Origin of the sequence: Devosia pacifica (genome assembly GCF_014652635.1) — a bacterium.
Lineage (GTDB): Bacteria > Pseudomonadota > Alphaproteobacteria > Rhizobiales > Devosiaceae > Devosia > Devosia pacifica.
The window spans coordinates 982,562-1,078,580 of record NZ_BMZE01000002.1; the positions used below are offsets into that span (position 1 = coordinate 982,562).

The window sequence follows — 96,019 nt, forward strand, 5'->3', positions numbered from 1 at the left end:
GTCCAAGGGTTCCTGCGCAATGCTAATCAGCGCAGGGTTAGCCGGCCCCTAAGTCGAGGCGGAAACGCGTAGACGATGGGAACCACGTTAATATTCGTGGGCCAGGTGGTAGTGACGGATCGCGCAGGTCTGTATCCCCTTATCGGATTGGGGGTGCAGTGAGCCGGTTCCTGGAAATAGCTCCACCATTATTGACCGTACCCGAAACCGACACAGGTGGACTGGTAGAGTATACCAAGGCGCTTGAGAGAACGATGCTGAAGGAACTCGGCAAATTGCACGCGTAACTTCGGGATAAGCGTGACCTGCATCGAGGCAACTCGGTGTAGGTGGCACAAAAGAGGGGGTGGCGACTGTTTATCAAAAACACAGGGCTCTGCGAAGTCGCAAGACGACGTATAGGGTCTGACGCCTGCCCGGTGCCGGAAGGTTAATAGGAGGTGTGCAAGCACTGAATTGAAGCCCCGGTAAACGGCGGCCGTAACTATAACGGTCCTAAGGTAGCGAAATTCCTTGTCGGGTAAGTTCCGACCTGCACGAATGGCGTAACGACTTCCCCACTGTCTCCAGCATCGACTCAGTGAAATTGAATTCCCCGTGAAGATGCGGGGTTCCCGCGGTCAGACGGAAAGACCCCATGAACCTTTACTATAGCTTTACGCTGGCACTTGTGTCGGCATGTGCAGGATAGGTGGTAGGCTTTGAAGCCGGGGCGCTAGCTCTGGTGGAGCCGCAAGATGAGATACCACCCTTATCGTCATAGGTGTCTAACCGCGGTGTAACAGCACCCGGGACAGCGTATGGTGGGTAGTTTGACTGGGGCGGTCGCCTCCCAAAGAGTAACGGAGGCGCGCGATGGTGGGCTCAGAACGGTCGGAAATCGTTCGACGAGTGCAATGGCATAAGCCTGCCTGACTGCGAGACTGACAAGTCGAGCAGAGACGAAAGTCGGTCATAGTGATCCGGTGGTCCCGTGTGGAAGGGCCATCGCTCAACGGATAAAAGGTACTCTGGGGATAACAGGCTGATGATGCCCAAGAGTCCATATCGACGGCATCGTTTGGCACCTCGATGTCGGCTCATCACATCCTGGGGCTGGAGCAGGTCCCAAGGGTATGGCTGTTCGCCATTTAAAGTGGTACGTGAGCTGGGTTCAGAACGTCGTGAGACAGTTCGGTCCCTATCTGCCGTGGGTGTTGGAATATTGAGAGGAGCTGTCCCTAGTACGAGAGGACCGGGATGGACGAACCTCTGGTGGACCTGTTGTGGCGCCAGCCGCATTGCAGGGTAGCTAAGTTCGGACGGGATAACTGCTGAAAGCATCTAAGCAGGAAGCCTCCCTCAAAACCAGTATTCCCTTGAGAGCCGTGGAAGACCACCACGTTGATAGGCCGGGTGTGGAAGCGCAGCAATGTGTGAAGCTTACCGGTACTAATAGCTCGATTGGCTTGATCGTTCTCATTAGTCTATGCCCGTATGGCATATACAAAACGATCGGCTCAGATCCCAAAACGAACATGCTCAGCATGAAATACCCAAAGCAAAACCAGAAAAATCACGTTGATTGTCCTTCGCCGACCTGGTGGTTATCGCGAAGTGCCCAGAACCCGATCCCATCCCGAACTCGACCGTTAAACACTTCAGCGCCAATGGTACTCCGTCTCAAGACGCGGGAGAGTAGGTCGCCGCCAGGTCCGCAAAGGACAATCAAGCTCTTTACACCGTCATTCCAAAAGCCCCTCGCTCAAAAAGCGAGGGGCTTTTGTGCGTCTCAAACCACCAAGACGAAAGCCCGAAAAGCGAAGGAGACCGCGGCGGCGTCCCACGCAGTTGTGATCCTAAACACGACCCAAGCGCGGCACCGCCTTAAACGCTTCTTAATCACGCTGCATGATTTTGGATGCCAGTCTTCCGCGTTCACCAAAGCGGCACCATTTGCGGAAAGACACGTCTATCAGCCCAATATCCGAGGCTTACATGTTCATGCGTCTTGCCAGAGTTGTTCGGTCTTTCACCTCACACCTGCCCACCCTTGCGGTAGCAGCGAGTGTCAGTATTGCCAGCATAACCTCCCCCCTCGCCAGCACCTCGAGTTTCGTTGCCGGGCTGTGGCCGGAGGCTCAGGCCATGGGTGTTTCGCGCCAGGCGTTCGAAGCGTCTTTTGCAGGCTATTCGCCAAACCCCAAGGTCATGGAGCTTACCCGTAAGCAGCCCGAGTTCTCCCAGACCGTTGCTGACTACATCAACAAACGTGTGACGGGTTCGCAGGTCGGGCGGGGCCAGCGGATGCGGTCAGAGTGGGCGCAGACGCTTGCCGGCGTCGAGGAGCGCTATGGCGTGCAGGCGGAAGTGGTTCTTGCCATTTGGGGCATGGAGACGAATTTCGGCAGTTTCATGGGTGGCAACAACACCATCTATGCTCTCGCGACTCTGACACAGAATGGCTATCGCGAAAGTTTCTTCCGTAAGGAGTTGCTGACCGCATTGCGGATTGTCTCTGATGGCCACATTCAACCGAGCCAGATGACCGGCTCCTGGGCCGGGGCCATGGGGCATACACAGTTTATGCCCTCGAGCTTCATGCAGTATGCGGTCGACTACAGCGGTGATGGTACGCGGGACATCTGGAACTCGATTCCGGATGCATTGGCCTCGACTGCCAACTATTTGCGTGCCCATGGCTGGCAGGCCGGGGAGACCTGGGGCTATGAGATCACCGTGCCCAACGGCTTCAACTTCGAGCAGGCTGAGCAAGCGGGTAAGTTGTCTCTGGCACAATGGCAGGCTCTTGGCGTAGGGCGAACCAACGGGCGCGCCTTCCCGCGGGCTGGTGATACTGCAGAATTCTACATGCCTGCTGGTGCGACAGGTCCGAAATTCCTGATGCTTCGCAACTTTGATGTCATCAAGCGCTACAACAACTCAAACAGCTACGCGCTCGCCGTCGGGCATCTTGCTGATCGTATCCTTGGTACAGGCGGGTTTGCCACGCCTTGGCCGTCGGGCGACTTCGCTCTCAACAGCAGCCAGAGGGCCGATCTGCAGCGGCTGTTGTCTCGAAATGGATTTGATGCGGGTCCCGTGGATGGCAGGATCGGGCCCAAGACTCGCGCGGCTATCCGGGCTTATCAGCGTCACGTGGGACTTCCTGTGGACGGATATGCCTCGGGCTTGCTGCTGACGCGTCTCAGATAGGTATGAGACGTCATTAACGGTTTGTTAAGCGTCGTGGTTCAGCCTCGATGTGCTTAAGCAGAGGGCCGGCTGGTTGCCTGATCGCAACGCCGGCTCTCGCCCAAGCTCACCATCATTGGCATCCGGACGATGTGATCGCCAGCGCCACAGTGTCGGCGTCTTTGGGCGGCATCCGGCGTAGTCTCGAAGTCCAGCTCCTTTCAGGTATTATGCGCGCCGTCATCACCAGAATTCTGTTGTCTATCGTGCTCGCGTGCTCGTTCGCGGGCACCGAAGCCGCTGCGCTTTCCATGATGGACCCCTTCAATCTACCGGCGGCAATGGATGCCGGTACGGTCAAGGCCGGGGATGGGGTGCCGTTCGCGGACGGCGAGCGCTTCAAGCTCGATGTCTACGCTCCGGAGGCACGGGGGTCAGCGTTGCCGGTGGTGTTCTTCATATACGGTGGTGGCTGGAACCGGGGTGAGCGTGCCGACTATGAGTTCGCCGGGCGTGCCCTCGCTGCGCGTGGGTTTGTTACGGTGATTGCCGATTATCGGCATGTGCCGGAGGTGCGATTTCCGGAGTTTCTCGAAGACAATGCGCGGGCGTTGAAATGGGTCGAGGATAATATCGAGGGCTATGGCGGGGATCCGCGTCGCCTGTTTCTGGCCGGTCACTCCGCCGGCGCCTATAATGCTGTGATGCTGGCTCTCGATCCGTCCTATCTGCGTGAGTTCGGCGTTACCATGCCGATCCTCGCTGTTGCGGCACTGTCCGGGCCCTACGATTTTTATCCGTTCGAATACAACGAGGTGCGCGAGGCTTTTGGACAGGCAGCGCGGCCCGAGGGCACGCAACCGATCAACCTCGTAACGGCCGACGCCCCGCCAATGCTACTGGCAAGTGGCACGACTGACCCCATCGTGCGGGTGCAGAATACCCAGCATCTGGCGGATCGACTGCGCTCTCAGGGCGTGTGGGTGACGACGTCTTATTACGAAGGATATGGGCACATGGAGCCCGTCATTGCGCTTGGTGCCCTGTGGCGTTGGCGCATGCCTGTACTTGATGATGTCGTGCGATTCTTCTCGCAGTTCGGGGCGTTCCCGAGCGGCGTGCCCTACGTCGCGGTAGTGCCGGATCCGCCGCAGGAGCAGATGGAGCCGATGGACGAGATCATTACGCAACTCGACCAGATGTTCGGCCCAATCTCGCGCTGATGCCCATATAGAATCGCTGTAGCTTCTGGCGATGGATCATCTCATTCACGCTGGCGGTAGCGACGCCGAACAACGTGCAGCGCTCGGCGAAATCATTCGCGCACAACCGGTGCTGATGCGTATCCTCAAGGGCATGCGCAGGCTCGATCTGCCGGATCCACTTCTCGTTTCGGGCGCGATCTACAACTGCGTGTGGAATGTGCTGACCGAGCGAGCGCCATTGCACGGCGTGAAAGATGTCGATGTTGCCTATTTCGACGACACCGATCTCAGCTACGATGCGGAAGATCGTGTGATCAGGGCGGCGGCCGAAGAGTTCGGCGACATCCCTTTGCCGATCGAGGTGAGAAACCAGGCCCGCGTCCACCTATGGTTTCCAGACAGGTTCGGCTCACCGTACCCGAAGTTGAATTGTTCGGCCGACATGCTGACGCGCTTTGCTTCGAAGACCCATGCTGTCGGCATGCGGCTTGCGGGGGAGGGCGATGCGCTCGAGATGTTCGCGCCGTTCGGTCTCGATGACATGTTCTCTTTCCGGCTGACGCCCAATTATGCGCTCGACAATCGCGAGACGCATACCGCCAAGGCGGAACGGATCAAGATGCTCTGGCCCGAAGTAACGGTGGTTCCCTGGTAGACAAAACAAAAGGGCCCGATGCGCCATCGGACCCTTGATCATCAGCGGCGATGAAATGCAGATGTTACTCCGCTTCGTCGGCCGCACCGGCATTGAGCAGGCCGTAACGCTCCGGACCGATCTTTTCCAGCAGGTCGAGCTGCGTTTCGAGGAAATCCACGTGGCCTTCTTCGTCGGTCAGCAGTTCCTCGAAGATATTCTTGGTGACGTAGTCGCCGAGCTCTTCGCAAACCTGGCGGCTGGCGGAATACGCCTTCACCGCGTCCAGTTCGCCGGCGAGATCCGCCTCAAGCACTTCCTTGATGGTCTCGCCAATGCGCAACGGCGCCAGGCGCTGCAGGTTCGGGTGGCCCTCAAGGAAGATGATCCGCTCGATGATCTTGTCGGCGTGGTGCATTTCCTCGATCGACTCAGCGCGCTCCTTGGCCGCTAGCTTCTTGTAGCCCCAGTCTTCGAGCAGGCGATAGTGAACCCAATATTGGTTGACAGCGCCGAGTTCGAGAAAGAGCGCTTCGTTAAGCCGCTCGATGATTTGTGCTTCGCCTTTCACGACGACCTCCGATACGATTGCGCTTCAGTGCAGCGAGATGCTCACGCACGTCGATGAGATCGGCGGGCGTCCGGGCTTGCTGCATGTGGTAGTTTTCGGTTGTCCGAACAATAATGTCCACCACATTCGGCACGCAGCCGCTGCACTTGGCCTTTCTTTCGAGCCCGCGATAAACCATTGCGGGAACAACCAATTGCCACGGATCAGCGCGCAGATACTCGAGGATGATTTCCTCGATGTCCCTATCACTGATCATATTGCACTGGCAAACGAGCATGTCGGCAAGACGCACAAATTCGTTGAGATAGCGCGGGCCATACAACTGGCCGCATAGATGAATGTCAATGTCAGATATTGTCGCTGCGCAGTGTGCGCGCAACCCCTAGCCGTAGCTCGGAACGCTCTGAAGCCAGCGTGTGAAATGCTCGAACCGCATTGGGGCGGCCATGTAGAAGCCTTGCCCCTCTTCGCACCCAAGGTCCTGCAAGTATCTGTAAGCGTTCACTGTTTCTACGCCCTCGGCGCAGATGCGAAACCCGAGCGTATGCCCAATGTCGATCATCTGCCTCAGCAGATAGTCGCTGCCGCCCGGACGGCGTATCGAGGACATGAACGTGCGGTCGATCTTAAGGACGTTAGCAGGAAGTTGATCGAGATAAGCAAGGTTCGAGTACCCAGAGCCGAAATCGTCTATGGCCACCGCCATGCCGGCCGCCCTGAGGGTTTCGAGATTGGAGAAGGTGCGCTTCGCGTGGGCCAGTAGCGCCCCTTCGGTGAACTCCAACTCGATCGCAGAGGCGGGCAGGTTCCGGTCGGCGCAATGGCGAAGCAGACGACGGTCAAAACCGGCTTCGGCGGTGCTGACAGGCGAGACGTTGACGGAAATGCGCAAATCGTGGCCGGCGGACCTGAGTTTTACGACGGAGGAGAGGGCGTTCTCGATCACCCAATCGGTCAGGGTTCCGATCAGCGCTGTCTGTTCGATTAACGGGATGAACTCGAGCGGCGAGATCACGCCGAGTTCTGGATGGTCCCAACGCACCAGCGCTTCGGCAGCAACACATGCACCGCTTTCCAGCGCGATACGCGGCTGGAAGTGAAGGTGCAACTGATTGCCGGCCAACGCGAGGGGAAGAGCTGCCAGGATTTGATAGGCCCTGCGATGCGCATCGTCACTGGCAGCACTGTAAAAGGAGATGCCGGTGCCAACCTCTCTTGCGTCATGTGCGGCGGCCATGCCGGCTCGCAGGCATTCCTCTGCACCAACATTCATCCAGTCTGGACACAGTCCCAGCCCTATCGTGGTCTTGAGCGGAATGTCTGCGATATTCAGCGGCGCTTCGAATGCAGCCGCAATGATCTCGGTATGCGGCGGGCGCGCGTTCTGGCCCGTGCCGCAGGGCAGGCACACGGCAAATCCCAGGGGGCTGACATGATAAAGCTGTTCATTGTCTGGCAGTAGCGAGGCAATCAGCCTTGCGGAGTGCTCTATGAACTGTTCGCCAAAGCCATGGCCGAGCGCTCTGAGCATGCGGCCATACTGTTCAGCCTCCATCAGGCTGATCAGCACAAGGCAAGTTGGGCGGCGCGCCGCCCCGGAGACCAAATTTGCAAAATCTGCTGCGAAGTGTTTCCGCGTTGGTAGTCCGGTGAGATGATCGCAGGCGGGTTCGGTCATCGTGAGCGCACGTGACTGGTCGAATCGCATGGTCGGCGTGTTCAGCATCACGGCTTCTCCGGAGGGACGGCGTGCCTGTGCGTTAGTTTGCGCACAAGTCTCCCCCTCTGCAACGCTGCCCCACTGTGAAAGCTGTCGATTAACGCGCAATGAATGCCGGCGACATGAAACCTCCTGCGGCGTCAGGACGTAAGTATTGAAACAAAGCATTCATGTCATGGCCATTTCACCCCTTCACATCTTCAATCGGCTGGTGCCAAAGCATCCGGCTTCCCATCAAGTTGCAAAAGGCATTTCCTTTGAACCGGCCAGCCGGCTGAAGCTCGACCTTTACGCACCGAAGGGGCCGGTCACGCTGCCGAGCATTCTGTTTCTTTATGGCGGTTCCTGGAATGATGGTGAGCGCGGCAATTACCGCTTCGCCGGGCGCGCTTTGGCCTCGCTCGGAGCATTGGTGGCTGTCGCCGACTATCGGTTGCAGCCGGAAGCCGAGTACCCGGTTTTTCTGGAAGACTGTACCGCGGCGTATGGCTGGCTGGCCGAAAATGCCGAAGCCCATGGCGGATCAAAGCGATTGGTTCTCGCCGGGCATTCCGCGGGCGCCTACAACGCGGCAATGGTGGCGATGGATCGTCGCTACCTGCAACACCATGGCCTGCGAGAGCAGCTTGCCGGCGTGGTTGGCCTTTGCGGCCCCTATGATTTCTTTCCGTTCGATGGGGAAATCTCGATGCGGACCTTCGGTGCTGTCCCCGATCCGGAATCGACGCAGCCGATCAACCATGTGAGCGCCGGGCTTCCGCCCTTCTGGCTGGGCGCTGGCCTTGATGATCCGTTAGTGTCGCCGCAGAACAGCCGAACCCTGGCGTCGGCGCTCAGAGCGCTCGATATCGATGTGACCCATCGTGAGTATGAGGGGATGGCTCATGCGGAACCGCTGCTGGCTCTGAGCTGGCCGCTGAACCGATGGCGTCCGGTGCTGGCCGATATCGGCAAGTTCCTGAAATCGCTCGATAGCGGCCATTCTGCTCCAAAAAACACGCAAAAGGCCGCCTAGGCAGGGTCCGTCTCCTTCTTTTCACGCAGACGCGATTGCCGTGACGCGAGAACGGCGGCAGACGCGGCAACCCGGTGGGCTGAAGAAAAGAACTCGCGGTGAATGAGGATGAGGATGGTGGCAATGCAGGTTACGATCGAAAGCCACTCCGCCGCAAACCAGGCCACGGTCGCAACAGAGAAATAATACGCGCGCACACCCGCGTTGAAGTTTTGCGCACCCAGCGAGTTGATCTGCGCGATGGCCTCGACCTCGGCGTCAGAGGGTGGGTATGCGTGATCGATGGCCCCAAGCAGTATGCAGAAATGGTTGAACTGGCGTAGCGCGAGCGTGAAGGCGAAGAAGGCGAGGACGAACATCGCCAGCATCACCACGAGATGCAGCACCACCTCGCCCGAAGAGTAGACCCGATCGATGGCAATCGTATCGAGCGCTGACATCAACGAGGACAGCTGGCCGAAGACGGCTACGACCGCCAACACCAACAGGGCCGCGGTGGACGCCAGAAAGCTGACCGAGCTCATGATGTTGCCAGCCAGAATGGCGTCGAAGGGATTCTCACGTTTGGCAGCGTTCGCGACCCAGCGACGCCTTTCGATGTTCATGATCACCGAAAGCGACGGCCGCTTCCGCTCGATCAGCGGAACGGTCAGGTTGTAAGCGAAGTAGCAGATAAGCGGAAAAACCGAAGCCAGAAGTGTCATTCTAAGCTCGCTTGCTGTTGCGGCGGCACTCAATCCCGAAGAAAACCTGGCGCCACGAAAATCAGATCGGGCGCGGGTGACGGCGATGAATCGCTTCGATCCCGGCAAGAACCTTTTCGGACAGCTTCACATTGACTGCCGCGAGGCAGGTCTCAAGTTGTTCGAGGCTTGTGGCACCGATGATGACCGATGTCATAAAAGGCCGTGTGAGGCAGAATGCCAAGGCCATCTGCGCCGGATCAAGTCCGTGCTGACGTGCGAGGGCGACGTATTCATCGACCACCGCCAGTGAGTGCTCGTTCAACCGCCACATGCCCTTCTGGTATTCCGCTCGGCTGCCCGCTGGTATCTTGCCACCTGCGTATTTGCCGGTGAGAAGGCCGGCCGCCAGCGGGGAGTAGGCCAACAGGCCCACGTCCTCATGGTGACTGAGTTCGGCAAGGTCGAGGTCAAAATGCCGCCTGATCAGGCTGTATTCGTTCTGAACAGAGGCCACGCGCGGCAATCCCCGGTCTTCGGAAAGTCGAAGGTATTGCGCTATGCCCCAGGTTGTCTCGTTCGACAGGCCGAAGTGCACGATCTTGCCTTCATCGATCATGTCCTGCATGCCCTCGAGAATATCGAGCATGTTGGCCATGACGTCGTCGCGGTCCTGCGTGTGCGGTGCATAGGTCCAGCTGTTCTGGAAGCTGTAGCTGCCGCGAGGCGCCCAGTGCACCTGGTAGAGATCGATGCGATCCGTCTTGAGGCGTTTGAGGCTGGCTTCGACAGCCTGCCGGATAGATTGACGGTCCGGGCGGCGGCCATCGCGCAAGAAGGCGTTGCCGCCGCCGCCGATCTTCGATGCGAGGATGAAATCGTCGCGCCGCCCAGTCTTTGCGAACCAGTTGCCGATGATTTCCTCGGTTCGCCCCGAAGTCTCAGGGCTGCCAGGAACGGCATAGAGTTCGGCCGTATCCATGAAATTGATGCCCGCGTCCGCGGCACGGTCGATCTGTGCGTGGCCCTCTGCTTCGGTGTTCTGACTGCCCCAGGTCATTGTGCCGAGGCATAGTTCGGTGACCATCAGGCCGGTTCGGCCGAGCGGCTTATTGTTCATCGCAATTCGTCTCCGCGTGAGTTTCCAGACATTCAGGCTGCCGGCACACTACCCGCGGTGGCAGAAATTGGAATGGCCGAACAAGCCTTTGTGGGGCTTTGCAAGGAACGCAAAGAAGGAATGTCGAAAAACTGTCATGTCGTTCGGAATTGGGGTTGAGCTTGCAAGGGCTTGCCCCTATATAGCCGTCACAGCGCGGCGACGCGCACCGCCAAATCGGCGGTTCATTGGCGCGGGGTGGAGCAGCCCGGTAGCTCGTCAGGCTCATAACCTGAAGGTCGCAGGTTCAAATCCTGCCCCCGCAACCACTGATACCAACACTCCCGAGGAAGTCCCTCCGGGAGTGTTCGTTTTTGAAGCCTTTCCAAGGGCTTGCCGCTCCGTCCACGCCAGGATCTGTCCAAGTTCGCCGTAAAGCGTGGCATCGATCTCGCCGCGTTTCTGGCCTGGCGTGAGGACGATCTTCTCGATCAGCATCCGCAGGGCCTCGGCCGCTTCCTGGCGCACTGCGGGGCGATTCAGGGCCTGTGTGAGCTTTGCGACCTTCTTCGCGTAGATTGTTGAGGCCGTCGGTAACAGGTCTGGCTTGTTCTCCGGTGCGTCGGCGAGCAGGGCGGCCAGCTCGGCCTTGCGGGCTTCCAGCTTTGTCATCTTCTCTTTCATCGACGGATGGTACATGCCGTCGGCAATGGCCTCGACGATCTGGGCGATCTGCTTCTCGATCTTAGCCAGTTCCACCTGCCAGGCGTCGCCGTTCGAGCGACGCTCGCGGTTCAGCCGGTTCGTCTCTTCGGCATAGGCGCGCATCGCTTCCGCTGCGATTTCGGGCGCCATCATGCGGTCCTTGAGTCCGGAGAGCACGCGTTCTTCCAGTTCTTCCTGTCGGATGGTGCGGCTGTTGGAGCAGGTGCCTTTGCTGATGTGGTTGGAGCAGGCGAACCGACCCGCGCCGCGCAGCGAATAGGGACCGCCACAGGAGCCGCAGTAGACCAGGCCGGATAGAAGAGACTGAGGCCGACGCTTGCCATTGAGCTGGTTTTTCTTGTGATGCTGGCGGACAGCTTCGGTGACGTTCGCGTATTTGTCGGCGATCACCGCCTGCCGATCGCGCACCGCTTGCCAAAGGGCATCATCGACAATCCGCAGCTCGGGCACCTCGCGGATCAACCATTCGCTCTCCGGGTTGAGGCGCGAGACGCGCCTGCCGGTCGACGGGTCCTTGATGTAGCGCAGCCGGTTCCAGATCAGGCGGCCGATATAGAGCTCGTTATTTATGAGACCCGTTCCGCGTTTCACATGGCCACGGATCGTGGTGTCTCCCCACGGCTTGCCGTTAGGTCCCGGAATACCCTCTTCGTTCAGTCTGCGTGCGATCGTTCGCGGACCGATTCCTGATGCGAATTCGCGGAAGACGCGACGGATGATATTCGCCTCAGCCTCGTCGATCTCCCGGCCGCCTCGGATCGGCTCTCCTCGGGCATCGAGTTGCTTGACGACCTTGTAGCCATAGCAGAGCCCGCCACCGGACTTGCCTTCCTCCACGCGACCACGAAGGCCTCGATGTGTCTTGGCGGCGAGATCCTGGAGGAACAACGCATTCATCGTTCCCTTCAGGCCGACATGCAACTCGCTGATCTCGCCTTCAGCCAGCGTTACGATCGGTACGCCGGCGAACTTCAGATGCTTGAAGAAAGTCGCGACATCGGCCTGGTCGCGGGAGATGCGATCCAGAGCTTCGGCCAGCACCATGTCGAACTGCCCGGCCTGGGCGTCCTGCAGCAGTGACTGGATGCCGGGACGCAAGATCATGCTCGCACCGGAGATGCCGGCATCCTTGTAGGTGCCGACGATCTTCCATTTCTCGCGCTTCGCCTGCTCGCGGCAGATACGGAACTGGTCCTCGATTGAGGCCTCCCGCTGATTGTCTGAAGAGTAGCGGGCGTAGAGCGCGACACGCATCATGCAGAACCTCCCGTTACGCAACCTTGTCGAAGCGGCTCGGCTGGATCAGCACCTCGGCGGAAATCCCGAGTTGTTCATGCAAATGCCGGATCATGTCGATCGACAGACCGCGTTTGCGGTTGAGAACGTCGGCCACCCGGTTGCGGGGACCGATCATTGGTTCGAGGTCCTTGCGGGTGAGCCCCTGCTGCTCCATCCGAAACCGGATCGCCTCGATTGGATCGGGCGGATCCATCGGATAGTGCTTCGCTTCATAGACCTCGATCAGCGTAGCGAGCACGTCAAGGCGGTCCCCTTCCGGTGTACCGCTCTTGGCACCCCAAAGGCGTTCCACCTCTTCGAGTGCTGCATCGTAGTCCGCTTCGGAGCGGATAGGTCTTAGCTCAGTCGCCATGTCTCACCTCAGCTACGTCTATCCTGTCATATGCCTTGTGGGTGCCGATCCACTTGATCCAGACGATGCCCTTCTCGAAGTCGACGGCCACCACCAAGCGGTAGTCGTTGCCCTTGATGTTGAAGACAATCCGCTCGGCGTTGACGATGCTGGCCGTGGCGTAGTGTCTCTTAACATCGGCGGAACTCGCCCACTCTGCCTTACTGACTTCATCGAGCCACGCATCGAGCGCGGCCTTCACGGCCGGCTGATTCTTTTGCCCCGCGAGGCTTTCGACGAACTCCCGTAACTTGCGGCGGGCAATGATCCTCATTTGAGTCTCAATGTAGCACGGGACCATTATGGTCTCAAGGTCAAATATCGAAGCCCCGGCGGCGATCCTGCCACCGGGGCAACATGCCTGTATGTGATGCAGCCTACGTAGGTTTGCTGCTCTTTTGTCGAATAAGCTTTCGTTCCCGAGATTCTTGTCGTTCGAATTGCTCGCGCGCAATCTGGCGACCGATCAGGCGCGCCAGACGAAGCACAGGTTCGTCCGAACCAAGGTGCGCGTCGACAGACCCCACTTTACCTGTGGAGTTGAGGCCTTTCTGAACCTTCCTTTCTCGATAGGCTGCCATCTCTCTCAGAATCCCGCCGACAATCGACGGGTTGATGAGAGAGCTTTCAATCAGCGATGAAAAGTCTCACTGGAACGAGGCGAAACAACCGGCGACTGTAGCGTGCAAATCGGCGGGGTGAGGATTGCTTGTCATATCGAAGAGGGCCGTTGGCGCCCAACACTACGGGATTGAGGTTCGAACGGATAATTGCCACCCGGCGTAAGGAAACCCCGCCGGCTACGTCAATACTCCTGACACGGGTGAGGATCATGTCCTCGCAGTGCATCTCTGCTCGTTTCTAAAAGGAGAAACAGGATGAAGACGATCTACTTAATCCTCTCGGTATCAGCCATTGCGCTCGCCTCCGCCACCGCCCAGGCCGCTCAACACGGGCAGGAAGAGCCCGGTGGAATGATGCAGCAGCATGGTGGCCCGACCACCGGCCTGATGGGTCAAAGCGGCATGAATAGTCAGGGCGGTATGGGCCACGGCATGGTGCTCAAGATGATGATGGCAATGATGGATACTGACGGCGACAGCGTACTCTCACTTGAAGAGTTTCAGGCTGTACACGCCCGAATGTTCGGACTGATCGACGCCGATGGGGACGGAGCGCTTACTCTTGAGGAGATCCAGTCCTTCATGCAGGACGGCAAAATGCCTGCCGGAGGAGCTCACTAGGCCGCCGCTCCGAGAGATGCTGGACTGCGGCAGGCTAGGCAGCCAGACCATCCCTGGTCCTGCCTCAGCAGGATTAGTTTCGGTTCCGGTCGCAAATGAGCTTCGCCCTCCAGGCGAAGAGTTGTAGGCCTATGTCAGCATTGCCCACAACCTTACCAAAATAGGGGACTGGCGGCGCGGAAAGTGCGCAGCCACCCCGCCGCGTGATTCTGGGACAGTGCGGCCGTGCCGATTGAAACGATGTCGGCAGATCACACATCCGACTAGCCCTGACACTCTCACTCCGCCTTCGGCGACTCGGCGTCCGCCGACCAATGCAGATTGGCCGGGAGCTCAAATTGTGTGCGATCGAAAAGCCGAGAGCGCCTCGCCTAATTGTCCTCTCAAGGGGAATCTCCAGTTTCTAGCTCGTTATGCGCCGTCGTCGACCTTTCTTCCAAGAAACAGCGTCCCCGCTGTGCCATCCAGGATTTTTGCCGCATCGGCCAGAAGTCCAATCCCTGCCACCGCTCCACCAGCCTGCACAAAGCGGCTGGCGGCCTCGACCTTCGGGCCCATCGAGCCGACGGGCAAGTCAAGCAGTTCGGTTTCGTCAGGGGAGATGGCCTGCACGGGTGAGGCTTGCGGCGTACCCCACTGGCGATAGACAGCATCAACGTCGGTCAGCAGCAACAACGCATCTGCTTTGAGCTGTTCGGCCAACAGTCCGCTCGCCCGGTCCTTGTCTATGACGGCTTCGACACCCACCAGAGAGCCATCCTCGAGCTTAACTACAGGAATGCCTCCGCCGCCGGCGCAAATCACAATCACTTCGCGTTCGACCAAAAGCTTTATGACGCGCATGTCCGGTATTTCCAGTGGCAAAGGCGAGGACACGATCCGCCGCCAGCCTGTCCCGTCAGGCGCAATCCGCCAGCCACGTGCTGCGGCCAGCCGGCGAGCTTCCTTCTCCTCATAAGTTGGACCAACCGGCTTGGTGGGGTTGGCGAAGGCCGTATCTTTCGAGTCTACGACTACCTGTGTTAGTAGCGTCACAACTGGGACTGCATGGTCGAGCGCATTCTCCAACTCTTGCTCGATGAGGTAGCCGACCATCCCCTCCGTCTCAGCGCCCAGAACATCGAGAGGGTAGGCTTCGTCAGGCCTGTATGCTGCACCTTGCAATGCGAGCAGACCGATCTGCGGCCCGTTGCCGTGTGTGACGACGAGACGATGGCCCGCACGAACCATCTCAGCGAGCGAGGCAGCCGCGCGTCTGACGTTGTCGCGCTGTGTCTCGGCGGTCATCGGCTCGCCACGCTGCAGAAGCGCATTGCCGCCCAAGGCTACGACGACTAGCATCTCAGTTACCGATCGTGGCAACGAGCACCGCCTTGATAGTGTGCATGCGGTTCTCAGCTTGGTCGAAGACGATCGACGCCGAGCTCTCGAACACCTCGTCGGTCACTTCCATTGCGTCAAGTCCGAACTTTTCGGCAATTTCGGCTCCAACGCTGGTTGCGGTGTCATGGAAGGCGGGAAGGCAATGCATGAACTTGGTGCAAGGATTGCCGGTCTTGCTCATCAAGTCCGCATTGACCTGATAGGGCATCAAAAGCTTGATGCGTTCGGCCCATTTTTCTGCCGGCTCTCCCATCGAGAGCCAGACGTCGGTGTAGACGAAATCCACACCGTCGACAGCGCGTTTGACGTCGTCGGTAATCATCACGCGTGCCCCGGTTTGCCCAGATATCATTTCGGCTTCCTCGCGGATCGCATCCGCGGGCCAACAGGCCTTTGGCGCACACAGCCGCACATCCATTCCCATCTTGGCGCCGCCAATAAGAAGGCTATCGCCCATGTTGTTGCCGGCATCGCCGACGAAGACGTAGGAGATTTCATTCAACGTCTTATCCGAGTGCTCTTTCATAGTGAGGAGGTCGGCCAGAATTTGGGTGGGATGGAACTCGTCTGTGAGGCCGTTATAAACAGGTACGCCAGCATAGGCTGCGAGTTCTTCCACGATCGTCTGCCCGAAGCCGCGATACTCTATCGCATCATAGACACGGCCGAGCACCCGCGCGGTATCCTTCACGTTCTCCTTGTGTCCAAGATGGCTTCCTGACGGGCCGAGATAGGTGACGGTCGCACCCTGGTCGTGCGCCGCGACCTCGAAACCAACCCGAGTACGGGTGGAGTCCTTTTCAAATATTAGAGCGATCTCCTTGCCCCTTAGTCGCGGCTGCTCGTAGCCGGCATACTTTGCTGCCTTGAGATCGGCAGCGAGTTTCAGGAGAAAGGCGATCTCGCGGGCATCGAAATCGCGCAGGGTCAGAAAGCTGCGGTTCTTCAAATTGAACGACATTGGTTCTTCTTTCTATTCGGTTCAGGCAGCATCGCGTATTGTGGGGCAGCTCATGCAATGTCCGCCGCCGCGGCCTCGACCGAGTTCTGCGCCAGGGATAGCCAGCACCTCGATGCCAGCAGCTCTTAGTGCGGCATTGGTGTCATCGTTGCGGTCATAACCGATGACCACGCCAGGGCGCAGTGCCAAGACGTTGTTGCCATCGTTCCACTGCTCGCGCGCACGTTCTTCTTCGGTATCCCCGCCGGTCGGGATAACCTGGAGTTTTCGGTAGCCAAGTACGTCTGCCACAATCTCAAAGATCGGACGCGGATCGTGTCGAAAGGAAAGGGGAGCTTCGCCTTCGCCCGGGCGGATATCATAGCAAACCAGTTCGTCCGCGACCTCTTTGAAGGTTGTGACCACATCCCCTCCACAGAGCGTGAAAATCGTATCCAAATGCATCGCGGCCCGCGACTTGGGTATCCGAAACGCAACCACGCGATCGACGACACCGTCAGCGAATAGCTTTTTGGCTAGTTGACCGATGCCTTGCGGCGACGATCGTTCGCCCATTCCCACAAGAACGGTGCGGTTTCCAACCGGCATCACGTCGCCGCCTTCGAGCGTTGCAAGGCCATGGTCTCGCGTTGGATCACCCCAATGTATCGTGACTTTGCCGGCAAAGTTCGGGTGGAACTTGTAAATTGCAGTGTTAAGCAGCGTTTCTGGACGGCGCGCCGGCCAAAACATCGGGTTGACTGTAACTCCTCCATAAATCCAAGCAGAGTTGTCCCTGGTGAACAGAGCATTGGGAAGTGGCGGAAGGATAAAACCGTTATGGCCAAGGTAGCTGCCGAAAAGGCCGGTCGGCGTGAATGGAAGATCGGCGGTTGTCAGCCCGCCGATCAGATGCTCCGCCAGTTTCACGCTAGGCAATTCGGTCATCCAGGCACGCAGCTCGGACCTCATGCCGGCGCCGATCTGATCCGCAGTAATGCGATGGTCGAGCACCCAGGCACGACCTTCCTTGGAGTCCAGCGTTTCAGCCAAAAGGATGTTGACATCTAGCACGTCGACGCCCTCATCCCGCATTAGACTGGAAAAGATGTCATGATCCTTCTGGGCTTGCTTGACCCAGAATACATCGTCGAACAGTAGCTCCTCGCGATTGGAGGGCGTCAACCGTCGGTGCGCTAGACCGGGGCGGCAGACGATAACCTGCCTCAGCTTTCCGGTTTCTGAATGGACGCCGAAATTTTGATCGGACATTGGATCTTCCTTGATTAGAATTTTTGGATCAGAGCACCGCAGCGAAGCTGAGCGACGCCACAATGAAGACTGCGAGGATTAGCAGCAGAGGCCAAATGAATAGGAGCCAGCGTTCATAGGGAACGCGCCCTATAGCGAGGCCTCCGATCACGACTGCGAACGTGGGGTTGATCAGATTCACAAGTCCGTTGGCCGACTGGTAAGCCGTGACAACAAGGTCACGCCCCACCCCCGCAAAATCGGCGAGCGGCGCCAGAATGGGCATCGAAAGAACCGCCAGTCCCGACGAAGACGGAACCAGGAAGCTCATTGCCGTCTCGATGCCAAACATAGCGTTGATAAAGGCGACCTCTGACAGTCCGCTGACTGCCTGCTCCGACCAGTACAGGATCGTGTCGGAAATCCGTCCCTGCTCCATGATTACCACGATGCCGCGGGCCAGCCCGATCACCAACGCCACGCCAAGTAAATCGCGCGCGCCGTCGACGAAGGCCGCGGTGAACCGCTTCTCACCCATCCACGCGATGATACCAACGACAAGCGACGCTCCGAGGAACAGGGCTCCCATCCGAGCCATCCACCAGCCCTGCGTTGACACGCCCCAAATCATGACCGCGAAGGTTGCGGCGAAGACGATCAGCACCAGCTTCTGCCGTAAGGTAAGGTGGGCGTCGCTCCCTGTTGCGGTATCCTTGGAGAGGAAAAATCGCTCGTTGCTCTCCTTCATCGAGCTCACAACGGAGCGCGCCGGATCAGCCTTCACACGCGCCGCATAACGCATGACAAAAGCAGCGGAGAGGACGAACCCGCCGATTAGGATCAGTAACCGCAGGAAAAGCCCGCCGGTAAAGGGAATGGCCGCGGCGTTTGAAGCTATGATCGTTGCGAACGGGTTGATCGTCGACCCGAGCACCCCGATGCCCGCTCCAATCAGGATAATCGCGACACCGGTCACGCTATCGTAGCCGGCGGCTATAACGAGCGGGATTAGGATCGGGTAGAAGGCGAGCGTTTCCTCAGCCATTCCATAGGTCGTACCACCGGCGGCAAAGAGCACCATAAGGATGGGGATCATCCACTTTTCGCGACCACGAAGAGCTCGCATTGCCGAGGAGATCCCCGTGTCGACAGCACCTGTTGCATTAACGACGCCGAGAAATCCGCCGATTAGCAATACGAACAACGCAACGTCGATGGCATTTGCGACATTACTGTCGGGATCATAGAAACCAGCAATTGGGGCGAGTAAGACCTCAACCGGGCCCTGCGGGTTAGCTTCGACTTGCTGATAGGTCCCCGCAACCGCGATTTCACGACCCACAGCATCGTTCATGGCGCGGTCATACTGTCCGGCCGGAATCAACCAAGTCAGCGCGGCAACGACGACGATCAGGCCGAAGAGGATCGTGAAAGCGGTCGGAAATCGTGATGCAGGAGCGGGTTGTTCGTCATTCGGTTTGGTTGCTGCATCCGACATCTATTTCTCCTCGTTGCACTCGCTTATTGATGGGTAACAGTCGCCCGATCACAGACAGACCATCAGGACGTTTGACCGTGGTGGAGCCGACATACCTTCACAGACGCACTGAAGTGCAGAGCATTACAGTGCCGCTGTAATGGTGAGTGCCCGTAATCTTGATTCCGGATTGCCCCGATACCCGCGGTGACCGGGCACGCTCGTAGTCCTCATCTAGCGGCAGCCCCCTCAAGAAGAGCGCCCTCTCGGCGAGGTGGTGTATCGGGTGCGTTCGGCGCACTGAGGGAACTCTTTTACCCTCGAGTAAGGCCATGGCGATTCCGGAAGATGGCGAAGGGGCTGTAAGGCGCGAGGGTCGTTGGCGTCCTTAGAGAAACGCGGCCCGCCGCAAGGGTCGTCGCCGCGCCGAAAGGGGCGGTGACACTGGTTCACGGCCATGATGACGAGGAGCGCACCGATGACGGAACGCATAGCTTGGTTCGACGCCCTAACCGTCGGCTCGGACAGCGGCACCGTCCGGATCGGGCGCGGTGAGCCACTGCCGCTCGGGCTGCATGACTGCTGTGACGGCCTGAACATAGCGGTGTTCAGCCGGCACGCCGCGGGCGTGACCCTGCTTCTGTACGGAACGGCTGACGAGAGAGAGCCGTGCGCTCGACTACCGCTCGATGCCCGGCGTCACCGGACTGGCGACATCTGGCATGCGCGGTTGACGGGTGACCTTCGCGGGAAGTTCTATGCTCTGCAGGCCGATGGGCCCGGTTCGCCGGATGACGGACATGACTTCGATCTAGATCGAACGCTGCTCGATCCCTATGCCACCTCCGTCACCGACCTGTCTCCCGGCTCGCCCGGCCGCTGCGTGGTCGCCGACCAAGGCTTCGACTGGTTCGAGGACGCACCGCTCCGCCATCCCTGGAGCAAGACGATCCTCTATGAGACCCATGTCCGGGGCCTCACGATTGACCCGTCTTCTGGCGTTAACAGACAAGGGGAGTATCTCGGCGTGGTCGAGAAGATCCCCTACTTTCGCGAACTTGGCATCACGGCTCTGGAGCTGATGCCTATCCAAGCCTTCGCGCCGGAAGCACTCGAACGGAACGGTCCGCTGACCGGCGAGCGGCTGCGCGACTACTGGGGCTACAACCCCGTCGCCCTGTTTGCACCGATGTCCCGCTATTCCGGCAGCGTCGCGCCGGGCGGCGAGCTCGTCGCCTTCAAGACAATGGTTCGGGAGCTTCACCGGGCAGGAATTGAGGTCATCCTCGACGTCGTCTTCAACCACACGGCAGAAGGCGGGAGAAACGGGCCGACCTACAGCTTCCGGGGGCTCGACAACACGATCTACTACATCCTGACACAGGATGGGGAGTACGCGGATTATACCGGCTGTGGCAACACGCTGAACTGCAACCATCCGGTGGTACGCAACATGGTCGTAGATTGCCTGCGACACTGGGTGGTCCACTTTCACATCGACGGCTTCCGATTCGATCTCGCATCCGTGCTCGGGCGCGACGGGCGAGGGACGTTGTTGGCGAACCCACCGCTGCTCGAACAGATCGCCGAGGATCCGATCCTGCGCGACGTCAAACTGATTGCGGAAGCCTGGGATGCCGGCGGCGCGTTCCAGGTGGGCCACTTCCCCGGCCGACGCTGGGCAGAGTGGAACTGCCATTTTCGCGACGACGTTCGCCGCTTCTGGCGCGGCGATCCGGGCATGACCGGCGCGCTTGCGACCCGGCTGGCGGGCAGCAGCGATCTCTACCAGGACGGTGGCGAAGGTCCGCTCAACAGCGTGAATTTCGTCACCAGCCACGACGGCTTCACGCTCAACGATCTTGTCAGTTACACGCGCAAGCACAACGAGGCGAACGGCGAGGAGAACCGTGACGGCCTCGACGAGAACTACAGCGATAACTACGGCGCCGAAGGTTCGAGCGACGATCCGCAGATCGAGGCGATGCGGTTGCGGCAGATCAAGAACCTGCTCGCCACGCTCTTGCTCTCTCGCGGCGTGCCGATGCTGCTCGGCGGCGACGAGTTCCGTCGCACGCAAGGAGGCAACAACAACGCCTACTGCCAGGACAACACGGTCTCCTGGTACGACTGGTCGTTAGCGGGGCGGAATGCGGAACTCGTGCGATTCGTCCGGCAACTGATCGCTTTGCGCAAGGCGCATCCCGTCCTGCGGGCCGAAACCTTCTACACGGATGTCGAGGTCAGATGGTTCGAACCGACCGGGCAACAGCCAGATTGGCACGGGCCCGACAACAGGCTCGGCTGCCTCATCCGGGACAGCGGCGCGAGCCTTTGCCTGCTCTTTAATGCGGCTCTCGCCCCTTGCCGATTTGTCATGCCGCCCTCAGCGGGAAGCGGATGGCACATAGCGATCGACACATCGAAGAACGAAAGCATCGCCGATACATCTTTCGGGGCCGAAGACACGATTGCGCAGAGCAACATCTGGCTCGAGGCGCGCACGACAATCGTCGCTGTCAGTCGCTCCACAGAAGCGGGGCCCATCGAATGACTGGAGGGAGTTTGAAAATGAGCAGAGTGCAAGACAAGGTAGCGATCGTAACGGGCGCTTCGCTGGGATTGGGCGAGTCAGCGGCAAGGATGTTGGCGCGAGAAGGGGCGAAAGTGGTCCTCAGCGACATCAAGGATGAGGAAGGTGAGCGGGTGGCGCAGATCATCGGCGAGGACGGCGGCGATGCGCTCTACCTCCATCACGACGTTTCCGACGAGAGCGCCTGGACGTACGTGGTGCAGGCAACCCTTGATCGCTTCGGCCGCCTCGACGTGCTCGTCAACAATGCCGGTGTCGGCTGGGGTGGGCCTCCCGAGGAGGAGACGCTGGAGCGTTGGCATCGGCTGATGAACGTCAATCTTGACGGCGTGTTCCTCGGGACCAAGCACGCGATCCTGGCGATGAAACGGAACGACCCACCGGGCGGCTCGATCATAAACCTCTCCTCGATCGAGGGGCTTGTCGGCGATCCAAATCTCGGTGCCTATAACGCGTCGAAGGGTGGCGTGCGACTTTACACCAAGTCGACTGCTCTGTACTGCGCTAAGGCCGGCCTGAACATCCGTGTCAACTCGGTCCATCCCGGCTATATCTGGACGCCGATGGTGGAAAACTATCTTGCGGAGCATGGCGACGTCGAGGAAGGGCGTCAGGCCTTGAATGCTCTGCACCCGGTAGGCCATGTTGGAGAACCAGACGACATCGCCTACGGCGTGCTCTATCTCGCCTCGGACGAGTCGAAGTTCGTGACCGGCACCGAACTGGTCATCGACGGTGGCTACACCGCCCAATAGGCGCTGGTTGCTATAGGCGGCGAAGCCAGCAACTGCACTCCTTCAGGCGTTCGCTGACGCGCGCGCCGTCAGTGTCGAACAAAACATGACTGAAAGACTTCAAAAGCAAGCGGTTGCGCCTGCATTGGACCATCTGCAAGCGGTCGGCGCCGCTTCGGCGAGAGCTTGGCATGCCGTCCCGATTGAAGACGTGCAACTAACGCTGGGAACGAGCACCGACGGACTGGATGGGAACGAGGCAGAGCGGCGTTTAACCGTGCATGGTCCCAATATCCTGCCGGCTGCCAAGCCTCGCAATGCTTTCCGGCGCTTCCTTTCACAGTTCGACAATCTGCTGATCTATGTCCTGCTCGCCGCAGTAGCGATCACCTTGGCGCTTGAACACGGTATCGACGCGGCGGTGATCCTCGCCGTGGTGGTGCTCAACGCCGTGATCGGCTTCGTGCAGGAGGGCAGGGCCGAGCAGGCGCTCGACGCGATCCGCGGCATGCTGGCACCGCGCGCCTCGGTCGTGCGTGCGGGACGCCGCGTCACGCTCGCGGCGGAAGAACTGGTTCCAGGCGACCTTGTCCTGCTCGATCCAGGCGACCGGGTGCCTGCCGACCTGCGCCTCGTCCGTAGCCGCAGCCTGCGGATCGAAGAGGCGGCGCTGACTGGCGAGTCGGTCCCCGTTGAGAAGTCGCCGGCGCCCGTGATGGCCGAAGCGCCGCTCGGCGATCGTACCTCCATAGCGTTCTCGGGCACGCTTGTTGCAGCCGGGCAAGGCGCCGGCGTCGTTGTAGCCACCGGCGGGGACACTGAGATCGGTCGCGTCAGCGCCCTGGTCGGCGCCGTCGAGACTTTAACGACGCCGCTTCTGCGCCAGATGGATGGCTTCGCACGGCGGCTCACGGTGACCATTCTTGGCCTATCCGCCATTATCTTCGCTTTCGCCGTGTTCGTCCGCGGCTATACCGCCGAAGATGCCTTCCTTATTGTGGTCGGTGTCGCGGTGGCTGCCATCCCCGAAGGGCTGCCAGCGGTGATGACGATCGCGCTTGCCCTCGGCGTGCGGCGCATGGCGGCACGCAACGCCATCGTCCGGCGCCTGCCCGCAGTCGAGACACTGGGTTCTGTCTCGATTATTTGCACCGACAAGACCGGCACGCTGACGCGCAACGAGATGACGGTTGGGGCGGCGGCGACCGCTGCGGCCACCTTCGAGGTGAACGGTGCTGGCTACGATCCGAGTGGCGAGGTGCGTCTGAGCGAGGAGAAGGTCGAGCCGGCGGAACACTCCAATCTCATCGGCTTGGCGCGCGCGGCACTTCTGTGCAGCGATGCCTCGTTGCGGCGGACCGAGATCGGTTGGGTTGTGGACGGCGACCCGATGGAGGGCGCGCTTGTCGCCTTCGCTTCAAAAGTCGGAATCGATGTCGAGCATTTGCGACAGGAAACTCCGCGCCGAGACGAGATACCCTTTGACGCCCGGCATCGCTTCATGGCGACCTTGCACCACGGCGTCGACGGCGAAGCTTTCATCTGCATTAAGGGAGCGCCGGAGCGGGTGCTGGCGATGTGCGACCTCCAGCGCGGCCCGGTCAGCGATATGCCACTTGACCACGCTGCCTGGCGGGTGCGGGTGGAGGCGCTCGGGGCACGCGGACAGCGGGTGCTTGCGGTCGCCGTCAAGCGACTATCTTCGGCCAGCAGTGATCTCACTTTCACCGATGTCGAAGGGGGCCTCACGTTGCTCGGCTTGCTCGGGCTTATCGACCCTCCGCGCGCGGAAGCTGTGACCGCGGTGCGCGATTGCCGGGCGGCGGGCATCCGGATCAAGATGATCACCGGCGACCATGCGGCGACCGCCGTCGCGATCGCCGGGCTGCTCGGGCTGGAGCAGCCGGAGGCCGTTGCGACGGGGCAGGAGCTGGATGCGCTCGACGACGCGACGCTGCGGTGCAGGGCGCGTGACGTCGATGTGTTCGCCCGCACTGCGCCAGAGCATAAGTTGCGGCTGGTCGAGGCGCTCCAAGCCGACGGCGCTGTGCTGGCAATGACGGGTGATGGAGTGAATGACGCGCCGGCGCTCAAACGGGCCGATGTCGGCGTCGCCATGGGACAGAAGGGCACCGAGGCTGCCAAGGAAGCCGCCGAGATGGTGTTGGCTGACGACAATTTCGCTTCGATCGTTGTCGCGGTGCGCGAGGGCCGTACAGTCTATGACAACCTCAAGAAGGTGATCGCCTGGACCTTGCCAACCAACGGCGGCGAGGCTTTGACCGTGATCGGCGCACTCCTACTCGGGCTGACGCTTCCGATCACGGCGGTGCAGATATTGTGGATCAACATGGTGACCGCAGTCGCGCTGGGGCTCACCTTGGCCTTTGAGCCAACCGAGCCCGGCGCTATGCGCCGACCGCCTCGCGCCGCAGATGAGCCGCTGATTTCGGGCTTCCTGGTCTGGCGCATCGTCTTCGTATCGGTCCTGTTTGTGATCGGCACCTTCGGGATGTTCTTCTGGGCAGAATGGCGTGGGCTGTCGCTGGAGGAAACGCGCACTCTGGTCGTCAATACCATCGTGGTTATGGAGATCTTTTATCTGTTCAGTGTTCGCTATCAGCACGGATCGTCGCTCACCTGGAGCGGCGTACTGCGCACCCCCGTAGTGGCAGTCGGAGTCGGTGTTGTTGTGCTGCTCCAGCTTGCCTTCACCTACGCACCGCCTCTGCAGGCAGTGTTCGGAACGCGGCCGGTAAGCTTGACGGACGGGCTGACGGTAATCGGTGTCGGCGTCATTCTGTTGGCCGTCGTCGAAGCTGAAAAGCTGATTGGGCGTCTCGCCTCGAGGTCGCGAGAGTCCGGGCATTGACGAGAACGTATCTGCGCGGTGACAAACTTGGAGTCAGCGGAGATAAGCCTCGCTCGCATATCGGCGCATCATGCTCTGGCTATTGAAGCGGGGACCGATCTTGCTGATTGAGTCCTTCATCATGCGGAGCCAGCGAGCCCGGTCGGTATAATAGAGCGGCAGAACCGTTCGTTCGAGCTTGTCATAGAGGTTTTGGGCATCGCCTTCGTGACGCTGATCGTCGTGGCCGATTGCCCAGCCCGTTACTCCTTCGACCCAGGCCTCGATCCACCAGCCGTCGAGGATACTCAGGTTCAGGACGCCGTTCAGCGCCGCCTTCATCCCGCTCGTGCCCGAAGCCTCGTAAGGCGGCAGGGGCGTGTTCAGCCAGACGTCCGCACCGGCTACAAGCTTCTTCGCGAGCGCCATGTCGTAGTTTGGTAGAAACGCCATCGGGATTTCACCGGAGAGGGTGCGCATATGGGCGTGGATTTCCGCGATCAGCGCCTTGCCGCCCTCATCTCGCGGGTGCGCCTTGCCAGCCATCACCAGTTGGAACGGCTGCCCGCGGCTGATCGCCCGCAGCCGCTCGATGTCGGTGAATAGGAGGTCGGGGCGCTTGTAACCGGTCATGCGGCGGGCGAAGGCGAGGAGCGGAATATCCGGCCGCATCGCCGCGCCAGTCAACAGTTGCACTTCCGCGAGCAGTTCATCTTTAGCTTTCTGATGCGCTGACCAGATAGCGTTGTCTGAAAGTTGGTCCGCTCCAGAAAGCGCCTCGGGATCGTGCCCCCAGTCAGGGGCGAATCCCTGAAACAGCTGGGCAAAGGTCGGATGTACCCAAGTGGGGGCATGGACGCCATTGGTTACCGCCCGGATGCCGTAGCCGGGGAACATACGTCGGGTGGTCTCGGCATGGCGTATTGCAACTCCGTTGACATAGCCGCTCAGATTGAGTGCGAGCCGCGTCATGTTCAGGCGATCCGGTCCGGCCAGTAGCTTCATCTGGTCCAACGGCAGAAAGTCGCTGAGCAGACGCCCCGCTTTCTCGTAGTCGAAGCGATCGTGGCCCGCTTCGACAGGTGTATGGGTAGTGAAAATACAGCGCTCGCGCACTCTGTCCGCATCGTAGCTCAGCGCACCATCGCGCGGCCGATCGCTCGGATGCGGATGCTCGCGCAGCAGCGCAGCCGCGAGTAGCGCGGCGTGGCCTTCGTTAAGGTGATAGGTTTCAACGTCGAAGCCGAGTGCGTGTAAGACACGCATGCCGCCAACCCCAAGCACGATCTCCTGCTTTAGACGATAAGCTTCATCACCGCCGTAGAGGCGGTCGGTGATCTCGCGGTCGGCGGGATCATTGTGATCGAGCCGAGTGTCGAGCAGGAGGACAGGGATCGCATGTCCGATCGGACAGGTTAGCACGTGCAGCCACGGCCGTACCCAAACAGCGCGCCCTTCGATCCTGACGGCCACCATGGCATCCAGTGGTGTCGCCCAATCTTCTAAATTCCATGGATCGGCATGATCGATCTGCCGCCCGTTGCTATCGATCTCCTGGCGAAGATAGCCCTCTCGGCTCGCCAAGGTCAGGAACACCATTGGCAGTTCCAGGTCGGCGCTAGACCGGACGGTATCGCCGGCGAGCACGCCGAGCCCTCCAGAATAGGTATGCATCTCCGGACGGAGGGCGATCTCCATTGAGAAATAGGCGATTCGTCTGTGCGGGAGGAAAGGATCTAATGGTGACAACTGCTTGGTTCCCTCAGCCGGATGGACGGTTTCATTCCCATCCAAAGGCTGGAATAGCGCTGACGTTCAGTTGCACGCCCTTGACGCCGGGTACATTCTCGGCAGCGACACGAAGCGCTTCTCCCTGTTCAGGTGAATCGACAATGCCCCAGATCTGCACGTTGCCTTCGGCGACCGTGACGTTTACGCCGTAGGCTGGCGCCCAGTCGCTCGCCCTTATCTCCTCAAGAATTCGCTGTCGGATCACATCATCTTCGACGGATGCGATAGGCGCGGGAGCATCGCGTCGCGCCGCCAAACCACGCAGGAGATCGGCGCGGCTGACGATGCCAACGACTTTCCCGTCGCGGAGAACCGGTACACGCTTTATCCTTTTTGTCTCCAAAAGATGCGCGGCCTCGCCGGCGGGCGTATCCTCTGTGATCGTGACAACGTCGCGGGTCATAACGTCGGCGGCGGAGCGACCGTGCGACTTCACGTAATCCGCCGCGTTCTCGCCTGAGCCCGAGAAAAGTCGTAGCCACCACGAGCCGTGTCGATGGCTGCCGCCCTCGGCGCGGCGGAGGAAATCACCTTCGCTCACCATGCCAGCCAGCCGACCATTTGACTCGATTACCGGCACGGCGCTGATGTTCCGTTCCAGAAGAAGCCGGGCGACCTCGGACACGGTTGTCTCCGGTTTCGCCGAGACGACGGACGTAGTCATGATGTCCCTTGCCCTCATCACCGTCCTCCCAGCGCATCGAAGATCGCGCCGATTCCCAGCGCGGCATTGGTCTTGGCAATGGATTCGTGCGGGTCGCGCACCTGACCAATCAGTGCCCGGATCGCGTCCACCGTTTCCGGAATAACAATCGCCTGGTTGTCCACCATGTAGGCGTAGAAGAGTTCGTCGCCCTCGACTTTCAACATGTCGGACCACAGTGCCACTTCGTAGAGGTTGTCGTGCGGCCGGCCGAGATCGGCCATCAGTTCCTTGACCGAATTAATTGCCGTGAGCCCGTCCGCCATCTGGATGAGCGCGATGCGGGGGGATGTGCGGAAGGCATCGAGCACTTCGTCCTTCTCCGCCGGCCGTGTTAGCTGCACCGCCCAGTAGTGCAGGTGTGCCAGAGTTTCCGGAACCTTCACCGCCATTGTTACAACGTCGAGTTCGGGATCGACGCTCTGGGCGTCGGGGCCCTGATGGCTTGGGATCTCAGGCTCGGGTGCCAGAGTGTTCATGATGCCGCCGAGATGGCTTTCCCACGGGTCGGTCGCACGACGCATCAGCGTGCCGCGGGCGCGGCGGAGCAGGCCGGCGTGCTTCAGCGCGGCGAGCGTCCGTACCATCGAGGTCGTGTTGCAGGATACGACGCGGGTGCTGTCGCGACCCACAGCGCTCGCGTAGCTGGCCTCCGCCACAAAGGAGTGGCCGGTTACTTCGTGCTTCTCGCCGCCCTGCACGATGAATTTGATACCCTTCTGGCGGTAGAGCTCCACGTTTTTCGCCGCGACATGCTTCGGCGTGCAGTCGACGACCACGTCCGCAGTCTCGAGGAGGTCGTCGAGTGCGCCTGCCACATCGAGCCCGGCATTTTGCATCGTCCGCACGTGCTCGTCTGTAGCGCCGAAGAGTCGGTAACCCTTTTGCGTCACCATCCGAGCCCGCCAGTCAGCACTGACGTCCGACACGCCCGCAAGGTCCATGTCATTCTGCTGAGTCACCGCATCGGCGACGCGCTTGCCGATGACGCCGTAGCCGTTGACGGCAATGCGGCTCCTACTACTCGTACTCATGTCTTTCTCCTCTGGTGTGAGTGGAATGGATTGTGGTCCTGGGCCGGTTGGGTGATTTCGCTGCATCAGCACAGGCATCCCGAGCGGGTGCTGGCCCAACTGTGCCGAATGACACCCTCTCCAGCGGTAAGGCCGGTGGTCCCGGTACCCATCCGAAGAAGCCGGCCGCCGATCATGGGACGAACGCTGCGCGGACGGGTCTCATACGGCGACGTCCTCTGCTACGGTGTATTGCCCGCCCTTGGCGGCGACGTAGTCGCGCGTCAGCGGGACCGCATCGCGCCGGTGCGAAAGCTGGAGCTGAAACACCATCATCGGGCCATTGCGGAACGCCGCTTCGCATGAGGCGAGATAGAACTCCCACATGCGACAGAAGCGCTCGTCATAGATTGCTTTGGCTTGGTCGCGATTAACCTGGAAGCGCTCGAACCAGTGCCGGAGTGTTTCGGCATAGTGCAGTCGCAGAATCTCGATGTCGGTTACCCAAAGCCCTGACCGCTCGACCGCTGCCAATACTTCCGAGAGTGACGGACAATAACCGCCCGGAAATATGTACTTCCGCAGCCAAGGATCAGTTGAACCGGGCGGTCCGGTCCGTCCGATCGCATGCACGAGGGCGACGCCGTTGGATTTCAGCCGCTTGCTCAGCGTGTCGAAGTAGGTGCGGTAGTGCGCCACCCCGACATGCTCAAACATGCCGACGGAGACGATCCGATCATAAGTTCCCTGCTCATCCCGATAGTCCCTCATGGCAAAACGTACATGAGAGGTGAGGCCGTCGGCGGCAGCGCGCTTATTTGCGACGGCGAGTTGCTCCTGCGAGAGCGTCAAGCCTGTGACGTCCACACTTGCCGTCTGAGCCATCTCCAGAGCGAGGCCGCCCCATCCGGAGCCGACGTCGAGCACACGCATGCCTGGCTCGAGCAACAGTTTGGCCATGATATGGCGCTTCTTCTTCTCCTGCGCCTCTTCGAGCGTCTCGGCACCGTTGTGGAAATAGGCACAGGAATACTGCCGATCTTGATCGAGAAACAGATCGTAGAGTGCACCCGAAAGATCGTAGTGGTGTGCGACATTGACGCGTGCGCGCCCGAGCCGGTTGTCTTGGTGGAGCCTGCGAAGCAATCGGTCGAGACCGCTCCGAAGTGCACCGATTGCATGTCGGTCAACAGCTTCGAAATTACTGGTGCAAAGGTGGAGTAGGTCTCGTAGCGTCCCTTCTTCGATCGTGATCCTGCCGTCCGTGTAGGCCTCGCCCAAGGCGAGTGACGGTCGAAGGAGAATACGCAGCGGCAGGAACGGATCGTGAAGTCTGACTGTGACGCAAGGGTGGCTGTTGCCTGGGCCGAAGTTTTGAATCTGTCCCGCTGCATCGATAATCGTCAAGCGGCCGGTCTGGATCAGTTTGCCAAGAAATCGAGAAAGAGAGGGCAAGGGAGATCGGGCGATTAGACTTGGATAGGCGGTGGGATCATGAGGCTGAGTGGTCATCTTTTCGCTTCTGCAGACATGGATGTGTCGTCCGCGCGATCACTGCGCAGTTCGAGGTGACTTTCTGATTTGGCCATGGGGCGTGGCGCGACCTTGACGCGATTCGGCATAGCGGTCTGGCGTATGAAGAAACGCCGCGCGGCAGGCGGTGGAGCAAAAAAAATATGCCCAACCCCGATAGTCGACCGCCTCAGCCTCTCCGAGATCAACTGTCTTTCCGCAGACGGGATCGGCTACCTTCATTTCAGGACCTCTTCTTCGAAGAACCAAATCGTTGCATGAGACGCGCTCGCTGCGCGTGAAGTGCTGGACCGAAGGCGAAGCGAAGAATGAACTGCCAGCAACACGTCTTCGTGCATCCACCAATTGCGATGAAGCGTCGTTGCCGGGAAAAGACGCTGTAGTACCGAATACCTTACAGCGGCACATCGCATGGACGCGGATGCCGATCCTTTTGGTGCCTAGAAGATGTCAGCGAGACCCCACGGCACCCTCCACGCCCAAGGCCCCGGTGACATCTACCGTGGTGGATGGGCAGGCTTCGGTTCCTGGTCTACCTAAGTCATGCGCGGCGGGGGAAAGTGAAATTTTTCGATGCCCCCCGAATCCTCAGCCTTGTAGCGCCGGCCGGTGCATATCCGGCGCGTGGCCCGGGACTTGGGCTCTTCGTCTTCATGCGGAGCCGACCCTTGCGGCAAAGCATTTCCAGCGCGACAAGCTGCGCCTCGATCCTCGCATGTAGAGGGCGCCCAAGAGGCCGCCGAAAAGGCCGCCCATCCCGTCCACGATAAGGTCCCACATCGTGTCTTCGAGGGGAGCCAAAACCGGCGATCCCTGCATGCCGGAGTTCAGGACCGCGTCGATCCCGAATTCGACGATCTCCCAAAGCGCGCCCGCGCCGAGGGTCAACAGGAAGATCCCGGTCAGGTTCAGTACGAAGCCGGTTCTTATGCGGCAGGTCATTTTCAGCGCATAGATTGCTAAGAACGAAATGATCGCCAGCAGTCCGGAGTTTCCGAAGTGGATAGCTTTGTCGTAGAAAGGCAGTGTGCCGTAGAGATCCAGAAAGCGGCCAAGCGTCATGTCTGTGACCAACCACCACAGTACAAATAGCTCTATCTCTACCGGAATGGTCAGCCTGGTGGAGTGCGCGACGAGGGAAGGCGCGAGGATGAGTGCCAGTGCGCTGAAGCAGAGAAGCCCATAAAGGACCTCGCTCTGCAGAAGGTGAAAGGTGCCAGTCGCCAGAATGAGGGCCCGCATAATCCACGCGAGCCGGATTTCCCAAAGCGGCGCCATGCCGGAGGTGTAGCGATCTGTCGCAATGACGCCGGACCCGAAATGCTGCGGCGCCGCCTCCTCCCGGCGAGGCGCTGAACCCTGGACTAAACCACGTTTCCTCACCATGGCCTGCGCGCGACAACTCTATTAAACCTCGGAATAAAACCGGGGACTTCGGTCATGTAACGACGATATGTGTCACCGAATTCGGTTAGGGCGGCGCGTTCCTCGCCCTTGGCGAGGCGGATGTACATGATGACGAGAACCGGGAACATCGCGAGCGTGAGTAGCGTCGGCCATTGCAGCAGAAAGCCGAACATGACGAGAATGAAGCCTAGGTATTGAGGGTGGCGCACATAGCCGTAGGCGCCCGCCGTCGCGAGTGTGGATCGTTGTTGGGCTTCATAAAGCACCTTCCAAGCGGCCGAGATCAGCACGAAGCCGCCCCCGACGAAGGCGAAGCTCAGCAAGTGGAACGGCCCGAAATGCGGGTTCGCCTCCCACCCAAATAGCATCTCGAGCAGATGCCCAGCATCGTGCGACAGCCAGTCCACGCCTGGATAATTGCTCTGAAGCCACCCTGAGAGCAGGTATATAGTAAGGGGGAACCCGTACATCTCCGTGAATAGCGCAACCAGAAACGCGCTGAATGCACCGAACGAGCGCCAGTCGCGGCGCGTTTTCGGCTTGAAGAAGCTGAATGCGAAGAGAATGAATATTGCCGAGTTCAGAACTACCAGGAACCAAAGGCCGTAGGCGGGGGTGCTTTCAGTCATCATAACTGTGTCCGTTCCGCGAATTCAGTGTCCATGCCCGCCGGGCTTTTTGCCGCCACCCGGCTGCGCATCCTCTTCGTCGTGGACAGATTTGTGCTTTCCGTGCCCGCCATGCATGAAAAAATGCATGCCGAGGCAGAGGCCAAAAGCAAGCAGCAACGGGACTGCACCGATAAGATGCGCCCGATGTTCGGAGACAAGATAGAAACCACCCACTCCGAGGAAGACCAGCAGAACTACATTTGCCCGAGAGGCGAAGAAGCCGCGGCTATTCTTTTCATGGTCCATTCGTTTCTCCTGCGCTGTCCGCAGCGGCGCTGCGGGGTCTGGTGATGCTTCACGGGCTATCTCTGGTCGTCCACCCCCGCAGATCATCCGAGCACATCGGCCGAGCGTGAGTCCGCGGCCACGTCACGGCGACTACTGGTCACTCCATCCAGGCGCGTTCGCTTGAGCAGCAGCGCATTGACTGCGACCAGCGCCGAGCTACCCGACATTGCCAGCGCCGCCACCTCTGGGCTGATCACAAGGGGATAGAAGACGCCGGCGGCGGCCGGGAAAGCGATCACGTTATAGGCGACCGCCCACAACAGGTTCTGATGCATCTTGCGGAGCGTTGCGCGCGACAATTCAATCGCACCTACGATGTCGTAGGGATCGCTCCTCATGAGCACCACGTCTGCGCTCTCCATCGCCACATCAGTGCCCGCGCCAATGGCGAAACCGACATTGGCTTGGGTCAGCGCCGGAGCGTCATTCACGCCGTCGCCGACCATGCCGACACGCTTGCCTTCAGCTTGTAGCTCCTTGATCTTTTCGGCTTTCTGTCCCGGCAGGACATCAGCGAGAACGATGTCGATGCCAAGTTCCGAGGCTATCCGTTTCGCTGTGGCTTCGTTGTCGCCGGTCAACATTGCGACCGACACGCCGCGCTCCCGCAATTTGGCGACGGTCGCTTTCGCGCTGGGGCGCGGCGCGTCGGCAATCGCAATGATCCCGAGCATCCGTCCGTCCTGGGCTACATGCACCACCGTGCGCCCTTCGGTCTTCAGCCGTTCTGCTTGTGCGCCGAGCGAGTCGAGCGCAACGTTCTCCTCGTCCATCAATCGACGGTTGCCCAGCAGGACTTTCCGTCCATCGATTTCAGCTTTCGCTCCTCTCCCTTCGAGATTGAGGAAGTTGTGCGCTTCCGGCACGTCGAGATCTTCAGCCCGCTTCACGATCGCAAGCGCCAAGGGATGATCCGAGCCGCGATCCACGGCCGCAGCGGCGCGCAATGCTTCCGCTTCGCTGCTATTCTCCGCGGCGATGACCTCGACCACACGCGGTTCGCCCATCGTCAATGTACCGGTTTTGTCGAAGACAATCGTATCGAGCTTGGTCGCCTCTTCAAGCGCGCCGGCGTTCTTGAAGAGAATTCCGTGGGTTGCACCGAGCCCGGTTCCAACCATCACCGCCATTGGCGTCGCCAGCCCCAGAGCGTCCGGACAGGCGATGACGAAGACCGTGATCGTCAAGGTCAATGCGAATAGCAGCGGCTCGCCGACCCACCAGAACCAGACGCCAAAAGTAGCAAGCCCGATAAGGATGGCGATCAGCACCAGCCATTGGGAGGCGCGGTCAGCGAGGAGCTGGGCCGGCGCCTTGGAGTTTTGTGCCTCTTGCACCAGCTTGACGATCTGTGCCAGCGCCGTGTCGGCCCCAACTTTGGTGGCGCGGTAGCGGAAACTGCCGCTCTTGTTGATAGTGGCGCCGATCACTTGGTCGCCCTGGCCCTTGTTCACCGGCATCGACTCGCCGGTCAGCATGGACTCATCCACCAGCGACTCTCCCTCGATGACCTCCCCATCGACAGGGATTTTGTTTCCCGGCCGGATGATCACAGTCTCGCCGGCCTGTACCTCCGAAGTGGGCACTTCGACCTCGGTGCCGTCGCGCAGGACCGTCGCCATTGGCGGTGCGAGATCAAGTAGCGCCCGGATTGCCGCGGAGGCGCCCGCCCGGGCACGCATCTCAAGCCAATGCCCGAGCAGGATGAAGACGAGCAGTACTGCGACCGCCTCGTAGAACTGCACGCCGGGGAAGAAGAAAGTCGAGCCGACGCTAAAAACATAGCCGGTGCCCACCGACAGCACGACGAGCACTGCCATGTTGAGCACGCCATTGCGCAGGGCGCGCCAAGCGGCGGTAAAAAAGGGCCAACTTGGATAGACGATCGCGATGCTGCCGAGAAAGAACAGCCACAGGTCGAGGTCGAGACCGAAAGGCGGCGCTGGCGGCGTAAACATGCCACCCATAGGGGAATAAATGAAGATCGGTATCGTGAAGACCAACGCGATCCAGAAACGATTGCGCATGTCCCGAACCATGGCGGACATGTCCATGCCGGCACTATGGCCCATCTCGTGCGCCATCTCGTCGTGAGCCGCAGACATCCCTCGGTGGCCCGCGTGGCTCGTTTGCGAGGGCAGCACCGCCGTAGGGCCCGATGCTGCCGGTTCGCAAACATGCCGCGGATGCACGCTCCCACGGCAGCGAAAACCGCAGGAATTCAACTTGCGCTTCAAGCTCTCGACGTTCGTGACTGACTCATCAAAGTCAACGGTCACGCTGCCGGAAGCGGGGTTTGCCGAGGCCCGGCGGACACCCGTCTCAGTGCTCAGCTGCTTCTCGACCGCGAGATGATCAAGCTCTTCGAAAAGGTCGCTGACCTCCAATGTTACTTTAGTCAAGGCCAGACTCCTCGGGCGCGCCATTCGATGTGGGATGGACATGAGTTGCGGGTCGACAGGCGCCGCGATGCGCGACACCTGTCCTGTCCGACGAAGCTTTTGGTCAGTTGCCGCAGCAGCAGCCTTTCGATGCCCCGCGCGCGTCTTCCGGCCGCTGTTGTCTGGAAGACTGTTCGGGCCGGACTGAGGGCGCCTCTGATTTGACCGGAGGATGACCTCCCTGTCCGCAGCAGGATGGTTCGGTCCGGTCAGCCGAACCGGAGGTGGTAGTTTTCGATTCCGTGTTCATTGCCGTTGTCCTTCATATGTGTCGGGGTGGAGCGAGAGCCATTCAACCTGAATGGAGCCACCATCCTGAGCTACAGACGAAGCAGGAAGGACAACATTACAGTCCGGATGCGCGCGCGAGCTCTTCGCGGCGGCGACGCGTGCGTTCCGCCTCTTCGCAGTGACAGTCGAGGAAGCCGTGGATCGGACAGGTCAGGCACATCTCCTCAAGCCGCTTTTTCAGCGCTTGGCGGCCGCGATGGAGCCTGACCGTGATGTTGTTCAGCGAAATTCCGAGGCTTGCCGCCACACGTTCCCTGGGCTCTCCCAGCAGGTCGACTCGCCAGATCACCTCGGCGTATTCCGGTTTGAGCGTGGGCAAGAGCTTGTAAAGGCAATTGCACACCGCTTCGTCGAGTTCTTCATCAGGCTCGATCTTGAAGTCTTCAAGATCAGTCGGGTTCGTTACGGCCTCCCGCTGTCGTCGTCTGGCGGAGCGACGCTGATGGTCAATGACCGTCGTGGCGAGGATCCGGCTCAGCCAGCCACGGACCGTGCGGACATCACGCAATTGGCTCGATCGCTCAATTGCCTTCAGCATGAATGCCTGTAGGACATCCTCTGCGGCTTCGGAATTGCCGAGCCGCCGTTGCAAAAAGCCCAGAATCTGCCGACGACTCTCCACAAGTGCACGGCGCACGGCAGCATCCGCTTCCTTCGCAGCTGCGTCACCGTCATCATCGGTCTCCGAGCGGTCGTCCGGATCATCGCAAGTCATCTTTCACCTCTAATCTTTTAGCTACCCAGATAAGACGTATAGGCGACTGAGTCCTTACACTGACTGGGGGCAATACAAACGCCGAGATTCGCCGCAGGCGGCAACACTTCCTATCCAATTTTCGGATCGTGACGTGTAAGGCGGGCTCACTTTGAGCGTCTCTTGTCGTTAGCACGCTGCCCCTCAGCTCGTTTGGCCGATAGACAGCAAACTTGCCAACCGCTCAAAAAAGAGACACATCATGAGTGACGATATGAACACGAAAATCCAGGAGCGCGCATACGCAATCTGGGAGCGGGAGGACCGGCCCGAAGGCAAACACCTCGACCATTGGTTCTGCGCACAGGCGGAGATAGAGGCGGAAAGTGCGACGGATGGTGGACAGTCGGCGTCCGTCCAGACAGTGTCCAGTGCTGCGGAATCCAGTTCTGGAGGGAGTGGCCGAGAGAAGAAGCGGTCAAGCTGAGCCGTTGAGGTCCCGGTCGCTCCTAAAAGCCTGCTTCTTGATCGATTGAAGAGCAAAAATCGGGTGGGTGTGACCGGGCTTGAAGATATTTTTGGTCGGGGTCAGAGCCGCTAGTCAGCCACGCCCCTCGCCGATCTCGTGCCGTGACGGGAGACGAGTCCGACCGCGAGGATCACGAGGATAATGCCCGCCAGCTGCGTCCACCCCACAGTTTCGTCAAAAAATAGTGCACCGATCGTAAGCCCAAAAATCGGGATCAAGAAGCTAAAGGCATTGGCCCCGTTGAGCGGCGTTTTCTCAAGCACCGAGAACCATAGCCAGTAGACGAGCGCAGTTCCGAGGAGGCTGAGGGCGAGCAGGATGCCAACGAAGGTAAGCGACCATGTGACTGCTGTCGGCTCCTCCGTTCCAGAGGCGATAAGAATGAGGGGGATGCTGCCAATCAACATCTGCAATCCCATGGCCATCAGGGGATCGACCTGGCCGGCGATGCGCTTTATCACGACGTTGCTTATGGTGACGCCCAGCGCGGCAAGGATGATGTAGGCAACGCCGAAAATATAGGTCTGCTGACCTGTGGCAACGACCTGAGGCGCGGCAATGATGAGAGTGCCAATAAAGCCCAACAGAAGCCCGATTTTTCCGTTTATTGTGAGCCGCTCATGAAGGATCAGACTTGCCAGAATTGCAGCTAGCATTGGCTGGGTGTTAGCGATCACCGTGGCGATGCCGGGCGAGACGAACTCAGCGGCATGAAACATCCCAAGGAAGCCGAGGCTTGTCGCTCCAAATCCTACGACGGCGACCATCACCCAGTGCGCCAATCGCTTCGGCAGCGGCCGGTGCAGTGCCAGCGCGAGCAGTGTCAGGGTAAGGCCCGCTAGTAGCGCCCGCATTGCGGCGAAGGTTAGATGCGGAGCGAGGTCCAGGCCGGCAGTGATGAGCGGAAAGCAGGCAGCCCATAGTAGCATGACCAAAATGATCTGCGCGATCGTTAGGGCGGTCATCCCTGATGACTCGGTTGTTCTTGCCGTCCGCCGAGAAGCTGACTGACGATATCATCTGCAGGAGTCATGATTCCATAATGATCGGCGCTTCGCTGCAGAGGACAACTAGCCTGTGGCCCTGGATATTCAGTAGCGCCCGCCGGCTTGATGGTTTGTTCAGTTTTTTGCAGCAGCGGTGAACGCGTTTTTCGACAATCTTTCATGGCGCGAGTACACCGCTCTGCGCATAGGCGTCATGGTATTGGAGGACAATGTCTGGGTTGACGAGAAGGGCCGAATTATCTTTGTCGTCGTAGTGTAGGCGCACCAACAGATCTTTGATGAGATTGGTGCGTGCCAAGTGCTTATCATCCGCGCGCACGATGGTCCAAGGTGTGATCGGGTTATGAGTGCGCGCGAACATCTCGTTCCGAGCTTGGCTGTAAGCAGCCCAGTTCTCGATAGCCTTGGAGTCGATGGGACTGATTTTCCACTGCTTAAGCGGATCATCGCGGCGGTCTTTCAGTCGCCGCTTCTGTTCGGCCCTGCTAATGTCGAGATAATATTTGAAAAGCTTGATGCCGGATTTGACTAGCATATGCTCGAACTCGAGCACTGTCTGCATAAACTCTTCATATTCTTCTTCGGTGCAAAATCCCATTACGCGCTCAACTCCAGCGCGATTGTACCAGCTTCTATTGAAGAGTACGAACTCCTGTTGGGCTGGCAGATGCGGGACGTAACGCTCAAAATACCATCCGCCACGCTCACGGTCAGACGGTTTGCCCAAAGCGACGACACGGGTCTCACGCGGACTCAGATGGCGGACAATGCGCTTGATCACACCATCTTTCCCTGCGCTGTCACGACCTTCGATCAAAACGAGAATCTTGTCGTTGCAGCGGATGAAGTGCTTCTGAAGCTTTACGAGTTCGACCTGAAGGCCGTGGAGGACACTTCGGTAGTCGCTGTCTGCATTTCGCTGGCCAGTAGCCGGCGGCACATTCGGCGATGCGCTCCGGATGTTTTTCTTGCTCATGGGCGAAGCTCCGTGGCTCGGTAACACGGCGCTGGCCGTATCGTTGGATTGATACGTCCAGCACCAGATCTCAATCAATGAGACGCTTCAGCCAAGGCGACATTACACGCTGACGCATTTCATCTGCTCCGACGGCTCCCGTGCGGTTCTGGAGCGCAATCGCAGTCCCCGAACCCGCCTACACAGCACGCGCCACAGCACTGCTCGATACTCTCTTTCAGAACCCGGCGCGCACGATGCAGGCGGACACCGATATTGTTGGTAGTGAGACCCAGATCGAGTGCGATGCGATCGCGAGATTCCGAGTCGAGATCGGCCCGGCGAATAATCTCTGCATAGTCTGGCCGGAGTGTCGGAACGAGGTTCCGGATGCAGCTACAAGGATTTTGAAACTGCATCATCTCCGGTGGTGCCGCTTGACTATGAGTCTCGGCTTCGTAAGCCGCCTCGGTCCGTTGGCGTGTCGCCCGGCGCCGATAATAATCGGTTAGCGTATTCCGTAAGACTCGGCTGAGCCAAGCGTCGATCTTGGCGGTGGTCTGAGGCTTTTCCGCGGCACGCACCACCTTTAGGCAGAAGTCCTGGAAGGCGTCTTCGGCATCCTCTTGATGGCTCAGACGCCGTCGCAAGAAGCGCATGAACTCGAAGCGGCGCTCATTCAAACGCTGAACAGTAGCAACGTCGGGAGCGACGCTTTGGCGGGGGGCGGAATCCGGACGTGAAAGGGCTGTCATTTTAGGTGGCTCCATGCGCAAAAGGAGGTCAATAGGTGTTGACGCGCGGAGAGCATCGCAGCCCTCATACGCGTCGATCAGACGTGCGCAGGGAGGCGGGGCGGGCGGAATTGACGATCGCTAATCGTGGATCGGTGGTACAGAGGCGGCCTAGGAATCCATTTACCGGATCTTGCCGTATGGAAGACAGTGTAAGAGCCCACCGGTAAGAAAGCGCAGGAAGCCGCCGAGTGGCAGTGGACTGCCGTAGATGAGACGCTAAGCGTTGCATCACTGAGCAGATCAGACATGTTGAGCATTTCGCTTGTTACAGCGGTCTCTGTCTGGGCGGTCGAAGGATGGGATTGGACAGTGTGCGAACTCAAACCGGCTACGATCAGTAAGAGTATGAAGAACAACGCCCAAACTCTGGGCGCAATCCTTCCTATCTCTTGAATGTCGTGTTTCATCGTATTTCGCGCAGATCATCCATCATGCCATAAGCTTATACTGCGAAGGTGGCATCGTGCTTGATCGAGATCAAGTTCTCCGTCTGGGAATGGAGCTCATGGAGTAGGCGAAGAGATTTTCCGAATCTTGGTCTGTCAGCCTGTGGGGATTCTGATCCAATCGCGCACATCTGGCTACGCATTCCATCATACGGCCGTTCAATCTCATTCCCTGTAGCAGATCCGCCTTAGCCGACAAGACGGCGACATCACGGGCAGCCATCTCGGAGGTCAATGCATCTTCTGGGACACTTCCTTGGCCAAGCCAAGCGCCAAGACCGCGACGAAGCTATCGCCGACGCCCGCAGTGCATATTTCGCTGACGACAGGCTCAGCCAGGTGCGAAGCATTCGTTTCGGATGTGGGGTACCGCGGCCAATTGCCGGGCAACGCTTTGGTCTCTCGACTGTAAGGACGGCAGCACATTCAGCGTCTCTAAGTTCGACCTGTTTGATCAACCGTGCGGCCAAGGCCAGACCCAGGGCAACTTGCTGGCGAACATCGCAGCGAACCGTCCTTCCATCGTCGCCACGCGACGAACTGGGAATGAACCGGAGTGCGCCATCTTTACTGGAATATCTAGAGTAAAAGCGAGAGCGGCGAATGGCTATTGACTTGAGAAATCTTCGTCACTTTGTCGCAACCGCCGAGAACGGGAGTTTCCGCAGGGCTGCAAACGTCCTGCATATGCAACAGTCCAGCGTCAGCCGCGCAGTTCGGCAGCTTGAAGATGCGCTGGGCGTATCGTTGTTCGAACGTCGTGTCTCAGGTGCACAGCTGACTGATGCTGGACATCGCCTGCTTAGGGATGTGCGACCGGCGCTGGAACAGCTCGAGCTTGCGCGCAAGGCAGCGACTGCCGCTGGCCGCGGAGAGATCGGGGTGCTGCGTGTGGGAATTCTCACCTCGCTCGCTGGAGGGTTTCTACGGGAACTTGTTTGTCGCTATGCCGCGCGGCATCCTGAAATCGAGGTCGATATCCGGGATGGCGGTCGTGACGAGCATGTCTATGCGATCAGGAGGCGAGATTTGGATGTGGCGTTTCTATCCGGCGAAGGCGGTCTTGCTGATTGTGAAATCTCTCCGCTTTGGAAAGAGCGTGTACACGTCGCACTTGCTGAGGGACATGAACTGGCTGACAGACGGCAGCTCGACTGGTCTGACTTGCGAAGCGAGCGCTTTATAGTAACTCGGCGTGCACCCGGACCCGAGGTGCATGACTATATCATCCGTCGGGCTGCCGACTACAGCACCTATCCGGAAGTTATGTTTAAAGCGGTGGTGCAGGAGACTCTGATGAATCTGGTTGCCCTTCGACAGGGCATCACATTGGTGTCTGCGGCTTGGGTGGATGTGAAGCTCCCCCATCTCGTACTGCGTCCGTTAACAGATCCTGCCGACATTGTTCCGTTCAGTGCCGTCTGGTCCCGCCATAACGACAATCCCGCGCTACGGCGCTTTATCAGCGTTGCGCACACGCTGGCCGGACGCGTTCGTCGTGGCTCTTCCGATTGGTCTGAGGAAGCACTTGGGCTCACGACGATCGAATCTGGATTTTCCGCAAGCGGGCAAAGGCACGATCCGTCGCCATGAACCGTTGCAGCATAGGCGCAATCAGCTTCGCTGGTTCGGGTGTCGCCTGTCCGGTCTCGCGCGCCATCACGGCGGCATAGTCGAGCAAATCGCGATACACGTCCGGTGCAAGCTCCACAGTCAGCTTGACGGGTTTGTCATCTGGAACGGATGAGAGCTTCAGTTTGGTGGTCATGACTCAGCCTCCATAGGGTTCGAGGACGAGATCGCGGGTAACGATGACGCGCACGGGGAAGCCCGGTCGGATCGTCAGTGTCGGTGCGACCTGCAACTGGCGCTGGACGATCTGCTGGCCTGCGTCGTTGATCGTGTCCTGGGCACCGTTGCGGATCGCCTGGATAAGGCGTTCGTCATCATCCATGGTAAGTTCAGCCCCGACAGCCAGTAGCGTCGAAAGGCCGGCGGCCTTAGCCAGATCCCACCAGTGATAATCGACCCCATCCTCGAGTCCCGCATAGCCTTGCGGATCGGCACCGGGCTGGCGTTCGAGCACTATCGAGCGACCGTTGGGAAAGATTAGTCGGTTCCAGACGAGCAGCACGCGGCGGTCCCCGAAGCCGACGTCATTGCTGTATTCGCCGATGATGCGCGTGCCCTGCGGGATCAGCACCATGCTGCCGGTCGGACTGTCATAGATGTGCTGGGTCACCTGCGCCGTGATCTGACCGGGAAGATCCGAGCGGATGCCGGTAATCAGAGCGGCCGGTATGACGGACCCGGCCTGCAGGATGAAGGGTGACGCCGGCGGAATGACGCGGTCGAGTGCGACGGTACGCTGGTCCACCGGGACGTTGAGGAAGGCGAGATCGTTGTTCTGTGTGGCGCCCGGTTGGTTGCCGAGATTGAGCCCTGCGATGTTTGGCGCTGGTGTTTCCCGCGCCGCGCCAGGTGCGGTCTGGAAGAACACCCGGCTGGTGCGCGCCGCTTCCTCTTCGGCAAGCCGTCGTTGTTCCTCCGGATCGACGGCTGGCGCGTTGATCGCTGGCGGCGGAACCGGCTGTCCACGCTCCTGGGCGTCGAGGATCGGTCGGCCGAGATCGCCGGGAAGTGGCGGACCGAGCACCGGACCGGTGTAGTCGCTGGGCAACTCGTTCAATCCATCGGCGGTATTGCGGTTCTCGGTCGAATAAAGTTCGTCGCTGCCAGCGCCATTGTCGGGCGTCTGAAGCGCGTAGATCAGGGCGCCGCCGACCCCGAGCGCTCCTACCAGACCGAGGCCGGCGAGAACGCGGCGCGAGAGCCGCGTGACGCGCGGCGGGGTTCCCCGGAGGCGCATCGGTTCGGTCGTATCGTCGGCCGGCGCGTCGAGCGGCACTTCCGCTTCGCTGGTGTTGTCGATGTCACTCATGATCCGGGCCTCCCGTCGGTGCGCACGATCCTGACGGTCTGCTGGCGATCGCCGCTGCCGAGCCGCAGTTCGGCCGCCGCGAAGATGCGGTCCACGATCAGGATGTTTCGGTAGATGCGGCTGTTGACGATTTCCGGCTCGCCATCCGACCCGAGGACGAAGAGCGGCGGCATCTCGCCCTGCATGATCCCGGCTGGGAAGACGATGTAGACACGTCTTCCGTCATCGAAGACCGAGACCGGCCGCCAGGGCGGGCTGTCACCCTGCAATCCGTAGCGGTAGTGGCGGGCCGATGCGGCCGGGATCCTCGGTGTTTTGGGCGTGGCGCGCTGCGTGGCCGGGGGCTGTGGATAGGCCCATGCGACCGCTGGCATGTAGGGATCGTCGCGCGACCGCAGCTCGATCATGTAGGTCCTGCGGTCGGTGGTGATGACGAGATTGGTCACGATGTCTGGCCGCGTCGGCTTGACGAGGATATGAACGCGCCGGGATGTTCCCGAGCCGCTCTCCGTGTCGCCGATGATCCAGCGGGCGGTGTCGCCGGCCGCGATCGGTCCCGCGCCGGTCAGCGCTTCGCCTGGTTCAAGCGCGATGTTGGTGATCTGGCCGGGCGCGGCATAGACCTGATAGAGCGCCCCCTCGCTCCAGGGATAAATCTGGATGGCGTTGTAATAGCCCTCCCGGCGAGGCTCGACTCGGGCGGCCACATTGGCATTCTCGACTTGTCCCGTTGGTGTGGAAGATGCCTGTCCACCTCGCGCGACCGTCCAGGCCGGCGGCGTATGGAGCGGCCTCGGCCGTTCATCGACCGTGGGTCGCTCGACCGTGGGCAGCGGCGGCACGCTGTCATCGTAGCTGATCTCCGGCGGGCGATAGGTGGCGCATCCGGCGAGCGCCGATGCGGAAATCAGCACAAGCGGCAATGCGGTTTTACGGAGAACCGGAAGCGCGGGTTTGTGGACAATCGTGCTCATTGCCCCATCTCCCGCGACCAGTTGATGGCATTGACGTAGATGCCGAGCGGGTTGGCGCGCAGCCTCTCGGCGTCGCGCGGCGGCTGGATGACGATGGTCAGGATTGCAGTCCATCGCTCTGTCGTAGACAACTGGCCGTTCTCATAGTGTCGCTCCGTCCAGGCGACGCGGAAGGAATTCGGCGAGGCGCGAATGACGCTGGAAACCTCCACCGCGATCTGCTGACGTCCGACCCGTGTGAACGGATCGTTGGCGCGGGCATAGTCATTGAGGGCGAGTGCGCCGCGATCGGTGGTGAACTCGTAAGCGCGCAGCCAGTTCTGGCGCACGATGATTGCGTCAGCGGGGATCGCGCGCACCTGCTCGATAAAGTGTGCGAGATGGAAGGCGATCTGCGGATCGCTCGGCTCGAAGCTGGCTTCCGCCGGTCCGACGGCATGCGCCTCGCCGAGATTGTCGACCTCGACGACCCACGGCACGACGTTGCCGGTCGTGGACTGCCAGACCAGGGCGCTCGCGAAGCCGCCGGACAGGATCAGGCAGCCGAACGCCATCAGACGCCAGTTGCGCGCCTGAACTCGGGCCGAGCCGATGCGCTCGTCCCAGACTTGGGCCGCGCGCTGATAGGGCGTCTCCGGTTCGGGGGATTTGCCGTAGTGGGTGGTGGATCGTTTGAAGAAGCTCATGAGCGATTTCCCTCAGAAAGATTGACAGAACTGGCGCCGCCATGGCTGTCGCCGGAGCGCACGGCATGCGCGGCGGCCTGGACGCCGTGAGAGAGGCGCTGCGAGCGCTTCATGCGCTTTGCCCAGTCAGGCGGACCGTCCGTTGGTGTGGATGGGGCGGCGGCATCGGCCGTGCTGTCCCCGCCGCCCAGTGTCCCGCCGGTGGTCTCGAAGGCCGATCGAGCGCCGGATTGGAAACTCTGTTTCATGCTGCCGGAAGCACTGGATGCGGCGCGCCGCAACGGGGAGGTCGCGGCTTTCGCGCCGGTGCTCGCCACCGCACTGAGACCGGAGGCAACGCCGGCCGCGCCGGATTGCCCGGCAGAACCGAGGCTGTAGGCGGTTGAGGCACCACCGGCTGCTGCAACACCGCCGCGGGCAGCGGCGGCCGTGCCCGAAAGCGCCATGCCGCCACCTCTGGCGGCGAGACCGGCAGCGCCGGCACCCGCCAGGGCGGCTCCGCCTACGGCAAGACCGGTGCCGACGGCGGCGCCGGCGCCAAGCTGCGGCCCGCCGGAGACGATGCCGTTGGCTATTCCCGGTCCGAAGATGCCGAGGCCGAGCAGGGACAGCGCCGCGAGCACCACGGCCATGGCCTCGTCGATCGTCGGCGTGACGCCGCCAAAGCCGGCAGTGAACTGCGAGAACAGCGTCGAGCCGATGCCGATGATGACGGCGAGCACCAGCACTTTGATGCCCGACGAGATCACGTTGCCGAGCACACGCTCAGCCATGAACGCAGTCTTGCCGAAGAGGCCGAAGGGGATGAGGACGAAGCCGGCGAGTGTCGTCAGCTTGAACTCGATCAGGGTGATGAAGAGCTGGATGGACAGGATGAAGAAGGCGAGCAGGACCAGCGCCCAGGCAAAGAGCAGGCAGGCGATCTGGATGAAGTTCTCGAAGAAGGCGACCCAGCCCATCAGGTCGGAAATGGACTCAAGCAAGGGTCGCGCCGCATCGAGCCCGGTCTGGGCGACACGACCCGGCCGCATCAGATCGGCCGCGGTGAAGCCGGTGCCCGAGGCCATCAGGCCGAGGCCAGCGAAGCTCTCGAAGACGATACGGGCGAGATTGTTCCAGTTGCCGATGATATAGGCGAAGACGCCGACGAAGAGGGTCTTCTTGACGAGCCGTGCGATGATGTCGTCGTCGGCTCCCCAGGACCAGAAGAGGGCAGCGAGCGTCACGTCGATGACGATCAACGTGGTGGCGATGAAGGCGACCTCGCCGCCGAGCAGACCGAAGCCGCTGTCGATATAGCTGGTGAAGACCCCCAGGAAATTGTCGATGACGCCGGTGCCGCCCATGGGTCGTTATTCCTCGTCTCTGGATGCGCCGCCTGACGGTGCGCGGCCGAGGAAGCGGTCGCGAGTCTCGGCCCAGACCGCGAGACACTCGGTGTCACGAACGGCGGCTTCGCCAAGTTGCTGGCAGCGGCGCTGTTCCGCGCGCAGCGGATCGACGGAGGGCGCAAAGGCTGGCATGGGCGCCGGTCGTGCAGGCTCCTCATCGCGCGTCAACTCGATCACCGTCGCCGTCATGGCGAAGGCGACGAAGACGATTGCTCCGATCCGCGCCAGCGTCTTCCCCTCCATCGCTTCCTCCTTTCCGGCCATCGGCCCAGGTCAGTTGTTGCTGGTGTTGAACATCTGCGCGTTGCCGGGCTGGTAGCCGCTGCCGGGGGTCAGGAAGCGCTCGCGTTGGACGCGCCCCTGTTCGGCCGCGGCGGCGCGTTCGGCGTCGGTCAGCGCCTCGGCGCGGCCGTTGGCGGCGATGACTGCCGTGAGATCGGCGAACTGCTGTGCTTGCAATGCGAGGAGCTGATTGCCGGCCTGCGTCGCCTGCAGTGCGCCGGTCGCCCCCTGGCTCTGGTCGACCAGCGCTTCCATCTGGGCGCGGTTCGTCTCGATATTGCCCACCACGCCGGCCTGGACGCGCATGGCGTCCTGCAATCCGCCGACGGTGTTTTCCCAGCGCGAGCGGGCATCGGCGACGAGCTGCTGCTCGGAAGCGCTCATATCGATATTGGCGTATTTCTGCTGGAAAGCCTGGTCGATCTGCTGGATGTCGAAGGCGATATTCTGTGCCTGCTGTAGAAGGGATTGCGTGCGGCCGACGGCCTGTTGAAGCTGCTGGAGCGACGAGTAAGGCAGGCTCGTCAGGTTGCGCGCCTGGTTGATGAGCATCTGCGCTTCGTTCTGAAGCTGTGTGATCTGGTTGTTGATCTGCTCGAGGGCGCGGGCTGCCTGCAGCACGTTCTGTGCATAGTTTGTCGGATCGTAGACGATCCATGCCGCCGAGGCCGGTGGCGCCAACACCATCGGCAGGGTCGCGATTGGCGCGCCGATGAGCGCGGCTGCAAAGCGGGCCGCGCGCGAACGGGAGTTACGTGTCTTCATGATCAGTCTCCTTCTTGGGCTGGGGGGTGAGATTGCTGAGATCGGGAATGAGATCGGCCGCCCAGTCGACGCCGCGCTCGCGCAGCCAGGCGGCGAGGAAATCCGTGCGGCCATGTTCGGCAAGGATGCGCGCTATTGCGGTCTGATCGGTCTTGGCGGAGGTGGCGCAGAGCGCGAGCGCCACTTCGCTGAGGCCCAGTTCGAAGTGCCGGTTGCCGCGCCGCGATTGGCAGTAATAGTCGCGCTTGGGCGTGGCCCGCGCGAGGATCTCGATCTGGCGGTCATTGAGGCCGAAGCGTCGATAGATCGCGGTGATCTGCGGCTCGATCGCGCGTTCGTTCGGGAGGAGTAACCGTGTCTGGCAGCTCTCGATGATGGCCGGCGCGATGGCCGAACCGTCGATATCGCTGAGGCTTTGCGTGGCAAAGACGACTGAAGCGTTCTTCTTCCGGAGCGTCTTCAGCCACTCGCGGAGCTGGCCGGCGAAACCCTCGTCGTCGAGCGCCAGCCAGCCCTCGTCGATGATGATGAGGGTAGGCGAACCATCGAGCCGGTCCTCGATGCGGTGGAAGAGATAGGCCAGGACCGCGGGGGCCGCCCCTGTGCCGATCAGACCCTCGGTCTCGAAGGCCTGCACGGTCGCTTCACCGAGATGCTCGGACTCGGCATCGAGCAGCCGTCCATAGGCGCCGCCAACGCAATAAGGCCTGAGCGCCTGTTTGAGATCATTGGACTGGAGCAGCACGGCCAGGCCGGTGATCGTGCGTTCGCCGGCGGGCGCCGAGGCGAGCGAAGTCAGCGCCGTCCAGAGGTGTTCCTTCACCTCCGGCGTGATCTCGACGCCTTCGCGCATCAGCATCGCCACGACCCAGTCTGCCGCCCAGGCCCGTTCGGCTGTCTCTTCGAGACGTGAGAGCGGCTGAAGCGAGACGCTCTGGTCGTCGCCTTCGGTCAGGCCGCCGCCAAGATCGTGCCAGTCGCCGCCCATGGCGAGCGCGGCGGCGCGGATCGAACCTCCGAAGTCGAAGGCGAAGACTTGCGAACCGGTGTAGCGGCGGAACTGAAGCGCCATGAGCGCCAGCAGCACGGACTTGCCCGCGCCTGTCGGGCCGACGACGAGCGTATGCCCGACATCGCCAACATGAAGGGAAAACCGGAACGGGGTCGAGCCCTCGGTCTTGCCGAACAGCAGCGGGGGCGCTGCAAGGTGCTCGTCCCGTTCCGGCCCCGCCCACACGGCACTGAGGGGGATCATGTGGGCGAGATTGAGCGTGGAGATTGGCGGCTGGCGGACATTGGCGTAGACATGTCCGGGCAGCGATCCGAGCCACGCATCGACGGCGTTGATCGTCTCGGGCATGGCGGTGAAGTCGCGGCCCTGGATAACCTTCTCGACCAGACGCAGCTTCTCGTCGGCAACGCGCGGGTCAGCGTCCCACACGGTCACCGTCGCGGTGACATAGGCGACCCCCGCATAGTCCGCGCCGAGCTCCTGCAGGGCGAGATCGGCATCGGCGGCCTTGTTCGACGCGTCGGTGTCGACCAGCACTGACGCCTCGTTGGTCATCACCTCCTTGAGGATCGCGGCAATCGACTTGCGCTTGGCGAACCACTGGCGCCGGATGCGGGTCAGCAGCTTCGTCGCATCGGTCTTGTCCATCAGGATCGCGCGGGTCGACCAGCGATAGGGAAAGGCGAGCCGGTTGAGCTCATCGAGCAGGCCGGGCGTGGTCGCCGTCGGAAATCCGGTGATTGTCAGCACACGCAGATGCTCGTCGCCGAGCCGAGGCTCCAGCCCGCCGGCGAGCGGCTGGTCCGCGAGCAGCGCGTCCAGGTATATGGGCGTCTCGGGGACGCGGACACGATGGCGTTTGGTCGAGACGCAGCCGTGCAAATAGGTTAGGGTCTCGGCGTCATCGAGCCAGCGGCATTCGGGCATGAAGGCGTCGACCAGGCGGAGCACGCGGTCGGTGCGGTCGGCGAAGCCGGTCAGGACCTCGTGCGGATCGATGCCTTTGGTCTCGCGGCCTTCATAGAGCCAGCTCTCGGCACGCGCGGCATCCTCGGCTGGCGGCAGATAGGTGAAGGTGAGGAAGTAGCTCGACTCGAAATGGGTCCCTGCTTCCTCGAAGCTCGCCTTGCGCTCGGCATCGACCAGTGCGGAGGCGGCATCCGGGAAGCGACTGTCGGGATAGCGATTCGAGGTGTGGCGCTGCGCTTCGACGAAGATCGCCCAGCCGGAGCCGAGACGGCGGAACGCGTTGTTGAGCCGCCCCGCCACGGCGATCAGTTCCGCCGGCACCGCCGAATCGAGATCCGGGCCGCGGAACCGTGCGGTGCGCTGGAAACTCCCGTCTTTGTTGAGGACAATACCGCTGCCAGCCAGCGCCACCCAGGGCAGATAATCGGCAAGCCGGGTGTTGCGGTTACGGTACTCGGCTAGGTTCATCATCGCTGCGCCTTCCCCTTCAGACCGTCAGATGCGCGGGAATGCGCAGATGGCGGCGGCCGACCTCGACGAAGAGCGGATCGCGCTTGGCGGCCCAGACCGCCGCAATGTGTCCGATCGCCCAGATTGCAATGCCGACCAGCCAGAGCCTCAGGCCAAGACCCACCGCACCGGCCAGCGTGCCGTTCATGATAGCGATGGCGCGCGGCGCGCCACCCAGCAGGATCGGCTCGGTCAGCGCCCTGTGAACGGGCACCGAAAAGCCGAGCAGTTCCCCGCCTTGGTCGGAGGCGCCCGCCATCAGACGAGCGCCCCACCGCCGAAGGAGAAGAAGGACAGGAAGAAGGAACTCGCCGCGAAGGCGATAGACAGGCCGAACACGATCTGGATCAGGCGCCGGAACCCGCCGGAGGTGTCACCGAAAGCGAGCGTCAGGCCGGTGATGATAATGATGATGACGGCGATGATCTTGGCGACCGGCCCCTCGATGGATTCGAGGATCGACTGGAGCGGCGCCTCCCAGGGCATGGAGGAGCCGGAGGCGTGCGCGGCAGGCGTCATCATAACGGCGATGACCACGGCCGACGCGGCGGTCGTCAGTCTCTGGCGGACGTTATGCAGGATCTGGTTCATGGGAGCTTTCCTTTGGGGTTGCTGTGGGAAGAGGTGCGTCCGGAGTCTCGATCGCTCGAACGACGCGATAATCGCCGTCGGGCGAGAGGCCCTCGACGCGGGCGAGCTCTGCGAGCCGGCGCGCGGAGCCGCGTCCCGACAGCACGGCCACGAGATCGATGGTCTCCGCGATCAATGCGCGGGGGACGGTGACGACGGCTTCCTGGATGAGTTGCTCGAGCCGGCGCAGCGCGCCGAGTCCCGATCCCGCGTGGATCGTGCCGACGCCGCCCGGATGGCCGGTGCCCCAGGCCTTGAGGAGATCGAGGGCCTCGCTGCCGCGAACCTCGCCGATGGGGATGCGGTCGGGCCGCAGGCGCAGGGACGATCGGACGAGGTCGGAGAGTGAAGCGACGCCGTCCTTCGTCCGCATGGCGACAAGGTTGGGTGCGGCGCATTGCAGTTCGCGCGTATCCTCGATGATGACAACGCGGTCGGCGGTCTTTGCCACCTCGGCCAGCAGCGCATTGGTGAGCGTGGTCTTGCCGGTCGAGGTGCCGCCGGCGACGAGGATGTTTGCCCGCGCGGCGACGCCAGCCCGCAGGGCCGAGGCCTGCTCGGCCGTCATGATGCCGACGGCGACATAGTCGTCGAGGGAGAAAACAGCCACGGCCGGCTTGCGGATCGCGAAAGCCGGCGCAGCAACGACCGGCGGCAGAAGCCCCTCGAACCGCTCCCCCGTTCCTGGCAGCTCCGCCGAGACGCGCGGGCTTCCGGTATGAACCTCGGCGCCGACGTGGTGGGCGACGAGACGGATGATGCGTTCGCCGTCTTCCGGTGCCAAGCGCTCGCCCGTATCGGATAGACCCTCGGAGAGACGGTCGATCCACAACCGCCCGTCAGGGTTCAGCATCACCTCGACGACGCCGGCATCTTCCAGGAACGTCGCGATGGCCGGACCGAGCGCGGTGCGCAGCATCCGTGCGCCGCGTGCGATCCCTTCCGAATTGTGATGTGAGGCTGCCATCCGATCCCCGATTCCAGCGGGGACAAACGGACGATCCCCATGCGGGGATGATTAAAAGAGCCTGAGTTATGGCTGATTCAACAAGGAATTAGCGGCCTCGTAGTGTAGCGTGTGAAAACAGGAGAACGGCGATCCGTTCCTGCCCGGCTGCTTCCGGAAATTGCGGAAGATTTGCGAGTTGCTCGGTTCTTCGATTGACTGCCGTTGCAGAGTGCGGCTGGATTTACCTCATGTCACACGAAGCCATGTCATCATTCCGCCGGCGGAATGTTCCAGCATGTGGCAGTGAAGCAGCCAATCACCGGGATTATCGGCGACGAAGGCAATCTCGACACTCTCGTCACGGTCCATCAGCAGCGTATCCCTCAGCGGACCTGTCGTGCCGTCGCGCAAGACCTGTCTGAAATGGTGTCCGTGCAAATGCATGGCATGCGGCCAAGCCGTATCATTGACGATGGCGACCTTGACTGTCTCTCCTGCGCGCGCTTCGAAAAGAGGATTATCGGGCATGTCCGCCATGCCGTTGAATGCCCAGACCTTGCCGGCATTCACCAGTTCGGACATGCCCATCATACGGCCGGACATCGTCGCGCCTCGCATTGATCCCATGGCGCCTCCTTCCATTCGCAATTCGATGCGGCGCGCCTCATTGACCGCACCGAGAGCAGACACCGGATTGGCTGGCAGGGCGTTGGGTGCAGGCAATCGTTCGGCATGCGCTTCGCCGTCGACATCGAAGGTCGCCAGTGCATAGCCGGAATTGCCCTCAAGCCCTACGAGATAGGCCTTCTCGTCAACGGTTGCGGTCACGTCGACAACGAGATCAGCGCGCTGCGCCGGGGCGAGAGTGAGTTGGTCGAAGCGCCGGGGCGCGTCCAGCGGCATGCCGTCGAGCGCGACGATCCAGCCTTCTAGACCCTGAGCGGCGACATTGAAAATTCTGGCATTGGCCGCATTGATGAGGCGAAGGCGTACCCGCGCATTGCGTGCGACCATGCGGCGCCAGCCGCCCGTGCCATTGACGGTCACCCAGTTGCCGATGCGGCCCGCATGGGCCCAGTCATGCATGTCGTTGAAGCCGCCGGCGATCTGCCCGTCTTCGGAGAGGCGCCAGTCGTCGATCAGCAAGACCTCATCGAGAGCGACCTCCGGCGCACCGTTGGTCTCTTCCACAATCAGGGCGCCAGACAGGCCGCGCGCCATCTGCTCCCAGGCCCGGTTATGCGGATGGAACCAGTAGGTGCCGGCATCCGGCAGCTCGAAGTCGTAGAGGTAGCTGTCGCCCGGCGCGACGACGGACTGGGTGAGACCGGGGACGCCGTCCATGGCATTGTCGATTCGAATCCCGTGCCAATGAACGGTTCCAGGCTGGTCGAGATCGTTGCGGAACAGCCGGCGCAGACGCTCGCCCTGACGAAGCCGGATCGGAGCACCGGGAACGGCGCCGTTATAGGACCAAACCGCCGTGTCCGGATAGTCGGCTGGCGCGATGCGCGCAGTCGCCGCACGCGCCGTGAGTGTTTCGGCCGCCTCCGTCTGCGCATGCAACGGGCGCGGAAGAGCCGATGCCGCCGCAGTGGCGACCAGGCCGGAGATCATGGTTCGTCTTGTTAGATGCATGTCGTCACTGTCTCCACTACTCGATGCCGTTTGCCCGCTGCAGCGCGCGGACATAGGCAACGATCTTTTCGACCTCGGCTCGGTTCACCCCATCGACGGGCGGCATATTTCCGAACCGCCAATGATGGGCGCGCACGCCATTCTGTACCGCCAGTTGGAAGGCGATGTCGGCATGGTGGTTCGGTTCATAGATGCGATGGACGAATGGTGGGCCTTGATCCGTGCCCGTGGCGTTCTCGCCATGGCAGACGGCGCAGTTGGCTGCAAACAGGTCCGCGCCATCGGCGGCAGCGCCTTCCAGATCGGGCAAGCGCACGGTCGTACTGGCTTGCGACGATCGGGCCGGCTCGTCCTGCGCGGGCAGGAACCAGGCTCCAACACCAGCCACGATCACGGCGATGGCTCCCACTGCCACGATTTTCTTGTTCACTGCGTCGCCTCGCTTCCCGAAAGATCGTCGAGTATGGGGCAATCGGGACGATCGTCGCCGTGGCAGCGATGGATCAGCGTTTCGAGTGTGCGGCGGAGCGATTGAAGCTCGGCGATCTTGGACGTGATCCGGTCCAGGTGATCGCTGGCGATGTTTCTGACGTCGGCGCTTGCCCGGTCACGATCCTCGTAGAGCGACATTAGGGAGCGACAGTCTTCGATCGAGAAGCCCAACGATCGCGCGCGCGACAGGAACGCCAGCTTGTACACGTCGGCCTCGCTGAAGGCGCGGTAGCCGTTCTGGCCGCGCTTCGGCCGAACGAGACCTATGTCCTCATAGTAGCGGATCGTCTTGGCGGGCAGGCCGCTCGCTTCGGCGACGTCTCCAATGTTCATGGGCGCATCCTCCTGATGCACGGTAATATAGGGATTCCAGCTACTGGAAGGTCAAGCCCCTTTGCGACTTTGGAACCTTCCTGCGCTGGAAGGTCGTTAATTTGGGAAAAGAACAAAACATGGAGGCAAAGCATGCATTACGGCCGCTTCTTCGCGATGATCGCCACATCGACCGTGGTGATGTTCGGATTGATGTATCTGAACACCTATCTTCTCAGCCACGTCTTCTGGTCGGAGACCCGGGCCTACATGGCCCTTGTGATGGGCGCGTCCATGGCGGTCATCATGCTCGCCTTCATGCTGTCCATGTACGCGAACCGTACCGCGAACATCGCCATTTTCGCCGGTTCGGTTGTCGTCTTCGCTGCTGCACTATGGCTGGTGCGCAGCCAGGTTACCGTCGAGGACCGCAGCTACATGAGCGCAATGATCCCGCACCATTCGATCGCGATCATGACGTCGAGCCGCGCCAACATAACCGATCCGCGGGTGCGCACCCTGGCCGACGACATCATCTACGCCCAGGACAAGGAGATCGCCGAGATGCGCTATCTGATCGCCGACATCGACGCCAACGGGAAGGCCACGCAGCGCGCGGCGACGACTCCGGCGGAGCTTGTCGGCGCTGAGGAAGCGCTCGCCAGTGAAGAACTTTCCAAGGTCGATCCGGAGTTCCTGACCGAGGATGAGATCGCTCGGGTTTTCCCGGATGGCGCAGCCTGCCGCTTCACCTATACCGAGGGCAGCCCGCCCGTGCTGGTCGCGGGCGAGAGCGCGCAAGGAACGGCTGCTTTGGTCAAGATCAGCGGCGACCTCGTTCGCCTTGACGCAAGCGAAACCGGCCCTGAAGGGGGCACGTTCACCGCCGAGCCGCTCTCGGCTGAACTGCATGAGACCGACAGTGGCGATCTTTACGATCTGGTAGTGACGGCCGGCGCGGAGTACGAGGCCGGCTTCCGCGGCCAGTACACCTGCGCGGGCTCCTAGGAGGCGGTGATGGCGAAGGACGGAACCCGGACCGCGCAACTCTATCGCATGGTGATGCGCGATCACCTCTGCCCCTATGGCCTGAAGTCGAAGGATCTTCTCAAGCGTCGGGGCTTTGAGGTTGATGACCATCACTTGACCACGCGCGAAGAGACCGACGCCTTCATGGAGGACCAAGGTGTGGAGACGACGCCGCAGACCTTCATCGGTGGCGAACGGGTCGGTGGTTACGACGATCTGCGGGTCTATTTCGAGATCGATCCGCCGCCGGAGGCGCAAAGCGACACCTCCTACAGGCCGGTTATCGCCATTTTCGCGGTAGCCGCCCTGCTGGCGCTGGGGTTGTCCTGGAACCAATACGGCACGGTGCTGACGCTGCGGGCGCTTGAGTGGTTCATCTCGCTGTCGATGACCATTCTGGCGATCCAGAAATTGCAGAATGTCGAGAGCTTCTCGACCATGTTCCTGAACTACGACCTGCTGGCGCGCCGGTGGGTGCCCTATGGCACGATCTATCCGTTTGGCGAGGCGCTGGCCGGTATCCTGATGACGGCCGGCATCCTCGCCTGGATATCGGCGCCGGTGGCGCTGTTCATCGGCACGGTCGGCGCTGTCAGCATCTTCAAGGCGGTCTACATCGACAAGCGCGAGCTTAAATGCGCCTGTGTTGGGGGCAGCTCTTCGGTGCCGCTCGGCTTCGTCTCCCTGACCGAAAGCCTCATGATGATGGCCATGGGCATCTGGATGCCGCTCAAGGCATTCCTGATCTGATCCATCCGCCGACCCTTGACCCTCCAGTTGCTGGAACCTTTAAATAGATCAGCGACTCGGCGTCACTCGCCGACACTGGGAAAAGCGATTTCGAGCGGACGATCATGACGGACTACAAAAAAGACAGCATTACTTTGCCTGGCGCCATCGCCATGGGCACCGGGGTCATGATCGGGGCGGGGATCCTCGCTCTGACCGGGCAGATGGCGGAATTGGCCGGACCTCTGTTTCCGCTCTCCTTTATTGCCGGCGCCATCGTCACGGCCTTCAGCGCCTACACCTATGTCAAAATGTCGAACGCCTATCCCTCGGCCGGTGGCATCGGCATGATCCTGGTCAAGGCCTACGGGCCGACGACCGTCGCGGCAGGCGCGGCGCTTTTGATGGCGCTGTCGATGGTCATCAACGAGAGCCTCGTCGCGCGAACCTTCGCCGCCTATGCGCTGCGGGGATTGGGGGTTGAGCCCACAGGCTGGCTGGTGCCGACCATCGGCGTCGCCGTCATCGTCTTCGCCTGGCTTGTGAACGTGTCGGGAAACCGGTCGGTCGGGTTGCTGTCTATTGTGATGGCGTTCCTGAAGGTTTTCGGGATCGCATTGTTCGGCGTTGCGGCGCTTTGGGCCGGTGGTTTTTCCTTCGAGGCGACGGGCGGCGAGACCGGGGCGGGAGGGTTTCTGGCTTCAGCTGCGCTCGCTATCCTCGCCTTCAAGGGGTTTACGACGATCACCAACAGCGGCGCCGAGATCACCGAGCCGCACCGCAATGTCGGCCGCGCCATCGTGGTCTCGATCGCGATCTGCGTCGTCGTCTATCTCCTTGTGGCTTTCGCGGTCGGCTCTAGCCTGCCGCTCGATCGTATCATCGCCGCCAAGGATTATGCGCTGGCCGAGGCGGCGGCACCGGCCTTCGGGCAGGTTGGTTTCTATCTGACGGTGGCTCTGGCCCTGATTGCTACGGCGTCCGGCCTGATCGCCAGCGTTTTCGCGGTCTCGCGCATGCTGGCCATGCTGACCGACATGAAGCTCGTGCCGCACAGCCATTTCGGTATGCCAGGGGCGATCCGTGATCATACGCTCGTCTACACTGTGGTGATCGCCAGCCTTCTGACCATCTTCTTCGATCTCGGCCGGATCGCCTCGCTCGGCGCGTTCTTCTATCTGGTGATGGACATGGTCATCCACTGGGGTGTGTACCGGAACCTCAGGCATGACATCGGCGCCCGGTCATGGATCCTGCTGACGGCGATCACGCTCGACGCGGTGGTGCTCGCAGCCTTCGGACTGATGAAGTGGCAGGCGGACCCGGCGATCGTCGTCATTGCCGTCGGCGGGATTGCCGTCGTCTTTGCCTTCGAGGCGGTATTCCTGCGGCTTCGTCCGCCGTCGACCGGTCACATGCATCATTCGGGCTGAGCTGGAAGATAAAAGGACAATCAGGCTCTTGACCTTCCGGTTACTGGAAGCAGTACCTTGTGCGCCAAGTCAGTCAGGAAGCATTCGAAATGGCGCAGCATTCTCACCAGCATCACGACCAAACGTCGCACAATCACGATGGCCACGATCATGCCGGCCATGATCACCCGGCTCCGAAAGCCGGCGAAACGGCAACCGATCCCGTTTGCGGGATGACGGTGACGATCAAGCCTGAGGCGCGCATGCGCGACTTCGGGGGTGACACCTTCTACTTTTGCTCCGATGGCTGCCGGACGAAGTTCGATGCCGATCCGTATTTTTACGCCTCGGGCAACGCGGCGAAGGTCGGCAAGCGTGCGCCGCAGGGCACGCAGTGGACCTGTCCCATGCATCCGGAGATCGTGCGTGACGAACCCGGCGCCTGCCCGAAATGCGGCATGGCGCTCGAGCCGATGGTGCCGTCCGACGAGCCAAGCGAGGAACTGACCGATTTCACGCGGCGGATGTGGATCAGCGCCGCCGCTGCGGTGCCCCTGGTGATCCTGACGATGGGTGAACTGGTCGGTCTTCCCGTCCGCGACTGGATCGGCCATCAGATCGCGATCTACTTAGAGTTTCTCCTCGCCACGCCGATCGTGCTGTGGGCGGCGCTGCCGTTTTTCCAGCGCGGCTGGGACTCCGTAAAGAACCGATCGCCCAACATGTGGACGCTCATATCGCTCGGTGTCGGCGCGGCCTATCTCTACTCCCTCGTCGCGACCTTCCTGCCCGGCGTCTTTCCCGAGCAGTACCGGATGGGGGGCATGGTCGGCACCTACTACGAGGCCGCGGTCGTCATCATCGCGCTGATCTTCGTCGGTCAGGTGCTGGAGTTGCGTGCCCGCGAGCGCACCGGCGACGCTATCCGGGCGCTGATGGACCTTGCGCCCAAGACCGCGCGACGCATCCTGTCCGACGGCTCCGAATATGACGCGCCGCTGGAGAACATTGTCGAAGGCGACCTGCTACGCGTACGCCCCGGCGACAGCGTGCCGGTCGACGGTGAAGTGGCCGAGGGCCGGTCTTCGATCGACGAGAGTATGATCACCGGCGAGGCCGTCCCCATCGAGAAAACCGAGGGCGACCGGGTGACCGGCGGAACGATCAACAAGAACGGCACGCTGGCGATTCGCGCGACGGCGGTCGGCTCAGACACGGTGCTTGCGCAGATCGTCGACATGGTGGCCGGGGCGCGCCGTTCGCGCGCGCCCATTCAAGGCCTGGCCGATCGGGTCTCGGAAGTCTTCGTGCCGACGGTCGTCGGCATCGCCATCCTCGCCTTTGTCGTCTGGCTTTTTGCCGGACCGAGTCCCGCCTTCGTCTTCGCAATCGCGGCGGCAGTGTCGGTCCTGATCATCGCCTGTCCCTGCGCGCTCGGGCTTGCAACGCCGATCTCGATCACCACGGCGGCGGGACGCGGCGCGCAGGCAGGCGTTCTCATCAAGGACGCCGAGGCGCTGGAGCGCATGGCGCGCGTCGACACGCTGATCGTCGACAAGACCGGAACGCTGACCGAGGGACGGCCGAAGCTGACCGATGTGATCGCCCTTGGGGATATTCCGGAGGACGACGTTCTCGCATTGGCAGCAGCCTTGGAGCGCGGTTCCGAACATCCATTGGCCGAAGCCATTCTCGAGGGCGCGCGGGAGCGGGGCGTGCCACTCGACAAGGCCACGGACTTTGAAGCCGTCACCGGCAAGGGCGTGACGGGAACAGTGGGCGGCCGCTCCATCGCGCTCGGCAACACCGCGCTAATGCAGGCAATCGGCGGTGACGCCGCTAGCGGTGAGGAAAAGGCCGACGCTCTCAGGACCGAGGGCAAGACCGCGATGTTCGTCGCCGTAGACGGCACCCTTGCCGGTATCGTCGCCGTGGCGGACCCCATCAAGGAAACGACCGCGGCCGCGATCCGTGACCTGCATGCGCAGGGATTGCGCGTCATCATGGCGACCGGCGACAATCAGCGCACCGCCGAGGCGGTGGCGGCAAAGCTCGGCATCGACGACGTGCGCGCCGGCGTTCTGCCGGAAGGCAAGAAAGCCTTTGTCGACGAGTTGCGCGCGGCGGGCCGTTCGGTGGCCATGGCGGGCGACGGCGTCAACGACGCGCCCGCGCTCGCCGCTGCCGATGTCGGCATTGCCATGGGCACGGGCGCCGATGTTGCCGTGGAAAGTGCAGGGCTAACATTGCTGGGCGGCGATCTCACAGGGATCGTACGGGCGCGAAAGCTCGCCAAGGCGACCCTGCGCAACATCAAGCAGAACCTGTTCTTTGCCTTCGTCTACAACACGGCCGGCGTGCCGATCGCAGCCGGTGTGCTCTACCCCGTCTTCGGCCTGTTGCTCTCGCCGATGATCGCGGCCGCCGCCATGTCGCTGTCATCGGTCTCGGTGATCGCCAACGCGCTCAGACTGCGGCGGCTGGACCTCTGAATTCGGAATTGAACGCGTTCTTGCTCAAGGTGTCAAAATGGCTCCACTCTCACGTCGCAGTTTCCTGGCATCCGGCGCTGCCGCCGGCATCATGGCGTCGCTTCCCGGCACCGTGTACGCGCAAGCTTCCACCAAGGCCAATGCGTTCACATTGCGCGCCGTGCGTCGCACGATCGAAGTCGACGGCCGTGCCGCCTCGGTCCTGGGTCTTGTCGACGGCTCCGGAAGGCCCGGACTGATCCTCGATCCCGGTCAGCGCTTTCGTGTCGACCTCACGAACGATCTCGATGTCGAGACCATCGTGCACTGGCATGGTCAGATCCCGCCGAACGCCCAGGACGGCGTGTCGAACACGAGCCCGATGATTCCGGCGGGCGGCAGCCGATCCTTTGATTTTGCGCCCCGTACCGGAACGTTCTGGATGCACAGCCATGTCCCGGCCCAGGAGGTCGATCAGCTCGCGGCGCCCCTGATCGTTCGAAGTGCCGAAGATCTGGCTGCTGACAGGCAGGAGGTCGTTCTCTTCCTGCATGACTTTTCCTTCCGCTCCGGCGAAGAGGTCCTTGAGGAGATCACGTCCGGCCGCGCGATGCCGCATGGCGAGGTGCAGGAAGGTAGCCACTCCATGGGAGAATTCCCGCGGCGGATCGTCGGGCATCACGAATCCGATCCGATGTCCATGCCAATGCCGAACGCGATGTCGGGCGGCATGGCGGGGATGGGCCACGACTCCGGAATGGAGATGGATCTCAACGACTTCGAATTCGATGCCTATCTCGCCAATGACCGGACCCTGGACGATCCCGAGGTGATAGCGGTCGAGCGGGGTGGACGCGTTCTCCTGCGTGCCATCAACGCGGCGTCGATGACGGCATTCTGGATCGATCTCGGATCGGTGGTCGGTCGCCTGGTTGCCGTCGACGGAGATGCCGTAGAGCCCATGGAAGGAACGCGCTTCGGCTTCGCTCAAGGGCAACGGCTCGACATCGAGATTGATATGCCAGCAGACGGATCGGTCTTGCCTGTCCTGGCCTTGCGCGAAGGCGCACCGCAAAGGACCGGTATCGTGCTTGCCCCGCGCGGCGCCGAGGTGCGACGCATCTCTTCCACGGCGGACGCCGAGCATCCGGCCTATTCCGGCGACATGACGACGGAGTTGGCGCTCCGTGCCCTCAATCCTCTCCCGGATCGGCCGGTGGACCGGACGCATATGGTCATGCTGGGCGGCCAGATGAGCCCTTATGTGTGGTCGCTCAACGGGCAACTCTGGGGCAGCCATACGCCGGTCGCGGTCATGTCGGGCGAGCGTGTCGAGATGATGTTCCACAACATGTCGATGATGGCGCACCCGATGCATCTCCACGGACACGCTTTCCAGGTCGTGGACGTCAATGGTCAGCGGATCGCCGGCGCCGTCCGTGATACGGTGCATGTTCCGCCGATGGGGATGGTGACGATTGCCTTCGATGCCGGTGAGGTCGCGCCTTGGATGCTCCATTGTCATCACATGGCGCACATGGCCGCCGGCATGATGAGCGAACTCGATGTCCGGTCGGCCTGATGCGCGCGCGGCCTTCGATCGGATCAGGCGCTAACGATGAGTAAACGGAGTGTCTTGATCGTCGGAGGCTACGGCCAGGTCGGACGCGCCATGGCGGCTCGGTTGCGGCAGATGGGCTGCACTGCCGTGACCATCGGCGGGCGGAGACGTGCGCCCGCCCAAGGCGTCGCGGAGAAGCTGGGCTATCGCTGGACGACGATCGACCTGAACGACGGGCGAACCTGGTCAGGAGCGCTTGAAGGAATAGACGTTGTCGTCGTTTGCATGGACCAGGATGAGCCGGCCTTCGCCGAAGCGGTTCTGGAGCGGGGTCTTGGCTATATCGATATAACGGCTTCTGACGACCTTTTCCGGCAGATCGAGGCGCTCGAGGCCTTTGCGATTGCGAGCGGTGGATGGGCCGTGCTTTCCGTGGGCCTCGCGCCTGGCCTGACAAATCTCATGGCGCGGGCCTGTGCAGACGGCATGGATCAGGTCGAGAAAATAGAGATCGGTATCCTCCTCGGTCTCGGGGACGCTCATGGAACGGCCGCGTTGAATTGGACATTGGAGAACCTGCGTCCGTATCCCTCATCCGCAATCCGCAGGATCGCGTTCGGAAGCCGATCTGTTCAACGAGCATCTATCCCGTTCGATTTCGCGGACCAGCACGTCCTGATGCGGCGCCACGGCTATGAGCGCGTGACGACGCGCCTTGCGTTCGATACGCCGCTTGTGACGGCAGGGGGATTGCGTCTTCTCGGTCACCTTGGTCGGATCCAGGGGATGCGCAGCGTTATGAGATGGCTGTTTTCAAAGTTTCGGGTCGGATCGGACCGGGTGGGATTGTCGGTCACCGCCGTTGGTCGAACGCAAGGAAAGCCGTCTCGACGTTTCATGTCATTCGAGGCCAGGAAGGAAGCGGAGATCACTGCGCTGATGGCATCTCAAACAATCCTGCTCATGCTTGATGAGCCGCCGCAGACCGGCATCCATCATCTGGAAGAAATCCGCGGGATTGATGACTTTGCTGACGGTCTGCGAGGCGAGGGTAGCGTCCTTGCCTAAAGGCAGCCCCTAATATGGATACCCGACGGTCGGCAGAAATCCTGTGATGGCCTCATTGGCATGATAGGAAATTGCCAAGGCGTTCCCGTCCGTCCATTTCACACGAGTTCTTTTTGGCCTCACCTGGCCTCTCTCTCCACGTCTTCCGGTATCTCCTGCCGAAGCTTCGGTCCCTTGGCGAGACGGCGGCCGAGCGCGGTGATGAAAGACTCGTAGCGCTCTGCGGCCTTGGCGCGAGCTGCCTGGGCGGCCGGTTCCGGAAGTGCCGGCGTCGTGGTGAGCCAGAATCTAACGAAGACGGCCAGCGTTTCGACAGAGATACCGAGATCTCGTTCCAGACGGGAGATGCGCCGGTCGATCTGATCCAGCCGCTTGGCAATGACGGCCTCGCGCCTTTCAGCATCGTCGGGCGAAAGAAAGGAGGCGATCGCCGCCTCCGCGATCATCGACTGCGATTGCTCGCGCCGCGCTGCATAGTCCGACAGCATCGCCATGATGTCCGGGTCAAGATAGACGGAGATCTGCGTCTTTTTCCTTCGGGCAGGCATAGGCTAGAGTTCCATTCCGTCTTTGGTGTCGAGCGAGACTTGCCGCGCCACCCTTTGCATCGTGCGGGACATCCGACTGTTGCGCGCGGCTTCTTCCTGATCATCATCGAAGGGGTCGATCTCGAATTCGTTTTCGATTGGCTCCTTCTTCTCGACGGGCTGGGCGCGGCCGAGCTCCGGCTGGCGGCGCCGTTCGGAATCGGTGGTGTCCTCCTCGTCGTCAGCGCTGCCAGAGCCGTTGGCGTGTAGGGTCGGCTTGGGTGGCAATGGCAGTGTACTCCATTCGTCCTGTTCGATCTCGACAGGCGCTGCTTTAGTTGGCGGTGGCAGAATGCGATCCTGGAAACGGGGGTCCTGGTAGTAGCGAACTTTCTTCGCGCGGATCGGCGATATGCCCGCGACCATGACGATTTCCTCCGCCGGCGGGAGTTGCATGACCTCGCCAGGCGTCAGAAGCGGCCGAGCCGTTTCCTGCCGCGACACCATCAGATGACCGAGCCAGGGCGAGAGCCTGTGCCCGGCATAGTTTTTCATCGCCCGCATCTCTGTCGCCGTGCCGAGGGCGTCTGATACCCGTTTGGCGGTGCGTTCGTCATTGGTCGCGAAGCTCACCCGGACGTGGCAATTGTCGAGGATCGAATTGTTCGGCCCGTAGGCTTTCTCGATCTGGTTCAGCGACTGCGCGATCAGAAAGCTCTTGAGCCCGTAGCCTGCCATGAAGGCGAGCGCGCTCTCGAAAAAGTCGAGGCGGCCGAGTGCCGGAAACTCGTCCAGCATGAGGAGCAATTTGTGTCGCGCGGTCCTGGCCTGCAGGTCTTCGGTCAGCCTCCGGCCGATCTGATTGAGGATGAGGCGGATGAGCGGCTTGGTCCGATTGATGTCGGAGGGCGGCACGACGAGATAGAGCGTTGCCGGGCGCTTGCCGCCAACCATATCGGTGATCCGCCAGTCGCAGCGGCGCGTCACCTTCGCGACGACAGGATCGCGGTAGAGCCCGAGGAACGACATGGCGGTGGAAAGGACGCCGCTGCGTTCATTGTCGGACTTGTTAAGGAGTTCGCGTGCCGCGCTGGCTATAACCGGATGCGGCCCGGCTTCGCCAAGATGCGCCGTCTTCATCATGGCGGCGAGCGTGGATTCGATGGGGCGTTTCGGATCGGACAGGAAAGCGGCGACGCCAGCGAGTGTCTTGTCCTTTTCGGCATAAAGGACATGGAGGATGGCGCCGACCAGAAGTGCGTGGCTGGTCTTCTCCCAGTGATTGCGCTTTTCCAGCGAACCCTCGGGATCGACGAGGATGTCGGCTATGTTCTGAACGTCGCGCACTTCCCATTCGCCGCGTCGAACTTCGAGCAAAGGATTGTAGGCGGAGGACTCGGGGTTGGTTGGGTCGAACAGGAGCACGCGGCCGTGCCGGGCGCGAAAGCCTGCCGTGAGCTGCCAGTTCTCCCCCTTGATGTCGTGGACGATGGCCGAGCCCGGCCAAGTCAGAAGCGACGGAATGACCAGACCGACGCCCTTACCCGAGCGGGTCGGCGCGAAGCACAACACATGCTCCGGTCCCTCATGCCGAAGATAGTCGTCCTTGAGCTTACCCAGGACGACGCCATCGGGGCCAAGCAGACCGGCAGACTTGATCTCATCAGCTTTCGCCCACCTTGCCGATCCATAGGTGAAAACGTTCGGCGCCTCGCGAGCACGCCAGACCGACATAAGAATGGCTACAGCAATTGCCAGGAAGCCTCCCGAGGCAGCAATGATGGCTCCCTCAATGAAGATCGGCGGGGCATAGGCATCGTAGAAATACCACCACCAGAAGAACGCGGGTGGATAGTAAATCGGCCACCCTCCGACTTCGAACCAGGGCGCGCCGAGCTGGGCCTGAAAGCCAAAGCGCCAGGCGGTCCACTCTGTCGCCACCCAGGTAGTGGTGAGGACGATGGTGAAAACGACGGGGATTTGCCCCCAGAGGATTCTCGTTCCTGACATGGCTTCCAGTCTCGCGCAAATATCGGAACGCTGAGCGGCATGATCAGGGACAACAAGTCCATTTTCTCACGGATCGTAAGAACGGCGACCAACGGATAAACAACGGCGGGTGGGACGGAAACTTAAGAAAACAATTCGTCAGTTGAAATGGGGCACCGATTATTGGCTGTGAAATTGGTCAGGTGATCGCAGCGAGGGACCTGCAGCGCGTACAAGGGTCTCCACGGATCAACGAGACGGCTTTTTACCGCAACATGTGGACGCCATGAACGCGCCCGGCCTCCCGCCACTCGCGCGAGGCGTCTCGGAGGATGGTCGCGGCGCCGTGTATCGCGAGCCCCGCCATGAGGCTGGCTACGACGAAATCCGGCCAGCCTGTTCCGGTGCCGAACACGCCCAGAGCTGCGAGCAGAACGGCCACGTTAGCGACCACGTCGTTTCGGGAACAGATCCACACAGAGCGCATGTTGGCATCCCCTTCTCGAAAGGCCGTCAGCAGGAACAGACATGCGACATTCATCACCAATGCAAGCGTGCCGATTATCCCCATCGTAGCCGCATGAGGCACCGAGCCGTTGGCCAAGTGCCAGACAACGGTCGCTAGTACCCAGAGCCCGAAGATCCCCATCGACGCTCCCTTCACCCATGCCGCTCCAGCGCGCCAACGCAGGCTTGACCCGAAAACAGCCAGGCTGATGGCGTAGTTCGCGGCGTCTGCAAAGAAATCCAGCGCATCGGCCTGAAGCGCCGCGGAGCCGGCGACAAGGCCAGCCACGATCTCGGCGATAAACATCCCGGCATTGATGGCGAGGACGATCCAGAGCACACGGCGAAAGCGCGGTGAGCCGTTGTTGGACGACGAGGCACAGGTTTCGGATGAGCAGCAGGCCATAGGCGACTCCCATATTTTCGATTTTGCGCTATTCTCTAGCGTCTATAGTAACTATAGGGTCAAGCGATGCGTGACGACGGCTATCAAATTGGCGATCTTGCGCGGCACACGGGCACAAAGGTCGTGACGATCCGCTACTACGAGAAAATCGGCCTCTTGCCCGAAGCCGGGCGCAGCGCGAGAAACTACCGCGTCTATGGTCAAGCTGAATTGGACCGGCTTCGCTTCATTCGTCGATGCCGGGCGCTGGGCTTATCTCTGGATCAGGTCAAGGAACTTGTCGCTCTGTCCTCGGACGAGGAACGCCCTTGCGCGGAAGTTGACGCCTTGACCCGAGAGTATCTCGACGAGATCGAGCGCAAGATCGCCGATCTCAAATCTCTTGCCGACCAGCTTCGTCGCATCAGCGCAAGCTGCGACGGCGCGACCCACATTTCGAATTGTCGCATCATCGAGGCGCTCAGCGAAACGTGAAACTGATGGCGACCTGACAAGCGTCGGCGCGTCTGCGAGTACTACCGCCCCAGCCCCCGCTTGCGGCCGAAGCTCCAATCTACACCACCGTCGCCGCGCGCGACGCCGGAGATATGGCGGCCGAGATGTTTCTCCATCGATGGCGTCCAGGGCACGAGCTGGAAGCCGAGCCCGTCGTCGATCATCGCGAAGCGACCAGAGGCGAGCGTCAGGCGCTGGCGATAGGCGCCGGCGACGTACTCGCCGTTGCCGACGTGCTGGAAGAGCCGCCCGGTTTTCGCCGCCAGCTTTTCGCCGACTTCGTCCACCTCGCGCCGTCGCAGCGTGTCGATCAGATTGCGGCTGAAAACGATCCGCCGGCCCTGTCGCTCGGCAAACCCTTCCCCGATCAGATGGTCGACCCGCCTGTCGAGGGCACTGCGTACCTCCGCGCCAAACCCGCTTTCGGACAGGACCGCGGGCTCGCGCGCGATATTCTGCCGGTCGAGCCAGGTCGCCCCGGAGGCGGTCACCTGTCGCTCGATGTCGAGATCGGAGCGCACCGCGAGCGCGACGCGGCGGTTCCCGCGGGAATCGTCATAGGCGCGCAGTTCGACGATCGAGCCCGGAGCGCTGTCGCCGGCGGCGTTGAGATCGGCGAGCTTGACGTGATGGCTCCGCCCGTCAACGCCGTCGACCACGGCGTAGGCCGTGCCCCTGAGCTCGTCGTCGAGCCCGCGCTCGACCAGACGCCCGACGATGGGCGCGTCGAGGCTTTCGGCTGCCAACACGTAGTCCGCCGATCCACGCTCGATGCCGCGCTCGGTCAACGCGCGGTGCATGCGCTTGATGATGTCGCCGCGCTCGCCGAGCTCGCGCAGTGTCACCTCGGCCTTGTCGCCGATCATCCATTGACCGGGGCCGACCTGCTCGGCGAGGCCCAGTGTTTCCAGCTTGCGCAGGCGCCCGACCTTCAGCGCATGGAATTCATCGGGCTGTTCGCCCGGCTGCGGGGCGAGGTCGATAACTCCAGTACGCCGGCCGTCACGCACAAGCTGACGGTCGAGTTGGGTCCAGCGCTCAGTCTCGATTTGGTTTTCCAAGCACCGGCGGATATCGAGATCGGTGCGCGGGCCAAGCTCCTGGGTTATGAGATCGCGTGCCCGGTCGCGCATGCCTTCCTTGATATAGTCGCGCGAGATGACGAGGTCCTCGCCGTCCTGGCGCACGCCGCGCACGATCAGATGGACATGCGGGTGTTCGGTGTTCCAGTGATCGACGGCCACCCAGTCGAGCTCGGTGCCGAGATCCTTTTCCATCTGTCCGACCAGATCGTTGGTGAAGGATCGCAGATCCGACATTTCCAGCGCATCGTCAGGCGAAACGATGAAGCGGAAATGATGCCGATCATCCTCGCAGCGCTCGGCAAAGGCCGGGCCGTCCGCTTCCTCCTCTCCCGGCCCGAACAAACGCGCCTTCTCCCCGTCCCGGGTGACGCCGTCGCGGCGCAGATAGTCGAGATGGGTTCCGAGCGGGGCGGTGCGTCCTGAGCGGCGAACCACGCGCGCCTTGATGACCGCGCCACGTGAGCGCGCGGTGATGAAGCGATTGGCCTGGATGCTGGCCCGCTGGCCGTGGCCGAAGCGCGAGCGGTTGCCGGACGTGATGCGCCCGGATCGCGAGACGCCGCCGCCTGCCTTCTTCGCGGCCGCCAGCGCCTGGGCGATGAAGGGACGCGCCGCCTGCGCACGGGTCGAACGGATACGGCCAGGCCGAATGCGGAACTCGCCGTCATCGGCCATGGCATGGTGCCGCAATGTGCGGAAACCCGAGCAAAGCCGAGATGTTGAGCACTCTGCGCACATTGCGGCGAGGCTGGGCAATGTGCGGAACGCGCCAGAAAAACCTGCAAAAACAACCGACCGACCAGCGCACAATGTGCGCCCTTTTATCCTGCCATCGGTCGGTTGTGGTTCCTGCGACTCCTCTTCGCGCACTCCATGTCACGCCAGAGCCAGAAATTATTCGATCAGGGCTGCAACGCGTCATGGTTCACCCCCCGTGTCGTCCTGAGCAACGAAGATCGCTTTCGGGTGGGAATGATCCTCGGTATCGCGCTGCACCGGCATGGAAGCAGAGGCGCCATCCGTCTGCTTGACTATGGCGCGGTCCGCGACTGTCCGGCGGTCAACTGAGCGCGGGACGAACAGCGGCGCTTCGCGCCAGTCGGGTGGCGGTGAGGGTACAGCCGGAGCGCCGGGCGATGGCAACGTTGCGCCCAGCGCCGGTGCAAGCAGATCGACATAGGCGCGCGTTTCGGCGGGCAGCGGAAGGCCCGTCGCGAGATGCTCGTCGTAGCGATCCGGTCCCGCATTGTAGGCCGCGAGCATCGCCGGGATCGTGCCGTAACGGTCGTACATCTCGCGCAGATAGGCCGCGCCCGCCAGGATGTTGTCGCGCGGGTCGAAGGGATCGGAGCCGAGCCGATGTCGAATGCGCAGGTCTTCCCAAGTCGCCGGCATGACCTGCATCAATCCCTGTGCTCCTGCGCTTGAGACCGCGCGCGTGTTGCCTGCACTTTCGACACGCATGACGGCGACGATCCAGTGCTCTGGAATGCCGAACCGCTGCGCCGCCTTAGCAATATGGGCGGCAATGGGATCGCGGACTTCGTGTCGCCCGGCCGGCGCCGGCTGTGCGGATGCGCCGCCGATGTCGAGGGTGGTGATGACCAGGCCGGAAAGGAGAAGGAGGACGATGCGGCCGCAGGGACCGCACCGCCGCAATGGTGCTGACGGACCGATGAGCGGCATCGATCAGTCCTGCTCGTCGCGCTTCTTCGGGCGGGTCCAGTGCAGACCCCAGTCGCGTCCATCCTCGTCCGACTGGAACAGCCGGGCACGCACCGGAAACGCGAATGCCGGGTCATCGAGGACGACGGAGATGAACGTGCCGGCGCGGTCGCCGGTATGTTTCCAGCCGGCGCCGACCTCGGGGCCGGTCTCGTCGCCGAGATGAAGGCGGTAGGCCGGTGCGTTCTCGCTGTCGGCGTTTTCGGCCGTGACGAAGGTGAGCGCGCAGTCGAAGGACAGCGAGCGCATGCGACCGCTGTAGCCGTCTGGTGTGCGCGTGAATTGTCCGATTTGGGGCATGGTGAACTCCTGTTTGAATGCGGTGGGATTGCGAGAAAGCGTGCGTCGTCACCGCGTCGGCGCGCGCCAGATGAAGCGGCCATCGCCGTCTTCGTCGGTGTAGAGAGGGACAGCCCGGCCGATGACGGTCGTCGCCGAAAGCGATCCGAAATACCGCCCGTCGAGGCTGTCGGGGACTTGCCAGTTCATGAGGAAGAGCTCGTCTTCGGCGACGGTGCGGCAGCCGCTCCAAACCGGCAGCGGGCGGTCCAGGCGATCGCGGTCGCGCGCTTCGCCCATCACGATTCCGTCGACCATGACGGTGCTGCCGATCCGGCATATGCGCTGTCCCGGCAGCCCGAGGACGCGCTTCAGGATCGGCACGTCGCGGCCGATATAACCGCGCTCGACCATGAAGTCCTCGAGCGGCTCGGGCGGCATCACGGCGACCAGATCGGGGACATCGAGATGCGCGGCGGGCTCGATCCGATAAAGGCCGATCGGTGCGCTGGCCGACACGTTCCAGACGAGCTTGAGCGATGTCGGAACGATCGCGGCCGCAGCGACGCCCATGGCGGTGAAGGTGGTCAGCATGACATAGCCGAAGCGGGTCATCGTTCGATCTCCCGCCGCTTGAGCCAGGCCTGATGACGCTCCCGCGTGTAGGGACGCGGTTCCTGGCCGGCGCTCATCCGGTGCGCCACATGGCGCCAGTGATCGGGGGCGGCGTCGCAGGGATCGACGTCGGCGGCTTCCACCGCGTCGATGTGCTGGAGCACCTTCTCGACCTTCGGCCAGCCTTCGATCTTGAGCAGGATTTCCCCGCCGGGGCGCACGAAAGGCAGCGTCTGATAAGCGACGCCGGGTTCGACGGCACGCACGATGTCGATGCGCGAGATGACGGTGCCGTAGTCGTTGGCCGCCCATCGCACGAATGCAAAGACGGCGCCGGGACGGAAGGAAACGACGCGTCGGCGGCGGTCGACGATCCGCTCGCCGGCCCCGCGGCCGAAGCGGATCCAGTATTCGATCCTGCCTTCGACCCAGGTCAGTTCGACATGCGTAAGCGCGTCGGAATTGTGTGCGGAGGGCATCGGACTTGCGCCAACACTGGGGGCTGTTGTGCCGGTCATGATGGATCTCCTTCGTCATTGGGGAATTCGCGTGCGAGTAGGTCGCGCAGCATGTCGGCGACGGTGACGCCGCGCTGGAAGGCAGCGATCTTGATGCGCCCGCGCAACTCGGGCGTGATGTCGATGGTCAGGCGCGCGGTGAATCCGGAGGGCTTGCCGTCACGGGGAGCAGTGTCGTCGGACCTGATCCACTGCTCGGGATCGCCCGGCCGAGCGGCGAAGGCGCGGCGGTTTGGCCGGTCGCTCATGGCGCGAGCCTTCCGATCTCTGCCGCCAACGCCGCCACTTCCCGCGCGGCGATGCTGTCTGCGTCGCATTCGCAAACGAGGCGGCCGGATTGAGCAGCCGAGGCGAAGATGACGCGCTGGCCGATCGTCGCGTTAAGAGCCGGCGGGTCCTGGTCAGCGAGCGCATCGCCGGTCTCGCGCGCGATGATGGTTCGTGCCGGACAGCGGTTGAGCACGAAGCGTACGGCGAGCTGTGGACGGAATATCCGGGCCTCCTCGATCAGGCGCAGGATCTCCGCCGAGGCCCAGCCATCGAAGGGCGACGGCTGAACCGGAATGAGAATGACGTCGGCGGCAAGTAGCGCCGAGCGCATCAGTCCCGCGACACGCGGCGGACCGTCTATGACGACATGATCGGCAGTGCGGGCGAGTTCAGGCGCTTCGTGGTGGAGCGTATCCCGCGCCAGGCCAATGACGCCGAAGCGTCGTGGCAGACCCTCGTGGCTGCGCCGTTCGGACCAGTCGAGCGCCGATCCCTGCGGGTCGGCATCGATCAGGGTGACGGTGCTTCCGCCTCGCGCCCATTCGCCAGCAAGGTGCAAGGCGAGCGTCGTCTTGCCGACTCCGCCTTTCTGATTGAGGAGCGCCGCGATCATGAGGCGCCTCCAGAATCGTTTCGGGCAGGCAGATTGCTTGCGGCCGCAGCGTCGTCATCGCGTTTAGAGAATGCCGTCTGACGTCCGTGCTCATCCTCTTTTCGGCCCGTCGGAGAGCGGTTTTCCCCAGAAGGCGCGCCCCTACAAAAGTTAGATTCTTTGTTAGACTCTAAGTTAAGGGGTCGATTTTCGCTTTGTGCGGAAGAGGTTAGATGCGGTTTGGGTTCCCGATAGCACGATGGGTCGGTTCCCGATGGCACGATAGTCCGGGTTCCCGATAGCACGACGGCTTCCACATCCTGTCCACAGGGCGCCGGCTCGAAGGCGAGCAGCGTGCGCCCGCCCGCCTCGATCTCGAGAAACAGGGAGTAGCCGGGTAGCGGTTGTCGCTGGATGATCGCGCGCAGTTCGAAGGCGAAGCGCTTGAACGGGGAGAGGCTCCCGGATTTGACGTAAAGGTGCCGGAAGTCGAACCGCCAGCCACGCTTCTGCCGGCCGCCATGCTTCCGCACGATCCGGTACAGCCAGCGCTCGATCCCGCCCGTAAGGCCGAAATAGGCGCGGTCGATGGTGAGAACGAGCGCCTCGTCCAGCACCGCCTTGTAGAACCAGTCCGGCACGATGAGTTCGATGCCATCCGGATTGCCAAACGCGTCGGCGCGTTCGGTCCATTCGTTGATCCAGGAGAAGCGGTGCATGCGCCGACCGGTCGCTGGTGCAACAGAGTTGGGCTCATTGCGGCTTCGAGGATTCGTCGGCGGCTGCCGCAAGGTGGTCGCGACCGTGGTCGACTGAAGGCGGTCGAGCGCGGCCCTCAGCCGGCGATAGTCGCGCGCCCCGGTGCCACGTCCGATGAAGGTCAGGATTTCGTATGGGGTGGTTGCGATCAGGCGCGACGTGCGAAAGCCGTTGTCGCGCGCCTCGACGATCTGGCTGGCCGCCCAGATCAGGATGTCCGCATCCCAGATTGTGGCCATGCCATGCTCTGGCACGGCTTCTACGCGGATGGCGATCTCGCCCGCTCGGAAGTCGATCGGCTCGACGCGGTGGGACTTGGAGAGGGAAAAGAAGGGATAGGCCATGAGGTCCTGCGCGTCGCGTGGCGCGAGATCGCTCGGCAGAGCGCGGAACAGCTCAAGCTGCTCCCGTTCCGATCTGCGGGGCCGCGCCGTCATGGGAGTAATCAGCGGTTCTCGGCAGATGACGGATCGTCATGACGCTTGGCCGGAAGGACCGAGCCGATGCCGGGGTCGGAGGTGGATTGCTTGACGCCACGTTCCGCCCAGGCCTGCAGGTCGTCGACGGAATAGACGACCCGGCCACCAAGTTTGCGGTAGGCCGGACCGGTACCATAGGTGCGGTGTTTCTCCAGGGTTCGGGCGGAAAGGCTGAGGAACCGGGCCGCCTCAGGCGTTCTCAGATAGCGCGGCGGGATGCCGGCGATGGCTGCGGACATGATCGTGCCTCCATGATCCTTGCTGGCGCAGCCGGATATCGGCGGGGGCGCGAGGGTCACGGTGGCGGAGAAGAAAGGGCGCGGGGGAGTGCGAAGATTCTAGACAGGAATCGCACCCCGATCGGCGGTTAGCTCAGGTCGGGGCGGTGACCGAGAAGAAGCCTGCGATAACCGCCGGCCATGAGATCGAAGCCGGCGGCGACGCGGCGCATCACGGTGTCGCGAAGGGGGGCGGATTTCCAGGTTATGGAGTTGACTGGCGCGGCGCCAAAGACAGCTTCGGCGATTTCTTGATAAGTGGCTCCTGCCTGTCGACCGTCGATCGCGCGGAGGCTCTCTATAAGGCGCTGTCTGCGTTGATGCGTTATCCGCCTGTCCGGCGCGGCACGGTGGTGGAGGGCAGCATCGCGAAACCGGATTATTGTATCGGCGCGATCCCGGATAAACTGGTCGATCAGCGTGATGGCCGCGACCGGACCGTTTGGCGGGCGGCTGTCAGGGCAGACCGCTACGAATTGTGCGGCGCCAATGGCGAAGTGGATATACAGACCCTCATCCGCCGCCCTGGTGTCGGCGGGAACGATGGTGACATTTACCGTGGGCATGGTGGGGGACGTCTGAGCGGTCAGAATAAGGACGCCTGGATGGTGAGCGTCACGCTTATCGAAAAACACGACCTGCCGGGGCTGAAGCTGCGTCCCGGCACCACCAAGGTCTCACCCGAACTGCGCGACGAGCTGGCAGCGGCGGGCAAACTCGCGGAGTAACGCCATATGGCCATCGAGTTCGGAAGCCCGAACCTGCCGGCAATGCGGGACGGCAAGAACGGCACGATCCTCAGTGCTGACTACTTCAATCCGATCTTTGCACGGCTCGACGGGCGCCTGCATGTCGTCGAGCAGCTTCGTGCCTCCTGGCTTGAGGCGGTCGACACCGTCACCCGTCAGGGCCTCACCCGGATCGACGTCGTTCTCGCTCCAGCTTTTGAAAAGCTGGGGCAGGTGCTCGAGCTTGGGTTCCTGGTGGTGTCGAGCAGCACGCCGGCAACGCTCAGTGAAGGTGCGAACATCACCTTTGTGACCGATGCCGGTGTGCAAAGCGAGCTGTTCACGCCAAGCCCGATGCTGTCGGTGCAGAAGCGCGGCTCGGTCGACGATTGGGCCGTTGTCAAGCTGATGGCGCCGTACAATCGGGTGACGAGAGAGCTGCAGGTTCAGGTTGTCGCCACGAGCGGCGACGGCCTTGAGCATGACGATTGGGATATCGGGGCACTTGCGGGCTCGACGGCCGCGCAACTTGCGATGCTTGATCGCGTGGAGACGGCGCGAGCTGAGGTTGCGGCGAACCGTGCCGCTGTCACCGCCGATAAACAAACCGTCGCCACTGACAAGGCGGCAGTGACCGCGCTGCGCGGCGAGGCGCTGACCTATCGCAACGCGGCCGAGACTTTCCGAGACCAGGCGGCGGCTTCGGCTGCAGCTGCGGCTCTGTTCGACCCGGCCTCGTTCTATTCAAAGAGCGAGACCTACACGAGGAGCCAGGTCGAGACACTGATCGCCAATGCGGTCAATGCTCTCATTGGCGGTGCGCCTGGTGCGCTCGATACGCTGAACGAACTCGCTGCGGCATTCGGCGACGATCCGAACTTCGCCACGACAGTGCTCAACAGCCTTGCGACCAAGGCGCCGATCGCTGCAACGCAGGTGTCGACCAACGTCACGCTGGTGCCGGGGCAGCGGGCCTGGGTGATGACCGATGCTGCAGCCCGCACAGCGACGCTGCCGTCGAACCCCACAACCGGCGCGGAAGTGCAGGTGGCGCGTGTAGGCGCCAACCTTGTCACCATCAACCGCAACGGCAAGACCATTGCCGGGCTCTCGGAAAACCTCGTGATCGATGAAGATTTGCGCATCGTGTCGCTGACCTATGTCGGCAACACCTGGCGCGTTACCGCTGGGAGCATCGCCTGATGGCCAATCTGTCAGAGCTTATGGGTGGTGGCAGCGTCAGCGGCATCCTGGATGAACAAGTTTTCGATGCCTCCGGCACATGGACGAAGCACGAAGACGCGGCGGCAGGTGACATTGTCGAAATCGAAATGCACGGCGCGGCTGGCGGAGGCTATTCGTATAGCGGTAGCGGTAGATACGTTTGGAGCGGCCAGCCTGGGTCATATGTGCGCTTCAGAGTTTTCGCGCGCCACTTAGCCGCGTCGCAGCCCGTTATCGTCGGTTCAGGCGGCGCGCCGAACGGGGGCAGTGGCGGGGGCACCGAATTTGCAGGCGTATTTCTGCAAGGCGGATCGGGGGGATATTACGACGTCGACTACCCCACCAGCACGTTCAACAATGCTTTTGTGCCGCGGATCTCCAGTGCCATCGACTGGCGCGCAATGGATGTTTACGACGCCCAGATCGGCAACAACTCGACCGAAACAGGTTACCGCCCGGCACTGTTTTTCATGTGCGGGGGGAGTGCAGGGTACTTCAGAGATTCAAGCATCGGCTATCGCAAGGACACGCTGTTCGGTGGGAAAGCCGGCGACATCCGTGACAGATCGGGCAACGTCCAGGGAACCCGAGGAACATTTGACGGCGAAAATCCCGGCGGATCGGGCGGGGCTACCGCGTCAGGTACGGCGGGCAAGGGCGGCAATGGCCGCGTGATCATTCGCGTTCTGAAGGGTGCTGCATAATGCGCATAGCAATCGATCAAGACAGCAATGGCGTCATCGACAACGTCATCGAGGCAGAAGGCGTTGAAGCCGCGCAGGCGATCTTTCCCGGTGCCAGCGTGTTCGCCTCTGACGAGATCGGCCCCGGCTGGGCATCCGATGGCGAGGGCGGGTGGCAGGCACCAGCAACGCAGCCCGAATTCGAACCACAAGCGCCGGTCCGCATCGACACGCCGCTGTTCCTCATGCGCTTCACGCCTCAGGAGCGCATCGGTATTCGTCAGGCAGCAAAGACTGACCTCGTGATCGAGGACTGGTTCGCGATCATCAACGATCCGCGGCTCGCCTATATCGAGCTCGGCGATCCGAACCTCACGGCCGGAATGGGATACCTCGTGCAGCAGGAGCTGTTGACCGAGGCCCGCGCGCAAGAGGTGCTGGCGCCATGATCACCCTCGCGTTCTACAATGGCGAGGGCGACTGGTTCGACAAGCTGATCCACTGGTGGACGTGTGGCGCCTATAGTCATGTTGAACTCGTCGTCGGCGATCCCGAAACGTGGCCGGGCGAGGTGATCATCCTCTCGTCGTCTCCACGCGATGGTGGCGTTCGCGAGAAGCGCCTGGCACTCGACCCGAAGCACTGGACGCTCGTGACCGTGCCCGGCGATGCCGACCACGCAGCCATGTTCATCCGTGGCTGGATCGGCGCTCGCTATGACTGGCTCGGCATAGTTCTCAGCCAGGTCATCCCGATCGACTGGCATTGGTCGAACCGATGGTTCTGCTCGGAGATCTGCGCAGCGGCTTTAGGCATACCAGAGCCGCAGCGGATGAGCCCTTCGGGGCTACATCGATACCTGACGAAAGCCCGGCCTGAGAGCCGGGCTTTTTCATGACGAGAGCAGGGTGGCGCATACGCAAGACTAGATTGCGCTCGAACTCACAGTGCCTTGTTTTCCTGACCAGCCGATTAACGAGCTGCAGTCCTGATCATCCAAACATTGAAGGAGAGACCCGATGACCGCACCGGTTTTCGGCATGACCTTTTCGTGCCCGGCTGATGAGCCGGTACCGGTTCTCGGCGCCGACTTTTCCAAGGCACTTCTCATCGAAACTTCCGAGGATGCAGATGCTACGGCATTCCCGCTCGATACCGCGGTTCGCTTCTCCTCGAGCGATACCGCAATGGTGGCGAAGCTTGGGACCGGGCTGCTGGCCGATGCCGTTGCCGGTATCAACGCTCAGCTGACCGGGCTCAATGCCGGCGCTGACATCACGGTGGTACGCGTCAAGGAAGAGGACGCGGTTGCCGACACGGCCGCCAATATCGTCGATGTGCTGACCGGCATCGCGACAATCCCGTCGCAAGTGAACGCAACGCCGCGGCTAATCTGGTGCGGTCGCACCGCCTGGCGGGTCGATCTCGACACGACCAATCCGATCGTCGCGGCACTGCCGGCGGCGTGTGAGAAGCTGCTGGCCATCGCTGTTGTCGATGTCGATGACACCTCGGCGGCGAATGCCATAGATGCGCGCGAGACGATGAACTCAGAGCGGCTGCTGCCGGTCGGCATCGCGGCGCGGGTCTATGAGGATTCGAACCTGGTGACACGGGCCATGGGGCCGCGTGTGATCGGTCTTTTCATCCGCGTCGACAACCTCAACGAGGCCAAGCCGTTCGACCCAATCGCCAACCGTGCCGTCTATGGCCTGGCCGCGCTCAGCCGCAAGATCCCGTTCTCGCTGCTCGATGGCTCGACCGAGGGCCAGCAGCTGCTCGAAAGCGAGGTTTCGATGGTTGCCAGTGGCGAGAGCGGCGTCGATGGCGCGATCGCCGACGGCGGGTTTGTGTTCATCGGCACCGACAACACCACGACTGGCGAACTGTGGAAACAGATCCACCAGGTGCGTGGCGCCGACTATCTAACTGTCAAGCTGATGCAGATCACGAGGCAGTTTCTCGGCCAGAAGATCACGGCCGATCTGGCGGAGGCCTGGCTCAATTCAATCAAGTTCACGCTGCGCGACCATAAGGCCGATAACGACATTCTCGGCTATGAGGTCGATTTCCGCGCCGACAAGAACAGCCCCGAGCAGATCCGCCTCGGCCACCTGACCGTCAATCTCGGTATCGAACCGGCGCCGGCCTTCAAGGTCGCGCACCACGAGGTTCGGCGCTACCGGCCTGCAGTCGAAGGGCTGGTGGCCGAGATTATCGCGCGGCTCAACGCTGTGAGCTGACATTCCTGACGGCGCTGTTGCGCTTCGCCGTCCACTCCCTGTTGCTATCCCATTTGAGGACCTAACATGCAGCCGCTATACCTGCTGACGGCCGTCGACCTGCGCCGTGCTACCGAGACCGGGTCGTCTCGTGCAGCGACCATTTCGTCGCTTACCCTGCCTTCCATCCAGTTCGCCAATGCGGAGCACAACCCGGGTGGTGGTGTCGGTGCGGTGAACTTCGCCATTCCACGAATTCAGGCGCCCGAGCCGAAGTTCTCAGCCAAAGGCATCGACCGGGACATCTTTCGCGGCATGGGGCAGGTGGAACGCTGGACGTTCGCCGGCGCTTATCGCGAGAAGCGCTCCGGCGGCTCGGTCTCGATCGGTGGTCGCGGCCTCATCGAAGGCGCGATCACCATGTGGGAGCCTGACGAAAGCGATCCTGCAGAGTTCCAGGGCTGTAACCACAGCTTCACCGAGGTGACGCACTACGAGCTGACGCTCGGTGATGAAGAGCTGTTCTACTGGGACTTTTGGGAGCGGGTCGTGCGCGTTGCCGGCGTCGATCTCTTCGCCGATGAGCGTCGGGCTCTGGGGGCTTAAGGACTCTCACGGCCCCACATTCTGCAGGATCGCATCAAGGAAGGCTCGGACCTCAAGATCGCTAACATTGGCGCAGTGATTTTCCATCGTCTGAAGATCAAGGATCTTATCTTCGGCGGTGGGCGCCAACCCGTAGGCGATAGCGCGCCATGCACATGCTTCGCGTCTATCGATACGGACGGCCCCGTCACAACCTGTGGCGAGACAGAACGACAAGTTCCGCGTGTCCTGATAGTCGGCCATGTATGCGCCGGCAAGGTAATCGGGAAACAGCTCGCGACTTCCTGAACACCATCACGATCGGGATCGTCCGGCTCGGGACACTCCAGTAGGTAATTGGAAGCATCCATCGATTGTGCGGCCGCAGGGGCCATCGTCCAGCCAAACCCGATGGCCAGAAACGCCGTGACTATAAAGACGCGCATATTTGATCCTCCACATAGAAACCAAGCCTCTAGAAAGTAGCAAACACATGACAGAATCCCGACCGCAAACCGTCACCGTGCCGCTGTCCGAACCCGTCACCTATGACGGCGTGACCTACACCGAACTCACCTTCCGTCGCATGAAAGCGCGCGACACTCTCGTTGGTGAAGGTGAGACCATTGAGGTGATGGCAGGCTACAAGATGTTTGCTGCCCTCGCTGATGTGCCTGTCGAGGTGATCCTCGAACTCGACATGGAGGATATCTCAGAGATCGGCGCAAAGGTGGCGCCCCTGATGGGAAAGCGCGCGGCGGCGGCACTGGAAGCCGCCATGGAGAAGAGCCCGTCGCCTGGCGCGACGTGATCCTTGCCATGGCCCGACACGGCAATTCGCCTGTCGATGCCGTCGAGGATTGGGATATCGACAAGCTGATCGACTATTCCCGCGCGCTCGGCGGACAGCTATCGCGGGAGAACAGGGGACGGGGAGGGAAGAGGCGTTAGCTTACCACCTTGTCGCGACAGCTCTAGCTGCCGCGATATCGATTGGCGGCCCTTCCCACTATTCAATAGGGAGTGGTGTTCCGTCTACCAAAGTTGCACGCGCACCTTGCGTATACTGCTTCGCTTTGCCGTTGATCGGGTACGCAACAGCTGTGCCTTCGACCTCCTGCACAATGAAGAGGCCGCCATAGCTGTCGTCCCATGAGGGGTGGCAGTGAACCACTCGATGTTCTTCGTAGTCTCCCCAGTTGCAGAGAACTGCCTGCCAACGTTCCTGTTTGATGAACATTAGCTCCAGGCCGTCTTTCGCATCATCCAGCGCGTCAGCGAACGCAAGGTGTGCGTCACAAGCAAAGCGCTCACTGCAAATACGAACCTTCGCATTGGCAAGTTCTCCTCTTCCACTGTTGGCAGACTACGCTGACGCGCAGAAGAAAGTCCATTCATGGCAACCCTGACCTCTCAGCTCATCGTCAGTCTGATTGATGAGGTGACGGCACCTGCACGTTCGATCGCAGGAACGGTGCGCAACCTGCAGTCGGCGCAGCGGGCCAACCGTGCCGAGATGGATGCCATGCGCGGCCGTATGGTCGATGCTGCAGCTGCGGCCTATGCAATGGCCAAAGCCGTCGCCGCACCGGTAAGAGCAGCTATCGAGTTCGAAAGCGCCATGGCGGATATCCGCAAGGTAGTGGACTTCGAAACGCCAGAGGCCTTTCAGGCCATGAGCAAAGACATCGTTGCCATGTCGATGCGCTTGCCGATGGCGGCGAACGATATTGCGGCTATCGTCGCGGCAGCCGGGCAGGCCGGTATGGCAGGCAAAGATCTTCTGGCGTTTACCGAGATTGCCAGCAAGGTTGGCGTTGCCTTCGATATGTCCGGCAACGAGGTCGGCGAAGCGCTTGCGAAGATCAAGACGCAGCTCAACCTGACCGTCGCCGAAACCGGCGCATTGGCCGATGCCATCAACCACCTGTCGAACAACTCTGCATCGGCTGCGCCCGATATCGTTGACTTTATGAAGCGGGTTGCTTCGACCGGCGAGTTCTTCGGCTTCACCTCTGAACAGACGGCGGCGATCGGCTCGGCAATGATCGCGGCAGGCGCAGGTGCTGAGGTGGCGGCGACTTCGTTCCGAAATGTCGGCAGAGCGCTATCGCGCGGATCCTCGGCAACCAAAGGCCAAGCCGCTGCCTTTCAGCGTCTAGGCCTCGATGTCACAGAAGTGGCGCGCCAGTTCAACGAGGATGCTGTCGGCACGCTGCGCGATGTGATCGTCCGGATCAACGAGCTACCCGAGCACCTGCGCGCAAACACGCTCTCCGAGATCTTCGGCGACGAAGCGCGGGCGCTGCAGCCGCTGGTGACGCAGATTGATCTTTACGACGACGCGCTCCAATCTGTCGCTGATAAGACGGCATATCTCGGTTCGACCGAAGAAGAATACGCCGCACGCGCTGCCACCACTGCGAACAATATGCAGCTGCTGGCAAACAAAGCACATGCCATCTCGATAGCGATCGGCAATGCGCTGCTGCCCGCGCTCAACGCCTTCGCCGATGCCATCGGGCCGGTACTGATTGCGATTGCCGATTTTGCTGCGCAGAATCCTGCGATCGTTCAGGCGATCATTGCCCTTGTGGGATCGCTGGTAGCTGTCCGCGTTGCTTCCGTTGCTGCTCGTTGGGGCTTTCTATTCCTCAAGGGTGGATTGATCGATATCGCGTTGTTTGCGACCCGTGGCGCTGCGGCAATGCTGAGTTTGCTGAACCCGATCAATCTGGTGAAGGGCGCTATGGTAGCGCTGCGCTTCGCGGTGATCGGCACCGGCATCGGGGCGATCCTTGTAGGGATCGCGCTCGCCGGCATGTGGATCTACAACAACTGGAAAGGGCTAACCGCCTTCTTCGAAGGGTTCGGCTCTGCCTTCATGGCGGCGATCGAACCGATCATGCCAGTGCTCGGGCCGGTGGTCGATGCGGGTTCCGAGCTGCTCGGTTGGGTCAAAGGGCTCGTCGGACCCGTCGATGCCAGCGAGGGCGAATGGAGAAGCTGGGGCGAAACCCTTGGCGGCACAGTAGCCAATGCGATCCGCACCGTGGTCGAGGGCATCCAGTCGATCATGTCGGCAGTTGGCAGCGCTGCTGCCAAGGCTGGCGAGCTTGCCAACGCGCTCGGAAGTTTAACGCTGCCTGAAGCCATCCAGTGGATCAAGGATATGGCGGCGACCGGCATCTCTTTGGCGATTGGGTTCGCAGAAATTGCTGTTCCCGAGATCATCGAGTGGCTCAAGAATATTATCGGGTCTGTCGCGAACTTTGGCATCTCGATCGACTGGCCTGATCCGCCTGAGTGGCTCGATTGGCTCATGAAGGAGGGCGCTCGTCTGCTCGGCATGGGCGGTGATGCCGGTCAAGTTGGAGGCGACGGCCGTGGCGCACTGATCAACAATGACGTGGATGCGGGGCTAAACGTTCCAGCAGGTGCTGCCTCAGCGGCCATTGATGGAACTAAGGCTGCCGGGGGGGGCATTCTTGGCGGCAAGACTTATCTCGTTGGGGAACATGGGCCGGAGCTGATCACGCCAAACCGGTCCGGCTTTGTCCATACTGCCAACCAGACATCACGAATGGTAGGTGGACGCGGGCCAATCCAGTTCGGCGACATCGTGATCAACGGCGTGCAGAACCCGACAGCGATCGTCGATGAGGTGATCCGTCAGCTCAACGACAGGGTTGGGCAGGCGTTTGACGGCATCCACGCCGACATCGAATATAGGGGGTAGAACGGCCTATTTGAGAACCCACGACGAAGGTCCATTGTTGTGTCGACAACCTTGAAGACGTTAGTGCGTTCAGTAGTCCGATCCAAAAACCTGGAAGTCTGGACCAGCCATGCCGGTCATCCCGCCTGGGATATCCTTCATCCAGCAACGGAGCATTGAAGGTGGAAACCGGCCACTCTGGTTCATTTCACCTCTTGAGCGGGCGTCCAAACAGGTAGCCTTGTGCCAAATCGATGCCTAAGGTTTTCAACGTGGCCGCCTCCGCCTCTGTCTCGACGCCCTCTGCAACGATGCGAGCGCCCGTCTCCTTTGCAAAGAATACCATTGCGCTCGCTAGGCTGCGCCGTGACGGATCGCTGTCAATATCGCGTGTGAGATTCATGTCGAGCTTTATGATCTCAGGCTGCAAGTTGACAATATGCTGAAAGCTCGAATAACCCGCTCCGGCGTCATCGATGGCTATGTACGCACCAAGGGCACGCAGCTTCGAAAGCGCCTCTTTTAGAGTGAGATAGTCTTCGACAATTGCATGCTCAGTAACCTCAACCATGACACGTTCAAGACGGTTGTTGGCGAGCAGCTCAACGATCTCAGGGTCATGCAGCGCGGCTGGAGATACGTTGAGAGATAGGCGCGTATTCATGGGGAGTGTTTCAAGGCACTCCAGCGCCGACCGCATCGTCTCCGCCTCAAGCGCAATGCCCTTGCCGACCGCCTCGGCCTCCTTAAACCACGTGTCAGGAGTGCGCATGGGCTCTGCATCGAAGCGAGTCAGGGCTTCGAAAAAAACCGGCCTGCCTGTATCCAGCTCGACGATCGGCTGAAAGACTGGATAGAAGCTGCCCCTCGCCAGAAGTGCCGCGATGCGCTCGCGAGCAGTGTTGTGGACATGGTCCCGCTCTTCCTCGGCAATCACCACCTCGGCGGCAAGATCGGCAAACATCCGCATAGTGTCGAGGTCACGATCGTTGAGACTGCCATTGGCTTTGCGGCTCAAGCAGCAGAACATGCCATATGGTTCTCCGTTTGGGCGGCGGATTGGAATGCTGATATGCGAGCCAATCGGTACCTGCTGCGTAATCGGCATTTCGCGCGCAGAAGGAAAATCTGCGGTGTCCGGCATCAATTGAGGCAAACGCCCCTCGAGGATATGACCGCAATATACGGCATCCAGTGGCATGCTTTGCCCCGGCTGGATGACCGCCTCTAGTCCCGGTGCGTCAACGCGCTGAAAGACAGTTCTGTCGCCTTCGATTCTCGAAAGATAAGCGACTTCCATGTTGAGATGCTTCCGTATCGTCGAAAGAGCCCTCTGTACGAGGTCGCCCCCCGAACTGCTATCTAGGTCATTGTCGATACTGCTATCTAGGTCATTGTCGATAGAGCGCGCGAGGTCACGCATCAGAGCCTCCGTAATTAGGCTTAAGAGCTTACGCACGCACGGTTAATATACTCTACTTGTCGCTTTAACGTGATCGCCTAAGCGACGGTATAATTCGGCACGACTTCAGCGGCAGAGTCTACGCAATGAGCGAGTTCGTAGATGCGGAACCTCATGAAAACACATAAGGGGCGGCATGCTTTAAGCCGCCATTACTTTTGCGGAAAACTCCGTGCGATTGCGCCCTTGTTTCTTGGCGCGATACAGCGCACGATCCGCATGGCGGAGAGAGGTGACTGCATCAAATGTTGTCTCCGCCCAGAACCCACCGACACTTGTCGATATTTGCTTCAACGGCGTGCTTTTGGGCACTGAAATTTCACTGATAGCTATCTGGAGTCGTTCAGCTATGCGTTGTGATGCAAGTTCGTCCGTCCTTGGCAGGACCACGACAAACTCTTCGCCGCCAAAGCGCGCAACGATGTCTTGCTGCCGCAGGCTTCGCTTCAGGAGCGATGCAACTGCGACCAGCACTTCGTCCCCTGCCGAATGACCGTAGACATCGTTAATCGATTTGAAGTGGTCGAGATCGAAGATCAAAACAGCAGCGCTTTCGCCCCCGACAATCACCGGTTCGAGCTCTCTCTCGAACCCGCGTCGATTCAAGAGACCGGTCAATGGATCCGTGGCGGCTTGTAGCTTCAGCTGCCCGAACCTGTGCGCAATCACCCGCTCCCGCATCATCAGACCACCAAATAAGACGGCGCCAATTAGGTTGAATGCCACAATATAAGGGCCGGCATTCAGTAACAGCGATAGCATCGTCTCGAGCGGCAACAGCATTGTGGCGACAAGCGAAGAGGACACGCCGGCCCCCAGAAGGAGAAGGCAGCGAGGATGTGCGCAATCCCGCTCTCGTGTCGCATATCCCCAGAGGAGACCTGCGCACGCAGCGATGCTCATCGCCAAGAGCCCGGCGCCAACCCCTGCTCCGCCTAATGCAATGCGTGACGGAGCGGCTATTGCCAGACTAGCTGCGGCGCCTAACGGACCGAGAAATGCTGCCGAAAGCCCTACGAAGAGGTTTCGAGGATCAACGAAGACCCCAGTGGCAATAGGTATCGGATTCTGCATTGCCAGCGCAGCGGCAGCCCCGAACAGTGCCCCAACGGCAATGTTCATTGCATGGAGATTGAGGCGCATACGTAGCGAAAGACCAAATGCGACCGCCAGCAAAGCGGCCAACCCAAATGAGTTCAGATAAGCGACTGCGAAACTCATTCCGGTGTCCTCCCTTTGGGCGCTCTGCAGGCTATTCACAGACCTTGCTCGCACGATGAACGATCGGTGAACCGCCGCATCGCAAGCCCACCAGTTTGCTCCGCCTTTTTGAGGTTGAGACCAGTTCATCAGCTCAAAGGAAATGCCATGCTCTACCAAATCGGGCCGATCGCGCTCGGTACGCGGCCGTTTTCGGCTGACTCGCTCAGCCGTGCTGGCGGCGCTGACCTCGCAGTCAAACCGCTGATGAATGCGCTCCCCGGCCGGGAATTCATGGGTGAGGCCGATGAGAAGATCTCGATCTCAGGTCAGCTGCTGCCGACGAAGATCGGCGGGATGACTGAGCTCGAGATGGCGCATGCACTGAGCCGCCAAGGGACCGCGCTGCCGGTAATGCGCGGCGACGGCAAGATGTTCGGCTGGTTTGCGATCGAGAGCGTCAGTGAAGGCCACGAAGAGCTGCTGCGCGACGGCATGGGCTTTGTCGTGAAGTATCAGCTCGCCCTGGTGAAGGTGGAGCCGGATGCCGGCAATGTGGCGGCGCCGGCGGGCGGTATCGTCGGCATGTTACTCTCTCTGTTCGAGGCCCTCTGATGGAAACCGTAACGATCACCCGCGAGCGAATGGCGCTCGACCTGTTGCTCTGGCGCCGATTCGGCGGGGCAGGGCGGGCACTGATTGCATCCACGCTCACCCTGAACCCGGGCCTTGCCGCACTAGGGCCGGTCCTGCCGCTCGGCGCCGTCGTGACGCTGCCGGAGCCGCCGATCGAGGCCTCGCAGCGCTCGCGCAAGGTGCTCTCGCTGTTCGGAGACGCCTGATGGCCTGGACCGTTTCCTGGCGCGTGCTGATCAATGGCCGTGACCTGACCTCGGCCTGGCGGCCGGTGCTGATCGACATAGAGATCGAGGACCGCGACGGCACCTCGTCCGATACCTGCAGCCTGACGATCGACGACGCTGACGGGCAGGTGCGTTTGCCGAGCAAGGGCGATCGGCTGGTGGTCTATCTCGAGGGCGGCAAGGTGTTCGAGGGGTTCATCGAGCAGCCGCAATCGAGCGGCTCGCGCAGTGCTGGCCGCGTTCTGAAGATCCGCGCCAAGGGGTTCGACTCGACGGGCAAAGTGAAAGAGCCGCAGGCGTTCCACCTGGATGATGCGAGCCTCGAGGCGTTTCTTGGTCGCGCCGCCGAGCATGCCGGGATGACGATTGCCATCGACCCGGACTTCGCGGGCATCGTTCGCGATTACTGGTCAGCCGAGGGCGAGAGCTTTCTTGCGCTCGGCAACCGCCTGGCCAAGAAGCTTGGTGGCACGTTCAAGGTCCGGGGCGATCGCGCCGTGCTGGCAAAGCGCGGGGCCGAGCCTGTCGGCGCCGTTGCCGGCGTCGTTGGGCAGAACGTCATCAGTTGGGACATCACCCCTCGTGCTCCGCGACGGGCGTTCAAGAGCGGTTCGGCAAAGTGGTTCGATCGTAAGTCAGCCCAGTTCGTGACCGAGACGCTGGCGTTTGGCGCCGATGGTGTCGAGGCTGACAATCTGGCGCGTGACGTGATGGCTGACGCCGATGAGGCGAAAGAGGCCAATGACACGCACAAGCGCGAGGGCGAGCGTGAGGATGGTGGTGGGAGTGTCGATCTCGACCTGACCGTTGCCGCAGCGGCCGAGGCGCTGTTCACGCTCTCAGGCGCGCGGCCCGGGGTCGATGGCAGCTATCGCATCGTGTCGGTCAGGCACAAGGCGGACCGCAGTGGCGGATCGCGAACCGGTCTCGAACTGAAGCACCCGAGCGAAGGGGCAGGTAAAGACGCTCGGTGACGGGCCGGGTGGTAACCCCTTGGTCTGGTATTCATGAGCAACGCGAGAAAACTCAAAGATTGTGTTTTCTTGTCCGCATGTTAACACCCGATGATCCGCATCCTTGGGGCCCAGCGAACGAGGCAAATAATGATCCTTATCCCCTTTGTCCTGGGCATCCTCTTGTTTGTCATGATGGTCGGGTTCACCGCGTTCTCCGTTTCGGCCGCAGCGGTATCAGGCGCACTGTCTGCTGCTCAGGGCGCAGGCCAGTCGACTGTGGTGAAGGCGATTGTGATCCTCGGAGGGGTGATCGCATTTGTGTATGCGTGGCAAATCATTCCAGAACCCACAAGCCGAGGTGTTGAGCAGATGCTTGAATACAGCATTCTGCTCGCTTTGAGCTCAGCCGCTGCCACGCTCGTGCTTCTCACCAATGCAGCAACACTGCGCGCTGTCAGTTACGCGCTCAAGCGTAGTGGCGTCGTCGGTGTTGGAAAGATCGGTGCGTTGAGCTGCGCTTCTCTAGTCGCTTCCGCTCTTGGCATAAGGACAGCAACTTTGATGGTAGCGGCCATCATCTAAGCTTAAGTTCAGTGACGGCATCTGTTCAACGCCATGCAGAACGGCAATCGAGAGGCAACACGGAGCTAAATTTCTCAAGATGATTATTATTCTACCGATCATAGTGCTGATGATCGCTCTGTCTGTGCTGATTGCCTTTGGAGCACTTGCGCTTGCGATGGGGGCGGCAGCTCTGGCAGCCAACTCAGCGGGCGAAAGCCATAATTCCCGACGAATAAAGGCCCTGATGCTCGTTGGCGGAGCCTTGTCCTTCGGCTTGATCTGGTATGCGCTGGGGCCGATCGACCAAGAGGAATTCCTTTCCGGCATCGATTATCTGCTCAAGGCGGCCGTCGCGATGATGGCTGCGGCGCTTGTAATGGGAGTGGCCGGCATATTCTTGCGCGTGTCTATCTACTTGGTGAAACGCAGATCCGTCGGTGGACATGTGTCTGTCACGTCGATGCTAGGGTTGGCTGGTGCTGGCTTGGCCATAGGCGGCCTAGCTGTGCTTTCTATTGGCAGTTCGATCGGTGCTTTCAACTATTCGCTTCAGGCCAGAACGCTACCAGACACACATCCGGGATATTCACGGCAGAATCCTGATTCGCCCCAAAGGCATCATTACGACGCGGCTCAAAGGCCGTCCGCCATGCCTTCGGAGACACACTACTCCAAGGGTGACCTAACGGATGTTCATAGCGCGCCGGAACAAAGCAGCCGGGTGGTGACAACGCTAAGTCAGGGTGACTGCGTAGCCGTTGTCGGCTCTGCCAACGATGATTTCTATGAAATCAGAATTTGGGAAGGTCAGGCTGTCCGTAGCGGTTTTGTCGGCAAATTCGACATCAGAAAACTTCGTTCCAATCAGGGATGCTCTAGACGGTAGCGGACCAAGGGGCGCTGCGATCAGATCGGCAACTCGATTAAGGAGTGGCACCTAACGCTGGAATGCTCTGTGCATTGATGGCCCAGCTGAGAGCGCCGCTATCGTCGCTGCTCGACGCAATCAGGATTCCGACAAGGCGCCATGCCGATCAAGATACGCGTGTGTATGCCGGGCCAACACGGCGTAGAGGTGTCGAAGTGCCTGGCAAGTCTGTCGGATATCCTGAACTACCCGCCGCTCACGAACACGACGCCCTGCCAAGCCAGGTATCCACTTACCCATGCCGCTATCGTCAGTAGAGCGAGTAGCAGCAATCGGCGTGGCATCAAGAATTCGATGATCCGGTCCATCCGGTAATCCTACACATCACTGGAGATTTGACCATGGCCCAATCATTGCGGGCGTGCTGCTCGGCCTCTATTTCATGGGGCATCTGCTTGAAGGCGTGATGGCCTCGAAAGGTGCGCAGGGGGACGCGAACAGCCTCTGGACGCTGTGCATCGGCGTCAGCTGCATCGTCCTCGCCGTCACGCTGTTCGATCGGCTGATCGAAGCTGCTACTAGGCGCCGTCGCTCACCTCGCTCAACAGCGCGTCGATCTCGTCGTTCGTTAGCAGCCGGTCGCCGCTCTGCATGTGTATCTGAACGCCGTGCGAGACGCGTCTTCCCTGCATACGGTCCTGCCGAATTGTTTCGAGTGCCTCTATGAGAGTCGGCGCATCGCGGCGGCTTAGCCATCCAGTGCTTGGCTGATCGCCGGCTGGCACAAGCCAGACAGTAGTCGGCAGTCTCTGGCATTCGGCTAGTATCTGTTTCGGGTCGCTCAATTCCCGCCTCCAACAACTATCGACCATTACCGCAATTATTGGAGACTTACAAAATGCAGCGCAAGGCGTTTTACGACGCCCTGCGACCAACGCTTGGCGCGCTGACGCAGGCGAACGTCGTGGGGTTTGAACTGGTGCTGGACGAAGGGCTGCGGCGCGGAACGGCGCTGCACCATCTGGCCTATATCCTTGCCACGGCGTGGTGGGAAAGCGGGCGGACAATGCAGCCGGTGAAGGAAGCCTTCTGGCTCTCGGAAACCTGGCGCAAGAAGAACCTGCGGTACTTCCCCTACTACGGCCGTGGCCTGGTGCAACTGACCTGGGAAGAGAACTACCGCAAGGCCAGCGAGCTCTACGGCGTCGACTTCGGCGCCAACCCTGACCTCGTCATGACGCCGAAGCACTCGGTCAATATCCTCTTCGACGGCATGATCAATGGCTGGTTCACCGGCCGCGATCTCGTCGACTACATCGATGATATCGATGAGGCAGACGACGAGGATCTGCGCGAGTTCGCCAATGCTCGTCGCATCGTCAACGGCACCGATAAGCAGATCGAGATCGGCAAGCTGGCGCTGGTGTTTGAAGCCGCGCTGAAGGCAGCCCGCTATGGCGAGCGGGTGGCGATCCCTGAGCCAACACCTGAGCCGCGGCCCTCGGCACCATCCCTGCCGTCCATCGACTTAACGTCCCTCATTCGCGAAACCGTGGAGACTATCTTGCCAACCGCCCAGCAGGAGAAAATGCCAATCCGTATCCCGCGCCCATCACCAATGGCGCAGGTCAGCAAGGCTGTTGGTGCCGGCAAATGGGCTGCGCTCGCGAGCGCTGGATGGACGCTATTGATGTTCACCGGAACGATTCCAGAACCCTACAGCTCGCCGGAGTTCGCCGTGGCGATGAGCGGCTTCGTGGCATCTCTCTCGGCGGTCGTAGGTGCTTACCGCGCGCCGCGGAATGCGGAGTAGGGCAGTGAAAGCCGTCATCGAGGAAAGCGCGCGCCACCTCAGGCAGCGCTTCCGCCTTCGCTCGCTGGAATGGGAACACGCCTGCATCTCGCTCGTGTTCGGCGGGATCCTGCTGTTCAATCCATCCTTGATGGATGCTGAGTCCTTCAGTGGTTTTCTCGGCGGGTCTGTAGTGTGGGGTATTGGCGTGCTGGTGCTGGGCTGTGTCAACGTGGCCGCGCTGATCGTCAATGGCACCGTGCCGAAGCCAACGGCAGCGCTGCGCTTTGTATCGGCGCTGTTGCAGGTGTTTCTGTTTCTGATGTTGTCGATCGGCTTTCTGGCGTCGGGCACTGGCACCACCGGCATCGGCACCTATTGTGTGCTGGCGATATTCGGCTTCTTCGCCGCCGCTTGGGCCCTTCTTGATGCGGTGGCGCCGGAATATGACCAGTGAACAGATAAGCGCTCTCTACCAGATCGGCGGTGCAGCTGCGGTGATCATCGTTGGCGCGCTGTTTGGCGTTCAGTGGGTGGTGAAGACCGTACAGGCGATGAAGGTAGCGCCCGCGGAGAAGAAGACCACGATCATCACGGGTGACTCAGTGGCGATGCATGACCTGGCCGCTACCATCGAGGCCAGCAACACGATCCTGACCGAGAACAACGTGCTTCGCCGCGAAGAGCACGACGACCGCAAAGCGCTCAGGCAGTCCCTGGATCGGAACACAGAAGCTGTTGAGCGCGCGGCCGCGATGCTGGTGGATGCACGGACCGAGATCCGTGAGCTATCGCGGGAGATCGCGAGGAGCGGGGGCAGGGGCTGACGTCCTGCTAGCCGAGAGGCACGACGATCTGCCTGACGCTGAAGATTATGAGCGCCGCCCCGGAAAGGGCGGCGCCAAGTCATTTACTCAACCCAGATAACAGTCCTGCTGCCGTTCTCGACAAGCACCGGGCGATCGTTGAGGTAAACGTAGGAGTAGGTGGGCTGATCTGGCACGCCAATCAACTCGATGTCCTGAGGCACCGTGTAGCCAGCCGAGATTTCGGCATCTACCGCCACCGAGTCGACCGGATTGGCCAGGACGTAATCGGCAGTGGTCTGTTGGACAAGATAACCCGGTGACTGAATGAGCTCACGGGAATTGTTGTCGACAATCCAAACACGGTTGTTTGCGTAAACGTAGCCGTAATTGGGGTCGCCTTCGACCTGATGGACTGTGACAGTTTCCGGCAGCACGTAGCCAATTTCTGCCTGGTCAACGATGATCGGCTCAACAGGATTGTTTGCTGCATAGTCGATTGTGGTGGCAGCGACGCCAGCTTCCGATCCGATCAGGGCCCCGGCAAAACCGCCGACGACCGCACCGAGCGGGCCACCGAGTAGAAACCCTGCTCCTGCGCCGGCTGCGCCACCACCAGCGCCGCCGACAACCGCGCCGCCGTCTTCCGCCGTCTGCGACATTGCAGGTGTGGCACTGAACGCCAGAACCGCGGCTGAAGCTGCAATGAGGGACTTTATGTGGAGCTTGTTCATTTTTTGGTCCTTTCGAGCGATGTCCCGATACGACACCGCACTGTGAGGCATTGTCTTCTGATCAATGCCATTGCGATTGCGCCCCGCGAGCAATCAAACGAGAGCAGTCACCTTTTGTTGCAAGGATCTTTATCGAACCGCTATACGTGCTACTCGTAGATCCGTATGGCACATTATTTCCTTCAGCTCCGTGAAGGCAAAACCACAAGACCTGATCCCGGCGAGCACAAGTTTTCAAGTGCACCTAGAGCTATGGCTGCTGCACTTGAGGTCGCGCGTGAGATTGCAGACGATAGGATGCGAGACGGATTAGAGTTGGGAATTGACGCCGTAGAAGTTGTGTCGGAGAACGGCCAATATCTCGGATCCATTCTGCTTCGGTCCGTCGCTCGCCTCAACAGCTCAACCAGATGAGCTTAGCGCGCTCTCGACAACCACGGCATATTGCTTAAGCGAGGCTCGGTTGGAAAGCGGCAAAGCAGACCTTGTTGCGCCCGCTGTTTTTGGCGGCGAACAGTTGATTGTCAGCTGCTCGAAACAGGTCGATATAGGGCACTGGGCCTGAAAAATGCGTGCCGCCAACGCTCACCGACATGGTAATGGGCTGTTCGTCTGTCTCGATCGATGCTGCAGCGATTCCGGATCGTACCCGCTCGGCTATGGCTTCCGCCTGGCTCGGCGTCACGCCCGGGAGAAAAACGGCGAACTCTTCACCCCCGATGCGCCCCACAAGATCCATATTGCGCAGCACCTTGCGGATCGAGGCAGCAATTTCACGAAGTGCCTGATCGCCATAGTCGTGCCCGAATTGGTCATTGATGCCCTTGAAGTGGTCCGCATCAACGACGAGCAGCGCTCCGGTTGTTGCCACGGTTCCCTTGCGAGCCTCAGCCAGATAAGCGTCCACCAGAGTTACAAAAGCCCCCCGGTTCAAACAGGACGTCAGGCTGTCGGTGGACGCCAGAATGGCGAGCTCGTGCTGCGCGATCGCCAGTTGCCGCAGCTTGCGCATGAAAAGAAACAGAAGAGGGCCAGCAAGGCCGAGGGGCAGGAGAATATCGACGGCAAGCGCCCGACGCAGTTCCGCTTCATTCATGTTGGGGAAGTTGGCGCTGTCGACCAACAATGTGATGGCGATGCACACCAACGTCCCAAACAGGGGGATTGACCAGACGCGGCCGAGGCCGCGGGGGCTGAAATTCAGCAGATCGAGTCTCATGCAACGATCTCCTCCAGACGAGATGTATTACATTCCACGACGAAGCTTAAAAAAGCTGCCTATTCAGCCAGGGTGTTTTACCGGCCCCGCCTTCCTTTCCCCAAGTCGGTGTCGGGATCTAAAACTCGCTCCAGTCATCCTGCTTCAGCGCCGCATTGCCGTCGCTGAGATAGGTTTGACCGGCCAGCTCGACGCGGGATCGCGATGACTTCATCTTTTTGGCGCTGCTGGACGCGGTGCCGGAGATTGGGGTGGCATGTACCGGTGCCGTGACCTCGGGAACGCGCCGCGAGGAGTCTCCGGCAACGGCTGCATCAACGACGCTTCGATCGAACACTTCGGTCAGCAAACAACTTCGACGTCCAGCAGCGGCGTCCCGAAATTAAGTACTGCGGGAAGAGTTAAGTGACGGGTAAAGCGTGCGCGACTGATGTGGCGCACGGCCTCCGCTCGTGCAGGTCTGGGAGAGGAACAGCCCGCCACTGCGATCGGGAGTGAGAATATGACCGACAGCATCCGGAAGCGATTGCGCTCGCGCTGTACAATCTTGCCCAATCGATGCTCAATGATATTGTTATGAGCTTAAGTTCTTTCAAAGAACATAAATTCAAAAAAGCTATGTTTCGAAATGAAATAGGAAGGCTTGGTCAGGTTCTTACCGTTTTTCGTTAACTGAATTGTAACCATTATCGTTGTCACGCTGCTAACCCTGTGTTTCCTTGCTCGAAAGAATTTTCGATGGAGGGAGCTTGGGCATGGCAAGCGTACAAGGTGTTTATATAGCAATTTACGGTCGGCCGGCCGATCCGGGCGGTCTCGCCTACTGGAATGAGGTGACGAACAACGGCCAGGATCTCTCGCAGATGATCGCCGCCTTTACCGATGCGCCGGAGTTCTATGAGCGGTTTGCTGGCCAGAGCAACAGTGAGATCGTGACGGCGATCTACCAGGCGCTGTTCGGCCGTGAGCCGGATGCCGAGGGGCTGGCTTTCTATACGGATGCACTCGACAACGGTACGCTGCCGATCGAGACTATTGCCATCAACATTCTCGACGGCGCGCAGAACGAAGATGCGCAGATCATTCAAAACAAGCTGGCGGCAGCAGAGGTCTTCACCGCCAGCCTCGACACACCGGAAGAAATTGCGGCCTATAGTGGCGACAACGCCGAAACTTACGGTCAGCAATATCTCAATCAGGTCACCGCTGACCCCGACAGCATTCCCACCGGCGCAGAGGTGGAAGCGGCGATTGACGAACTCGTGGGGCAATCTCCCGGGGAAGGTCAGACGCCCGACGAAGGCGAAGGCCCTGCACCGGGTGGAGGAGGCGGCGGTGGTGGCGGCTCGGGGGGCTCGAACCTTCCTGACGCTGCCCAACTCTCCAGTGACGGAACCTTGACCATCGCTGACGGCGCTTACGCCACCATTTCTGTTGACAGCAACAATCGGATCGTTGTCTCAGCGCCCGGCTATGACACTGTCCGCGTCGCGTTGGACAGCGCCACCGTGCTCGATCCAAATGGTGCCAACATCACCATTGATCCTGCGAGCGCACCTCTGCTCGATGGCTACCTTTTTGCCAATGACAAGATCACCGTGATCTCGAGCGAGGACATCAAGGAATTTGGACCAGGAATTGAGGCCTTCAACGAGGCCGGTGTCGGCGACACGGTCATAATAGGCAGCCAGACGACGAGCGGATTAAATAAGGACGATAGTAGCACCTATGTCGCGGAAGGCGCCGATGGGCCTCTCGATATCATTGGCTACGACGTGCTGGACCTCACGCAGGTCGGCAGCAAGTTTAAGACGTTCTCGTCGGATTTCGAGAGCGTTACGATCCAGGATGCGTTTCTCGCTACCTACGACAGCGACGTGCGCCTGTGGGAGTTCAATAACGGCAACGGAGATGTCGAGATCTCCGACAGCGTTTTTTATTCGAGAGGCGGCGGCAACCACATCAAGGATGGTACGGTCGACATCACCGGCAGCACATTTGATGTGAAGTTCGGGCTTACCTATCTCAGCGGCGGCCACACCGCGGATAACAACACTTTCAATTTGACCGAAGGCACCGGGGGGTGGGGCGTTCAGATCTATGGGGACTACGCTCCACTCACCATTACGAACAACACGTTCAATGGAGAAAAGTACGCGTTCCGTATCGAGTCCAGCGCCGATGACCAGAGTGCTCTCGAAAGCCATGACATCTCTGGAAACACCCTGAACGGGCTGCTGGTCAACAATCTATCCGAGGCAGTGTTCGAAATTGATGCGAACACCATTCACGGTGTCGAGTATGATAGCGGCCTCTTCGGAGGTGTCGGTGGAGGCGCGGTAATCGGCGGCGCCGGTAGTGATTTCATCCAAGGCGGCAAGGATGCCGCCAACGATTTTCTATGGGGCGATGACCCGACTGTAACAGGCAAAGATCCTGCGAACTTCGGTGACGACCGTCTTGAGGGCGGGCTTGGAACCAATATCCTGATTTTGGGAACTGAAGCCCAGGATATCCAGCTTGGCGGTCAAGACACCATCGTTGCCAGTGGGGAAACGCAAGGCCAAGACGTTATCTTCAATTTCAATTTCGGACCGGTGGAGCGATACGACGACATCAGAAATGGCGGCGCATCGGGTGTCGCTGCTGAGGCCGAAGGTGCAGATCTTACCTTCGATCTTGTCGAGTTCCTCGGCTTCGACAGCATCGATGAGCTTGCTAGTGCTGTGACCATTAAACTTGGCGAGGACAATTCCGCGTACCAGACTGTGGCTGAGACTGCTGCAGGCGAGGATTTGACGTTTAACACCAACTCTTTCGAACTGGCGGGGAACACAGTTTATAGCGGCCCGGGCGGCAGCGAACGGACCGAGTTTGAGTTTATCGTCGAGTTTGATGATGGCGGTTCGCTAACCTTCGCGAATGCTCTCAGCAGATTCGAGAAGGGCAAATTCCTGGAGGCCATTGATCCGAACTGGGACGGGGATCCCGCGAATCCAACCTTTGATGCGGAAGAGGTCAACCAGGGGATGGATAGCCTGACTTACGCTGAAGGCAGCACGCCGACCGATGGGCTCGTGACGCTCACCGATGCGCAGGAGCTGGCCGTTCTTGGTCACCTGTTCGACCAAGGCAACTTTACGTTCGCATAAGGCCATAATAGGGAGGCAGAGTGACGCTAGCGTCACTCTGCCCAAGACCTTTCGCTAGCTAAACCCGCCGATCATTCCGGCCAGGTGCAGCGCCGTCCTAGCGCCTATCTTGTCCATGATGTTGCGCCGCTGACGAATGCGTAGCGCTCGAAGCCGACACGGCTGGCCAGGTCGCGCTGGCTGAGGTTGGCAGCCTCCCGGAGCCCCCGCAGCCATTTGCCTGCCTCGCGTCGCAGAAAGGCGACCTGTTCCTGATCTGCACTGTGCTGGGGGTGACTGTACATTGAACCGACCTACTTCCTCTAGCGATGTGACTCGGGAGGTAACTTCTCTAAAATTGTGATCAAGAATTAAGCAACCGGCAATTGCAACAGTTCAGTGTCAGCGCGTGCAGACCGCATTGATCCTGGAGTGCCTCAACTTGTCCCCCGCCTGTAAGAGAATTGCTTTCCTCCCGTTCGCGATCGCCCTGCTTGGGGCCGTCTCGCCTGCCGCTCTGGCCGCCGACTGGACAGTCGAAGGCATAAGAGGTCTGGCCTTCGTGCACGAGAATGCTGCGTGGACACCGCTCGAGCTTGGCGATGTGGTGACAGAGGTTCAAGTCGTCCGGACACTCGCAAGCGGACGCGTCGAACTTGTACGTGATGAAGAGCGCATCGAACTGGCAGGAGAGACGCAGATTGTCGTTCGTGATGCGCGCGGCCGCAAGTTTACCACTGTGGATCAGCATTACGGAAAGGTCACCATCGAAGCCGAAGTACAAGATGTGCAGCATTTCTCGGTCCAGACGCCCTACCTGGCGGCCGTGGTCAAGGGTACCCGCTTCACCGTGATCTCACGCAATGGCCGCTCCGAGGTCGAGGTCGAGCGCGGACGCGTGCAGGTTCAGGATCCTGTGCACCGCGTGGTCACAGAAATTACCCGTGGTCAATCGGCAAGCGTCTCTGAAACGACGGTTCTTGAAGTCGAGGGCGGCGGTGCGAAGCCGCCGATCTACACCTTTGAGGGTGAGGCAACAACGCCGCAGCAACTTGAGGCTATTGCTTCCACTTCACGTGCAGAACGGGCTGACAGGGGCGATAGCTCTCCAGCAACGACAACGCCTCGAGAGCCCGCTGTCACGACGCCAACCAGTTTTACGAGTGATCGGAAAGAGAGCAGCAACGGGAACGGTGGCGGCAACGGGAACGGCGGTGGCAACGGAAACGGCGGCGGAAACGGGAACGGCGGCGGCAACGGCAATGGCGGCGGCAACGGGAACGGTGGCGGAAACGGGAACGGCGGCGGCAACGGAAACGGCGGCGGCAATGGGAACGGTGGCGGCAACGGCAACGGTGGCGGC

Annotated in this window: 99 protein-coding genes, 1 tRNA gene, 2 rRNA genes and 2 pseudogenes (1 of these 104 only partly in view); 42 read left to right on the forward strand and 62 right to left on the reverse strand. The window is 61.0% G+C overall.

The window, feature by feature from the left end:
- The 5 genes from IE127_RS11910 to IE127_RS11930 form a co-directional block, all read left to right on the forward strand.
- Window positions 1–1,456, forward strand: a 23S ribosomal RNA gene (locus IE127_RS11910); it begins 1,265 nt to the left of the window's first position.
- A 122-nt stretch (window positions 1,457–1,578) separates the two neighbouring features.
- Window positions 1,579–1,694, forward strand: a 5S ribosomal RNA gene (gene rrf, locus IE127_RS11915).
- Window positions 1,695–1,977: 283 nt separating this feature from the next.
- Window positions 1,978–3,195, forward strand: a complete 1,218-nt coding sequence (locus IE127_RS11920) for a lytic murein transglycosylase (protein WP_189425879.1) — start codon at window positions 1,978–1,980, stop codon at window positions 3,193–3,195.
- A gap of 47 nt (window positions 3,196–3,242) precedes the next feature.
- Window positions 3,243–4,397 (forward strand): alpha/beta hydrolase, encoded by a 1,155-nt coding sequence (locus IE127_RS11925; RefSeq protein WP_244640141.1) that lies wholly within the window; start codon window positions 3,243–3,245, stop codon window positions 4,395–4,397.
- Window positions 4,398–4,428: 31 nt separating this feature from the next.
- Complete coding sequence (locus IE127_RS11930) at window positions 4,429–5,034, forward strand: nucleotidyltransferase family protein (protein ID WP_189425880.1); 606 nt, start codon at window positions 4,429–4,431, stop codon at window positions 5,032–5,034.
- Window positions 5,035–5,098: 64 nt separating this feature from the next.
- Here the strand turns inward: IE127_RS11930 and bfr are convergent, their stop codons facing one another.
- From bfr to IE127_RS11945, 3 genes are all read right to left on the reverse strand, one after another.
- On the reverse strand, window positions 5,099–5,584 hold the full coding sequence (gene bfr, locus IE127_RS11935; RefSeq protein WP_189425881.1) for a bacterioferritin: 486 nt from the start codon (window positions 5,582–5,584) through the stop codon (window positions 5,099–5,101).
- Window positions 5,550–5,876: a (2Fe-2S)-binding protein gene (locus IE127_RS11940; RefSeq protein WP_244640143.1), complete on the reverse strand. Its 327-nt coding sequence runs from the start codon at window positions 5,874–5,876 to the stop codon at window positions 5,550–5,552. Before IE127_RS11940 ends, bfr begins: the two co-directional genes overlap by 35 nt.
- A gap of 90 nt (window positions 5,877–5,966) precedes the next feature.
- Entirely contained in the window at window positions 5,967–7,310 is a 1,344-nt protein-coding gene (locus tag IE127_RS11945) for a bifunctional diguanylate cyclase/phosphodiesterase (RefSeq protein WP_189425882.1), read from the reverse strand.
- Window positions 7,311–7,479: 169 nt separating this feature from the next.
- On the opposite strand from IE127_RS11945, the gene IE127_RS11950 reads away from it, so the two are divergent.
- Complete coding sequence (locus IE127_RS11950; protein ID WP_189425883.1) at window positions 7,480–8,319, forward strand: alpha/beta hydrolase; 840 nt, start codon at window positions 7,480–7,482, stop codon at window positions 8,317–8,319.
- Here the strand turns inward: IE127_RS11950 and IE127_RS11955 are convergent.
- Both IE127_RS11955 and IE127_RS11960 read right to left on the reverse strand, forming a co-directional pair.
- Window positions 8,316–9,023 carry a DUF599 domain-containing protein gene (locus tag IE127_RS11955; RefSeq protein ID WP_189425884.1) on the reverse strand — a complete coding sequence of 236 codons (708 nt, stop codon included), beginning with the start codon at window positions 9,021–9,023 and terminating at the stop codon, window positions 8,316–8,318. The two genes, IE127_RS11950 and IE127_RS11955, sit on opposite strands and share 4 nt — an antisense overlap.
- A 61-nt stretch (window positions 9,024–9,084) precedes the next feature.
- Window positions 9,085–10,122, reverse strand: a complete 1,038-nt coding sequence (locus tag IE127_RS11960; protein WP_189425885.1) for an aldo/keto reductase — start codon at window positions 10,120–10,122, stop codon at window positions 9,085–9,087.
- 231 nt (window positions 10,123–10,353) lie between these two features.
- Here IE127_RS11960 and IE127_RS11965 point away from each other — a divergent pair.
- The 3 genes from IE127_RS11965 to IE127_RS19850 all read left to right on the forward strand — a co-directional run bounded on the left by IE127_RS11965 (window position 10,354) and on the right by IE127_RS19850 (window position 11,124).
- Window positions 10,354–10,430 (forward strand) — tRNA-Met (locus IE127_RS11965).
- A gap of 64 nt (window positions 10,431–10,494) precedes the next feature.
- Window positions 10,495–10,686 carry a hypothetical protein gene (locus tag IE127_RS19845; RefSeq protein WP_044411751.1) on the forward strand — a complete coding sequence of 64 codons (192 nt, stop codon included), beginning with the start codon at window positions 10,495–10,497 and terminating at the stop codon, window positions 10,684–10,686.
- A 105-nt stretch (window positions 10,687–10,791) separates the two neighbouring features.
- Window positions 10,792–11,124 carry a hypothetical protein gene (locus tag IE127_RS19850; protein ID WP_308430299.1) on the forward strand — a complete coding sequence of 111 codons (333 nt, stop codon included), beginning with the start codon at window positions 10,792–10,794 and terminating at the stop codon, window positions 11,122–11,124.
- Here the strand turns inward: IE127_RS19850 and IE127_RS19855 are convergent.
- The 3 genes and pseudogenes from IE127_RS19855 to IE127_RS11980 form a co-directional block, all read right to left on the reverse strand.
- A pseudogene (locus IE127_RS19855) lies at window positions 11,029–12,084 on the reverse strand (recombinase family protein); the annotation flags it as partial. The gene IE127_RS19850 and the pseudogene IE127_RS19855 sit on opposite strands and share 96 nt — an antisense overlap.
- A 13-nt stretch (window positions 12,085–12,097) precedes the next feature.
- On the reverse strand, window positions 12,098–12,478 hold the full coding sequence (locus IE127_RS11975) for a helix-turn-helix domain-containing protein (protein ID WP_044411743.1): 381 nt from the start codon (window positions 12,476–12,478) through the stop codon (window positions 12,098–12,100).
- The gene (locus tag IE127_RS11980) at window positions 12,468–12,791 is read right to left on the reverse strand and encodes a type II toxin-antitoxin system HigB family toxin (RefSeq protein ID WP_189425886.1); all 324 of its coding nucleotides are present in this window, start codon (window positions 12,789–12,791) and stop codon (window positions 12,468–12,470) included. The genes IE127_RS11975 and IE127_RS11980 overlap by 11 nt, the downstream gene beginning before the upstream one ends.
- Window positions 12,792–13,395: 604 nt before the next feature.
- Here IE127_RS11980 and IE127_RS11985 point away from each other — a divergent pair.
- Window positions 13,396–13,761, forward strand: coding sequence for an EF-hand domain-containing protein (locus tag IE127_RS11985; RefSeq protein ID WP_189425887.1), 366 nt, complete (start codon window positions 13,396–13,398; stop codon window positions 13,759–13,761).
- A gap of 411 nt (window positions 13,762–14,172) precedes the next feature.
- Here the strand turns inward: IE127_RS11985 and arcC are convergent, their stop codons facing one another.
- Genes arcC through IE127_RS12005 form a run of 4 tightly spaced genes read right to left on the reverse strand, consistent with a single transcriptional unit; the run spans window position 14,173 to window position 18,833 of the window.
- Complete coding sequence (gene arcC, locus IE127_RS11990) at window positions 14,173–15,102, reverse strand: carbamate kinase (RefSeq protein ID WP_189425888.1); 930 nt, start codon at window positions 15,100–15,102, stop codon at window positions 14,173–14,175.
- Between the two features lies 1 nt (window position 15,103).
- Window positions 15,104–16,105, reverse strand: coding sequence for an ornithine carbamoyltransferase (argF, locus tag IE127_RS11995; RefSeq protein ID WP_189425889.1), 1,002 nt, complete (start codon window positions 16,103–16,105; stop codon window positions 15,104–15,106).
- A gap of 21 nt (window positions 16,106–16,126) precedes the next feature.
- Window positions 16,127–17,356, reverse strand: a complete 1,230-nt coding sequence (locus IE127_RS12000; RefSeq protein ID WP_189425890.1) for an arginine deiminase — start codon at window positions 17,354–17,356, stop codon at window positions 16,127–16,129.
- A gap of 28 nt (window positions 17,357–17,384) precedes the next feature.
- Window positions 17,385–18,833, reverse strand: a complete 1,449-nt coding sequence (locus IE127_RS12005) for a YfcC family protein (protein WP_189425891.1) — start codon at window positions 18,831–18,833, stop codon at window positions 17,385–17,387.
- 457 nt (window positions 18,834–19,290) lie between these two features.
- Here IE127_RS12005 and glgX point away from each other — a divergent pair, with 457 nt between their 5' ends.
- The 3 genes from glgX (at window position 19,291) to IE127_RS12020 (ending at window position 25,011) form a co-directional block, all read left to right on the forward strand.
- A complete protein-coding gene (gene glgX, locus IE127_RS12010) occupies window positions 19,291–21,366 on the forward strand; it encodes a glycogen debranching protein GlgX (protein ID WP_189425892.1) in 2,076 nt (691 codons plus the stop codon).
- A 17-nt stretch (window positions 21,367–21,383) separates the two neighbouring features.
- Window positions 21,384–22,160: an SDR family oxidoreductase gene (locus IE127_RS12015; RefSeq protein ID WP_189425893.1), complete on the forward strand. Its 777-nt coding sequence runs from the start codon at window positions 21,384–21,386 to the stop codon at window positions 22,158–22,160.
- An 85-nt stretch (window positions 22,161–22,245) separates the two neighbouring features.
- Window positions 22,246–25,011 carry a cation-transporting P-type ATPase gene (locus tag IE127_RS12020; RefSeq protein ID WP_189425894.1) on the forward strand — a complete coding sequence of 922 codons (2,766 nt, stop codon included), beginning with the start codon at window positions 22,246–22,248 and terminating at the stop codon, window positions 25,009–25,011.
- A 33-nt stretch (window positions 25,012–25,044) separates the two neighbouring features.
- Here the strand turns inward: IE127_RS12020 and glgP are convergent, their stop codons facing one another.
- The 11 genes and pseudogenes from glgP to IE127_RS12070 form a co-directional block, all read right to left on the reverse strand.
- Window positions 25,045–26,784: an alpha-glucan family phosphorylase gene (glgP, locus tag IE127_RS12025; RefSeq protein ID WP_373297312.1), complete on the reverse strand. Its 1,740-nt coding sequence runs from the start codon at window positions 26,782–26,784 to the stop codon at window positions 25,045–25,047.
- Entirely contained in the window at window positions 26,771–27,445 is a 675-nt protein-coding gene (locus tag IE127_RS12030; protein ID WP_244640146.1) for a CBS domain-containing protein, read from the reverse strand. Before IE127_RS12030 ends, glgP begins: the two co-directional genes overlap by 14 nt.
- 17 nt (window positions 27,446–27,462) lie before the next feature.
- Window positions 27,463–28,518, reverse strand: a complete 1,056-nt coding sequence (locus IE127_RS12035; protein ID WP_189425897.1) for a type II glyceraldehyde-3-phosphate dehydrogenase — start codon at window positions 28,516–28,518, stop codon at window positions 27,463–27,465.
- Between the two features lie 201 nt (window positions 28,519–28,719).
- Entirely contained in the window at window positions 28,720–29,643 is a 924-nt protein-coding gene (locus tag IE127_RS12040) for an SAM-dependent methyltransferase (RefSeq protein ID WP_280516649.1), read from the reverse strand.
- A 66-nt stretch (window positions 29,644–29,709) separates the two neighbouring features.
- Window positions 29,710–30,009: pseudogene (locus IE127_RS19965) on the reverse strand (DUF7884 domain-containing protein); the annotation flags it as partial.
- A gap of 39 nt (window positions 30,010–30,048) precedes the next feature.
- Window positions 30,049–30,438 carry a YHS domain-containing protein gene (locus IE127_RS19915; RefSeq protein ID WP_189425899.1) on the reverse strand — a complete coding sequence of 130 codons (390 nt, stop codon included), beginning with the start codon at window positions 30,436–30,438 and terminating at the stop codon, window positions 30,049–30,051.
- 243 nt (window positions 30,439–30,681) lie between these two features.
- Window positions 30,682–31,413, reverse strand: a complete 732-nt coding sequence (locus IE127_RS12050; protein WP_189425900.1) for a DUF2238 domain-containing protein — start codon at window positions 31,411–31,413, stop codon at window positions 30,682–30,684.
- Window positions 31,410–32,066 carry a methyltransferase family protein gene (locus IE127_RS12055; protein ID WP_189426118.1) on the reverse strand — a complete coding sequence of 219 codons (657 nt, stop codon included), beginning with the start codon at window positions 32,064–32,066 and terminating at the stop codon, window positions 31,410–31,412. The genes IE127_RS12050 and IE127_RS12055 overlap by 4 nt, the downstream gene beginning before the upstream one ends.
- A 24-nt stretch (window positions 32,067–32,090) precedes the next feature.
- Entirely contained in the window at window positions 32,091–32,441 is a 351-nt protein-coding gene (locus tag IE127_RS12060) for a DUF2933 domain-containing protein (RefSeq protein ID WP_308430300.1), read from the reverse strand.
- Window positions 32,438–34,876 (reverse strand): heavy metal translocating P-type ATPase, encoded by a 2,439-nt coding sequence (locus IE127_RS12065; protein WP_308430301.1) that lies wholly within the window; start codon window positions 34,874–34,876, stop codon window positions 32,438–32,440. Before IE127_RS12065 ends, IE127_RS12060 begins: the two co-directional genes overlap by 4 nt.
- A gap of 307 nt (window positions 34,877–35,183) precedes the next feature.
- Window positions 35,184–35,843: an RNA polymerase sigma factor gene (locus IE127_RS12070; protein ID WP_189425902.1), complete on the reverse strand. Its 660-nt coding sequence runs from the start codon at window positions 35,841–35,843 to the stop codon at window positions 35,184–35,186.
- A 241-nt stretch (window positions 35,844–36,084) separates the two neighbouring features.
- Between IE127_RS12070 and IE127_RS12075 the strand changes: the two genes are divergently transcribed.
- Window positions 36,085–36,309 carry a DUF2934 domain-containing protein gene (locus IE127_RS12075; RefSeq protein WP_080900803.1) on the forward strand — a complete coding sequence of 75 codons (225 nt, stop codon included), beginning with the start codon at window positions 36,085–36,087 and terminating at the stop codon, window positions 36,307–36,309.
- A gap of 110 nt (window positions 36,310–36,419) precedes the next feature.
- Here the strand turns inward: IE127_RS12075 and IE127_RS12080 are convergent, their stop codons facing one another.
- The 3 genes from IE127_RS12080 to IE127_RS19920 form a co-directional block, all read right to left on the reverse strand.
- Window positions 36,420–37,316, reverse strand: a complete 897-nt coding sequence (locus IE127_RS12080; protein WP_189425903.1) for a DMT family transporter — start codon at window positions 37,314–37,316, stop codon at window positions 36,420–36,422.
- A 199-nt stretch (window positions 37,317–37,515) separates the two neighbouring features.
- On the reverse strand, window positions 37,516–38,334 hold the full coding sequence (gene ppk2 / locus IE127_RS12085) for a polyphosphate kinase 2 (RefSeq protein ID WP_189425904.1): 819 nt from the start codon (window positions 38,332–38,334) through the stop codon (window positions 37,516–37,518).
- 119 nt (window positions 38,335–38,453) lie between these two features.
- On the reverse strand, window positions 38,454–39,083 hold the full coding sequence (locus IE127_RS19920) for an RNA polymerase sigma factor (protein WP_373297313.1): 630 nt from the start codon (window positions 39,081–39,083) through the stop codon (window positions 38,454–38,456).
- A gap of 1,076 nt (window positions 39,084–40,159) precedes the next feature.
- Between IE127_RS19920 and IE127_RS12095 the strand changes: the two genes are divergently transcribed.
- Window positions 40,160–41,149 carry a LysR family transcriptional regulator gene (locus IE127_RS12095; RefSeq protein ID WP_189425906.1) on the forward strand — a complete coding sequence of 330 codons (990 nt, stop codon included), beginning with the start codon at window positions 40,160–40,162 and terminating at the stop codon, window positions 41,147–41,149.
- Here the strand turns inward: IE127_RS12095 and IE127_RS12100 are convergent.
- The 14 genes from IE127_RS12100 to cueR form a co-directional block, all read right to left on the reverse strand.
- Entirely contained in the window at window positions 41,091–41,324 is a 234-nt protein-coding gene (locus IE127_RS12100; RefSeq protein WP_189425907.1) for a DUF2274 domain-containing protein, read from the reverse strand. The genes IE127_RS12095 and IE127_RS12100 overlap by 59 nt on opposite strands.
- Before the next feature lie 3 nt (window positions 41,325–41,327).
- Window positions 41,328–42,497: a TraB/TrbI/VirB10 family type IV secretion system protein gene (locus IE127_RS12105; RefSeq protein ID WP_189425908.1), complete on the reverse strand. Its 1,170-nt coding sequence runs from the start codon at window positions 42,495–42,497 to the stop codon at window positions 41,328–41,330.
- A complete protein-coding gene (trbG, locus tag IE127_RS12110) occupies window positions 42,494–43,471 on the reverse strand; it encodes a P-type conjugative transfer protein TrbG (RefSeq protein ID WP_189425909.1) in 978 nt (325 codons plus the stop codon). Before trbG ends, IE127_RS12105 begins: the two co-directional genes overlap by 4 nt.
- Window positions 43,468–44,157: a conjugal transfer protein TrbF gene (trbF, locus tag IE127_RS12115; protein ID WP_189425910.1), complete on the reverse strand. Its 690-nt coding sequence runs from the start codon at window positions 44,155–44,157 to the stop codon at window positions 43,468–43,470. Before trbF ends, trbG begins: the two co-directional genes overlap by 4 nt.
- Window positions 44,154–45,503 carry a P-type conjugative transfer protein TrbL gene (gene trbL, locus IE127_RS12120; protein WP_189425911.1) on the reverse strand — a complete coding sequence of 450 codons (1,350 nt, stop codon included), beginning with the start codon at window positions 45,501–45,503 and terminating at the stop codon, window positions 44,154–44,156. Before trbL ends, trbF begins: the two co-directional genes overlap by 4 nt.
- Window positions 45,504–45,509: 6 nt before the next feature.
- Window positions 45,510–45,791, reverse strand: coding sequence for a putative entry exclusion protein TrbK-alt (gene trbK-alt, locus IE127_RS12125; protein WP_189425912.1), 282 nt, complete (start codon window positions 45,789–45,791; stop codon window positions 45,510–45,512).
- A 30-nt stretch (window positions 45,792–45,821) separates the two neighbouring features.
- Window positions 45,822–46,595, reverse strand: coding sequence for a P-type conjugative transfer protein TrbJ (trbJ, locus tag IE127_RS12130; protein WP_189425913.1), 774 nt, complete (start codon window positions 46,593–46,595; stop codon window positions 45,822–45,824).
- Entirely contained in the window at window positions 46,582–49,047 is a 2,466-nt protein-coding gene (gene trbE, locus IE127_RS12135) for a conjugal transfer protein TrbE (RefSeq protein WP_189425914.1), read from the reverse strand. Before trbE ends, trbJ begins: the two co-directional genes overlap by 14 nt.
- 16 nt (window positions 49,048–49,063) lie before the next feature.
- Window positions 49,064–49,345 (reverse strand): VirB3 family type IV secretion system protein, encoded by a 282-nt coding sequence (locus IE127_RS12140; RefSeq protein WP_189425915.1) that lies wholly within the window; start codon window positions 49,343–49,345, stop codon window positions 49,064–49,066.
- A complete protein-coding gene (locus tag IE127_RS12145; RefSeq protein WP_189425916.1) occupies window positions 49,345–49,677 on the reverse strand; it encodes a TrbC/VirB2 family type IV secretion system protein in 333 nt (110 codons plus the stop codon). The genes IE127_RS12140 and IE127_RS12145 overlap by 1 nt, the downstream gene beginning before the upstream one ends.
- The gene (gene trbB / locus IE127_RS12150) at window positions 49,658–50,683 is read right to left on the reverse strand and encodes a P-type conjugative transfer ATPase TrbB (protein ID WP_189425917.1); all 1,026 of its coding nucleotides are present in this window, start codon (window positions 50,681–50,683) and stop codon (window positions 49,658–49,660) included. Before trbB ends, IE127_RS12145 begins: the two co-directional genes overlap by 20 nt.
- 228 nt (window positions 50,684–50,911) lie before the next feature.
- Window positions 50,912–52,282 carry a multicopper oxidase family protein gene (locus tag IE127_RS12155; RefSeq protein WP_210310481.1) on the reverse strand — a complete coding sequence of 457 codons (1,371 nt, stop codon included), beginning with the start codon at window positions 52,280–52,282 and terminating at the stop codon, window positions 50,912–50,914.
- Between the two features lie 37 nt (window positions 52,283–52,319).
- Entirely contained in the window at window positions 52,320–52,733 is a 414-nt protein-coding gene (locus tag IE127_RS12160) for a c-type cytochrome (RefSeq protein ID WP_189425919.1), read from the reverse strand.
- Entirely contained in the window at window positions 52,730–53,128 is a 399-nt protein-coding gene (cueR, locus tag IE127_RS12165) for a Cu(I)-responsive transcriptional regulator (RefSeq protein WP_189425920.1), read from the reverse strand. Before cueR ends, IE127_RS12160 begins: the two co-directional genes overlap by 4 nt.
- 132 nt (window positions 53,129–53,260) lie before the next feature.
- Between cueR and IE127_RS12170 the strand changes: the two genes are divergently transcribed.
- The 6 genes from IE127_RS12170 (at window position 53,261) to IE127_RS12195 (ending at window position 61,377) form a co-directional block, all read left to right on the forward strand.
- The gene (locus IE127_RS12170; RefSeq protein ID WP_189425921.1) at window positions 53,261–54,115 is read left to right on the forward strand and encodes a DUF305 domain-containing protein; all 855 of its coding nucleotides are present in this window, start codon (window positions 53,261–53,263) and stop codon (window positions 54,113–54,115) included.
- Window positions 54,116–54,124: 9 nt separating this feature from the next.
- Window positions 54,125–54,886 (forward strand): glutaredoxin family protein, encoded by a 762-nt coding sequence (locus tag IE127_RS12175; RefSeq protein ID WP_189425922.1) that lies wholly within the window; start codon window positions 54,125–54,127, stop codon window positions 54,884–54,886.
- Window positions 54,887–54,990: 104 nt separating this feature from the next.
- Window positions 54,991–56,298 carry an APC family permease gene (locus tag IE127_RS12180; protein WP_210310482.1) on the forward strand — a complete coding sequence of 436 codons (1,308 nt, stop codon included), beginning with the start codon at window positions 54,991–54,993 and terminating at the stop codon, window positions 56,296–56,298.
- 89 nt (window positions 56,299–56,387) lie between these two features.
- A complete protein-coding gene (locus IE127_RS12185) occupies window positions 56,388–58,769 on the forward strand; it encodes a heavy metal translocating P-type ATPase (RefSeq protein ID WP_189425923.1) in 2,382 nt (793 codons plus the stop codon).
- Between the two features lie 37 nt (window positions 58,770–58,806).
- A complete protein-coding gene (locus tag IE127_RS12190) occupies window positions 58,807–60,330 on the forward strand; it encodes a multicopper oxidase family protein (protein ID WP_189425924.1) in 1,524 nt (507 codons plus the stop codon).
- Window positions 60,331–60,366: 36 nt separating this feature from the next.
- A complete protein-coding gene (locus IE127_RS12195) occupies window positions 60,367–61,377 on the forward strand; it encodes an NAD-dependent epimerase/dehydratase family protein (RefSeq protein WP_189425925.1) in 1,011 nt (336 codons plus the stop codon).
- A 119-nt stretch (window positions 61,378–61,496) separates the two neighbouring features.
- Here IE127_RS12195 and IE127_RS12200 read toward each other — a convergent pair whose 3' ends face one another.
- The 3 genes from IE127_RS12200 to IE127_RS12210 form a co-directional block, all read right to left on the reverse strand.
- Window positions 61,497–61,925, reverse strand: a complete 429-nt coding sequence (locus IE127_RS12200; RefSeq protein ID WP_044410271.1) for a hypothetical protein — start codon at window positions 61,923–61,925, stop codon at window positions 61,497–61,499.
- Window positions 61,926–61,928: 3 nt separating this feature from the next.
- Window positions 61,929–63,914, reverse strand: a complete 1,986-nt coding sequence (locus IE127_RS12205) for a conjugal transfer protein TraG (RefSeq protein ID WP_189425926.1) — start codon at window positions 63,912–63,914, stop codon at window positions 61,929–61,931.
- 244 nt (window positions 63,915–64,158) lie between these two features.
- Window positions 64,159–64,806, reverse strand: coding sequence for a cation efflux transmembrane domain-containing protein (locus IE127_RS12210; protein ID WP_189425927.1), 648 nt, complete (start codon window positions 64,804–64,806; stop codon window positions 64,159–64,161).
- Window positions 64,807–64,872: 66 nt separating this feature from the next.
- Between IE127_RS12210 and IE127_RS12215 the strand changes: the two genes are divergently transcribed.
- The gene (locus tag IE127_RS12215; RefSeq protein WP_189425928.1) at window positions 64,873–65,280 is read left to right on the forward strand and encodes a MerR family transcriptional regulator; all 408 of its coding nucleotides are present in this window, start codon (window positions 64,873–64,875) and stop codon (window positions 65,278–65,280) included.
- A 41-nt stretch (window positions 65,281–65,321) separates the two neighbouring features.
- On the opposite strand, the gene IE127_RS12220 is transcribed toward IE127_RS12215, so the two are convergent.
- The 10 genes from IE127_RS12220 to IE127_RS12265 form a co-directional block, all read right to left on the reverse strand.
- Window positions 65,322–67,061, reverse strand: coding sequence for a relaxase/mobilization nuclease domain-containing protein (locus tag IE127_RS12220; RefSeq protein ID WP_189425929.1), 1,740 nt, complete (start codon window positions 67,059–67,061; stop codon window positions 65,322–65,324).
- Window positions 67,062–67,304: 243 nt separating this feature from the next.
- Window positions 67,305–68,072 (reverse strand): lytic transglycosylase domain-containing protein, encoded by a 768-nt coding sequence (locus IE127_RS12225; protein ID WP_189425930.1) that lies wholly within the window; start codon window positions 68,070–68,072, stop codon window positions 67,305–67,307.
- A gap of 3 nt (window positions 68,073–68,075) precedes the next feature.
- Window positions 68,076–68,411 (reverse strand): DUF736 domain-containing protein, encoded by a 336-nt coding sequence (locus IE127_RS12230; protein ID WP_189425931.1) that lies wholly within the window; start codon window positions 68,409–68,411, stop codon window positions 68,076–68,078.
- A gap of 48 nt (window positions 68,412–68,459) precedes the next feature.
- Window positions 68,460–69,005 carry a S26 family signal peptidase gene (locus IE127_RS12235; protein WP_189425932.1) on the reverse strand — a complete coding sequence of 182 codons (546 nt, stop codon included), beginning with the start codon at window positions 69,003–69,005 and terminating at the stop codon, window positions 68,460–68,462.
- Complete coding sequence (locus tag IE127_RS12240) at window positions 69,002–69,523, reverse strand: DUF2840 domain-containing protein (protein WP_189425933.1); 522 nt, start codon at window positions 69,521–69,523, stop codon at window positions 69,002–69,004. Before IE127_RS12240 ends, IE127_RS12235 begins: the two co-directional genes overlap by 4 nt.
- Window positions 69,520–69,771 carry a ribbon-helix-helix protein gene (locus IE127_RS12245; RefSeq protein ID WP_189425934.1) on the reverse strand — a complete coding sequence of 84 codons (252 nt, stop codon included), beginning with the start codon at window positions 69,769–69,771 and terminating at the stop codon, window positions 69,520–69,522. The genes IE127_RS12240 and IE127_RS12245 overlap by 4 nt, the downstream gene beginning before the upstream one ends.
- A complete protein-coding gene (gene parA / locus IE127_RS12250) occupies window positions 69,768–70,406 on the reverse strand; it encodes a ParA family partition ATPase (protein ID WP_189425935.1) in 639 nt (212 codons plus the stop codon). Before parA ends, IE127_RS12245 begins: the two co-directional genes overlap by 4 nt.
- Window positions 70,403–71,581, reverse strand: a complete 1,179-nt coding sequence (locus tag IE127_RS12255; protein ID WP_189425936.1) for a replication initiator protein A — start codon at window positions 71,579–71,581, stop codon at window positions 70,403–70,405. Before IE127_RS12255 ends, parA begins: the two co-directional genes overlap by 4 nt.
- A gap of 8 nt (window positions 71,582–71,589) precedes the next feature.
- The gene (locus IE127_RS12260; RefSeq protein ID WP_189425937.1) at window positions 71,590–71,862 is read right to left on the reverse strand and encodes a helix-turn-helix transcriptional regulator; all 273 of its coding nucleotides are present in this window, start codon (window positions 71,860–71,862) and stop codon (window positions 71,590–71,592) included.
- A gap of 128 nt (window positions 71,863–71,990) precedes the next feature.
- On the reverse strand, window positions 71,991–72,467 hold the full coding sequence (locus IE127_RS12265; RefSeq protein ID WP_189425938.1) for a DUF2285 domain-containing protein: 477 nt from the start codon (window positions 72,465–72,467) through the stop codon (window positions 71,991–71,993).
- Between the two features lie 168 nt (window positions 72,468–72,635).
- On the opposite strand from IE127_RS12265, the gene IE127_RS12270 reads away from it, so the two are divergent.
- From IE127_RS12270 to IE127_RS12295, 6 genes are all read left to right on the forward strand, one after another.
- Window positions 72,636–73,832: a hypothetical protein gene (locus IE127_RS12270; protein WP_189425939.1), complete on the forward strand. Its 1,197-nt coding sequence runs from the start codon at window positions 72,636–72,638 to the stop codon at window positions 73,830–73,832.
- Complete coding sequence (locus IE127_RS12275) at window positions 73,832–74,557, forward strand: glycine-rich domain-containing protein (RefSeq protein WP_189425940.1); 726 nt, start codon at window positions 73,832–73,834, stop codon at window positions 74,555–74,557. Before IE127_RS12270 ends, IE127_RS12275 begins: the two co-directional genes overlap by 1 nt.
- Complete coding sequence (locus IE127_RS12280) at window positions 74,557–74,985, forward strand: hypothetical protein (RefSeq protein ID WP_189425941.1); 429 nt, start codon at window positions 74,557–74,559, stop codon at window positions 74,983–74,985. Before IE127_RS12275 ends, IE127_RS12280 begins: the two co-directional genes overlap by 1 nt.
- Complete coding sequence (locus IE127_RS12285; protein WP_189425942.1) at window positions 74,982–75,434, forward strand: hypothetical protein; 453 nt, start codon at window positions 74,982–74,984, stop codon at window positions 75,432–75,434. The genes IE127_RS12280 and IE127_RS12285 overlap by 4 nt, the downstream gene beginning before the upstream one ends.
- A gap of 121 nt (window positions 75,435–75,555) precedes the next feature.
- Window positions 75,556–76,779 (forward strand): phage tail sheath protein, encoded by a 1,224-nt coding sequence (locus IE127_RS12290; protein WP_189425943.1) that lies wholly within the window; start codon window positions 75,556–75,558, stop codon window positions 76,777–76,779.
- A gap of 66 nt (window positions 76,780–76,845) precedes the next feature.
- Complete coding sequence (locus IE127_RS12295; protein WP_189425944.1) at window positions 76,846–77,364, forward strand: phage major tail tube protein; 519 nt, start codon at window positions 76,846–76,848, stop codon at window positions 77,362–77,364.
- A gap of 6 nt (window positions 77,365–77,370) precedes the next feature.
- Here IE127_RS12295 and IE127_RS12300 read toward each other — a convergent pair whose 3' ends face one another.
- Entirely contained in the window at window positions 77,371–77,607 is a 237-nt protein-coding gene (locus IE127_RS12300; protein WP_189425945.1) for a hypothetical protein, read from the reverse strand.
- A 229-nt stretch (window positions 77,608–77,836) separates the two neighbouring features.
- Between IE127_RS12300 and IE127_RS12305 the strand changes: the two genes are divergently transcribed.
- Together IE127_RS12305 and IE127_RS19820 are read left to right on the forward strand one after the other, a co-directional pair.
- Window positions 77,837–78,154 carry a phage tail assembly protein gene (locus IE127_RS12305; protein ID WP_189425946.1) on the forward strand — a complete coding sequence of 106 codons (318 nt, stop codon included), beginning with the start codon at window positions 77,837–77,839 and terminating at the stop codon, window positions 78,152–78,154.
- An 8-nt stretch (window positions 78,155–78,162) separates the two neighbouring features.
- On the forward strand, window positions 78,163–78,294 hold the full coding sequence (locus IE127_RS19820) for a hypothetical protein (protein ID WP_280516652.1): 132 nt from the start codon (window positions 78,163–78,165) through the stop codon (window positions 78,292–78,294).
- Window positions 78,295–78,352: 58 nt separating this feature from the next.
- Here IE127_RS19820 and IE127_RS12310 read toward each other — a convergent pair whose 3' ends face one another.
- Complete coding sequence (locus tag IE127_RS12310) at window positions 78,353–78,583, reverse strand: hypothetical protein (protein WP_189425947.1); 231 nt, start codon at window positions 78,581–78,583, stop codon at window positions 78,353–78,355.
- A 156-nt stretch (window positions 78,584–78,739) separates the two neighbouring features.
- Here IE127_RS12310 and IE127_RS12315 point away from each other — a divergent pair, with 156 nt between their 5' ends.
- Complete coding sequence (locus tag IE127_RS12315; RefSeq protein WP_189425948.1) at window positions 78,740–81,082, forward strand: phage tail tape measure protein; 2,343 nt, start codon at window positions 78,740–78,742, stop codon at window positions 81,080–81,082.
- 187 nt (window positions 81,083–81,269) lie between these two features.
- On the opposite strand, the gene IE127_RS12320 is transcribed toward IE127_RS12315, so the two are convergent.
- Window positions 81,270–82,484, reverse strand: a complete 1,215-nt coding sequence (locus tag IE127_RS12320) for a sensor domain-containing phosphodiesterase (protein WP_244640149.1) — start codon at window positions 82,482–82,484, stop codon at window positions 81,270–81,272.
- Between the two features lie 180 nt (window positions 82,485–82,664).
- On the reverse strand, window positions 82,665–83,744 hold the full coding sequence (locus IE127_RS12325; protein WP_189425949.1) for a diguanylate cyclase: 1,080 nt from the start codon (window positions 83,742–83,744) through the stop codon (window positions 82,665–82,667).
- 147 nt (window positions 83,745–83,891) lie between these two features.
- Between IE127_RS12325 and IE127_RS12330 the strand changes: the two genes are divergently transcribed.
- The 5 genes from IE127_RS12330 (at window position 83,892) to IE127_RS12350 (ending at window position 86,992) form a co-directional block, all read left to right on the forward strand.
- Window positions 83,892–84,338 (forward strand): phage tail protein, encoded by a 447-nt coding sequence (locus IE127_RS12330; protein WP_189425950.1) that lies wholly within the window; start codon window positions 83,892–83,894, stop codon window positions 84,336–84,338.
- Window positions 84,338–84,565 (forward strand): tail protein X, encoded by a 228-nt coding sequence (locus IE127_RS12335; RefSeq protein WP_189425951.1) that lies wholly within the window; start codon window positions 84,338–84,340, stop codon window positions 84,563–84,565. Before IE127_RS12330 ends, IE127_RS12335 begins: the two co-directional genes overlap by 1 nt.
- Window positions 84,565–85,560: a phage late control D family protein gene (locus IE127_RS12340; RefSeq protein ID WP_189425952.1), complete on the forward strand. Its 996-nt coding sequence runs from the start codon at window positions 84,565–84,567 to the stop codon at window positions 85,558–85,560. The genes IE127_RS12335 and IE127_RS12340 overlap by 1 nt, the downstream gene beginning before the upstream one ends.
- Window positions 85,561–85,650: 90 nt before the next feature.
- Window positions 85,651–86,124 (forward strand): hypothetical protein, encoded by a 474-nt coding sequence (locus IE127_RS12345; protein ID WP_189425953.1) that lies wholly within the window; start codon window positions 85,651–85,653, stop codon window positions 86,122–86,124.
- Between the two features lie 79 nt (window positions 86,125–86,203).
- The gene (locus IE127_RS12350) at window positions 86,204–86,992 is read left to right on the forward strand and encodes an SH3 domain-containing protein (protein ID WP_189425954.1); all 789 of its coding nucleotides are present in this window, start codon (window positions 86,204–86,206) and stop codon (window positions 86,990–86,992) included.
- Window positions 86,993–87,552: 560 nt separating this feature from the next.
- On the opposite strand, the gene IE127_RS12355 is transcribed toward IE127_RS12350, so the two are convergent.
- Entirely contained in the window at window positions 87,553–87,819 is a 267-nt protein-coding gene (locus tag IE127_RS12355; protein WP_189425955.1) for a hypothetical protein, read from the reverse strand.
- Between the two features lie 53 nt (window positions 87,820–87,872).
- Between IE127_RS12355 and IE127_RS12360 the strand changes: the two genes are divergently transcribed.
- The 3 genes from IE127_RS12360 to IE127_RS12370 are packed head-to-tail and all read left to right on the forward strand — an operon-like array spanning window position 87,873 to window position 89,593.
- Complete coding sequence (locus IE127_RS12360) at window positions 87,873–88,787, forward strand: glycoside hydrolase family 19 protein (RefSeq protein WP_189425956.1); 915 nt, start codon at window positions 87,873–87,875, stop codon at window positions 88,785–88,787.
- A gap of 4 nt (window positions 88,788–88,791) precedes the next feature.
- Entirely contained in the window at window positions 88,792–89,223 is a 432-nt protein-coding gene (locus tag IE127_RS12365; RefSeq protein ID WP_189425957.1) for a hypothetical protein, read from the forward strand.
- A complete protein-coding gene (locus IE127_RS12370; RefSeq protein WP_189425958.1) occupies window positions 89,213–89,593 on the forward strand; it encodes a hypothetical protein in 381 nt (126 codons plus the stop codon). Before IE127_RS12365 ends, IE127_RS12370 begins: the two co-directional genes overlap by 11 nt.
- Window positions 89,594–89,676: 83 nt before the next feature.
- Here IE127_RS12370 and IE127_RS12375 read toward each other — a convergent pair whose 3' ends face one another.
- On the reverse strand, window positions 89,677–90,306 hold the full coding sequence (locus IE127_RS12375; protein WP_189425959.1) for a DUF1236 domain-containing protein: 630 nt from the start codon (window positions 90,304–90,306) through the stop codon (window positions 89,677–89,679).
- 165 nt (window positions 90,307–90,471) lie between these two features.
- On the opposite strand from IE127_RS12375, the gene IE127_RS19925 reads away from it, so the two are divergent.
- Entirely contained in the window at window positions 90,472–90,720 is a 249-nt protein-coding gene (locus tag IE127_RS19925) for a DUF6894 family protein (RefSeq protein WP_373297315.1), read from the forward strand.
- A 34-nt stretch (window positions 90,721–90,754) separates the two neighbouring features.
- On the opposite strand, the gene IE127_RS12380 is transcribed toward IE127_RS19925, so the two are convergent.
- Window positions 90,755–91,525 (reverse strand): GGDEF domain-containing protein, encoded by a 771-nt coding sequence (locus IE127_RS12380; RefSeq protein WP_189425960.1) that lies wholly within the window; start codon window positions 91,523–91,525, stop codon window positions 90,755–90,757.
- 118 nt (window positions 91,526–91,643) lie between these two features.
- Window positions 91,644–91,874, reverse strand: a complete 231-nt coding sequence (locus IE127_RS12385; RefSeq protein ID WP_189425961.1) for a hypothetical protein — start codon at window positions 91,872–91,874, stop codon at window positions 91,644–91,646.
- 406 nt (window positions 91,875–92,280) lie between these two features.
- Between IE127_RS12385 and IE127_RS12390 the strand changes: the two genes are divergently transcribed.
- Window positions 92,281–94,677: a DUF4214 domain-containing protein gene (locus IE127_RS12390; protein WP_189425962.1), complete on the forward strand. Its 2,397-nt coding sequence runs from the start codon at window positions 92,281–92,283 to the stop codon at window positions 94,675–94,677.
- A gap of 104 nt (window positions 94,678–94,781) precedes the next feature.
- Here IE127_RS12390 and IE127_RS12395 read toward each other — a convergent pair whose 3' ends face one another.
- Window positions 94,782–94,961: a helix-turn-helix domain-containing protein gene (locus IE127_RS12395; protein WP_189425963.1), complete on the reverse strand. Its 180-nt coding sequence runs from the start codon at window positions 94,959–94,961 to the stop codon at window positions 94,782–94,784.
- Window positions 94,962–95,098: 137 nt separating this feature from the next.
- On the opposite strand from IE127_RS12395, the gene IE127_RS12400 reads away from it, so the two are divergent.
- On the forward strand, window positions 95,099–96,019 hold a 921-nt coding region (locus tag IE127_RS12400; protein ID WP_189425964.1), incomplete at its 3' end, for a FecR domain-containing protein.

What these genes read in the sequence shown, in the direction of transcription:
- IE127_RS11920 (WP_189425879.1), top strand. Translation starts at nt 1,978, where the DNA reads ATGTTCATGCGTCTTGCCAGAGTTGTTCGGTCTTTCACCTCACACCTG.
- IE127_RS11925 (WP_244640141.1), top strand. Translation starts at nt 3,243, where the DNA reads ATGTGCTTAAGCAGAGGGCCGGCTGGTTGCCTGATCGCAACGCCGGCT.
- IE127_RS11930 (WP_189425880.1), top strand. Translation starts at nt 4,429, where the DNA reads ATGGATCATCTCATTCACGCTGGCGGTAGCGACGCCGAACAACGTGCA.
- IE127_RS11945 (WP_189425882.1), bottom strand. Translation starts at nt 7,310, where the DNA reads ATGCTGAACACGCCGACCATGCGATTCGACCAGTCACGTGCGCTCACG.
- IE127_RS11950 (WP_189425883.1), top strand. Translation starts at nt 7,480, where the DNA reads ATGGCCATTTCACCCCTTCACATCTTCAATCGGCTGGTGCCAAAGCAT.
- IE127_RS11955 (WP_189425884.1), bottom strand. Translation starts at nt 9,023, where the DNA reads ATGACACTTCTGGCTTCGGTTTTTCCGCTTATCTGCTACTTCGCTTAC.
- IE127_RS11960 (WP_189425885.1), bottom strand. Translation starts at nt 10,122, where the DNA reads ATGAACAATAAGCCGCTCGGCCGAACCGGCCTGATGGTCACCGAACTA.
- IE127_RS19850 (WP_308430299.1), top strand. Translation starts at nt 10,792, where the DNA reads ATGGTACATGCCGTCGGCAATGGCCTCGACGATCTGGGCGATCTGCTT.
- IE127_RS11975 (WP_044411743.1), bottom strand. Translation starts at nt 12,478, where the DNA reads ATGGCGACTGAGCTAAGACCTATCCGCTCCGAAGCGGACTACGATGCA.
- IE127_RS11980 (WP_189425886.1), bottom strand. Translation starts at nt 12,791, where the DNA reads ATGAGGATCATTGCCCGCCGCAAGTTACGGGAGTTCGTCGAAAGCCTC.
- IE127_RS11985 (WP_189425887.1), top strand. Translation starts at nt 13,396, where the DNA reads ATGAAGACGATCTACTTAATCCTCTCGGTATCAGCCATTGCGCTCGCC.
- arcC (WP_189425888.1), bottom strand. Translation starts at nt 15,102, where the DNA reads ATGCTAGTCGTCGTAGCCTTGGGCGGCAATGCGCTTCTGCAGCGTGGC.
- argF (WP_189425889.1), bottom strand. Translation starts at nt 16,105, where the DNA reads ATGTCGTTCAATTTGAAGAACCGCAGCTTTCTGACCCTGCGCGATTTC.
- IE127_RS12000 (WP_189425890.1), bottom strand. Translation starts at nt 17,356, where the DNA reads ATGTCCGATCAAAATTTCGGCGTCCATTCAGAAACCGGAAAGCTGAGG.
- IE127_RS12005 (WP_189425891.1), bottom strand. Translation starts at nt 18,833, where the DNA reads ATGTCGGATGCAGCAACCAAACCGAATGACGAACAACCCGCTCCTGCA.
- glgX (WP_189425892.1), top strand. Translation starts at nt 19,291, where the DNA reads ATGACGGAACGCATAGCTTGGTTCGACGCCCTAACCGTCGGCTCGGAC.
- IE127_RS12015 (WP_189425893.1), top strand. Translation starts at nt 21,384, where the DNA reads ATGAGCAGAGTGCAAGACAAGGTAGCGATCGTAACGGGCGCTTCGCTG.
- IE127_RS12020 (WP_189425894.1), top strand. Translation starts at nt 22,246, where the DNA reads ATGACTGAAAGACTTCAAAAGCAAGCGGTTGCGCCTGCATTGGACCAT.
- IE127_RS12030 (WP_244640146.1), bottom strand. Translation starts at nt 27,445, where the DNA reads ATGACTACGTCCGTCGTCTCGGCGAAACCGGAGACAACCGTGTCCGAG.
- IE127_RS12035 (WP_189425897.1), bottom strand. Translation starts at nt 28,518, where the DNA reads ATGAGTACGAGTAGTAGGAGCCGCATTGCCGTCAACGGCTACGGCGTC.
- IE127_RS19915 (WP_189425899.1), bottom strand. Translation starts at nt 30,438, where the DNA reads ATGTGCCGCTGTAAGGTATTCGGTACTACAGCGTCTTTTCCCGGCAAC.
- IE127_RS12055 (WP_189426118.1), bottom strand. Translation starts at nt 32,066, where the DNA reads ATGACTGAAAGCACCCCCGCCTACGGCCTTTGGTTCCTGGTAGTTCTG.
- IE127_RS12060 (WP_308430300.1), bottom strand. Translation starts at nt 32,441, where the DNA reads ATGATCTGCGGGGGTGGACGACCAGAGATAGCCCGTGAAGCATCACCA.
- IE127_RS12070 (WP_189425902.1), bottom strand. Translation starts at nt 35,843, where the DNA reads ATGACTTGCGATGATCCGGACGACCGCTCGGAGACCGATGATGACGGT.
- IE127_RS12075 (WP_080900803.1), top strand. Translation starts at nt 36,085, where the DNA reads ATGAGTGACGATATGAACACGAAAATCCAGGAGCGCGCATACGCAATC.
- IE127_RS12080 (WP_189425903.1), bottom strand. Translation starts at nt 37,316, where the DNA reads ATGACCGCCCTAACGATCGCGCAGATCATTTTGGTCATGCTACTATGG.
- ppk2 (WP_189425904.1), bottom strand. Translation starts at nt 38,334, where the DNA reads ATGAGCAAGAAAAACATCCGGAGCGCATCGCCGAATGTGCCGCCGGCT.
- IE127_RS19920 (WP_373297313.1), bottom strand. Translation starts at nt 39,083, where the DNA reads ATGGAGCCACCTAAAATGACAGCCCTTTCACGTCCGGATTCCGCCCCC.
- IE127_RS12095 (WP_189425906.1), top strand. Translation starts at nt 40,160, where the DNA reads ATGGCTATTGACTTGAGAAATCTTCGTCACTTTGTCGCAACCGCCGAG.
- IE127_RS12100 (WP_189425907.1), bottom strand. Translation starts at nt 41,324, where the DNA reads ATGACCACCAAACTGAAGCTCTCATCCGTTCCAGATGACAAACCCGTC.
- IE127_RS12105 (WP_189425908.1), bottom strand. Translation starts at nt 42,497, where the DNA reads ATGAGTGACATCGACAACACCAGCGAAGCGGAAGTGCCGCTCGACGCG.
- trbG (WP_189425909.1), bottom strand. Translation starts at nt 43,471, where the DNA reads ATGAGCACGATTGTCCACAAACCCGCGCTTCCGGTTCTCCGTAAAACC.
- trbF (WP_189425910.1), bottom strand. Translation starts at nt 44,157, where the DNA reads ATGAGCTTCTTCAAACGATCCACCACCCACTACGGCAAATCCCCCGAA.
- trbL (WP_189425911.1), bottom strand. Translation starts at nt 45,503, where the DNA reads ATGGGCGGCACCGGCGTCATCGACAATTTCCTGGGGGTCTTCACCAGC.
- trbK-alt (WP_189425912.1), bottom strand. Translation starts at nt 45,791, where the DNA reads ATGGAGGGGAAGACGCTGGCGCGGATCGGAGCAATCGTCTTCGTCGCC.
- trbJ (WP_189425913.1), bottom strand. Translation starts at nt 46,595, where the DNA reads ATGAAGACACGTAACTCCCGTTCGCGCGCGGCCCGCTTTGCAGCCGCG.
- trbE (WP_189425914.1), bottom strand. Translation starts at nt 49,047, where the DNA reads ATGATGAACCTAGCCGAGTACCGTAACCGCAACACCCGGCTTGCCGAT.
- IE127_RS12140 (WP_189425915.1), bottom strand. Translation starts at nt 49,345, where the DNA reads ATGGCGGGCGCCTCCGACCAAGGCGGGGAACTGCTCGGCTTTTCGGTG.
- IE127_RS12145 (WP_189425916.1), bottom strand. Translation starts at nt 49,677, where the DNA reads ATGAACCAGATCCTGCATAACGTCCGCCAGAGACTGACGACCGCCGCG.
- trbB (WP_189425917.1), bottom strand. Translation starts at nt 50,683, where the DNA reads ATGGCAGCCTCACATCACAATTCGGAAGGGATCGCACGCGGCGCACGG.
- IE127_RS12155 (WP_210310481.1), bottom strand. Translation starts at nt 52,282, where the DNA reads ATGATCTCCGGCCTGGTCGCCACTGCGGCGGCATCGGCTCTTCCGCGC.
- cueR (WP_189425920.1), bottom strand. Translation starts at nt 53,128, where the DNA reads ATGAACATTGGAGACGTCGCCGAAGCGAGCGGCCTGCCCGCCAAGACG.
- IE127_RS12170 (WP_189425921.1), top strand. Translation starts at nt 53,261, where the DNA reads ATGCATTACGGCCGCTTCTTCGCGATGATCGCCACATCGACCGTGGTG.
- IE127_RS12175 (WP_189425922.1), top strand. Translation starts at nt 54,125, where the DNA reads ATGGCGAAGGACGGAACCCGGACCGCGCAACTCTATCGCATGGTGATG.
- IE127_RS12180 (WP_210310482.1), top strand. Translation starts at nt 54,991, where the DNA reads ATGACGGACTACAAAAAAGACAGCATTACTTTGCCTGGCGCCATCGCC.
- IE127_RS12185 (WP_189425923.1), top strand. Translation starts at nt 56,388, where the DNA reads ATGGCGCAGCATTCTCACCAGCATCACGACCAAACGTCGCACAATCAC.
- IE127_RS12190 (WP_189425924.1), top strand. Translation starts at nt 58,807, where the DNA reads ATGGCTCCACTCTCACGTCGCAGTTTCCTGGCATCCGGCGCTGCCGCC.
- IE127_RS12195 (WP_189425925.1), top strand. Translation starts at nt 60,367, where the DNA reads ATGAGTAAACGGAGTGTCTTGATCGTCGGAGGCTACGGCCAGGTCGGA.
- IE127_RS12200 (WP_044410271.1), bottom strand. Translation starts at nt 61,925, where the DNA reads ATGCCTGCCCGAAGGAAAAAGACGCAGATCTCCGTCTATCTTGACCCG.
- IE127_RS12205 (WP_189425926.1), bottom strand. Translation starts at nt 63,914, where the DNA reads ATGTCAGGAACGAGAATCCTCTGGGGGCAAATCCCCGTCGTTTTCACC.
- IE127_RS12210 (WP_189425927.1), bottom strand. Translation starts at nt 64,806, where the DNA reads ATGGCCTGCTGCTCATCCGAAACCTGTGCCTCGTCGTCCAACAACGGC.
- IE127_RS12215 (WP_189425928.1), top strand. Translation starts at nt 64,873, where the DNA reads ATGCGTGACGACGGCTATCAAATTGGCGATCTTGCGCGGCACACGGGC.
- IE127_RS12220 (WP_189425929.1), bottom strand. Translation starts at nt 67,061, where the DNA reads ATGGCCGATGACGGCGAGTTCCGCATTCGGCCTGGCCGTATCCGTTCG.
- IE127_RS12225 (WP_189425930.1), bottom strand. Translation starts at nt 68,072, where the DNA reads ATGCCGCTCATCGGTCCGTCAGCACCATTGCGGCGGTGCGGTCCCTGC.
- IE127_RS12230 (WP_189425931.1), bottom strand. Translation starts at nt 68,411, where the DNA reads ATGCCCCAAATCGGACAATTCACGCGCACACCAGACGGCTACAGCGGT.
- IE127_RS12235 (WP_189425932.1), bottom strand. Translation starts at nt 69,005, where the DNA reads ATGACCCGCTTCGGCTATGTCATGCTGACCACCTTCACCGCCATGGGC.
- IE127_RS12240 (WP_189425933.1), bottom strand. Translation starts at nt 69,523, where the DNA reads ATGACCGGCACAACAGCCCCCAGTGTTGGCGCAAGTCCGATGCCCTCC.
- IE127_RS12245 (WP_189425934.1), bottom strand. Translation starts at nt 69,771, where the DNA reads ATGAGCGACCGGCCAAACCGCCGCGCCTTCGCCGCTCGGCCGGGCGAT.
- parA (WP_189425935.1), bottom strand. Translation starts at nt 70,406, where the DNA reads ATGATCGCGGCGCTCCTCAATCAGAAAGGCGGAGTCGGCAAGACGACG.
- IE127_RS12255 (WP_189425936.1), bottom strand. Translation starts at nt 71,581, where the DNA reads ATGACGGCGCGGCCCCGCAGATCGGAACGGGAGCAGCTTGAGCTGTTC.
- IE127_RS12260 (WP_189425937.1), bottom strand. Translation starts at nt 71,862, where the DNA reads ATGTCCGCAGCCATCGCCGGCATCCCGCCGCGCTATCTGAGAACGCCT.
- IE127_RS12265 (WP_189425938.1), bottom strand. Translation starts at nt 72,467, where the DNA reads ATGCCCACGGTAAATGTCACCATCGTTCCCGCCGACACCAGGGCGGCG.
- IE127_RS12270 (WP_189425939.1), top strand. Translation starts at nt 72,636, where the DNA reads ATGGCCATCGAGTTCGGAAGCCCGAACCTGCCGGCAATGCGGGACGGC.
- IE127_RS12275 (WP_189425940.1), top strand. Translation starts at nt 73,832, where the DNA reads ATGGCCAATCTGTCAGAGCTTATGGGTGGTGGCAGCGTCAGCGGCATC.
- IE127_RS12280 (WP_189425941.1), top strand. Translation starts at nt 74,557, where the DNA reads ATGCGCATAGCAATCGATCAAGACAGCAATGGCGTCATCGACAACGTC.
- IE127_RS12285 (WP_189425942.1), top strand. Translation starts at nt 74,982, where the DNA reads ATGATCACCCTCGCGTTCTACAATGGCGAGGGCGACTGGTTCGACAAG.
- IE127_RS12290 (WP_189425943.1), top strand. Translation starts at nt 75,556, where the DNA reads ATGACCGCACCGGTTTTCGGCATGACCTTTTCGTGCCCGGCTGATGAG.
- IE127_RS12295 (WP_189425944.1), top strand. Translation starts at nt 76,846, where the DNA reads ATGCAGCCGCTATACCTGCTGACGGCCGTCGACCTGCGCCGTGCTACC.
- IE127_RS12300 (WP_189425945.1), bottom strand. Translation starts at nt 77,607, where the DNA reads ATGGCCGACTATCAGGACACGCGGAACTTGTCGTTCTGTCTCGCCACA.
- IE127_RS12305 (WP_189425946.1), top strand. Translation starts at nt 77,837, where the DNA reads ATGACAGAATCCCGACCGCAAACCGTCACCGTGCCGCTGTCCGAACCC.
- IE127_RS19820 (WP_280516652.1), top strand. Translation starts at nt 78,163, where the DNA reads ATGGCCCGACACGGCAATTCGCCTGTCGATGCCGTCGAGGATTGGGAT.
- IE127_RS12310 (WP_189425947.1), bottom strand. Translation starts at nt 78,583, where the DNA reads ATGTTCATCAAACAGGAACGTTGGCAGGCAGTTCTCTGCAACTGGGGA.
- IE127_RS12315 (WP_189425948.1), top strand. Translation starts at nt 78,740, where the DNA reads ATGGCAACCCTGACCTCTCAGCTCATCGTCAGTCTGATTGATGAGGTG.
- IE127_RS12320 (WP_244640149.1), bottom strand. Translation starts at nt 82,484, where the DNA reads ATGCGTGACCTCGCGCGCTCTATCGACAATGACCTAGATAGCAGTATC.
- IE127_RS12325 (WP_189425949.1), bottom strand. Translation starts at nt 83,744, where the DNA reads ATGAGTTTCGCAGTCGCTTATCTGAACTCATTTGGGTTGGCCGCTTTG.
- IE127_RS12330 (WP_189425950.1), top strand. Translation starts at nt 83,892, where the DNA reads ATGCTCTACCAAATCGGGCCGATCGCGCTCGGTACGCGGCCGTTTTCG.
- IE127_RS12335 (WP_189425951.1), top strand. Translation starts at nt 84,338, where the DNA reads ATGGAAACCGTAACGATCACCCGCGAGCGAATGGCGCTCGACCTGTTG.
- IE127_RS12340 (WP_189425952.1), top strand. Translation starts at nt 84,565, where the DNA reads ATGGCCTGGACCGTTTCCTGGCGCGTGCTGATCAATGGCCGTGACCTG.
- IE127_RS12345 (WP_189425953.1), top strand. Translation starts at nt 85,651, where the DNA reads ATGATCCGCATCCTTGGGGCCCAGCGAACGAGGCAAATAATGATCCTT.
- IE127_RS12350 (WP_189425954.1), top strand. Translation starts at nt 86,204, where the DNA reads ATGATTATTATTCTACCGATCATAGTGCTGATGATCGCTCTGTCTGTG.
- IE127_RS12360 (WP_189425956.1), top strand. Translation starts at nt 87,873, where the DNA reads ATGCAGCGCAAGGCGTTTTACGACGCCCTGCGACCAACGCTTGGCGCG.
- IE127_RS12370 (WP_189425958.1), top strand. Translation starts at nt 89,213, where the DNA reads ATGACCAGTGAACAGATAAGCGCTCTCTACCAGATCGGCGGTGCAGCT.
- IE127_RS12375 (WP_189425959.1), bottom strand. Translation starts at nt 90,306, where the DNA reads ATGAACAAGCTCCACATAAAGTCCCTCATTGCAGCTTCAGCCGCGGTT.
- IE127_RS19925 (WP_373297315.1), top strand. Translation starts at nt 90,472, where the DNA reads ATGGCACATTATTTCCTTCAGCTCCGTGAAGGCAAAACCACAAGACCT.
- IE127_RS12380 (WP_189425960.1), bottom strand. Translation starts at nt 91,525, where the DNA reads ATGAGACTCGATCTGCTGAATTTCAGCCCCCGCGGCCTCGGCCGCGTC.
- IE127_RS12390 (WP_189425962.1), top strand. Translation starts at nt 92,281, where the DNA reads ATGGCAAGCGTACAAGGTGTTTATATAGCAATTTACGGTCGGCCGGCC.
- IE127_RS12395 (WP_189425963.1), bottom strand. Translation starts at nt 94,961, where the DNA reads ATGTACAGTCACCCCCAGCACAGTGCAGATCAGGAACAGGTCGCCTTT.